Annotated in this window: 110 protein-coding genes and 1 other annotated feature (1 of these 111 running past the window's edge); of the genes, 78 read left to right on the top strand and 32 right to left on the bottom strand. The window is 38.5% G+C overall.

Annotated features, from left to right (window positions below):
• The 5 genes in view from addB to ACRPLY_RS23500 are tightly spaced (at most 53 nt apart) and all read left to right on the top strand, a layout consistent with a single transcriptional unit that may run on beyond the window.
• A protein-coding gene (gene addB / locus ACRPLY_RS23520; RefSeq protein WP_432232130.1) for a helicase-exonuclease AddAB subunit AddB crosses the window boundary here: on the top strand, positions 1-2,307 show its 3' portion. Its footprint begins 1,194 nt before the window's first position; 2,307 of the gene's 3,501 nt are visible here — the last part of the coding sequence; its start codon lies beyond the left edge, outside the window; the stop codon is at positions 2,305-2,307.
• Complete coding sequence (gene addA / locus ACRPLY_RS23515) at positions 2,300-6,037, top strand: helicase-exonuclease AddAB subunit AddA (RefSeq protein WP_432232129.1); 3,738 nt, start codon at positions 2,300-2,302, stop codon at positions 6,035-6,037. The genes addB and addA overlap by 8 nt, the downstream gene beginning before the upstream one ends.
• Before the next feature lie 53 nt (positions 6,038-6,090).
• Positions 6,091-7,275 (top strand): exonuclease SbcCD subunit D, encoded by a 1,185-nt coding sequence (locus ACRPLY_RS23510; protein WP_028412416.1) that lies wholly within the window; start codon positions 6,091-6,093, stop codon positions 7,273-7,275.
• A complete protein-coding gene (locus ACRPLY_RS23505) occupies positions 7,272-10,664 on the top strand; it encodes an SbcC/MukB-like Walker B domain-containing protein (protein ID WP_028412415.1) in 3,393 nt (1,130 codons plus the stop codon). Before ACRPLY_RS23510 ends, ACRPLY_RS23505 begins: the two co-directional genes overlap by 4 nt.
• Before the next feature lie 14 nt (positions 10,665-10,678).
• Positions 10,679-10,984: an HNH endonuclease gene (locus tag ACRPLY_RS23500; protein ID WP_028412414.1), complete on the top strand. Its 306-nt coding sequence runs from the start codon at positions 10,679-10,681 to the stop codon at positions 10,982-10,984.
• 46 nt (positions 10,985-11,030) lie between these two features.
• Here ACRPLY_RS23500 and ACRPLY_RS23495 read toward each other — a convergent pair whose 3' ends face one another.
• From ACRPLY_RS23495 to ACRPLY_RS23470, 6 genes are all read right to left on the bottom strand, one after another.
• Positions 11,031-11,249 (bottom strand): spore germination protein, encoded by a 219-nt coding sequence (locus ACRPLY_RS23495; protein ID WP_013055353.1) that lies wholly within the window; start codon positions 11,247-11,249, stop codon positions 11,031-11,033.
• A 60-nt stretch (positions 11,250-11,309) separates the two neighbouring features.
• The gene (locus tag ACRPLY_RS23490; RefSeq protein WP_028412413.1) at positions 11,310-11,741 is read right to left on the bottom strand and encodes a spore germination protein GerPE; all 432 of its coding nucleotides are present in this window, start codon (positions 11,739-11,741) and stop codon (positions 11,310-11,312) included.
• A 12-nt stretch (positions 11,742-11,753) separates the two neighbouring features.
• Positions 11,754-11,930, bottom strand: coding sequence for a hypothetical protein (locus ACRPLY_RS23485; protein ID WP_013055355.1), 177 nt, complete (start codon positions 11,928-11,930; stop codon positions 11,754-11,756).
• Positions 11,927-12,628, bottom strand: coding sequence for a spore germination protein GerPC (gene gerPC / locus ACRPLY_RS23480; protein ID WP_098999232.1), 702 nt, complete (start codon positions 12,626-12,628; stop codon positions 11,927-11,929). Before gerPC ends, ACRPLY_RS23485 begins: the two co-directional genes overlap by 4 nt.
• Before the next feature lie 89 nt (positions 12,629-12,717).
• Positions 12,718-12,993, bottom strand: a complete 276-nt coding sequence (locus tag ACRPLY_RS23475; RefSeq protein WP_029324687.1) for a spore germination protein GerPB — start codon at positions 12,991-12,993, stop codon at positions 12,718-12,720.
• 30 nt (positions 12,994-13,023) lie between these two features.
• The gene (locus tag ACRPLY_RS23470) at positions 13,024-13,245 is read right to left on the bottom strand and encodes a spore germination protein (protein ID WP_013055358.1); all 222 of its coding nucleotides are present in this window, start codon (positions 13,243-13,245) and stop codon (positions 13,024-13,026) included.
• 198 nt (positions 13,246-13,443) lie between these two features.
• Here ACRPLY_RS23470 and ACRPLY_RS23465 point away from each other — a divergent pair, with 198 nt between their 5' ends.
• The 3 genes from ACRPLY_RS23465 to ACRPLY_RS23455 all read left to right on the top strand — a co-directional run bounded on the left by ACRPLY_RS23465 (position 13,444) and on the right by ACRPLY_RS23455 (position 15,312).
• Positions 13,444-14,616 carry a DUF418 domain-containing protein gene (locus tag ACRPLY_RS23465; RefSeq protein WP_154973616.1) on the top strand — a complete coding sequence of 391 codons (1,173 nt, stop codon included), beginning with the start codon at positions 13,444-13,446 and terminating at the stop codon, positions 14,614-14,616.
• A gap of 78 nt (positions 14,617-14,694) precedes the next feature.
• Entirely contained in the window at positions 14,695-15,042 is a 348-nt protein-coding gene (locus tag ACRPLY_RS23460) for a DUF1516 family protein (RefSeq protein WP_013055360.1), read from the top strand.
• Between the two features lie 135 nt (positions 15,043-15,177).
• Positions 15,178-15,312, top strand: a complete 135-nt coding sequence (locus ACRPLY_RS23455) for a hypothetical protein (RefSeq protein WP_255293414.1) — start codon at positions 15,178-15,180, stop codon at positions 15,310-15,312.
• A gap of 85 nt (positions 15,313-15,397) precedes the next feature.
• Here ACRPLY_RS23455 and ACRPLY_RS23450 read toward each other — a convergent pair whose 3' ends face one another.
• The gene (locus ACRPLY_RS23450) at positions 15,398-15,958 is read right to left on the bottom strand and encodes a DUF2777 domain-containing protein (RefSeq protein ID WP_247807347.1); all 561 of its coding nucleotides are present in this window, start codon (positions 15,956-15,958) and stop codon (positions 15,398-15,400) included.
• A gap of 171 nt (positions 15,959-16,129) precedes the next feature.
• Between ACRPLY_RS23450 and asnB the strand changes: the two genes are divergently transcribed.
• The 12 genes from asnB to ACRPLY_RS23390 all read left to right on the top strand — a co-directional run bounded on the left by asnB (position 16,130) and on the right by ACRPLY_RS23390 (position 33,254).
• A complete protein-coding gene (asnB, locus tag ACRPLY_RS23445; protein WP_028412408.1) occupies positions 16,130-17,977 on the top strand; it encodes an asparagine synthase (glutamine-hydrolyzing) in 1,848 nt (615 codons plus the stop codon).
• Positions 17,978-18,291: 314 nt separating this feature from the next.
• The gene (locus ACRPLY_RS23440; protein ID WP_034267744.1) at positions 18,292-19,824 is read left to right on the top strand and encodes a phytoene desaturase family protein; all 1,533 of its coding nucleotides are present in this window, start codon (positions 18,292-18,294) and stop codon (positions 19,822-19,824) included.
• The gene (locus ACRPLY_RS23435) at positions 19,821-21,278 is read left to right on the top strand and encodes a phytoene desaturase family protein (protein WP_028412406.1); all 1,458 of its coding nucleotides are present in this window, start codon (positions 19,821-19,823) and stop codon (positions 21,276-21,278) included. Before ACRPLY_RS23440 ends, ACRPLY_RS23435 begins: the two co-directional genes overlap by 4 nt.
• 59 nt (positions 21,279-21,337) lie before the next feature.
• Positions 21,338-22,186: a phytoene/squalene synthase family protein gene (locus tag ACRPLY_RS23430; RefSeq protein WP_034267741.1), complete on the top strand. Its 849-nt coding sequence runs from the start codon at positions 21,338-21,340 to the stop codon at positions 22,184-22,186.
• A gap of 185 nt (positions 22,187-22,371) precedes the next feature.
• Positions 22,372-22,713 (top strand): P-II family nitrogen regulator, encoded by a 342-nt coding sequence (locus ACRPLY_RS23425; protein WP_098113552.1) that lies wholly within the window; start codon positions 22,372-22,374, stop codon positions 22,711-22,713.
• A 37-nt stretch (positions 22,714-22,750) separates the two neighbouring features.
• Positions 22,751-24,151 carry an ammonium transporter gene (locus ACRPLY_RS23420; protein WP_034327384.1) on the top strand — a complete coding sequence of 467 codons (1,401 nt, stop codon included), beginning with the start codon at positions 22,751-22,753 and terminating at the stop codon, positions 24,149-24,151.
• A 149-nt stretch (positions 24,152-24,300) separates the two neighbouring features.
• The gene (locus ACRPLY_RS23415; RefSeq protein WP_154973611.1) at positions 24,301-25,815 is read left to right on the top strand and encodes an alpha-amylase family glycosyl hydrolase; all 1,515 of its coding nucleotides are present in this window, start codon (positions 24,301-24,303) and stop codon (positions 25,813-25,815) included.
• Between the two features lie 57 nt (positions 25,816-25,872).
• A complete protein-coding gene (locus ACRPLY_RS23410) occupies positions 25,873-26,907 on the top strand; it encodes a LacI family DNA-binding transcriptional regulator (protein WP_028412401.1) in 1,035 nt (344 codons plus the stop codon).
• Positions 26,908-27,252: 345 nt separating this feature from the next.
• Positions 27,253-28,800 (top strand): L-glutamate gamma-semialdehyde dehydrogenase, encoded by a 1,548-nt coding sequence (gene pruA / locus ACRPLY_RS23405; protein ID WP_432232128.1) that lies wholly within the window; start codon positions 27,253-27,255, stop codon positions 28,798-28,800.
• Positions 28,801-28,823: 23 nt separating this feature from the next.
• Complete coding sequence (locus tag ACRPLY_RS23400) at positions 28,824-30,029, top strand: ornithine--oxo-acid transaminase (protein ID WP_013055371.1); 1,206 nt, start codon at positions 28,824-28,826, stop codon at positions 30,027-30,029.
• 103 nt (positions 30,030-30,132) lie between these two features.
• On the top strand, positions 30,133-31,812 hold the full coding sequence (locus ACRPLY_RS23395) for a M20/M25/M40 family metallo-hydrolase (protein WP_432232127.1): 1,680 nt from the start codon (positions 30,133-30,135) through the stop codon (positions 31,810-31,812).
• 23 nt (positions 31,813-31,835) lie between these two features.
• Entirely contained in the window at positions 31,836-33,254 is a 1,419-nt protein-coding gene (locus ACRPLY_RS23390; RefSeq protein WP_098113546.1) for an amino acid permease, read from the top strand.
• Positions 33,255-33,281: 27 nt separating this feature from the next.
• Here ACRPLY_RS23390 and ACRPLY_RS23385 read toward each other — a convergent pair whose 3' ends face one another.
• From ACRPLY_RS23385 to ACRPLY_RS23375, 3 genes are all read right to left on the bottom strand, one after another.
• Positions 33,282-34,694 (bottom strand): sigma-54 interaction domain-containing protein, encoded by a 1,413-nt coding sequence (locus ACRPLY_RS23385; RefSeq protein ID WP_432232126.1) that lies wholly within the window; start codon positions 34,692-34,694, stop codon positions 33,282-33,284.
• 104 nt (positions 34,695-34,798) lie between these two features.
• Positions 34,799-35,662 (bottom strand): SDR family oxidoreductase, encoded by an 864-nt coding sequence (locus tag ACRPLY_RS23380; protein ID WP_367077539.1) that lies wholly within the window; start codon positions 35,660-35,662, stop codon positions 34,799-34,801.
• 138 nt (positions 35,663-35,800) lie between these two features.
• Positions 35,801-36,292, bottom strand: a complete 492-nt coding sequence (locus ACRPLY_RS23375; RefSeq protein WP_014461618.1) for a YajQ family cyclic di-GMP-binding protein — start codon at positions 36,290-36,292, stop codon at positions 35,801-35,803.
• A 255-nt stretch (positions 36,293-36,547) separates the two neighbouring features.
• On the opposite strand from ACRPLY_RS23375, the gene ACRPLY_RS23370 reads away from it, so the two are divergent.
• Entirely contained in the window at positions 36,548-37,411 is an 864-nt protein-coding gene (locus ACRPLY_RS23370; protein ID WP_432232125.1) for a CvfB family protein, read from the top strand.
• 34 nt (positions 37,412-37,445) lie between these two features.
• Here ACRPLY_RS23370 and ACRPLY_RS23365 read toward each other — a convergent pair whose 3' ends face one another.
• A complete protein-coding gene (locus ACRPLY_RS23365; protein WP_013055378.1) occupies positions 37,446-37,577 on the bottom strand; it encodes a DUF3941 domain-containing protein in 132 nt (43 codons plus the stop codon).
• A 52-nt stretch (positions 37,578-37,629) separates the two neighbouring features.
• Complete coding sequence (locus ACRPLY_RS23360) at positions 37,630-38,490, bottom strand: DegV family protein (RefSeq protein WP_154973607.1); 861 nt, start codon at positions 38,488-38,490, stop codon at positions 37,630-37,632.
• A 255-nt stretch (positions 38,491-38,745) separates the two neighbouring features.
• Here ACRPLY_RS23360 and ACRPLY_RS23355 point away from each other — a divergent pair, with 255 nt between their 5' ends.
• Positions 38,746-39,585 carry a YitT family protein gene (locus tag ACRPLY_RS23355; protein ID WP_025749916.1) on the top strand — a complete coding sequence of 280 codons (840 nt, stop codon included), beginning with the start codon at positions 38,746-38,748 and terminating at the stop codon, positions 39,583-39,585.
• 37 nt (positions 39,586-39,622) lie between these two features.
• On the opposite strand, the gene ACRPLY_RS23350 is transcribed toward ACRPLY_RS23355, so the two are convergent.
• The 3 genes from ACRPLY_RS23350 to ACRPLY_RS23340 all read right to left on the bottom strand — a co-directional run bounded on the left by ACRPLY_RS23350 (position 39,623) and on the right by ACRPLY_RS23340 (position 41,471).
• A complete protein-coding gene (locus ACRPLY_RS23350; RefSeq protein ID WP_367077537.1) occupies positions 39,623-40,384 on the bottom strand; it encodes a DUF3813 family protein in 762 nt (253 codons plus the stop codon).
• Positions 40,385-40,387: 3 nt separating this feature from the next.
• Entirely contained in the window at positions 40,388-40,537 is a 150-nt protein-coding gene (locus ACRPLY_RS23345; RefSeq protein WP_162200718.1) for a hypothetical protein, read from the bottom strand.
• A gap of 121 nt (positions 40,538-40,658) precedes the next feature.
• Complete coding sequence (locus ACRPLY_RS23340; RefSeq protein WP_028412391.1) at positions 40,659-41,471, bottom strand: Cof-type HAD-IIB family hydrolase; 813 nt, start codon at positions 41,469-41,471, stop codon at positions 40,659-40,661.
• Positions 41,472-41,706: 235 nt separating this feature from the next.
• Between ACRPLY_RS23340 and ACRPLY_RS23335 the strand changes: the two genes are divergently transcribed.
• Complete coding sequence (locus ACRPLY_RS23335; RefSeq protein WP_013055384.1) at positions 41,707-42,015, top strand: metal-sulfur cluster assembly factor; 309 nt, start codon at positions 41,707-41,709, stop codon at positions 42,013-42,015.
• A 31-nt stretch (positions 42,016-42,046) separates the two neighbouring features.
• Here the strand turns inward: ACRPLY_RS23335 and ACRPLY_RS23330 are convergent, their stop codons facing one another.
• Positions 42,047-42,745, bottom strand: a complete 699-nt coding sequence (locus ACRPLY_RS23330) for a Crp/Fnr family transcriptional regulator (protein ID WP_033578032.1) — start codon at positions 42,743-42,745, stop codon at positions 42,047-42,049.
• A 352-nt stretch (positions 42,746-43,097) separates the two neighbouring features.
• Between ACRPLY_RS23330 and argC the strand changes: the two genes are divergently transcribed.
• The 11 genes from argC to ACRPLY_RS23275 all read left to right on the top strand — a co-directional run bounded on the left by argC (position 43,098) and on the right by ACRPLY_RS23275 (position 56,792).
• Positions 43,098-44,141 carry an N-acetyl-gamma-glutamyl-phosphate reductase gene (gene argC / locus ACRPLY_RS23325; RefSeq protein WP_033578033.1) on the top strand — a complete coding sequence of 348 codons (1,044 nt, stop codon included), beginning with the start codon at positions 43,098-43,100 and terminating at the stop codon, positions 44,139-44,141.
• Between the two features lie 45 nt (positions 44,142-44,186).
• Entirely contained in the window at positions 44,187-45,422 is a 1,236-nt protein-coding gene (gene argJ, locus ACRPLY_RS23320) for a bifunctional ornithine acetyltransferase/N-acetylglutamate synthase (RefSeq protein ID WP_033578034.1), read from the top strand.
• Between the two features lie 12 nt (positions 45,423-45,434).
• Positions 45,435-46,259, top strand: a complete 825-nt coding sequence (argB, locus tag ACRPLY_RS23315; protein ID WP_033578035.1) for an acetylglutamate kinase — start codon at positions 45,435-45,437, stop codon at positions 46,257-46,259.
• Entirely contained in the window at positions 46,225-47,379 is a 1,155-nt protein-coding gene (locus ACRPLY_RS23310; RefSeq protein ID WP_028412386.1) for an acetylornithine transaminase, read from the top strand. Before argB ends, ACRPLY_RS23310 begins: the two co-directional genes overlap by 35 nt.
• Positions 47,380-47,449: 70 nt before the next feature.
• Positions 47,450-48,523 (top strand): carbamoyl phosphate synthase small subunit, encoded by a 1,074-nt coding sequence (locus tag ACRPLY_RS23305; RefSeq protein WP_028412385.1) that lies wholly within the window; start codon positions 47,450-47,452, stop codon positions 48,521-48,523.
• The gene (locus tag ACRPLY_RS23300) at positions 48,516-51,626 is read left to right on the top strand and encodes a carbamoyl phosphate synthase large subunit (RefSeq protein WP_367077535.1); all 3,111 of its coding nucleotides are present in this window, start codon (positions 48,516-48,518) and stop codon (positions 51,624-51,626) included. The genes ACRPLY_RS23305 and ACRPLY_RS23300 overlap by 8 nt, the downstream gene beginning before the upstream one ends.
• Entirely contained in the window at positions 51,623-52,573 is a 951-nt protein-coding gene (gene argF / locus ACRPLY_RS23295; RefSeq protein ID WP_028412383.1) for an ornithine carbamoyltransferase, read from the top strand. Before ACRPLY_RS23300 ends, argF begins: the two co-directional genes overlap by 4 nt.
• Before the next feature lie 102 nt (positions 52,574-52,675).
• The gene (locus tag ACRPLY_RS23290) at positions 52,676-53,320 is read left to right on the top strand and encodes an SDR family oxidoreductase (RefSeq protein WP_028412382.1); all 645 of its coding nucleotides are present in this window, start codon (positions 52,676-52,678) and stop codon (positions 53,318-53,320) included.
• Positions 53,321-53,453: 133 nt separating this feature from the next.
• A complete protein-coding gene (locus tag ACRPLY_RS23285; RefSeq protein ID WP_013055394.1) occupies positions 53,454-53,633 on the top strand; it encodes a YjzC family protein in 180 nt (59 codons plus the stop codon).
• Between the two features lie 115 nt (positions 53,634-53,748).
• Positions 53,749-56,352, top strand: coding sequence for an ATP-dependent chaperone ClpB (gene clpB / locus ACRPLY_RS23280; protein ID WP_098113542.1), 2,604 nt, complete (start codon positions 53,749-53,751; stop codon positions 56,350-56,352).
• Between the two features lie 188 nt (positions 56,353-56,540).
• A complete protein-coding gene (locus ACRPLY_RS23275) occupies positions 56,541-56,792 on the top strand; it encodes a hypothetical protein (protein WP_014461601.1) in 252 nt (83 codons plus the stop codon).
• A 28-nt stretch (positions 56,793-56,820) separates the two neighbouring features.
• Here the strand turns inward: ACRPLY_RS23275 and ACRPLY_RS23270 are convergent, their stop codons facing one another.
• On the bottom strand, positions 56,821-57,714 hold the full coding sequence (locus ACRPLY_RS23270; RefSeq protein WP_013081740.1) for a helix-turn-helix domain-containing protein: 894 nt from the start codon (positions 57,712-57,714) through the stop codon (positions 56,821-56,823).
• Between the two features lie 338 nt (positions 57,715-58,052).
• On the opposite strand from ACRPLY_RS23270, the gene ACRPLY_RS23265 reads away from it, so the two are divergent.
• Both ACRPLY_RS23265 and galT read left to right on the top strand, forming a co-directional pair.
• Positions 58,053-59,231, top strand: coding sequence for a galactokinase (locus ACRPLY_RS23265; protein WP_098113541.1), 1,179 nt, complete (start codon positions 58,053-58,055; stop codon positions 59,229-59,231).
• 30 nt (positions 59,232-59,261) lie between these two features.
• Complete coding sequence (gene galT, locus ACRPLY_RS23260; RefSeq protein WP_033578040.1) at positions 59,262-60,785, top strand: UDP-glucose--hexose-1-phosphate uridylyltransferase; 1,524 nt, start codon at positions 59,262-59,264, stop codon at positions 60,783-60,785.
• A gap of 42 nt (positions 60,786-60,827) precedes the next feature.
• Here the strand turns inward: galT and ACRPLY_RS23255 are convergent, their stop codons facing one another.
• Together ACRPLY_RS23255 and ACRPLY_RS23250 are read right to left on the bottom strand one after the other, a co-directional pair.
• Positions 60,828-61,712, bottom strand: a complete 885-nt coding sequence (locus ACRPLY_RS23255; protein WP_033578041.1) for an NAD(P)-dependent oxidoreductase — start codon at positions 61,710-61,712, stop codon at positions 60,828-60,830.
• Positions 61,713-61,915: 203 nt separating this feature from the next.
• Positions 61,916-62,104 carry a YjzD family protein gene (locus ACRPLY_RS23250; RefSeq protein WP_028412377.1) on the bottom strand — a complete coding sequence of 63 codons (189 nt, stop codon included), beginning with the start codon at positions 62,102-62,104 and terminating at the stop codon, positions 61,916-61,918.
• 209 nt (positions 62,105-62,313) lie between these two features.
• On the opposite strand from ACRPLY_RS23250, the gene ACRPLY_RS23245 reads away from it, so the two are divergent.
• The 3 genes from ACRPLY_RS23245 to ACRPLY_RS23235 all read left to right on the top strand — a co-directional run bounded on the left by ACRPLY_RS23245 (position 62,314) and on the right by ACRPLY_RS23235 (position 64,391).
• Complete coding sequence (locus ACRPLY_RS23245; RefSeq protein WP_013055401.1) at positions 62,314-63,054, top strand: hypothetical protein; 741 nt, start codon at positions 62,314-62,316, stop codon at positions 63,052-63,054.
• Between the two features lie 181 nt (positions 63,055-63,235).
• Positions 63,236-64,120 carry an NAD-dependent epimerase/dehydratase family protein gene (locus ACRPLY_RS23240; protein WP_325077672.1) on the top strand — a complete coding sequence of 295 codons (885 nt, stop codon included), beginning with the start codon at positions 63,236-63,238 and terminating at the stop codon, positions 64,118-64,120.
• 76 nt (positions 64,121-64,196) lie between these two features.
• Complete coding sequence (locus ACRPLY_RS23235) at positions 64,197-64,391, top strand: ComZ family protein (protein WP_013081746.1); 195 nt, start codon at positions 64,197-64,199, stop codon at positions 64,389-64,391.
• A gap of 28 nt (positions 64,392-64,419) precedes the next feature.
• Here ACRPLY_RS23235 and ACRPLY_RS23230 read toward each other — a convergent pair whose 3' ends face one another.
• Entirely contained in the window at positions 64,420-64,620 is a 201-nt protein-coding gene (locus ACRPLY_RS23230; protein ID WP_028412375.1) for a hypothetical protein, read from the bottom strand.
• A gap of 256 nt (positions 64,621-64,876) precedes the next feature.
• On the opposite strand from ACRPLY_RS23230, the gene ACRPLY_RS23225 reads away from it, so the two are divergent.
• The 10 genes from ACRPLY_RS23225 to ACRPLY_RS23180 all read left to right on the top strand — a co-directional run bounded on the left by ACRPLY_RS23225 (position 64,877) and on the right by ACRPLY_RS23180 (position 74,960).
• Positions 64,877-65,815 carry a beta-ketoacyl-ACP synthase III gene (locus tag ACRPLY_RS23225; protein WP_013081747.1) on the top strand — a complete coding sequence of 313 codons (939 nt, stop codon included), beginning with the start codon at positions 64,877-64,879 and terminating at the stop codon, positions 65,813-65,815.
• Positions 65,816-65,854: 39 nt separating this feature from the next.
• The gene (gene fabF / locus ACRPLY_RS23220; protein WP_028412374.1) at positions 65,855-67,096 is read left to right on the top strand and encodes a beta-ketoacyl-ACP synthase II; all 1,242 of its coding nucleotides are present in this window, start codon (positions 65,855-65,857) and stop codon (positions 67,094-67,096) included.
• A 106-nt stretch (positions 67,097-67,202) separates the two neighbouring features.
• Positions 67,203-67,976, top strand: coding sequence for a DUF2268 domain-containing protein (locus ACRPLY_RS23215; protein WP_016763040.1), 774 nt, complete (start codon positions 67,203-67,205; stop codon positions 67,974-67,976).
• Positions 67,977-68,202: 226 nt separating this feature from the next.
• Positions 68,203-69,225, top strand: a complete 1,023-nt coding sequence (locus ACRPLY_RS23210) for an ABC transporter ATP-binding protein (RefSeq protein ID WP_028412372.1) — start codon at positions 68,203-68,205, stop codon at positions 69,223-69,225.
• On the top strand, positions 69,225-70,208 hold the full coding sequence (locus ACRPLY_RS23205) for an ABC transporter ATP-binding protein (protein ID WP_028412371.1): 984 nt from the start codon (positions 69,225-69,227) through the stop codon (positions 70,206-70,208). The genes ACRPLY_RS23210 and ACRPLY_RS23205 overlap by 1 nt, the downstream gene beginning before the upstream one ends.
• A 43-nt stretch (positions 70,209-70,251) precedes the next feature.
• Complete coding sequence (gene opp4A, locus ACRPLY_RS23200) at positions 70,252-71,991, top strand: oligopeptide ABC transporter substrate-binding protein (protein ID WP_048021973.1); 1,740 nt, start codon at positions 70,252-70,254, stop codon at positions 71,989-71,991.
• Between the two features lie 28 nt (positions 71,992-72,019).
• Positions 72,020-72,985: an oligopeptide ABC transporter permease gene (opp4B, locus tag ACRPLY_RS23195; RefSeq protein WP_013055410.1), complete on the top strand. Its 966-nt coding sequence runs from the start codon at positions 72,020-72,022 to the stop codon at positions 72,983-72,985.
• Between the two features lie 11 nt (positions 72,986-72,996).
• Complete coding sequence (opp4C, locus tag ACRPLY_RS23190) at positions 72,997-73,911, top strand: oligopeptide ABC transporter permease (RefSeq protein ID WP_013081753.1); 915 nt, start codon at positions 72,997-72,999, stop codon at positions 73,909-73,911.
• Between the two features lie 112 nt (positions 73,912-74,023).
• The gene (locus ACRPLY_RS23185; protein ID WP_155916267.1) at positions 74,024-74,182 is read left to right on the top strand and encodes a hypothetical protein; all 159 of its coding nucleotides are present in this window, start codon (positions 74,024-74,026) and stop codon (positions 74,180-74,182) included.
• Between the two features lie 28 nt (positions 74,183-74,210).
• A complete protein-coding gene (locus ACRPLY_RS23180) occupies positions 74,211-74,960 on the top strand; it encodes a YjbA family protein (RefSeq protein ID WP_028412368.1) in 750 nt (249 codons plus the stop codon).
• 28 nt (positions 74,961-74,988) lie between these two features.
• Here ACRPLY_RS23180 and trpS read toward each other — a convergent pair whose 3' ends face one another.
• Positions 74,989-75,978 (bottom strand): tryptophan--tRNA ligase, encoded by a 990-nt coding sequence (gene trpS, locus ACRPLY_RS23175; RefSeq protein WP_028412367.1) that lies wholly within the window; start codon positions 75,976-75,978, stop codon positions 74,989-74,991.
• Between the two features lie 76 nt (positions 75,979-76,054).
• Positions 76,055-76,259: a binding site (T-box leader), on the bottom strand.
• Positions 76,260-76,925: 666 nt separating this feature from the next.
• Between trpS and ACRPLY_RS23170 the strand changes: the two genes are divergently transcribed.
• The 5 genes from ACRPLY_RS23170 (at position 76,926) to ACRPLY_RS23150 (ending at position 82,538) form a co-directional block, all read left to right on the top strand.
• On the top strand, positions 76,926-78,572 hold the full coding sequence (locus ACRPLY_RS23170) for a peptide ABC transporter substrate-binding protein (protein ID WP_247807340.1): 1,647 nt from the start codon (positions 76,926-76,928) through the stop codon (positions 78,570-78,572).
• Between the two features lie 97 nt (positions 78,573-78,669).
• Positions 78,670-79,605, top strand: coding sequence for an ABC transporter permease (locus ACRPLY_RS23165; protein WP_028412365.1), 936 nt, complete (start codon positions 78,670-78,672; stop codon positions 79,603-79,605).
• A 2-nt stretch (positions 79,606-79,607) separates the two neighbouring features.
• On the top strand, positions 79,608-80,534 hold the full coding sequence (locus ACRPLY_RS23160; RefSeq protein WP_014461585.1) for an ABC transporter permease: 927 nt from the start codon (positions 79,608-79,610) through the stop codon (positions 80,532-80,534).
• Between the two features lie 14 nt (positions 80,535-80,548).
• On the top strand, positions 80,549-81,619 hold the full coding sequence (locus ACRPLY_RS23155; protein ID WP_028407470.1) for an ABC transporter ATP-binding protein: 1,071 nt from the start codon (positions 80,549-80,551) through the stop codon (positions 81,617-81,619).
• A 1-nt stretch (position 81,620) separates the two neighbouring features.
• The gene (locus ACRPLY_RS23150) at positions 81,621-82,538 is read left to right on the top strand and encodes an ABC transporter ATP-binding protein (protein WP_165635465.1); all 918 of its coding nucleotides are present in this window, start codon (positions 81,621-81,623) and stop codon (positions 82,536-82,538) included.
• 280 nt (positions 82,539-82,818) lie between these two features.
• On the opposite strand, the gene ACRPLY_RS23145 is transcribed toward ACRPLY_RS23150, so the two are convergent.
• Entirely contained in the window at positions 82,819-83,394 is a 576-nt protein-coding gene (locus tag ACRPLY_RS23145; protein ID WP_028412363.1) for a GNAT family N-acetyltransferase, read from the bottom strand.
• 435 nt (positions 83,395-83,829) lie between these two features.
• Here ACRPLY_RS23145 and ACRPLY_RS23140 point away from each other — a divergent pair, with 435 nt between their 5' ends.
• From ACRPLY_RS23140 to madM, 6 genes are all read left to right on the top strand, one after another.
• Positions 83,830-85,194, top strand: coding sequence for an amino acid permease (locus ACRPLY_RS23140; protein WP_028412362.1), 1,365 nt, complete (start codon positions 83,830-83,832; stop codon positions 85,192-85,194).
• 487 nt (positions 85,195-85,681) lie between these two features.
• Positions 85,682-87,085, top strand: a complete 1,404-nt coding sequence (locus ACRPLY_RS23135) for an amino acid permease (RefSeq protein ID WP_165635467.1) — start codon at positions 85,682-85,684, stop codon at positions 87,083-87,085.
• Between the two features lie 418 nt (positions 87,086-87,503).
• Entirely contained in the window at positions 87,504-87,902 is a 399-nt protein-coding gene (gene spxA / locus ACRPLY_RS23130; protein WP_013055422.1) for a transcriptional regulator SpxA, read from the top strand.
• Between the two features lie 201 nt (positions 87,903-88,103).
• Positions 88,104-89,000, top strand: coding sequence for a LysR family transcriptional regulator (locus ACRPLY_RS23125; protein ID WP_033578047.1), 897 nt, complete (start codon positions 88,104-88,106; stop codon positions 88,998-89,000).
• Positions 89,001-89,195: 195 nt separating this feature from the next.
• A complete protein-coding gene (gene madL, locus ACRPLY_RS23120) occupies positions 89,196-89,609 on the top strand; it encodes a malonate transporter subunit MadL (RefSeq protein WP_033578048.1) in 414 nt (137 codons plus the stop codon).
• The gene (madM, locus tag ACRPLY_RS23115; protein WP_049162932.1) at positions 89,606-90,367 is read left to right on the top strand and encodes a malonate transporter subunit MadM; all 762 of its coding nucleotides are present in this window, start codon (positions 89,606-89,608) and stop codon (positions 90,365-90,367) included. The genes madL and madM overlap by 4 nt, the downstream gene beginning before the upstream one ends.
• Before the next feature lie 96 nt (positions 90,368-90,463).
• Here madM and ACRPLY_RS23110 read toward each other — a convergent pair whose 3' ends face one another.
• Positions 90,464-91,129, bottom strand: coding sequence for a TerC family protein (locus tag ACRPLY_RS23110; protein WP_165635468.1), 666 nt, complete (start codon positions 91,127-91,129; stop codon positions 90,464-90,466).
• 360 nt (positions 91,130-91,489) lie between these two features.
• Here ACRPLY_RS23110 and mecA point away from each other — a divergent pair, with 360 nt between their 5' ends.
• From mecA to pepF, 4 genes are all read left to right on the top strand, one after another.
• Entirely contained in the window at positions 91,490-92,170 is a 681-nt protein-coding gene (gene mecA, locus ACRPLY_RS23105; RefSeq protein WP_013055427.1) for an adaptor protein MecA, read from the top strand.
• A gap of 214 nt (positions 92,171-92,384) precedes the next feature.
• Positions 92,385-93,902, top strand: coding sequence for a cardiolipin synthase (gene cls, locus ACRPLY_RS23100; RefSeq protein WP_025749882.1), 1,518 nt, complete (start codon positions 92,385-92,387; stop codon positions 93,900-93,902).
• Between the two features lie 119 nt (positions 93,903-94,021).
• Positions 94,022-95,203: a competence protein CoiA gene (locus tag ACRPLY_RS23095; protein ID WP_047751649.1), complete on the top strand. Its 1,182-nt coding sequence runs from the start codon at positions 94,022-94,024 to the stop codon at positions 95,201-95,203.
• A gap of 163 nt (positions 95,204-95,366) precedes the next feature.
• Positions 95,367-97,184 (top strand): oligoendopeptidase F, encoded by a 1,818-nt coding sequence (gene pepF, locus ACRPLY_RS23090; RefSeq protein ID WP_325077678.1) that lies wholly within the window; start codon positions 95,367-95,369, stop codon positions 97,182-97,184.
• Between the two features lie 505 nt (positions 97,185-97,689).
• On the opposite strand, the gene ACRPLY_RS23085 is transcribed toward pepF, so the two are convergent.
• From ACRPLY_RS23085 to ACRPLY_RS23070, 4 genes are all read right to left on the bottom strand, one after another.
• Positions 97,690-98,541, bottom strand: a complete 852-nt coding sequence (locus tag ACRPLY_RS23085) for a ClpXP adapter SpxH family protein (RefSeq protein ID WP_028412354.1) — start codon at positions 98,539-98,541, stop codon at positions 97,690-97,692.
• A 26-nt stretch (positions 98,542-98,567) separates the two neighbouring features.
• Positions 98,568-98,978 carry a globin-like protein gene (locus tag ACRPLY_RS23080; RefSeq protein WP_013055433.1) on the bottom strand — a complete coding sequence of 137 codons (411 nt, stop codon included), beginning with the start codon at positions 98,976-98,978 and terminating at the stop codon, positions 98,568-98,570.
• 286 nt (positions 98,979-99,264) lie between these two features.
• Positions 99,265-99,954, bottom strand: a complete 690-nt coding sequence (locus ACRPLY_RS23075) for a lytic transglycosylase domain-containing protein (RefSeq protein ID WP_098113535.1) — start codon at positions 99,952-99,954, stop codon at positions 99,265-99,267.
• A gap of 4 nt (positions 99,955-99,958) precedes the next feature.
• Positions 99,959-100,549, bottom strand: coding sequence for a CYTH domain-containing protein (locus tag ACRPLY_RS23070; RefSeq protein WP_098625762.1), 591 nt, complete (start codon positions 100,547-100,549; stop codon positions 99,959-99,961).
• A 216-nt stretch (positions 100,550-100,765) separates the two neighbouring features.
• Between ACRPLY_RS23070 and ACRPLY_RS23065 the strand changes: the two genes are divergently transcribed.
• From ACRPLY_RS23065 to ACRPLY_RS23050, 4 genes are all read left to right on the top strand, one after another.
• Entirely contained in the window at positions 100,766-101,152 is a 387-nt protein-coding gene (locus ACRPLY_RS23065; protein ID WP_014461567.1) for a hypothetical protein, read from the top strand.
• Positions 101,153-101,179: 27 nt separating this feature from the next.
• Complete coding sequence (locus ACRPLY_RS23060; protein ID WP_014461566.1) at positions 101,180-101,815, top strand: GTP pyrophosphokinase; 636 nt, start codon at positions 101,180-101,182, stop codon at positions 101,813-101,815.
• Positions 101,816-101,876: 61 nt separating this feature from the next.
• Positions 101,877-102,674, top strand: coding sequence for an NAD kinase (locus ACRPLY_RS23055; RefSeq protein WP_025749877.1), 798 nt, complete (start codon positions 101,877-101,879; stop codon positions 102,672-102,674).
• 14 nt (positions 102,675-102,688) lie between these two features.
• Positions 102,689-103,582 (top strand): RluA family pseudouridine synthase, encoded by an 894-nt coding sequence (locus tag ACRPLY_RS23050; RefSeq protein WP_028412351.1) that lies wholly within the window; start codon positions 102,689-102,691, stop codon positions 103,580-103,582.
• 33 nt (positions 103,583-103,615) lie between these two features.
• Here the strand turns inward: ACRPLY_RS23050 and prpE are convergent, their stop codons facing one another.
• Entirely contained in the window at positions 103,616-104,356 is a 741-nt protein-coding gene (gene prpE / locus ACRPLY_RS23045) for a bis(5'-nucleosyl)-tetraphosphatase PrpE (protein ID WP_033578054.1), read from the bottom strand.
• Positions 104,357-104,533: 177 nt separating this feature from the next.
• On the opposite strand from prpE, the gene mgtE reads away from it, so the two are divergent.
• The 5 genes from mgtE (at position 104,534) to ACRPLY_RS23020 (ending at position 109,373) form a co-directional block, all read left to right on the top strand.
• Entirely contained in the window at positions 104,534-105,910 is a 1,377-nt protein-coding gene (mgtE, locus tag ACRPLY_RS23040; protein ID WP_014461563.1) for a magnesium transporter, read from the top strand.
• A gap of 158 nt (positions 105,911-106,068) precedes the next feature.
• Complete coding sequence (locus ACRPLY_RS23035) at positions 106,069-107,928, top strand: monovalent cation:proton antiporter family protein (RefSeq protein WP_033578055.1); 1,860 nt, start codon at positions 106,069-106,071, stop codon at positions 107,926-107,928.
• 170 nt (positions 107,929-108,098) lie between these two features.
• The gene (locus ACRPLY_RS23030; protein WP_255219837.1) at positions 108,099-108,233 is read left to right on the top strand and encodes a hypothetical protein; all 135 of its coding nucleotides are present in this window, start codon (positions 108,099-108,101) and stop codon (positions 108,231-108,233) included.
• A gap of 214 nt (positions 108,234-108,447) precedes the next feature.
• Positions 108,448-108,960, top strand: coding sequence for a CotO family spore coat protein (locus ACRPLY_RS23025; RefSeq protein ID WP_034267633.1), 513 nt, complete (start codon positions 108,448-108,450; stop codon positions 108,958-108,960).
• Positions 108,961-109,037: 77 nt separating this feature from the next.
• A complete protein-coding gene (locus ACRPLY_RS23020) occupies positions 109,038-109,373 on the top strand; it encodes a DUF1360 domain-containing protein (RefSeq protein WP_034267630.1) in 336 nt (111 codons plus the stop codon).
• A gap of 47 nt (positions 109,374-109,420) precedes the next feature.
• Here ACRPLY_RS23020 and ACRPLY_RS23015 read toward each other — a convergent pair whose 3' ends face one another.
• Together ACRPLY_RS23015 and ACRPLY_RS23010 are read right to left on the bottom strand one after the other, a co-directional pair.
• Complete coding sequence (locus ACRPLY_RS23015) at positions 109,421-110,254, bottom strand: hypothetical protein (protein ID WP_034267627.1); 834 nt, start codon at positions 110,252-110,254, stop codon at positions 109,421-109,423.
• Positions 110,255-110,393: 139 nt separating this feature from the next.
• On the bottom strand, positions 110,394-111,131 hold the full coding sequence (locus tag ACRPLY_RS23010) for a hypothetical protein (protein WP_028412344.1): 738 nt from the start codon (positions 111,129-111,131) through the stop codon (positions 110,394-110,396).
• 261 nt (positions 111,132-111,392) lie between these two features.
• Here ACRPLY_RS23010 and ACRPLY_RS23005 point away from each other — a divergent pair, with 261 nt between their 5' ends.
• The 5 genes from ACRPLY_RS23005 to ACRPLY_RS22985 all read left to right on the top strand — a co-directional run bounded on the left by ACRPLY_RS23005 (position 111,393) and on the right by ACRPLY_RS22985 (position 112,865).
• Entirely contained in the window at positions 111,393-111,779 is a 387-nt protein-coding gene (locus ACRPLY_RS23005) for a hypothetical protein (RefSeq protein ID WP_028412343.1), read from the top strand.
• Positions 111,780-111,846: 67 nt separating this feature from the next.
• The gene (locus tag ACRPLY_RS23000; protein ID WP_167387307.1) at positions 111,847-112,023 is read left to right on the top strand and encodes a hypothetical protein; all 177 of its coding nucleotides are present in this window, start codon (positions 111,847-111,849) and stop codon (positions 112,021-112,023) included.
• 61 nt (positions 112,024-112,084) lie between these two features.
• Positions 112,085-112,264: a hypothetical protein gene (locus ACRPLY_RS22995; RefSeq protein ID WP_014461555.1), complete on the top strand. Its 180-nt coding sequence runs from the start codon at positions 112,085-112,087 to the stop codon at positions 112,262-112,264.
• A gap of 87 nt (positions 112,265-112,351) precedes the next feature.
• Positions 112,352-112,474: a YjcZ family sporulation protein gene (locus ACRPLY_RS22990; protein WP_013055448.1), complete on the top strand. Its 123-nt coding sequence runs from the start codon at positions 112,352-112,354 to the stop codon at positions 112,472-112,474.
• 133 nt (positions 112,475-112,607) lie between these two features.
• A complete protein-coding gene (locus tag ACRPLY_RS22985; RefSeq protein WP_013055449.1) occupies positions 112,608-112,865 on the top strand; it encodes a stage VI sporulation protein F in 258 nt (85 codons plus the stop codon).
• A 47-nt stretch (positions 112,866-112,912) separates the two neighbouring features.
• Here the strand turns inward: ACRPLY_RS22985 and ACRPLY_RS22980 are convergent, their stop codons facing one another.
• Together ACRPLY_RS22980 and ACRPLY_RS22975 are read right to left on the bottom strand one after the other, a co-directional pair.
• Complete coding sequence (locus tag ACRPLY_RS22980) at positions 112,913-113,701, bottom strand: M48 family metallopeptidase (protein WP_028412342.1); 789 nt, start codon at positions 113,699-113,701, stop codon at positions 112,913-112,915.
• A gap of 342 nt (positions 113,702-114,043) precedes the next feature.
• On the bottom strand, positions 114,044-115,270 hold the full coding sequence (locus tag ACRPLY_RS22975) for an ATP-dependent helicase (RefSeq protein WP_432232131.1): 1,227 nt from the start codon (positions 115,268-115,270) through the stop codon (positions 114,044-114,046).
• Positions 115,271-115,343 lie beyond the last annotated feature (73 nt).

Here is a 115,343-nt window from a genome sequence, read left to right as displayed (position 1 = left end):
GAAACCATCTTTCGGGCAGTGAAAACAGACCTTTTATTTCCTTTGTCATCTGATGTGCACCAGCTTCGCGAAGAGATGGATGAATTAGAAAATTACGTACTTGCTTACGGTATTCAAGGATCTAAGTGGACGAGTAAGGAGCCATTTACCTACAGAAAATATCGTTCGCTTGAAGACATGAACCTTGGGAAAACGGACGAAGAGCTTGCTTTTGAGCAAAAAATAAATGAATTAAAAAATATGATTGTTCCTCCTATTTATTCGCTTCAGAAAAAATTAAAACAAGCGAAAATAGGAAAAGAAAAAGCAGAAGCACTCTATCGTTTTTTAACGAACTTAGATATTCCACAAAAGATAGAAGCGCTGCGCAATAGATGTGAAGAAGAAGGTAAGCTTCAAGAAGCAAGAGAGCACGAGCAGGTATGGAAAGCAATTCTTCACTTATTTGATCAGTTTGTTGAAATGATGGGAGAAGAGAAAGTATCGATTTCTTTGTTCGCGGATCTATTTGAGATAGGGCTTGACAGCATGCAGTTTGCACTTGTTCCGCCTGCACTGGATCAAGTGGTTGTGGCAAGTTTTGAGCGTTCGCGTTTATCCGATATCAAAGCAAGCTTTGTGCTAGGCGTAAATGACGGTGTGATTCCAGCTAAACCAAAAAGCGGTGGTCTGTTATCTGAGAAAGAGAGAGAGCAGCTGCTTGAATCAGGCTTATTACTTGCGCCAACTGGAAGGCAAAAGCTGTTTGACGAACAATTTCTCATTTATTTAGCACTTTCCAGCTCTTCTGAAAAACTTTATGTTTCGTATCCTCTTGCCAATGAGGAAGGGAAGACTCTGCTGCCTTCACTCGTTATTAATCGATTAAAAGAGCTATTTCCGCTCCTGCAGGAAAAGCTGTTAATGACGGAGCCTACGGATTTAGAAGAAGAAAAGCAAGTTGATTATATAACAAATCCCTTAACGAGCATCGCGCATTTAGCCAGCCAGCTGCAAGGGTGGAAACGCCATTATCCGATGAGTTCCGCTTGGTGGGATGTATATAATTTTTATGTAGAAAATTCAGATTGGAACTCATATAGCGAGAAAGTACTAAGCAGTTTATTTTATAAAAACGAAGCAAAAAGGTTAACAAAGAAAACGAGTCAGCGTCTGTATGGAAAGCATATTCAAGCAAGCGTATCGAGAATGGAGAAATTTGAAGCCTGTCCGTACGCTCATTTTGCTTCTCACGGGCTTAAGCTTAAAGAACGAAAAGTTTTCAAATTAGCAGCTCCTGACATAGGCGAGTTATTTCACGCGGCGCTGAAGATGATTTCAGACGAGCTACGGGGCGGTCAAAAAGAATGGAAGAACTTAACGAGAAAAGACTGTCAGCAGCTTTCTACGGCTGCGGTGCACGAACTTGCTCCGCGCTTACAAAATGAAATTTTATTGAGCTCTAATCGCCACCACTATTTAACACATAAGCTGCAGCAAATTATTGAACGTGCGTCGCTTGTGTTAAGTGAGCACGCTAAGGTGAGCGGGTTTGTTCCTGTTGGATTGGAATTAGGGTTTGGTCCTAGCGCGGAGCTGCCTTCTATGCAGTTTACACTGCCAAATGGCCATACGATGGAACTTGTTGGCCGAATTGACAGAGTGGATAAAGCGGAAAGCTCCAAAGGACTTTTACTGCGTATTGTCGACTATAAATCAAGCGATAAAGCATTAAACTTAGTGGAAGTGTACTATGGTTTATCTCTTCAAATTTTAGCTTATTTAGACATAGTCGTGACGTATGCTGAACAGCTTCTTCATGATAATAGAGGAGCATTGCCTGCTGGCGTTCTTTATTTCCACGTTCATAATCCAATGATCAACAGTACTAAAGCATTACAACCCGATCAAATTGAAGCCGAAATCTTCAAGAAGTTTAAAATGAAAGGACTGCTTTTAGGGGACGAGGAAGCAGTCCGATTAATGGACGAAACGTTAGAATCAGGGCACTCACAGGTTATATCGGCGGGTATTAAAAAGACAGGGGGCTTTTATTCCAATTCTTCGGTTGCGAGCGAAGAAGATTTTACACATCTCCGTCAGTATGTGCGAGGTAAGTTTGTAGAGGCAGGTACTGAGATTACAAATGGAAAAATTGATATTTCGCCTTATAAGCTAAAAGATAAAACACCATGTGCGTTTTGTGAATACCGCTCAATCTGTCAGTTCGATGAATCAATGGAAAACAACGAATATCGTCAGCTTAGTACAGAGAGTCAAAATGTTATTTTAGATAAAATTCGAGAGGAGGCCAAACGAGATGAGTGAAGATATACACGTAAAACCGGCCGACTCCCAGTGGACGGATGATCAGTGGAACGCCATTGTTTCATCCGGTCAAGATATATTAGTAGCCGCGGCGGCTGGCTCAGGAAAAACAGCGGTTTTAGTCGAACGTATTATTAAAAAGATTACGATGGGCGAGGAACCAATTGATATTGATAGATTACTAGTTGCTACGTTTACAAATGCTTCTGCAGCCGAAATGAGAAATCGAATTGGAGAAGCATTGGAAAAAGAGTTAAAAAAGAATCCATCTTCTTTACACTTGCGCAGACAGCTTAATTTATTAAACCGTGCGTCGATTTCTACGCTCCATTCTTTTTGTTTAGAAGTCATTCGAACGTATTATTATTTGATCGATGTAGACCCTGGTTTTCGGATTGCAGATGATACGGAAGCGGATCTTCTGCGTGAAGAAGTATTAGAAGAATTGTTTGAAGAGCAGTACAGTATTGAACAGAACGAGCGATTCTTTGATTTAATTGATCGTTATACAAGCGACAGAAATGACTTAGATATTCAGCTTATGGTAAGAAAGCTATATGACTTTGCACGATCTAATCCCGACCCAAACGGCTGGCTTAAGATGATTGTGAGTCAATATGATGTCACAGAGGACTCTTCTATTGATTCACTTCCGTTTCTGTCTTTTCTTTTACAAGAAGTAACAACGCAGCTCGTGGGCATTGAGTCGATTTTAAAACAGGGCTTAGAGCTAACAAAGCTGCCGGGAGGGCCTGCTCCTCGCGCCGTTAATGCAGAGGAAGACCTGGCTCAAATTCATCGGCTGCTCAGCGCTTCTAAGCATTCTTTTGCTGATTTGCATGAGGAAATGCAGAATTTGAATTTTACTCGTTTAAAGCCATGTAAAGGAGATGCGTACGACTCGCAGCTTTTAGATGATTTTGGAGAGCTTCGCAAAAAAGCGAAAACAAGCCTTGAAAAGCTTCATGCTGATTTGTTTTCTAGGCCTTTGCACGGCTACATGGCTGATTTTGAAAAAATGAAGCCCGTTATTGAAACGCTAATCTTTTTAGTTCAGCGCTTCGGTGAACGATATGAACACATCAAAAAAGAGAAAGGGTTAGTGGACTTTTCTGATTTAGAGCATTATTGCCTGCAAATCTTGAGTGTAAAAGAAGACGGGGTGCTTAAGCCTTCGTCCATTGCTCAAAAATATCGCACTCAGTTTGAAGAGGTGCTTGTTGACGAATATCAAGATACAAATATGGTTCAAGAAACACTGATTAAATTAGTGACGAGAGATAGTGAAGAACAAGGGAATTTATTTATGGTTGGAGATGTAAAACAATCCATTTACCGCTTTCGTTTAGCGGAGCCATTTTTGTTTTTGACGAAGTACAAGCGATTTACGCAAGATGGACGACAATTTGGAAAACGTATTGACTTAAATAAAAACTTCCGAAGTCGTTCTCAAGTGCTTGACGCCACAAACTTTATTTTTAACCAGCTGATGGATGAAGAAGTAGGAGAAATTGCATATGACGATGATGCTTCTTTAAAATTAGGAGCATCGTATCCAAAAGTGGAAGGAATGGAAACGGAGCTTCTGCTGATTGCAAAAGAAAATGCAGAAGAAGGAGCGGAAGAAGAATCGGATTCTTCTCTCGTCGCGTTTTCAGAAGCAGAGCTTGAAACGGCTCAGTTAGAGGCAAGAGCAATGGCGCGCAAAATCAAAGAACTCGTTCAAAACCGTTTTCAAATATATGATCGCAAGCTCGATATCATGAGAAACGTAACGTATCGTGACTTTGTTATTTTGCTTCGTTCCATGCCTTGGGCTGCGCAGATTATGGATGAATTTAAACAAGAAGGCGTGCCGATTTATGCCGATTTATCAACAGGCTATTTTGATGCTACTGAAGTGATGATTATGATGTCTTTATTAAAAGTAGTAGATAACCCGCATCAAGACATTCCGTTAGCTTCTGTTCTTCGCTCACCGGTAGTAGGGCTTTCAGATGAAGAGTTGGCTACACTGAGAGCAGAGCAAAAGAAAGGAACGTATTATGATGCGTTAAAAACGTACTTAGCGGTTTCAGATGATGAAGAACTTCGCGATAAAGTGAAATATTTCTATGAGCAGTTAAAAGCATGGAGAACACAAGCTAGACAAAGCTCTTTGTCAGAACTAGTATGGCAAATTTACCGCGACACGGGTTTCTTTGAATTTGTTGGCGGACTTCCTGGCGGGAAACAGCGTCAAGCCAATTTACGTGCTCTTTACGATCGCGCTCGCCAGTATGAGGCGACTTCATTTAGAGGTCTGTTCCGCTTTTTACGCTTTATTGAACGGATGCAGGATCGAGGGAACGATTTAGGAGCTGCTCGAGCGCTGGGAGAACAAGAAGATGTGGTGCGTTTGATGACGATCCACAGCAGTAAAGGTCTTGAATTTCCTGTTGTTTTCGTAGCTGGTCTTGCTCGTCAGTTTAACTTAATGGACTTGAATAAAGCTTATTTACTCGATAAAGAACTAGGTTTTGGATCTAAATATATTGATCCGAAACTGCGTATTACGTACCCGACTCTTCTTCAGCAGACCATGAAGAAAAAAATGAAAAAAGAAAGCATGGCAGAGGAAATGCGGGTATTATACGTAGCTTTGACGCGTGCGAAAGAAAAACTTATTTTAGTTGGAACAGTAAAAGACGCATCAGAAAAGCTCAGACAATGGAGCTCCGTTATGGGACACGAAGATTGGACGCTTCCAGCTCACGTGAGAAGAGATGCAAAATGTTATTTAGACTGGATTGGACCTTCTTTAATTCGTCACAAAAATGTTAGTCATATGGTTGAAGGAGAGGTCCAGCCGGCCGAGATGATTTATCAGCATGCTTCAAGCTGGAAGCTTTCAACGTTATTAGCAGGTGATTTAGCCGAACAGCCTCTTGAAGAGCAGCAGCATCATGAAGAGCTTTTGAACGCTCTTCAAAAGCATGAGCCAGTTACAGAATCCAGCGATTATAAAGAGGAAGTGTATAGACGCTTAAATTGGTCTTATGATTATCGTGTAGCTTCCGTTCATCGTTCAAAGCAATCTGTTTCTGAACTAAAAAGGCAGCAGCAGCTGACGGATGCAGGTGCAAGCAGTGATCTTGTTTGGGGAGCTAAAGCACCTCTTGAAAACCGTCCGCTGTTTCTTCAAGAGAAATCTCTCACAGGAGCTGAAAGAGGAACAGCTACACATGCCGTTATGCAGCAGCTTCCATTAAATAAAGCTTATACCCTCGAAATGGTTCAAGACTTTATTCAATCAATGGTTACCAAAGAATTGTTGACGCAACAGCAAGCGGATGCCGTTGATGCAAATGATGTAGCAGACTTTTTAGACAGTGACATTGCACAAGATATTCGAACGGCTCGCACGGTTTATAGAGAGATGCCTTTTAGTTTAGGTGTCTCCGCTAAAGAAATCTATGATCATTGGGAGCAGGAAGACGAAACGATTTTAGTACAAGGTATTATTGATTGTTTATATGAAACGGAAGAAGGCCTCGTTTTACTTGATTTTAAAACAGATAATATTTCGGATCGTTTTCAAGGGGATTTTGAACGAGCAAAACCATTTCTAATTGAAAGATACCGCATTCAGTTAGAGCTTTACGCAAAGGCCATTGAGCGGATTGTGAAACAACCTGTTCAGCATCGCTATCTTTACTTTTTAGATGGTGGACATGCTGTTGAAATATAAGAAAAGAAGAAGGCGATGGTCTTCTTCTTTTTCACCAATAAGGAGAGAGTAACATGCGTTTATTACATACAGCGGATTGGCATTTGGGGCGAACGTTAGAAGGTCGAAGTCGTCTAGCTGAGCAAGCACAGTTTTTAGATGAACTGGCAGACATTGTGGAAGAAGAAAAGATAGATGCTATTCTCATGGCGGGAGATGCCTTTGATACGGTGAACCCTCCAGCAGCGGCAGAGCAGCTCTTTTACGAAAGTATGTCTAGATTGAGCAACAATGGAAAACGTCCAATTATTGTTATTGCAGGTAATCATGATAACCCAGATCGGCTGTCGGCGGCTTCTCCATTAGCCGTTCATCAAAATATTACACTTCTTGGTTTGCCTACTACCGATGTAGAAAGCATTCACATTCCTACATCAGATGAAATATTAAAGGTTGCGGCTCTTCCTTACCCATCTGAATCAAGGTTAAAGGAACTGTTAGCAGAAGAAAATGATGAGCTGGCTCTTCGAAATTCATACGATGCCAGAGTAAAAGGTATTTTCGATAAAATGAGTGAGCAGTTCACAGCAGATACCGTTAATATTGCCATGAGTCATATTTACGTAGCTGGCGGAAGTTCAACGGACTCAGAACGTCCAATTGAAGTAGGAGGAGCTTATACGGTGGCGGCGACTAGTTTACCTGCTAATGCTCAATATGTAGCTCTAGGACATTTGCATCGCCCGCAAATGATCAATCGCGCCCACACTCTGGCAAGGTATTCCGGTTCACCTCTTGCTTACAGCTTTTCGGAGTCAGGATACGCAAAGTCGGTTACCATTTTAGATGCTCAGCCAGGAAAAGAGGTTGAGATGACTGAAATTCCATTATCTAGCGGAAAGCCCTTGACGCGTTGGAAAGCGAAAAACGGATTGGCAGAAGTATATACGTGGCTTGATGAACAGAAAGATGCGCAGGCATGGGTTGATTTAGAAGTTCACGTAGAAGATGCACTTTCACTAGAAGAAATCCATCGACTTCGCAAGCTTCATCCAGGCTTTATTCATATTCGTCCGGTATTCAAAGCAGAAGAACTAGCAAATGAAACACGTTCACAGCGCGAAGTGCCAATCGAAGAACTGTTTACAAAGTTCTACAGCAGGCAAACCGGCGGAGGGGCACCTGATGATGAGTTAGTCAAACTGTTTTTAACCTTGATTAACGATGAAGAAGTATCGGGAAAGGAGGATGAAAAATGAAACCTATTAACTTGACCGTTTCGGGGCTTCACAGTTTTAGAGAAAAACAAACTGTCGACTTTGAAGCGCTGTGTTCAGGCGGTGTGTTTGGAATATTTGGTCCTACTGGAAGCGGGAAATCCTCCATTTTGGATGCCATTACACTAGCTTTATACGGAAAAGTAGAGCGTGCAGCCAATAATACACAAGGAATTTTAAATCACGGGGAAAATGAACTGAAAGTATCGTTTACGTTCGAGCTGGAAAACGCTAGTCATAAAAAACGCTATACTGTTGAACGAAGCTTTAAACGGACAGATGAGCTGCGTGTGAAATCAGCTTCCAGTCGATTGATTGAAATTGAAGATGAAACGTACGTATTAGCGGATAAAACAAATGATGTAAACCAGCAGGTACAGGAACTTCTTGGTTTAACAATTGATGATTTTACAAGAGCTGTTGTATTACCACAAGGAAAATTTGCAGAGTTTTTATCGTTAAAAGGGACGGAGCGCCGTCAAATGCTTCAGCGTCTTTTTAATCTCGAGCAGTACGGAGATCAGCTTAGTAAGAAAATACGCTATCAAGTTCAGCAGCTAAAAACAGACCTAGATAAAATCACGGCAGAACAAACGGGATTAGGTGAAGCTTCAACAGAGAAAGTAACAGAAGCCGAGCAGCTTGTAAGTGATAGCATTGTACTTTTGGAAAAACGAGAAAAAGAAGCGGCTGATTTGCAGGAACGATACGATCAGCAGGCGTCTCTTTGGAAAGCGCAGCAGGAAAAAACACTGTTAGAAGAAAAACTAGTGCATGCTTCTAAGCAGGAAGAGGAGATTAAACAAAAGCAAGATTTGCTGACGAAAGCGCAGCAGGCAGAGCGTCTTTTTCCTTATTTAGAAACATTTGAACAAGCTGAAAAACAGCAGAAGCTTTATAAAGATAAAGTAGAAAAATTAAAAGTGCAAATTGTTCAGCAAAGTGAGGAATATAAGCGATCCAATAGCTTATATGAGCAGGCTCGCTTACAAAAAAATGAACAGCAGCCCAAATTGGTTGTTCAAAAAGAACAGCTCCAACAAGCTTCTGATCTTCAAAAACAAATTAAAGATGGGCAGCAAGAAGTAAAAGAAGCGGAAGTTTCTCTTCAGCAAAAGCAGCAGGCACTTCAAACGAAAAATGATGAATTAATAGAAGCGGATAAGCGGTATCAGCAAGGTCTGAATCTTCAAAAAGAGTTAAAAGAAGCATTAACAAAAGTGGAGATTCAACCTGATTATCGGCAGGCTGTTCAGCAAGCATTCTACCGTTATCAAGTATGGAATAATGATAAAAAAAATCTAGATGAAGGCCAAAAAACGTATAAAGAAAAAGCGGAACAGCTTCAGCATTTGCATACACAAAAACAAACACACCAAGAGAGATATCAGCAAACAATAGAACGAAGCAAAGAGTTATTTTCAGATATTCAAGGCTTGTATCACACTGTATGTGAGCGGGAAAAAGAGTTTCAGCAGCTTTTTAAACAGGCGGATCATTTAATGAGTGATCTAAAAAGACGCAAGGAAAAAGAATGGTCACATCGTCTGGCTCATCAATTAGCTGAGCAGCTGACTAAAGGAGAGCCTTGCCCAGTTTGTGGCTCTGAGCATCATCCTAACCCCGTGTTAAACCAAAAAGAAGAAAATAGTACAGTAGAATCAGCGGATCAGTTCGAAGATCAAGTCAATCAGTTGCGTGAACAGCGATTTAGCTATTCGTCGCTTAAAATGCAGCTTGAACAGCTAGCTAAACCTCTTGTTGAAAAAATACCTGATTTAGCTGGGTTTATGAATGAAGCTGGCCAAGTCCCTGCTTTAGGAGAAATGAGTACAGATGCCTTTGGTCGGTATGCTAAGAAAATAGAAGTTGAAATTAAATCTCTTGAGCAGGATTATTTGCAGATAAGTGAAAAACAGCAGGCAATTCTCGGGCAGGTACAGAAGGTCCAGCAAAGTCTTGAAAAGATTGAATTAGAGCTTGCTCATTATCAAAAAGAACAAGCTGAATTGGAAAGAAAAGTAACTCAGCAAAAACAAGCGTTACAAGCAGGAAAAGAAGCTTTTCAACAAGATTATCCTTCCTTTGTATTTGAAGAGATGGAAAAAATTAATGAACAGCTAAACGAGCGAGAAAAAGAAGAGCAGACAATAAAGGCTCGAATTGAAAAAAGCAGCGTATTTTTTGAAAATCAGCAAAAGAAAATCGAACGTCTAAAAGAAGAAAAATATGCGGGCGAAAAAGAATTTACAGAATTAAAAGCAATGCTGTCTCATAAACAATCTCTTGTTCACTCGCAAATTGAACGCTTGCGTACGCTTACAGATCAAGAAGATATTGAACAAGCGCTGCAAAAAACAGTTCACTTACTTGCGGAGTTAGAGACGAATGAACAGCAGGCGTATCAACATTGGCAGACTGTTCAAAAAGCGTATCAAACGCTGCAAATGGATGAAAAAGCAGCGAGCGAATCTCTAGAAACAGCTCATATCCAGTATAAAAAAGCAGCTGGAAAATGGGAAGAAGCGATAGGGAGTTCTTTATTCAGCGAAGAAAAAGAAGTTCAGCAAGCTTTGTTATCACATGATGAGATGAAATTGTTGGATGAAACTGTTCAGGCTTATTGGGACAACATAAAACAGATGAAGTCATCAATTGAACAGTTAAATATCCAGCTGAATCAGCAGTCCATAGAAGAGCAGCAATTTGAAGAAACTCAGCAGCTGCTTCATGATATAAAAGCCGCTGTAAAAGAAGCCGTTCAGCTCAAGGGAGCAGCTGAGCAAACGTTAAAAAGCGTCAAAGAACGGCATGAGCGATTTTTAGTGCTTGAACAGGACCGTGAAGAAAAACAAGCGTTATTTGAACAGTATCAAAAGCTTCAAACAGTATTTAAAGGAAATGCTTTCGTCGAATATATTGCTGAAGAACAGCTGATGTCCGTTAGCCGAGATGCTTCAGAGCGTCTGGGTATATTAACACGTCAGCGCTATGCGATTGAAGTTGATTCACAAGGCGGCTTTATCATGAGAGATGATGCAAATGGAGGCGTAAAACGTCCGGTTTCAACTTTATCGGGAGGGGAAACATTTTTAACTTCCCTCGCTCTGGCCCTTTCATTATCTGCACAAATACAGCTAAGAGGAGAATATCCACTGCAGTTTTTCTTTTTAGATGAAGGATTTGGAACGCTTGATGGAGAGCTTCTTGATACCGTGGTTACGGCGCTTGAAAAACTTCAGTCCAATAATTTATCAATTGGAGTCATCAGTCACGTACAAGAACTTCGAGCTCGGCTGCCAAAACGTTTGATTGTTGAGCCGTCCGAGCCTTCTGGCAAAGGAACTAGTGTAAGAGTAGAAACTTTATAGGGAAGGAAATCTATATGAAGAAAAAAGACAGGCGAATAGGAACATGCGAATTATGCGGAAGGCAGGATGTCTTGACGACCGTACATCATTTAACGCCAAAGGAAATGGGCGGAGTGTTTGAACCGACGGCAAACTTATGTATTCCGTGTCATAAACAAATTCATGCGTTATACACAAATGATGAATTAGCCATTCGTCTTAATACGATTTCTTTATTACAAGCTGATTCTAAAATTAGCTCTTTTATTAAATGGATTCGTAAACAGCCTTCTTCTAAATTACCTAAAACCAAAAAATCAAACAGCCGAAAATCTAAGTGAATGAAAAACCCCTTATCTGCTTTAGTAGCAAAGATAAGGGGTTTTTTTAAGCATTTGCCGCTATATTTTGATCGAATAAATCTGGATCTAACGTATTTGTTCCTGAAATGCCGTTATTTGTATTAACAAAGTTACCTGTATTTAAAGAGCCTGAGCCTGAGGCTGTTTTAGCAGCGCTTTTTGGAGAAACATAAAACGTATCTCCAAACGTTACGACACCGCCCCCGACGCTCGTGATACTAACGGGTCCGATTATTGCTGGCATGAGGTTCACACCCTTTTTTTCGTGATATTAGTTTAGTATATGAGCAGTTTCTTAAAAGGTTCACTCACTGCCGCTAGCTTCTGAAGCAGCTTTCTTTGAAGCTCCTGTTTCAGCTTCCTTTGAAGGTTCATCGTTGATCAGTTCACGAATATGCTTAATGCGGGCTTCTGCATACACATTGCAGGTCGAGCCAACATGAATAACTGACGAGAATGAGCACCCTTTTATATCAATTCTGTTAACGCGGATTAAAGGTATTTCATTCCACGTTTGAACGGGAATAGGTTCGTAGTCACCATGGGGAATAGGCTCACTAAAGATAGCATAATCATCAAAATTTCCTTCTCTGCCGTAGAAAAACGGATACTGTCTCCGATCAGCTAACGCTTTATTAAGTAGGTGAATTTCTGTTGAATCTCCAATTTGGCAAAAAGAGCTCGCTGACAAGGAATTAATTTCTATATAATTAACAGAAGATGTGCGTGAAAGCATACATAAGCTCCTTTATGATAACGATAGTGGAACATAAGGACCGATAATCAAAGATTCCGCTGGTGTATCAAATGTTGAAGAGAGAGAGATGTAATTTGCATCACCAATTAAAAAAAGAGAAGAAGAAGATACGCCTGTAATACTAACGTCTCCAACAAGCAATTCACGGTTTACAACGTTAAAGTTCATGAAGGGGGTCCACCTTTCTTTAAGGATTCAGGTAAATACGTTAAAAATGCGTCAATTCCTTTTTTCATATCTTCATAAAGTTTACCGATAATTTGCGGTTTAATTTGTTCAAAATTCCGTTCCATTTCTTCCGGCTGAACTTGCTGTATATAAAAAGTAATCCGCTGCTGCAGCTGCTTTTTAATATCTTCTAAAATAAACTCGTAGTACGATTCATCAATCATCATCGAGCGCTCATCAAGCACATGTTGAACCATAGAAAATCCATATTGATTGAGCTCATTTAAAATCGTTTCATGAATATCAGAGACCCACTGCTTTTCTAGCTGGCGATTCAATGGTTTTAAGCTGGGATTTTGCGGTCCAGGACCTCCGGGTTGTCCCGGCTGCTCACCTTGAGGCTGAGCTCCTTGCGGAAATGTTACTTCTGGTTTCTCATTAATAATGATATCTTCTAAATTATCGGGTGTAAGAGGGTTCAATCCAATATTTAATGTTCCATCTAAAGAATCAATTTTTAACTGTTCAAATTTATATTCAATTTTATCAATTTTAATAGGTGGCTGTTCACCTAACTCTTTTATTTTTTGCTGAAGTTCTTGTACGTTTTTTTCAAGCTGAGCAATGCGTTCTTCTTGCTGCTGAATATACGAAGACATTTGCTGAACATACTGATGAACCTGCTGAATATAGTTCATGTTATCCACCTTCAATCACCTCGATTCCCTTATCTCCCGATAAAGAAAATAGTTATATATATACATATGGCGATGAAGGTTGTAACATGTCAGTCGTTGTCTCGAGCTGGGGGAGTTAACGACTGTGAAAAAGGAGCGGGTGCAGTGCCAGCACCGGTTCCGGGAGTAAAGGTAGAGGGAGAAACAGATCCAAGAATGCCTTTTTTTGTTTCAGTAGGTGCAGCGCCTGTAAACCCTCCTGTATTAAAGAGATTTGAGTTCGGTTTAATAACACCTACGCTTCCAATTTGAAGTACCGAAGAGTTACTTACGGCACTGATTTTCATACTTTGAATACAGATACTTTGATTTACATAAAAGTTCATAAGCATCCTCCTGTATGAGCTTCATTTCTATTAGAGATTTCCAGCGACATTTTGATCATTTACGTCATTGTCCGACGTATTCGTTGAGCTCTGCTGATTCACAACATATAATCCGTCGCCTGTATTAAACGAACCTGCGCCAGCAAATGTTTTAGCAGTAGAAATAGGGGCTATTGTATAAACATCTCCAATATGAAAGACGCTGGCTGAACCAACACTGTTAAGATTAACAACACCAACAATGGCAGGCATAGGCAAACACCCTTTTAATTTAGTCTAGTAACAGCATATGAAGCCTAGACAAAAAGGTGATTAATGCTTTTTCCTTATCTATATGCAGAGGAGAAGTAAAACATTAAAAAGAGGAATGGAAATAGTAAACATTGAAGAAAAACTTTTATGTTCGATATAATGTGAAAGCAATAATGAAAGCATGTAAGGTGTGAAAGAATGAAACGTTTCAAAATGAACGCGACTGATAAAGAACAGCGTATTGAAGCAGCGGATGTATTAAAAGGAATCGCGCTTATTGGTATTTTGCTGATGAACATGCCCGATTTTTATTCGCCTGCTGCCTATTACGACAATAATTTGATGAATGGTTCAAGAATGAGTTATGTTGCTAATGGATTAGTTGATATAGTAGTAGGGCAGACAGGGTACGCGCTGCTTGCTATTTTGTTTGGATTTGGTTTTATGAAAATGTTCCAGCGTACATACGAAAGGCAAGTAAGCTTTACTCCTTTTTATGTACGAAGAATGACAGCTTTGCTTCTCGTGGGAGCTATTCATGCTGTATTTATTTGGCACGGTGATATGATTGTGATATACAGCTTCTTTGCTTTGATTATGCTGTTTTTCCAAGAAGCAAAGAAAGAAGTGTTATTAGCATGGGGAACCGGAATATTTAGTATTTACGCTGTGATTATGATTGTTATTTTAACGGTAGCGGCTTTTGCTAATGAAGGAGAGACAGCAGCGGGAATTCACCAGCCTATTATTGACCAAGCGCTTCAAGTATATGGACACGGAAGTTTTGCGTCAATATTTCATCAGCGCTTGCTGGATTGGTACTACGCGTATAATTTAAATACGGTTCCTTTTCTGTTTTTATCGCTATTTCCACTGTTTTTATTAGGCGGCTTTATAGCAAAAAGCGAATGGTTTAAAGAAATAGAAGAATATATAGTTGAGACAAAGTGGATTTGTCTTATTTCATTCATCGTATATGGAGCATCATCTGTATTGCCTTATGCTTTAGATCACAATGTAGCTACATCTTATATTCACGATACAATTGGAGGAACGGCAGGAGCAATTTTTGTTGTAACGTTGGTCACATTGGCTATGCGAAGTGTATCTATTCGAAAAATCATGCAGCCATTTGCCTTTTTGGGGAGAATGATTTTAACTAACTATATTGTCCAGTCCATTGTATGTACATTCCTTTTTTACTCATATGGGTTAGGATACTACGGACATATTTCAATTGTAGAAGGATTGGCTATTGCGGGGATTATCATTTTTATTCAACTGCTGGGAAGCTGGATATGGATGAGCCTATTTTCAGATGGACCGCTTGAAAAACTCATTCGGTATGCTACATATGGACGCAGCCGCTAAAAATCCTTTTCCTTCCTTATATTATTGGTGAAGGAAAGGTTTTCATGATATGATATTTTCAGAAAGGACGTGAGATGAATGGCTCCACTACATATTCATGTAACGCTTTGGACATTATTGATTATCTCGTTTGTGGTTTCGTTGATTTTACATCGAGCAGGTAAAGCTAAAGGTCAAAAAATCCTACATATGGTGGCGAGACTTCTATACTTATTAGTATTAGTATCAGGTCTGCATATGTTAGCAGCTTGGTACCATTTTCAAGGCGCAGCGCTCATTAAAGGAATTGCCGGAGTGTTAGTGCTTGTGGGAATGGAAATGGTCCTTGTTCGTACTGAAAAAAGAAAACGTACAGGCGTTGCTTGGGCAGTTCTTGTAATTGCGCTTATCTTAGTATTCTATTACGGATATGTCGTGCTAGGATAAGAAAAGAGGATAGGGCAAGAGTATTTTAGTTCAAAGAAAAACCGAAGTATTAATCAGAATTCTGATTAATACTTCGGTTTTTTTTTTCGTTGTCATGGTGAAAGTAAATTTAATGCGTGTAGGTGCTTCTAGCTGTTGATTGGAGGGCAAGGCGAAGACTCCTGCGGGAAAAGTGGCACAGGTGAGACCCCGCAGGAGCGTAAGCGACGAGGAGGCTCATCGGCCGCCCGCGGAAAGCGAAGCCTTGCACGGAAACCAATAGCGGTTTAAAAGCAATCAATACGAACTCATATATCCAATTTTTTCTTTTTAGATTAGGTTGATGAAGTTATGTCTCAAACTCTTTTCTTTTGCTTTAATCTAAAAAAAGATTCATTGAACGTTCTCCATCGTTAACGGTATATTCAAATCGGTCTAGGTATTGCGTGCCTCGTTCGAATAAATGCTGAACGGCACAAATATTTTCTTCATTGTCATAAATGATAAAATTAGCACCTTTTGTATCACCGTCTGTCGGTAAAAAACATAATGTGTTGTGACAGTAAATACAATCATAAAGAGAGAATTTTAATGAATTTAAGTGCTGAGTGAATGATAAAAAGGTCTCTTTCGGTAGTGATTGAAGAAGCTGTTCGTATGCATAAGGTAGCTTTTTAGTCAGTCTTAGCTTATCCCCATTTCGCAATAAATACGTTCCATCGTGAAGCTTTATTTGACGGTCATCAACCATAATGGCTTTTTCCCAGCGTGTATCAATAAGAAGTTCTAATGTCTCATCCATTACTTCATGAAGCATGGAAGCTTCGTCACTTTCATCTTCAAAGAAAATCCACTGTGAATCAACACATTCAACCGTACCAATCACGAAGGAACGCGGCTGATTGTTCATAGCTTGTTGTTTAGAATAATGATTCATAATCAAACCTCCGTGTGAAATTTATCCATATTTTTTTATTGCCTAAAAAAGCTCTCTTTATAACTGAAAAGTAAAAATAAAATATAAGGACAATTCAACTGTAACTACTGCGTGCATACAATGGCATTATTTCATTCATAAACAAGAGCGTGAAAGAAAGGATGATAAACGATGTGTGGTATAACGGGTTGGGTCGATTTAAAGCGATCGCTTTTAAATGAAACAGCAACAATAACAAAAATGGCTGACACTTTATCGAAAAGAGGTCCTGATGACACCAACGTATGGACACAGCAGCATGTTGCTTTTGGGCACAAACGCTTAGTTGTAGTAGATCCTCAAGGCGGAAGACAGCCGATGACGCGAGAAAAAAATGAACAGCTCTACACGCTTTGCTATAATGGAGAGCTTTACAACACGGAAGATATTCGGAAAGAATTACTAAAAAGAGGTTATCAATTTCAGGGACATTCAGATACGGAAGTACTTCTAACATCTTATATAGAATGGAAAGAATCATGCGTAGATCATTTTAACGGTATCTTTGCTTTTTCGATCTGGGATGAAGCCAATGAAAAGTTATTTATAGCACGCGACAGAATGGGAGTGAAGCCCTTATTCTATCGATCTTATGAAGGTGGAATTCAATTTGCATCAGAATTAAAGGCGATATTAGCTCATCCTGAGGTAAAAGCAGAAGTAGGATTAGATGGATTAGCAGAAGTGTTTGGCTTAGGACCTTCTCGTTCTCCCGGCCACGGCGTATTTAAAAACATAAATGAATTACGCCCGGCTCACGCGCTCACGCTTACGCGTAACGGATTGAAGATTTGGCGATACTGGAACGTAAAAAGTGAGCAGCATACAGATAATTTAGCTGAAACAACAGAAAAAGTTAAATTTTTAGTGCAAGACGCGATTGTAAGACAGCTAGTGTCGGATGTCCCGGTTTGTACATTTTTATCAGGTGGAGTGGACTCAAGCGCCATTACAGCAATTGCTGCAAATGCGTTCAAAGAAAGCGGCAAGGGCTCCCTTCATACGTATTCTATCGACTATGAAGACAATGATAAATTTTTTAAAGCAAATGAGTTTCAGCCAAATTCTGATGGAACTTATATCAAGCTCATGTCCGATACGTTTCAAACAAATCATCATCGCTGCATTATTTCAACGGAGGACCTTGTGCAGCATTTAACAGAGGCTGTAGAGGTGAGAGATCTTCCTGGAATGGCTGATGTAGATTCATCGTTGCTTTGGTTTTGCCGTGAAATCAAACAAGATTTTGTCGTGAGCTTATCAGGAGAATGTGCAGATGAAATTTTTGGAGGATATCCGTGGTTTCACCGAAAACACGATTTGTCTTCGGATACTTTCCCGTGGATGCGCTCATTAGATGCTCGAATTGATTTGCTGCAAAGTTCATGGAGAAAGAAATTACAGTTAGAAGATTATGTACGTGCAAGATATGAAGAAACGTTAAAGGAAGTGCCTGAATTAGAAGGTGAATCGTTAGAAGATGCGCAGCGGAGAAAGCTGTTTTATTTAAATCAGGTTTGGTTTATGACAACTTTATTAGATCGTAAAGATCGTATGAGCATGGGAGCGAGCTTAGAAGTACGCGTACCTTTTGCAGATCATCGCCTTGTGGAATATGCATGGAATATTCCATGGGAGATGAAAATGACGGGCAATAAAGAGAAGGGGATTTTACGCAAAGCGCTTGAAGGAATTTTGCCTCATGACGTTCTTTATCGCAAGAAAAGCCCTTACCCTAAAACGCATAACCCAGCTTATACAAAAGCTGTAACTGTATGGCTTCAATCTCTTTTACAAGATAAACAGTCACCTCTTTATGAATTTTTTGATAAGCAGCAGTTAAAGCATATTATTGATACAGGCGGAGAAGGATTTAAAGCGCCGTGGTTTGGTCAATTAATGACAGGGCCTCAGCTGCTAGCTCATCTAGCTCAAATTCACGTCTGGTTTACTCACAATAATATTCAAATTGTTGAATGACAGGACCCTCTCAGTACAGAGGGTTTTTTTATGAAATCAGTCATCCATTTCTCTTTTTTATACGTTTAAGTAGAGAAGAAGACCGCAGTCTATTTTTGTATAACTTTACATAGATATAAAATAAAAGCTTGAAAGCACCGAATAAAGGGAAAGTGTACTGAAACCCTGGAAAAATGGTACAAACGTCATATTTTCATGGTTTAGTTATTGGTAATTTTATGATTCGAATAAAGACAAGCAGTTTATCGTTGTGTTTAATAACAAAGCTTTGTATAATGTTTGTATAACTATTGTATAAGATTAGGAGTGTATGTATGCAAAAAAACGTAATCGTGATTGGAGCAGGTCCAGGAGGACTAGCGGCAGCAATGCTGTTAGCAAGTCATGGCTATAAAGTAGATGTATATGAAAAGCAAGGATACGTGGGCGGGCGAAATTCAGCGATTAAAATGTCAGGTTATACGTTTGATATGGGTCCTACATTTTTGAGCATGCCACAGATTTTTGAAGAATTATTTCAAGCTGCTAATCGCAATGCGCATGACTATATGGACTTAAAACGTCTAAATCTCATGTATGAGCTTATCTTTGATGATGCACAGATTCAGATGACGGATAACCATAAAAAGATGAAAGAAGAAATCGAACGTTTATACCCAGGAAACGGGGAAGGCTATGAGCGCTTTATGAAAGACACCGAAGCAAAGATGGCGGCTTTGCTGCCTTTATTGCAAGGGCAGATGGATCGTTTTCATCACTATTTAAAGCCTGAAGCAATTCGAGCACTGCCGCATTTATCCTTAGGTAAAACGCTCTATGATGTACTTGGCAAGTATTTCACTGATGAGAAATTGAAATTAGCTTTTACTTTTCAATCGAAGTACTTGGGAATGTCCCCTTGGGAATGTCCAGGAGCCTTTTCTATTTTATCGTTTATGGAACATGCCTACGGTATCTTCCATCCGATAGGAGGAGTAAATCAGCTATCTCAAGCAATGGCAAAAGTAGTGGAAGAACATCAAGGGCACATCCACTTAAACCAAGGTGTTCAAAAACTATGGATTGAAAATAAGAGAGTAAAAGGAATTATTCTAGAAAATGGAGAGCGAATAGGGGCAGACGACGTCATTATCAATGGAGATTTTGCTCATGCCATGACGAATTTAATAGATGAAGGTACGCTTAAAAAATATGCAGTTAAAAAACTTGAAAAGAAAAAATACTCTTGTTCCACTTTTATGATTTATCTAGGCATAGACAAACAGTACAAAGATCTGCCTCATCACACGATTGTGTTCGCTGAAGATTATAAAAAAAATGTAGAAGAGATCACAAAAACGTTAGCTCTTTCAGAAGACCCTTCCATCTACATTCAAAACCCAAGTGTAACAGACCCAACTTTAGCACCAGAAGGAAAGTCTGCTCTTTATATTTTAGCGCCGGTTCCAAATAATTTCAGCGGTGTAAACTGGGATGAAAAACAAAAAGCTTTTCGAGATGCAGTATTAAAAATTGTAGAAAAGAAAACGGGTTTCAAAGATTTAGAGAGTCATATTGAAGTTGAAAAAATCATTTCACCAAAGCAGTGGGAAGAAGACGTGCTGGTCTATAAAGGAGCGACATTTAACCTTGGACATCAGCTCACTCAAATGATGGTACTGCGTCCGCATAATAAATTTGAAGAATTAGAAAATTGCTGGCTAGTTGGAGGAGGAACTCATCCAGGGAGCGGTCTACCAACTATTCTGGAATCATCCCGCATTACGACAAAGCTCATCTTAAAAAGAGACGGACAATTACTGAATGAGCCGTTTAAAACCATGAAGGAAATGGAGAGTGCATTATGAGAACAGCAATTGTTGGAGGCGGAATAGGCGGTTTAATTACCGCTTTGTTATTAAGCAAACGAGGTTTTTCTGTTGATATTTTCGAAAAAGAAAACAAGCTGGGCGGCCGGCTGGCGTTTGTAGAAAAAGACGGTTATAAAATTGATGAAGGTCCCACGATTGTCTTGCTGCCTTTAATGCTTGAACGTATTTTAGATGAAGCGGGCATTTCTGCTTCTCAATATGAACTAATACGCTGTGATCCACTTTATGATATTCATTTTCCAGACGGTACGACCTATACAAAAAAAGCGACTGAAAAAGATCAGTTAGAGGAGATTAGCCGTTTGTTTCCAGGCGAAGAGCAAAACTACCGGCGTTTTATGACTGAATTAAAAAAGCGATTTGAACTAGGAAGTAATGCATTTTTGGAAAAAACATTTGTAAATAAACGAGATTTTTGGACATGGCAAAACATTAAGGCATTAAAAAAAATGAATGCAAATAAATCAATGAGAAAATTTGTTTCAACGTATTTCCATGATGAACGTCTAGTAGATGCCTACTCGCTGCAATCTCTCTATATTGGAGGGAATCCTTATTCGGCACCAGCTATTTATTCCCTTGTTCCTTACAGTGAGCATGCTCATGGCATCTATTACGTAAAAGGGGGATACGCAAGTCTTGTGCCACTTCTTGAAAAGGCGCTGATAGAGCAAGGTGTAAGCATTCATTTGAATAAGGTGGTTCAAGAGCTTTCTATATCAGGAGACAAGACAGAAGGGGTTATTGTTGACGAAAAACTTCACCCATTTGATCAAGTGATTTTAAATGGCGACTTTCCTAATATGGCGAAAATTGCTCAAAAAAAAGAAAAGAAGTATGTGCCTTCGTCCAGCTGTCTGCTGCTTTATCTTGGTTTGAAGAGAAAATATGATCATCACAATGTGCATCAATACTTTATGGGCAATGATTTGGCTAAACATATGGAAGCAGTGTTTAAGCATAAAACGATTCCTGAAGATCCCGCTATTTATACATTTAATCCCTCTGTTATTGATCCATCCCTAGCTCCCGAAGGAAAAAGTGTGCTATATGCACTTGTACCGGTTCCATCAGGTGGCCACATTGATTGGAGCAATCAGCAAGATTTTGTTGATGGAATCATTCGAACTTTGGAAGAAAAAGGGTTTGGGGAGCTGCGTAAAGAAATAGAATGGGTAAAAGTACGCACGCCAAATGATGCTCAAGCATTTGGACTTTACGAAGGCGGAAGCTTTGGTATTGCTCCTGAGCTGTTTCAGTCAGGCGTATTCAGACCTCAGTACCAGCCGTACGAATATAAAAATGTTTTTGCGGTGGGAGCATCTATACATCCAGGCGGAGGCGTGCCAATTGTTATGCAAGGAGCAAAAATGTTGGCTGATCATCTTATTGAACAATCGTCTATTCAAACGGTTGCAAAGCTCTCTTAAGATCTTGTGAAGCCATAAGGAAATGATGGTTTATCCTTTAATAGAGAAAGGGGTCCTATATGATGAACATTTCGTTAGACAAAGCGTACACTCAGTGTGAAGAAATTATTAAAGAAAACTCAAAAACGTTTTACAAAGCTTTTTCCATGCTGCCGTCAAAACAAAGAAAGGCAGTATGGGCGGTATATGCATTTTGCCGTCAAGTCGATGATATTGTAGATGAAGGAAGTAATCCTGAAATAGAGCTGCAGCAATTCGAAGGAGAATTTGCTCGGTTTAAAAATGGAGAACTATTAAACGAAAGCGCCATGTGGGTAGCTCTGCGCAATGTATTTGAACAATATGAAATGAATGTTCAAGCATTTGACGATATGATTACCGGTCAGCGAATGGATTTAGTAAAAAAAGAATACGATACGCTTGATGAAGTGAAAACATACTCCTATCATGTAGCGAGTACGGTAGGGTTAATGCTTTTACCGATTTTAGCTCCAACTACTCATAAAGAATTAGAAGAAGAAGCAGTTGCGTTAGGCATTGCGATGCAGCTGACCAACATTTTAAGAGACGTGGGGGAAGACTTAGAGCGAGGGCGCATTTATTTACCGAAAGACCTTATGAATTCTTACGGATATACGCGCACGCTATTAGAGAACCGGTGGGTCACTTCTGAATTTATAGAAATGTGGGAGCACCTGGCCAAAGAAGCAGAAATGTATTATATAAAAGGGCTTCAGTCGATTCATAAATATCCCGTGGCTTCTCGTTTACCTCTTACAGGAGCGGCGCATTTATACCGAGCAATTCTTGATAAAATTCGAAAAGAACATTATGAAGTATTTACAGAAAAGCATTTTGTCACAAGTCAAGTGAAAAAGCAAATTATGACATCTATTTCTACGGGGTAACGCAAAGGAGCTACTTTTCCTTTGCGTTACTTTTTTTTGAAAAGATATGAAAGCGTTAACTATTATGTAAATAAGAAAAAAGTCTCATTTTTATCACATATTAACTTGAATATTCAGAAAATTACCTATATGATAATATACATAACATTAAATGTTAATAAAACTAACATGAAAGAGGGGTTACAATGAAAAAAGTGGAAGCTATCATTCGTCCAGAAAAATTTCAAGCACTGCGCGTAAAATTAGAGGAAGTAGGAATAAACGGATTAACAGTCTCAGAAGTGGCAGGCTGCGGTCAGCAAAAAGGAGAGCAGGGACTGTTCAGGGGACAAAGTTTTGAAATCAAACTAGTACCTAAAGTCAAGGTAGAAATGATTTTAGAAGCAGAACAAGTTCATGAAGTCATTAAGATCATTCAATCAATTTGTTCTACGAACCAAATAGGCGACGGAAAGGTTTTTGTCTATCCGGTAGAGGATGCTGTACGAATTAGAACAGGAGAAGCAGGTGTAGAGGCTATTTTATAAAAAGAGAGTGTTATTTTAATAGAGGGGGAGTTAAGCGTTGAAAAAGAAAATTAGTGCGGTTTTGTTTATTAGTTTGTTGGCGGCAACACGCGTTAATGCAGCTGATCCAACTGTCGAATCAGTCAGTGCATCAATTGACATGATGTGGGTAATGTTTGGGGCAGTGCTTGTGTTTTTAATGCACGCAGGGTTTGCGATGGTTGAAACAGGCTTCACTCGTTCGAAAAATTCGCTTAATATCTTAATGAAAAATATGCTAACGGTAGCTGTATCTTCCGTATTGTATTTTGTGATTGGTTTTGCCCTTATGTTTGGAAATTCAAAAGGAGGATTTATCGGTTCAAGCGGTTTCTTTTTAAATGGAGAAAGCGATCAAATGAGCTTTTTCGTCTTCCAAATTGTTTTCGCAGCAACGTGCGCTACGATTATTTCAGGAGCGGTAGCGGAACGTATGAAACTATCCAGCTATATGATGCTCACGATTGCTATGGTAGCTGTGATTTATCCAGTTGTAGGTCACTGGGTATGGGGAGGAGGGTGGTTGTCCAAACTAGGCTTCGTAGATTTTGCAGGATCGACAGTTGTTCATTTGACCGGGGCTCTTGGTGCGGCTGTAGCAGTTACTTTTCTAGGAGCACGTCTTGGAAAGTATGGAAGCGATGGAAAAGTCAATGCTATTCAAGGGCATAACATTCCGCTTGGCGCATTAGGTGTATTTATCCTCTGGTTTGGCTGGTTTGGATTTAATGGAGGAAGTACATTAGCAGCCGATCCTGCTCTTGTCCCGGGAATCATTGCAACAACATTAATGTCTGGGTCATGCGGAGTCCTGTCTTCTGCTTTATACACAAAGTTTCGCTACAAACGTATTGATGCTAGCTTAACATTAAACGGTGCCTTAGCTGGACTTGTAGGGATTACAGCTGGAACAGCAAACGTATCGATCCCGGGCGCGATCGTCATTGGGCTGATTGCAGGAATTATTCTAGTAGAAGCTGTGCATTTTATCGATAGCAAAATGAAGTTAGACGATCCAGTTGGCGCTATTACTGTTCATGGAATTTGCGGTATTTGGGGGACGTTAGCAGTGGGGCTGTTTGATACAGCTAACGGTTTATTTTATGGTGGCGGCGTACAGCTATTAGGTATTCAAGCTCTTGGAATTATAGCTGTGATGGGCTGGACAATTGGAACGGTTGGGTTATTCTTATTTGTTCTCACGCGTTTTTCTTCCATTCGAGTATCAAGCGAAGAAGAAATTGCTGGTTTAGATTTTGCTGAACACGGTTCATCCGCATACGAATTTCGTGAAAGTTTTGTAGCGACAGGAGACGGCAATCTTCATCCTGAATTTGGTGTTGGATTGATTGATCGATTAAATAAAGTGGGTAAAGTATCGGATAAACCTCATATATCGAACGTAAATGAGACGATATAGCAGTATATAGATAGAAAAAAGTGATTAAAAGTAAAAACTTTTAATCACTTTTTTTGTTTTTATCAACTTATTTAACAATAATGTAAGCGTTAACGTTATAATGGAAACAAAAGTGAGTTTGAAACAGTTCGTCTATAGGAGGGGAATAGATGAAATGGAAAAGGACAAGTATGCTACTTATACTATTATTGCTTTTTGGAAGCAGCGCCTCAGCGCAAGATCATAAAGATATACGTGATGAGGTGATATACTCATTGATGATTAACCGTTTTTATAACGGAAGTGAACAGAATGATCGAAATGTTAACTATGAACGCTCAGATGCCTATTATGGAGGCGATTTACAGGGAGTAGCACAAAAGTTAGACTATATTCAAGAGATGGGATTTACCGCTGTTTTATTGACTCCTTTTATGGAAAATGATGAGACAGGCTATCATGGATATGCGGTGACCGACCATTATAAAATAGACGATCATTTTGGAACGTTAAAAGACTTACAAAATCTTGTGAAGAAAGCACATGAGCGCAATATAAAAATTATGGTCGAATTTCCTTTGACAATCAGTAACAATCATACCTGGATAGCAGATAAAGGAAAACGAACATGGATAAGTAATGAATCCGGTACGGATAACGAAGTAATTAAAGCATTGCCTCACCTTAACTTAAAAGAAAGCGCCGTGCAGAAATACCTTATTAAAAATGCTGCCTGGTGGAGCAAACAAGCAGATATTGACGGATATTACGTTAAAGATATCGATCAAGCTCCTTCTGCATTTATTTCATCTTTTTCTCAGACGTTAAAAAGCATGGATCCTTCCTTTCTATTAATAGGAGAAATAAACGGGCATTCATTAAAAAAAAGTGAGCAGGCTGATTCATTAGGAATGGATTTGCTTGTAGATAGAACGCTAGCCGAAGCCACTGCTGCTACGTTTAGCGGTACTAATCGTCCGCAGAAAATGTTGTATGACAAGTGGGAAAAAGGAAGTAATTTGCCTTTAGCCAATTTTTTAGATGATGTTCATAGCACACGTTTTACAGCAAAAGCATTAAAGAGTGAAAACCATCCTGGAGCCCGAACAAAGCAAGGGCTTTCCTACCTTTATACTGCGCCGAGTGTACCGATCGTTTTTTATGGAACAGAAATTGCGCTGAATGGGGGAAAGGGAGCAGAAAATTATGGCATGATGAATTTTTTAGCTAATCCCGATATTATAGATCATTTAAAAAAACTGGCTGAACTTAGAGCAAAATCGCCTTCTCTTCGAAAAGGAAGCTTTACCATTGTGTCTGAGCAAAAAGGTGTGGCCGTATACAAGAGAAGGTATAAGGACGAAACGACGTTTGTTGTGATTAATAATACAAAGGAAACGTCGGCCATTAATGTACCGCTTAAAAAAGTTGGAAAAGAAAATGAATTAAGAGGGTTAATAACGGAAGGAATTATACGACCAGTTGACGATGTATACAACATTTCATTGGAGCCTGAGACGACAAATGTATATAAAGTAGTGAAAAATTCAGGGGTTAATATTGGATATATCGCAGCGGTTGCCGCTGTTTATACGGGATTCGGCATCTTTTTGTACAAAGCATCGTCAAAAAGAAGAAAAGAAAAGAAAATTTCTCAATCTCATAAAAAGGACAGCGCGTCGTAGTTGTCAAACTATATTGGATAAGTAGTAATGAAGAAAACATAATTAAGAGGTGGAATTATGGGTGTAACAATAAAAGATGTGGCAAATTTAGCAAATGTAGCCCCTTCGACGGTATCTCGCGTCATTGCAGACAGCTCAAGAATTAGTGAAAAAACAAAACAGCGCGTGCGATCGGCTATGAAAGAACTTGGTTATCACCCAAATATTATTGCGCGAAGTCTAGCAAATCAAACGACAGAGGCAGTCGGCCTAGTGATGCCGAGCTCAGCAGACAAGGTGTTTCAAAATCCATTCTTCCCAGAAGTGCTAAGAGGAATCAGCACCGGAGCTCACGAAAACAAAAGAGCGATTTATATGTCCACTGGAGAAACGGAAGAAGAGATTTTTGCAGAAGTTGTTCAAATGGTACAGGGAAGACGAGTGGATGGATTAATTTTGCTGTACTCCAAAGTTGATGATCAAGTACTTTCTTATTTGCAAGAACAGAGCGTTCCGTTTGTAGTTATTGGAAAGCCGTTTAAGCATAGTGAAAGCATCACGTTTGTTGATAACGACAATTTTAAAGCTGGAAAAGAAGCGACGGAATATTTAATTGAATCTGGTCATGAGCGTATTGCTTTTATTGGTGGAAGTCTTGAATTAGTCGTTACCATTGACCGTTTAACAGGCTATGATAAAGCGATTCAAAAAGCAAACATTCCTTACCGGGATGAGTATGTGATTCATGAAGAATTTCTACAGAAGGGAGGAAAAGAAGCTGTTTGCGAACTTTTATCTCTAAAAGAACGTCCAACGGCTCTAGTAGTAGCAGATGACCTAATGGCATTAGGCGTTTTAAATACATTGGATGAAATGGGAATTTCGGTTCCTGAAGACATCTCTATTGTCAGTTTTAATAATGTCTTAATCGCTGAAATGGCTAGACCAGCTCTTACATCAATTGATATTAATATTTTTGAACTTGGTTATCAGGCTGTAAGCTGCTTGATTAAGCAGATTGAAACGCCATATGCTGTTGCAGAACAAGTGCGCGTTCCTCACAAAATGATTAAAAGACAGTCCTGCAAAACCATTCAAATGACGAAAAGATAACGTAATACACAAATAGAAAGAGGCTGAGACAAAAGTAGTGTAGTTGAAGGAAGATCCGAACGAGTTTGATTCTTGATGGAGAATCAAACTCGTTCGGATTTTTTCGTTTTTAGATTGAATTGATTTAGGTATGTCTCAACATCCTCTTTACGCAAAAAAAATTGGCATTTTAAGCGCCAAAAAAATATACATATGCCAATTATTTTTTCTTTTATCAAAAAGAAAGAATGATATTAGTAGTGAAAGCCTTGATGATAAAGAGGCTGTAAAGTTTTATTAAAAGTTGGCACGCTATTTGCATAACTATAAAGTAAACAAAGATTTGCATACTAGGAGGCATATATCATGGTAGTTTCTTATTCTCATGAACCATTTACAAATTTTAAGGACGAAAACAATAAACAGGTATTTCAAGAAGCATTAACATATGTGAATACACAGCTTGGCAAGACGTATCCACTTGTAATCAACGGTGAAAAAGTGGAGAGAGAAGAGAAAATTACGTCTGTTAACCCAGCAAACATAAAAGAAGTAATTGGATATGTATCTACAGTAAATAAAGATCTAGCAGAGCAAGCAATACAGTCAGCTCTAAAAGCTTTTGAAACGTGGAAAAAGTGGAAAGTAGAACACCGAGCAGATATTCTTTTCCGCGCAGCGGCCATCATTCGTCGAAGAAAGCATGAATTTTCTAGTTATCTTGTAAAAGAAGCAGGAAAGCCTTGGAACGAAGCAGATGCTGATACAGCAGAAGCAATTGATTTTTTAGAGTACTATGCACGTCAAGTCCTGACATTAAAAGACGGTTCCCCAGTACAGAGCCGAGACGGTGAGTATAATCAGTACAATTATATTCCGCTTGGCGTAGGTATTATTATTTCACCATTTAACTTCCCGTTAGCTATTATGGCTGGAACCGCAGTAGCAGCTATTGTAACCGGAAATACGATTTTATTAAAACCAGCTGATGCCACTCCTGTAGTAGCAGCGAAATTTGTAGAAGTAATGGAAGAAGCAGGATTACCAAAAGGCGTATTAAACTTTATTCCTGGTGCTACACCTGAAATTGGTGACTACTTAGTGGAACATCCAAAAACACGCTTTGTTTCATTTACCGGCTCGCGTGCAGTGGGTTGCCGCATTTACGAAAGAGCAGCAAAAGTACAGCCGGGGCAAAAATGGCTAAAACGTGTTATAGCTGAAATGGGCGGAAAAGACACGGTGGTTGTAGACAAAGATGCTGATCTTGATTTAGCAGCTTCTTCAATCGTATATTCTGCATTTGGTTTTGCAGGGCAAAAGTGCTCCGCAGGTTCTCGTGCTGTTGTGCATCAAGATGTATATGATGAAGTGCTTGAAAAAGCAGTTGCGCTAACAAAAACATTAACTGTTGGCAACCCGGAAGAAGTTTCGACTTATATGGGACCTGTTATTCACGAGGCTTCGTACAATAAAGTATTATCGTATATTGAAATTGGAAAAGAAGAAGGGCGTCTCGTTGCGGGAGGAGAAGCAGACAATTCAACTGGATACTTTATTCAGCCAACTATTTTTGCGGATGTAGATGAAAAAGCTCGTCTCATGCAAGAAGAAATTTTTGGTCCGGTAGTAGCATTCTCTAAAGCGCGAGATTTTGATCATATGATGGAGATTGCAAACAATACAGAATATGCATTAACAGGCGCTTTATTATCAAATAACCGCGAGCATATTGAACGCGCCCGTGAAGAGTTCCATGTTGGAAACCTGTATTTTAACAGAGGATGTACAGGAGCGATTGTAGGATACCAGCCTTTTGGCGGATTTAATATGTCAGGAACGGATTCAAAAGCAGGGGGACCGGATTATCTAGTTCTTCACATGCAAGCAAAAACAACATCTGAAACATTTTAATTGGAAAATAAGGAGGAATAAATATGACAACTGAAACACAAAAAACGGTGAAAATTATTGAGCAAACAGAAAAGTTTGGGGCACATAACTATCATCCGCTGCCGATTGTAATTGAAAAAGCAGAAGGCGTATGGGTACACGATCCAGAAAATAATAAATATATGGATATGCTAAGCGCGTATTCCGCTGTTAACCAAGGACATCGTCATCCGAAAATTATTGAAGCATTAAAACGTCAAGCTGATAAAGTAACGTTAACGTCACGAGCGTTTCATAATGATCAGCTTGGTCCATGGTATGAAAAGATTTGTAAATTAACAAATAAAAATATGGCTCTTCCAATGAATACGGGAGCAGAAGCGGTTGAAACAGCCATTAAAGCTGCACGCCGCTGGGCTTACGATGTGAAAGGTGTTGCTGAAAATCAAGCACAAATCATCGCATGTGTGGGCAACTTCCACGGTCGTACAATGACAGCTGTTTCATTATCATCCGAAGCAGAATATCAACGTGGTTTTGGACCGATGCTTCCAGGGCTTCAAACGATTCCTTACGGTGATTTAGAAGCGTTAAAAGCCGCTATTACACCAAATACGGCCGCATTTTTAATTGAGCCAATTCAAGGCGAAGCAGGTATCGTTTTACCTCCAGAAGGCTTCTTAAAAGCTGCAGCTGACTTATGTAAAGAACATAATGTGTTATTTATTGCGGACGAAATCCAAGTCGGCTTAGCGCGTACAGGCAAAATGTTTGCTTGTGATTGGGAAGGCGTAGAACCAGATATGCTGATTTTAGGTAAAGCGCTTGGAGGAGGAGTTTTCCCTATCTCTTGCGTAGTTGCTAACGAAGACATTTTAAGTGTTTTTAACCCTGGTTCTCATGGTTCAACGTTTGGCGGAAACCCGCTTGCTTGTGCCGTATCATTAGCTGCTTTGGAAGTAATTGAAGATGAAGAACTTCCAGCGCGTTCATTAGAATTAGGTTCTTATTTCAAGCAGAAGCTCCAAAGCTTAAGCAATCCAGTTATTAAAGAAGTGCGCGGCCGAGGCCTGTTCATCGGGGTAGAATTACACGAAGAGGCTCGTCCTTATTGTGAAAAATTAAAAGACCAAGGTTTGCTTTGTAAAGAAACGCATAGTACGGTTATTCGTTTTGCTCCGCCCCTAACGATTTCAAAAGAAGAGTTGGACTGGGCAATTGAACGAATTGAAAAAGTATTTGCTGAGTAATCGGTTTAAAATAAATAAAAATAGTACGATATGTATATATCGTACTATTTTTGTTCATATGCAGCTAAATAACGTTTTTATTTGATAGGCAGGAGGAATAGAAGTGTATACCCAACTCTCACAGCTAAGCATAGAAGAGCAAGTTGAATGTTTAACAAAAGCGTTAGTGAAAATCAAAAGTATCAATGGGACAAGCGGCGAAGTAAAGATTGCTGATTTCATTAAAAACACGCTTCAAAGTTTTCCTTATTTCAAAGAAAATCCCCTTCACGTTTGGGAACAGAAAATTAATGGCGATACGCTAGGTAGAAAAAATGTATTTGCTTTTATTCAAGGCAGCAAAAAAAATGCTCAAACAATGATTTATCACGCTCACTTAGATACGGTTGGCATTGAAGATTTTGGTCCATTAAAAGACATAGCGTTAGATCCAGAAGAACTTCAGCACTATTTCTCTATGCATAACATTAATGAAGATGTACAGCGAGATGCTCGTTCAGGTGAATGGATGTTTGGAAGAGGAGCCGTTGATATGCAAAGTGGAATTGCTGTACATTTAGCCAATGTGCTGCATTTTACTAAGCATCCAAATCAATTAGAAGGAAACGTCCTTTTTATGGTCAACCCAGATGAGGAAAGTCAGCATGCTGGAATTATTTCTGCTGTTTCTGAACTGAACCGTTTGAAAAAAGAGAAAAATCTTTCATATGTAGCAGCGATTAATACCGACTTTATTACACCTCTTTACGATGGAGATTCCACGCGCTATATTTATACAGGAGCTGCTGGGAAACTGCTTCCATGTTTTTATATTTACGGAAGGGAGGTACACGTAGGAGATACGCTTGCTGGTATAGATCCTAATTTGATTGCATCTGAGATTACGGGAAGCATCCATAACAATATTAATCTAGCTGAAAATATTGAAGGAGAGCTGGTACTGCCACCTTCCTGTCTGTATCAACGAGATAATAAAGAGGCTTATAATGTGCAAACCGCCGTAAGCAGTCATTTGTATTTTAACTATTTCATCTATGAACGAACGGCAAAAGAAGTGATGAGTCAATTAATTGGATTATCAATCGAAGCATGTGAAAAAGTAGAGAAAAAACTTTCTGATTATTACGAACTTTTTGCGCGAAGAACGAATTTACCAAAGCGAAACTTGTTTTGGAAAGTGGATGTTATGAGTTTGGAAGATTATCTGGAAGAATTGGATCAAAAAGGGATAAACGCTCAGGCTTGTATTGAACGAGCTTTCGAACAGTATGCGCATTTAGAACTTAGAACAAGGTGCTTTAAAGTAATTGAAGAACTTCAAAAGTTAGATCCGCATCAAAGTCCGCGCGTAATTGTCTTTTTTGCACCGCCTTACTTGCCTCATAATCACTTGAAGAAAGACGAAAGTAGAGATCAGCAGCTTCTTTATCCTTTACAAGCGGCTGTGGAGAAGGTTGGAAAACAGACGGGAGAGACGTTTCAGTTTAAAAAATTTTTTCCCTACCTAGCGGATGGCAGCTTTTTATCTCTTCATGAGACAGATGAGGAAATCGATGCTTTTACACGTAACTTTCCGGGGTGGGGGATTGCAGGGGCGATTCCTTTCCGTGAAATTCGAGAGTTAAATATTCCGTCCATCAATATAGGAGTATATGGGAAAGACGGACATAAGTGGACAGAGCGAGTGTATAAGCCTTATTCGTTCGGCGTCCTTCCTAAGCTGATTCAAGAAACAACTGTTCAGATGCTAAAAAGTAGGCATGCTTGTACAAACCACATATAAGAAAATGAAGAACGGAGGTACCGATGAATAGACATACAGAACAAAACCAATTACAGAGAACAATGAAAAGCAGACATTTATTTATGATTGCGTTAGGAGGCGTGATTGGAACAGGCCTATTTTTAGGTTCGGGTTTTACTATTAGCCAGGCAGGGCCGGGAGGAGCCATTCTTGCTTATATAATAGGCGGCTTCCTCATGTACTTAGTTATGCTTTGTTTAGGAGAGCTAGCGGTAGCAATGCCGGTTTCAGGTTCCTTTCAAGAATACGCTACAAGGTTTTTAGGACCTTCTACAGGCTTTATGATTGGATGGCTGTACTGGTTCAGCTGGGCAAATACGACAGGGCTTGAATTTACGTCAGCAGGAATTTTAATGCAGAGGTGGTTTCCTGATGTACCTATATGGTCATGGTGCTTGATTTTTGGCGTCATTACGTTTTTAATTAACGCTCTTTCTGCTCGAAGCTATGCTGAAACTGAGTTTTGGTTTTCGAGTATTAAAGTTACGGCTATTATTCTATTTATTTTAATTGGAGGAGCTGCTGTTTTTGGTTTTATTGATTTTAAAGGAGGAGAACCCGCACCGTTTCTTTCACATTTTACCCAAGGCGCAGGTCTTTTTCCAAATGGAATACTGGCAGTTTTATTGACTTTAGTAACGGTTAACTTTTCGTTTCAAGGAACGGAGCTTGTCGGCATTGCAGCAGGAGAAAGTGAAAGTCCTGAGAAAACGTTGCCGAGATCTATTCGAAACGTCATTTGGAGAACGCTGTTTTTCTTTGTGTTAGCTATGTTTGTTTTAGTCTCTATTCTGCCATACAAAACAGCGGGAGTTATTGAAAGTCCGTTTGTTGCCGTATTAGATCAAATTGGAATTCCCTATGCAGCGGATATCATGAACTTTGTCATTTTAACAGCTGTGTTATCCGTGGCGAACTCTGGGGTCTACGCTGCTTCCCGTATGCTTTGGTCATTGTCAAACAGCAATATGGGGCCAAAACCTTTAAAGAAATTATCTTCAAAAGGTGTTCCAATTAACGCGTTAATTGTGACGATGATTATTTCGGGATGCTCGTTGATTACAAGCGTCGTGGCTGCTGAAACCGTATATCTTTGGTTTATTTCGATTTCAGGAATGGTGACCATTATTGTTTGGATGTCCATTTGTGCCTCTCAATTTATGTTCCGCCGTCGTTTTTTAGCGGAAGGGGGAGATGTAAAGGAATTGAAATTTAAAACGCCCCTTTATCCGTTCGTTCCTATTCTAGGTTTTTGTTTGTATGGACTTGTATTAATCAGCTTAATTTTTATTCCGGATCAACGAATTGGTCTTTACTGCGGGGTCCCTTTAATTATTGTACTCTACGTGTATTATCACGTAGGAATCAAGAAAAATATTAATCAAAAACAATCGGATTCACCGGTTTATAAAGCAAAATAAAAAAGAAGTGCACCGTGCACTTCTTTTTTATTTAGAGCGGATGTCTAATCGTTTCATACGATACTGCAAGCTTTGTCTAGTCAGCCCTAGTATCTTAGCACTTTTTGAGATGTTGTGGTTGTGTTGTTCAAGCGTTTGTTTAATACATTCTGCTTCAAACGCTAACAGCTGTTCCTTTAAAGGAAGAGAAGGGTGAAAAGCGCTTGGATAAGAGGGTGCTTCACCGCTTGTTTTATCTTCAAAATGTTCATGCTGCTTTAGCTGGAACTTTGTTCTGTATTGAAAAGGAAGGTGAGAATAGTGAATAACATCTTCATCCATCACCAAGTTCATTGCACCTTCAATAATGTGTTCTAATTCCCGTACGTTTCCTGGCCAGTCATAAGAGAGAAAAGAAGACATGACTTGGTGATCTACGGTTTTTACATTCATCTGAAACAAATCATTGTATTTTTTGATGAAAAACTTTGTTAATTCAATAATATCTTCTTTTCGTTCACGAAGAGGAGGAATAAAAAGCGTCACGACGCCAAGTCGATAATATAAGTCTTTACGTAATCGATTTTCTGCAATCGCATCGATTGGGTCTTCATTCATGTTCGCGATGACTCGAACGTTCACCGTTTTGTCTACTGTATCCCCAATTCTTCGTACGGTTTTTTCTTGCAGTACTCGAAGAAGCTTAGCCTGCAGATTTGGATTCAACGAGTTGATTTCATCTAGCAGTAATGTGCCTCCTTGCGCTTGTTCGAAAAGACCAGGATTATCCATTGCACCTGTAAAAGCTCCGCGTTTCGTACCGAACAAAAGGCTTTCAATTAAATTATCCGGTAGCGCAGCGCAGTTTTGTGAAATAAAAGGAGCGGAAGAGCGGCTGCTGCCATTATGTATGCTTTGGGCAAACAGTTCTTTCCCCGTGCCTGTTTCTCCAATAATTAAGACATAAGAAGGAGTTCTAGTGGCGCGCTTAGCGTCTTCAATAACATCGTGAACGGCTTGACTGCTTCCGATGATGCTATCAAACGTAAAGCGTGTGTTTCCTTTTTGCCTAATGTTTTGCCGGATTAGACGCTCTAGTTTCGTCACGTCTTGAGCAATTTCAACCGCTCCTTGAATGACACCGTTTTTTAAAATAGGGAAGGTATTATTAATCGTCGTGATTTCTTGTCCTTGATTGTTGAAATACGTTTGTTTGACGTTAACCGTTTCTTTTCCTTTTTGCAGCGCCTGTACAAGCGTGCTTTGCTGATTTTCTTTGAACATAAACACATCTAACAAGTTTTTATGTAAAACGTCTTGTTCATCCATCAGCTCCATCTTTGTCATCTTTTCATTGTAAATAATGGTTTTTCCTGTTTCATCGACCGCATGGATACCGGCATCGACTTTATTTAAAATGGTTTCATATATATGTTTAAGAGTGCTTAATGTATCGGTCATTCAAATACTCTCCTTTAGCGGTGTTCATATCTCTATTTAAACAAAAATAGCTGAATTCTGATAGTGTTTCCATAGAAAAATAAATGAATGACCGAAGAGAAATGTTATCCGTTTACAATGGATCCTCCATTAATGTGAAGGACTTGCCCGGACATATAAGAAGAATCAGAGCTTGCCAAATATACATAGGCCGCTCCGAGCTCAGAAGGCTGTCCTGCTCGTTTCATAGGTGTGTTAGACCCAAATGTTGCAACTTGCTGTTCGTCGAACGTAGACGGAATAAGAGGTGTCCAGATGGGTCCTGGAGCTACGCCGTTTACACGAATGCCTTTTGTTGCGAGCGAAGCTGACAAAGAACGTGTGAAAGCCACGATAGCACCCTTGGTTGAAGAGTAGTCAATCAGCTGGTCATGCCCATGATAGGCTGTCACAGACGTTGTATTAATAATAGCGCTTCCTTGTTTTAAATGAGGCAATGCAGCTTTGGTCAAATGGAAAATTGAAAAAATATTCGTTTGAAACGTACGGGTAAGCTGTTCAGTCGTGATATCCGTAATACTTTTTTGAGGGTGCTGTTCAGCTGCATTATTGACTAAGATGTCTATTTTTCCGAAAGTCTGAATGGCCTTTGAGATGACTTCTTGACAAAAATGTTCATCTCCTATGTCACCAGCAAGCAACAAACAAGAAGCCCCCATTCGTTCAACTTGTTTTTTAGTTTCATTTGCATCATCATGTTCATTCAGATAGGTTACGGCAACATTTGCGCCTTCTTTCGCGTAATGATAAGCGACAGAACGTCCAATTCCGCTGTCTCCTCCGGTGATAACGGCTACTTTATTCTGTAATTTTCCGCTTGCCTTATAGTCTGGAGCGATAGAGGTAGGGACTGGATGCATATCTTTCTCAATACCTGGCTGAGTTTGCTGATGCTGAGGAGGGAAGTTTTGTTTTTGATTTTGATTCATTAGTATACACTCCTTAATTAATATGAGTATGTAAGCGTATACTAGTATTTGTTAAGAGAGTGTATCTATGCATAGGGATAAGCCTAAACGGATAAAAAAGGCTTTAAAAGAAAAAATGAATGCCGGGGGCATCCATTTTTAGCGGTAATTAATAAATTGTACGTCAATAGGTAAATCAGCGCTGCGAATAGCTGAAATAATTTGCTGCAGGTCATCACGATTTTTACCGCTTACGCGAAGCTGATCATCTTGAATTTGGCTTTTTACTTTTAAACCGGTATTTTTAATAATTGTATTTAGCTTTTTAGCGTTGTCTTTGTCGATACCTTGAATTAACTTAGCGCGCTGTCTAACCGTTCCTCCAGAAGCATTTTCAATTTTACCGTAGGAGATATTGCGTGTAGGTACGCCGCGTTTGATGAGCTTAGAAATCAGTACGTCTTTTAACTGTTCAAGCTTAAATTCATCATCAGAAATAAGAACAAGCTCTTCGTTTTCGAGCGAGATTTCGCTTTTACTGCCTTTAAAATCATAGCGGGTTTTAATTTCCTTTGTTGCCATGGTAATGCCGTTTGTTACCTCTGATAAATCAACTTGTGACACGACGTCAAATGAACTATCTTTAGCCATAATAACCTCCATATGTAAAGAGTTTGTTCTTTTATTATAAATAAAACACAAACTGTATACAACTGATATTGAATAGAGAGCCGGTAATTGATACAATACAAGTTATGCTTTTTGTTGTAAGCTATAGAAGCAGCTTTTTTAAACAATGCATGCATTTTAGTTGATTTGAAATTTGAAATGCTGTTTGATGCAAAGTGAGAAGGTATGTGGTGAAGGAACAATCACTACTAATTTATATAAAGGATGGATAGAACGATGAATGTAGAAGCTGGGATGAAAGCGTATTTAACAGTAAACCGGGAAACGCCGATTGGTTATATGTTAGCAGAAGGTGAAGGAGAAATTTTGCTACATAAAAATGAAACAACAAGAGAACTTGCTGAAGGGGAAGAAGTAGAAGTTTTTTTATACCTTGATCAGCACGACCGCTTAACGGCAACGATGCACTTACCTCTTGTTGAAGAAGGTGTCTATGAGTGGGTTGAAGTCGTAGATGTTAATCCGGGTTTAGGCGTGTTTGTAAATATCGGCATGAACAAAGATATGTTAATTGGTTCAACAGACTTACCTGCGTTAGAAGAGCTGTGGCCAGAAGTTGGAAACAAAGTTTATTGTACGATGAAGATTTCAAAGCGCGGTAAAATGTACGGGAAAATTGCTACAGACGATGTGATGAAAGCAATGGCATTAGATGCTCCACCTGAACTTTTTAATCGTGAAGTGAGCGGATATATCTACCGTGTCCTGCGCGTAGGTTCATTTATTATGACAGATGAAGGATATGTTGGATTTATTCACGAAAGCGAAAGACGTAAAGAACCGAAGCTTGGTACGCATGTAACTGGCCGCGTCATTAATGTAAAAGAAGACGGAACGCTAAACGTATCGCTTCTTCCGCGCAAACAAGAAAGCATGGATGAAGATGCACAAGTACTATACGATTACATGGAAAGCCGCGGTGGCGTTATGCCATTTTGGGATAAAAGCTATCCAGAAGATATTCGTGAGCGCTTTAATATGAGTAAAGCTGCGTTCAAACGTGCGCTTGGTAAACTGATGAAAGAAGGAAAAGTTTATCAAGAAGAAGGATGGACATATTTTAAAAAAGAAGAAAACTAAAAGGAGAAGCCGCTGAAAACTCAGCGGCTTCTTTTTATAAGTGATCAGTTTTTTTAGAAAATGAATGTTTTCCAAGCTCACGGTTATGCTTAGCTTGCAGATTCTTTTCGTGAAGCTTTGCGTTATTATCTTTTGCTTTTTTATCGTTATCGCTCGTTTTTGGCATTGTGATACACCCCTTTTTGATCGTACCTTTAGAATGCCCTGACCTCTTTAAATTATTCGATGGTTTCGTTCAAAAAGAAGACTGCAATTGTCCCTGGGCCAGAATGAGAACCTATGGCTGCACCAATAATATTAATAATAAAATGTTTGGTGCCAAAACGTTCTTGAATCATCTCTTTCAGCTGAAGAGCTGTTTCTAAATCATCTCCATGGCTAATTCCAATGGTTTGAGAAGAGAGATTTTTTCCTCGCTCTTCCATCACGTCAAGCATGCGTTTAAATACTTTTTTACGGCCGCGGATTTTTTCGATTGGAATCAATTTTCCATCTTCCACATGAAGCAGCGGCTTAATATTAAGCAGACCTCCTACAAAAGCAGAAGCTTTGCTCACGCGGCCTCCTTGAGCAAGAAAATCCAAGTCATCAACCGTAAAAATATGCTCCATATGCAGAGCGTATTGCTTTATTTTTTCTGTCATTTCTACTAGCGAGAGGTTTTGGTGTAATAATTGTGCTGCATAATAAGTAACTACTCCCTGGCCAAGAGATGCACATTTCGTATCGATTATTTCTAATTGGAAATCGGGATACTTTTCTAGGAGTTCTTCTCGAATCATCATTGCTGTTTGATATGTACCGGATAATTCTGAAGAAAAAGCTAAATAAATACACGAATCACCTGATTTAGCTATGTTGTCAAAGACTTCATACATAGTAGTTGGAGCCGCTTGAGATGTTTTTGGCATTTTGCCTTTACGGATGGCTTCGTAGACAGAAGCTGGTTCAATCGTTTGTAGATCTAAAAATTCTTGATTATCCAAGCTTACGCGAAGCGGTAAAAAGCCAACGTTATTTTCTTGAAAAAAGGATAAAGGCAAATCGCTTGCACTATCGGTTAAAAGTTTAATTGACATAAATGTCACCTTCCTAATTGCATTTATAAAATATGAAATGAGTTTGATGTATAAACATTGAAAAGCGTTATATACGACATAGTATTAGTGTATAAGCACTTTGAGGAAAATACAATTTTTGAATAAGTTTTTTTAATTCTGCCAAATCGTACATACTATATGTACTAACTATTTTAAAGATGCTGACTTTATTCATTTTATAAATGGGTATAAGGAAGTAAGAAGTGTTAAAAAGCGGAGGTCGGTCATTTGAATATGTGGCTTGAAACAAAAAAAGCGATAGTCGTCTTAGTAGGAGCATTATTGAATGCGCTTGCGCTCAACTTGTTTTTGATACCTGCTAATGTATATTCGAGCGGCTTTACGGGAGTAGCACAGCTTGTTTCGAGTATCGTGACAGATTACACTCCTTTTACTATTTCCACTGGAGTGCTGCTGTTGTTGTTAAATATTCCTGTAACTATTTTAGGGTGGAAAAAAGTGGGGAAGTCATTTACTGTTTACAGTTTTATCAGCGTTGCTGCAACAACTTTGTTTCTTGGAATTATTCCTATTCAAGCACTTTCTAAAGACATCATCCTTAACGCAGTTTTTGGAGGGGTTATTTTAGCGGTAGGGGTAGGAATTACATTGAAATTTGGAGCTTCAACTGGTGGGCTCGATATTATTGCCCTGATTTTGTCTCGAGTAAAAGACCGACCAATTGGCACTTATATGTTCATATTAAATGCAATTATTATCGTGCTAGCAGGTCTTTTATATGGTGCTGAGAAGTCACTCTATACGCTTGTGACGCTTTATACGACCACTCGCGTCATTGATGTTATTCATACGCGTCATGTCAAACTTACAGCAATGATCGTAACAAAAAAAGGAGTGGAGCTAAGAAAGGCGATTCATGCCAAACTCGTGCGAGGGATTACGGCGGTACCGGCTAAAGGAGGCTTCACAAACGAAGATAAAGAAATGCTAATGATTGTTTTAACTAGGTATGAATTATTTGACTTGGAACGAGTAATTAAAGAGGTGGATCCTAAGGCATTTACTAATATCGTTCAAACAACGGGAATCTTTGGTTTGTTTCGCAAAGATTAAAAAGAGTCCAGGTATTCATTACCTGGACTCTTTTTTATTAATGTGTGCCTTTTAAGTCATTAGAAAGTTCTTGAAGCTGAGCTTGTTCTTCAGGAGAAGCATTTTGCTGTGCATGAGACAGCATATCAGCTGCAATGTTTTCATCAGAAGCTGCAGACGTATGAGCCTGAGACGTTTGATGATTTTGACCAGCAGCTCCCAATGTATTCTGAAGCTGTTGAAGCTGAGCTTGTTCTTCAGGAGAAGCGCTTTGCTGTGCATGAGACAGCATATCAGCTGCTACGTTTTCACTAGACGTGTGAGCTTCACCGTGAGCGTGAGACTGACCGCCCTCTAAAGTGCTTTGAAGCTGTTTAAGCTGGCTTTTTTCTTCAGGAGAAGCATTTTGCTGTGCATGAGATAATATATCAGCTGCCACGCTTTCACTGGACGTGTGAGCTTCACCGTGAGCGTGAGACTGACCGCCTTCTAAAGTGCTTTGAAGCTGTTCAAGCTGTGCCTTCTCTTCGGAAGAAGCATTCTGAACGATATGAGACAGCGTATCGGACGTAATGTCTGCACTTTTCTCGCGCCCATGTGATTCTCCATCTGTATCATACGCTTGATGCAATGAGTTTTGGAATTGCTTCAGCTGCTCTTGCTCCTCAGGAGAAGCGTTAGAAGCAATACTATTTAATACGCCTTCTGAAATATCAAGTTCACCGTTGCCGTGCTTTTGACGATGAAGCTGATCTTCTGAATGGCCGGATACTGCGTTTCGAATCGCATCTTTTACTTGACCAAAAAGTGAATTTTTCATAAGTTACTGTCCTCCATGAGGAGTTTGGCGCTGGTGAGCTTGAAATGCTTCTGCCTCCGCCATAGTCATATGATAAGGAATTCGTTCATCATGTTTTTGAACTGCGTCTGCACCTTGTTTCACAAAACGTTTTGATCGATTGCCTCTGCCCATCATAAATTCCTCCTCGTAATATAAATAAAACCGACACCTTAAGAAGTGTCGGTTATAGTGTGTGCTAAATAAAAAAAATGATAGCGATAAAAATTTACCTTGCTTTTCAAAAAAAGCTAAGTTATAAATTTAACGTTTTTTCCAAATAATAAGCAATACCATCATTTTCATTCGATTTTGTTACTTCACGCGCTAGCTGCTTTAATTCGCTAATACCATTTTCCATGGCGATACCGTGTCCTGCAAATTTAATCATTTCAAAATCATTGTCTTCATCTCCAAATGCAATAATTCGTTCGCGAGGAATTTGATAATGATTAGCTACGCGCTCAAGACCTACAGCTTTATTAAGTCCTTTTTTTACAATTTCAACGACATGCCAAGGTGCTCCCCAGCGTCTATGTTCTAGTACTTCTGCATGAACATCTGAAAGGTGAGAGCGTATATCTTGTACATGTTCTTCATCTGCGTGAATTAAAATAGACGTTGGATCGTGCTGCAGCGTATGACGCAAATCACCCGTTTGTAATTTAGGATCCCCTAGGCTGAGTACATCCATTAATTTTCGATCTTCAAAATGAAGATACACATCATCTTGTACTTCTGCCATGATATTGTTGATGCGATAGTCTTGCATAGCTGTCACAATGTCATGAACAGTTCGGCGATTTAAAGGTTCGTGATGCGTGCCAAAATCAGGCTGAAGGGGATGATGGACAAGCGCTCCGTTAAAGTTTACGATAGGCGTGGATAAATCTAATTCGCTGTAATACATAGCACTGGAACGATAAGGTCTTCCAGTTGCAATCATTACAATATGTCCGTCTTGTTTGGCTTTTTCTAACACCCGTTTTGTTTTAGGTGAAATGGTTTTTTCATTCGTTAACAATGTTCCATCCAGATCTAAGGCGATTAAGTGTTGATCGTTTCTCATATAGGGCTCCTTTTAAATTGAAGTAGTTATACGATTATATTGAATTCTACTAGTATTCATGCTTGTATTCCCATATTTTACACAACTTTTCCTTATGAGCAAAGCAGAACGATTGACATGCAAAAGTTGTCTTGTTACGGTGTAAGACATAGTTATTGATTGCTTACGATAAATTGTTTAAGGGTATATTTAATACGTGAAGATAATTACGGAAGTAAAAGAAAGGAGAATGAATATGGATAAACAGTTAGAAGATAAAATCATGGAATCACTAGAAGAAGTAATTGATCCAGAGCTTGGCGTTGATATCGTAAATTTAGGCTTAGTTTACGGGGTGGAAATGGAAGAAAACAACACGGTTATCGTGACGATGACGTTAACTTCTATTGGGTGCCCGCTAGCGGGTGTGATTGGCGAACAAGTGAAAAAACAATTAATTTCGCTTGAAGAAGTAGAAAATGTAGAAGTGAATATCACATTTAACCCGCCATGGGATAAAGATCGCATGACGCGCTACGCTAAAATTGCATTAGGTGTTCAATAAGAAAAAAAGCCATCAACGATGGCTTTTTTTCTTATTCAATTCTGCACAATTCCACAGGGCAGTCTTCACAGTCTATTTCTTTCTTTAAAAAAGAGAGCTTATGAATGATAATTTTTCCATCTGTCATTGAGATTACTTCATTTTTTCGCAACTCAGCGAGCATACGATTGACCACTTCTCGGGATGTCCCGCATAGATTAGCGATCTCTTGATTTGTCAACGTTACGTTTAATAAAATACCATTTGGCTTCATTACCCCAAAACTATTGGACATGCGAATCAGAGTAGAATAGAGAGCTCCTTTTTTTCCATTTAGAATTAAGTCTCTAAACTTTGTCTGCATTCGCTTAATTTGAAGTCCCATCCACTTCATGTACTCCATGGAAAGAGCAGGGTATTGTGCTAGTTCGTTTTCTAACACCCGTTTTTGAATGCTGATCGCTGTACAAGGTTCAATGGCTTTTGCTTGAAGCATATGGGGAGTAGATCCGCAAAACAGCATAACTTCCCCGATTAAGTCTCCTGAACTTGCCAGCTGAAGCGTCAGTTCGCGTCCTTCCGGCGTCACTTTACTTACTTGTACAGCTCCAGAAGTAATAAAAAATAAATGAGTTGAAGGTGAACCTTCTTGAAAGAGAAAGTCACCTTTTTTAAACGAAATTTTATGATCAAAGTCCATAAAAAATTGCTGCAGCTCATTTGAAAAAGAATCCGTTGTGATGTTCATCATGTTATCACCTTTTACTCAAAATTTTTGCGACTGTTACTTATTAATCTATTAAGTTAGAACAGTCTGTATATCCTGTACGTCCACTAGCCGTATGAAGAAATGTCATACGGATGATTTTTATCGATACTCTTATTATACACAAAAACAACCAGTGTTTTCCAAAACTATCTGTGAACAATTTCTAAACAAAAATAGAAAGATAGTTATAAAAATAAAAACTTATGAATAAATAAAAATGTTTAAAAATATAGAATAAAGTGTTGGTTTTTTTAAATATTCATTTGATTTTATTTTTATACGGTATTATAATGATAAATAATTCAAATAGATACGTGGAAAAAGGAGTTTTAAAATGAAAGAATACAAGGTAGGAATTGTTGGAGCAACAGGGTATGGAGGAGTAGAACTGATTCGTTTGTTAGCGAATCACCCGCATTTTCATGTTTATGCAGTTTATTCATCCTCTCAGGATGGGATGGAACTAGCAGAAGTTTATCCTCACCTTTCTAATACTGTATATACACTGCAAGATATAAACCCTAAGAACATGGCCAAAGAATTAGACTTAGTGTTTACAGCAACTCCGTCCGGTGTTTCTAGCAAACTTGTACCTCAATTAATAGAAGAAGGAATAAAAGTGGTAGATCTATCTGGAGATTTTAGATTAAAAACAGAAGCTCTTTATGAAAAGTGGTACAAAAAGCCTGCTGCAGCCGAAGCGTTTTTACAACAGTCCGTGTATGGGTTAGCGGAATGGTTTGCAGAAGAAGTTGAAAGCAGTACGTTCGTTGCGAACCCGGGTTGTTATCCAACAGCTACACTGCTTGGGCTAGCTCCTCTCGTTAGTAAACAAATGGTGAAATCAAACTCTATTATCATTGATGCAAAGTCCGGAATTTCAGGAGCAGGACGTGGTCTTTCGCAAATGGCTCATTATGCTGAAATCAATGAAAATATGAAAATATACAAAGTTAATCAGCATCAGCATATCCCAGAAATTGAATCTATTTTAGAAAAGTGGGATGAGGAAATTGGCCATGTTACGTTCAGTACGCACTTAGTTCCAATGACGCGAGGGATTATGAGTACGATATACGCTGAACTTTCTGAAGAGAGCTCAGTACAAGAGCTTCATCAGCTATATGTAGATACATATCAAAACTCCCCATTCGTTCGCGTTCGAAAAGCTGGTGAATTTCCGTCTACTAAAGAAGTAAGTGCATCAAATTATTGCGATATTGGTATTGCATTTGACGAACGAACAAAGCGTGTCACGATTGTTTCTGTCATTGATAACTTAGTTAAAGGGGCAGCCGGTCAGGCCATTCAAAATGCCAATATCATGATGGGATTTGAACAGCAAACGGGTATTGGACTACTGCCTGTCTTCCCATAAAAGCACAGCATCACTAATCACGATAAAAGCAGGAGGGAACGTATAGTGATTACGGTTAAACAAACGAAAGAAAAGATAAAGAAAATAGAGAACGGTACAATTGTAACGCCGCTAGGTTTTTCAGCAGATGGCGTTCACGCTGGTTTACGTTATGCTAAAAAAGATTTAGGAGTTATTGTAAGTGATGTGCCAGCTAATTGCGCAGCTGTTTACACGCTTAATGCTTTCCAAGCAGCGCCTTTAGCTGTTACAAAAGAAAGTGTAGCAGTAGAGCAGAAGCTGCAAGCGATCGTTGTGAACAGCGCATGTGCAAATGCATGTACTGGAGAACAAGGATTAAAAGATGCATACCAAATGCGAAATACATGTGCAGAAAAGCTTAATATTCTACCTCATCATGTAGCGGTAGCTTCTACAGGGGTAATTGGAGAGCTTCTAGATATGGAAAAAATCGTCAAGGGCATTGGGTTATTAAGTCCTTCGTCGAACAAAGAAAAAGCAGAAGAATTTCAAACGGCTATTTTAACAACAGATACCGTAATGAAGTCAGCTTGCTATCAAACAGCCATTGACGGCAAAACGGTTACGATTGGCGGCACAGCGAAAGGATCAGGTATGATTCACCCGAATATGGCTACGATGCTTAGCTTTATCACAACGGATGCTAAGGTTGAAGCTTCAGTACTACAAGATGCGCTGGGTTCTATTACAAATAAAAGCTTTAATCAAATTACAGTAGATGGTGATACGTCTACGAATGATATGGTTGTTGTTTTAGCAAATGGAAAAGCTGATCACCAGTCGCTTACACCAGATCATCCTGAATGGACGTCATTTTATGAAGCACTGCGCTTGACGTGTGAAGATTTAGCCAAACAAATTGCACGCGACGGTGAAGGAGCAACAAAACTAATTGAAGTAAACGTATCTGGTGCTCATACAAACGAAGAGGCAAATGTGATTGCTAAACAAATTGTAGGCTCGAACTTAGTGAAAACGGCCATGTATGGAGCCGATGCCAATTGGGGACGAATTATTTGTTCAGTTGGCTACAGCGGCGTAGCGCTTAATCCAGAAGCAGTGAACGTTTCGTTAGGTGATATCCAAATGCTAAAAAACAGCCAGCCTGTTTCATTTAGTGAAGAAGAAGCAAAAGCTTATTTAGAAAATGATACGGTTGAAGTCTATGTTGACTTGCAGCAGGGAAATGGAATTGGCAAGGCGTGGGGCTGCGATTTGACTTACGATTATGTGAAAATCAACGCCAGTTATCGAACGTAAGGAGAGAGTGAAATGAGCAGTGAAAAAATCGTCGTTGTAAAATGCGGAGGCAGCATTATCAATCAGTTAACAAGCGCTTTTTTTGAAAGTATTCAGCAGTTAAAAGCGAGTGGATATCAGATCATTGTTGTGCACGGAGGCGGGCCTGATATTCAAGATACGCTTACCAAGCTTCACATTGAAACGGAATTTGTAGATGGGCTTCGAAAAACGTCCAAAGAAGCATTAGAAGTTGTGACGATGGTATTAGCAGGCAAAGTTAATAAGCATCTTGTAAAAGAACTACAAAAAGCGAACTTAAAAGCAGTAGGACTATCAGGAATTGATGGATCTTTGCTTAAAGCAGAGGCTATCGATGTTGAACGTCTAGGTTACGTTGGAGAAGTAAAAGGCGTAAACGATACATTATTAAAACAACTAACTGACAGTCAGTACATTCCGGTTATTTCTTCCATTGGAGCCGATGAAGAAGGTAATAGCTATAATATTAATGCTGACGTGGCAGCCGGAGCCGTTGCACAAGCAGTAAATGCTGAAAAGCTGATGTTTGTGACGGATGTAAAAGGTGTATTAAAGGATGGAGCATTGCTTCCTGAACTTACAAAGTCAGAGATTGATGCACTTATTGAAGAAAAAGTAATTTACGGCGGAATGATTCCAAAAGTGACATCAGCGGTAAATGCGTTATCTCCTTTACTTGAAGAAGTTCATATTATTAGCGGAACTGATGGATTTTTAGATAAGGAAGGAAAGCTGATTGGTACAGCAATTAAATATAGTGGAAAAGGTGGAGAAGATAGCGATGAGTTCATTGTTTCCAACATATCAACGGTTTGATATCCATGTGGAAGAGGCGCAAGGAACAAAATTAATAGATAACAAAGGAAATGAGTATTTAGATTTTATTTCAGGTATCGCTGTCTGTAACGTAGGCCATCGTCATCCTGATGTTCAAAAAGCGATCGAAGAGCAGTTAAATAAAGTGTGGCACGTGTCAAATTTATTTCATCAATCGATTCAAGAAGATGTAGCAGGTAAGCTTGTGGAACATTCAAACGGTGATGCAGTATTCTTCTGTAACAGCGGTGCAGAAGCCAACGAAGCGGCGATTAAATTAGCGCGCAAGTACACGCAAAAACATAAAATCATTACCTTTACAAAATCATTTCATGGACGTACATTTGCTACCATGACAGCTACAGGGCAGGCAAAAATTCATGATGGCTTCGGTCCTCTTGTTAATGAGTTTGTTTACGTGCCATACAATGATGAAGAAGCATTAAAACAGGAAATGGACGACAGCGTAGCAGCAATTATGGTTGAAGTCATTCAAGGAGAAGGCGGAGTTGTTCCAGGAACCGAAGCATTTTTATTAACTATTCAAGAGCTGTGTAAAAAGCACGAAGCACTGTTTATAGTCGATGAAGTGCAAACTGGAATCGGCAGAACAGGAAAACCATTTGCCTATCAGCATTTTAATGTGTCACCAGATATTATTACAGCAGCTAAAGGGTTAGGAAGCGGAATGCCGGTTGGTGCGATGATTGGAAAAGGCTATCTCAAAGAAGCGTTTGGACCTGGTACTCACGGAACAACCTTTGGAGGAAATCCAATTGCATTAGCTTCAGCTAAAGCAACTTTAAACATTATTTTTAACGAAGCATTTTTAGCAGAGGTTGCAGAAAAAAGCCTTTATTTTACCAACGCTTTGAAAAATAGCGTAGCAGATTATTCATTTGTAAAAGATGTTCGCGGAAAAGGTTTTATGATTGGAATTGAATGCGGAGAACATCAGTCGGCATTGCTTGCAGCAATGCGTGAAAAAGGATTGCTAGCACTGGGAGCAGGACCGCATGTAGTACGATTGCTGCCGCCTTTAACTGTAACAAAAGAAGAGTTAGACCAAGCGATTCATATCATTGAAGAAGCATTTAGCCAAACAAAAATTACTTCATAATACAAATTTTTTTGAATATGTTTGTATAAAAATTCTGTTTTATAAATAATTATTCGAAGAGGGATGCACAATGAACGGATATTTACACTTAGCAAACGGCGATTCGTTCGCCGGACACATTGAACATACAGCAACGCACCAGGCAGAAGGAGAAATTGTTTTCTTTACTGGAATGACTGGTTATCAAGAAGTTGTGACTGATCCATCTTACAAAGATCAAATTATCGTCTTTACGTACCCTTTGATTGGGAACTATGGTATCAATGAGAAAGATTATGAAAGCAAAAAGCCTCACGTAGCAGGCGTTGTCGTATACGAATGTTCAGATGAAGGGTTCCATTACGAAGCGATGTACAGCTTCAAACAATATTTAAAGAAATGGAACATTCCGCTTATTACACATGTGGATACGAGAGCGGTCGTAAAACGAATTCGAAAAGAAGGTACGATGCAATCTGCCTTTTCGGCATCTGCTGAGCCGCCAGCATTTACTGCTGAATGCGATGGATATGTAGTAAAAGAAGTGTCAACAAAAGAGCCTGTTACTTACGGAAACGGTGAAAAACACGTTGTATTAATGGACTTTGGCTATAAAAAATCAATTTTACAAGAGCTGCTAAATCGAGAGTGCAAAGTAACGGTTGTTCCTTATTCTACAAGCTCTTCAAAAGTAAAAGAGCTGCAGCCGGATGGCATTGTCTTATCAAACGGACCTGGAGATCCAACTCAAGTAAGCAGTCAGCTGGATGAATTAAAAGAAATTATTTCAGCGTATCCAACTTTGGGAATTTGCTTTGGACATCAGTTAATTGGGCTTGCTTTTGGGGCAGAAACCAAAAAGCTGGCGTTCGGTCACCGAGGAGCTAATCAGCCTGTAATTGATTTAACGACTAACAAAGTGTGTATGACGTCTCAAAACCATAGCTATGTCGTAGATGAACAGACGATTACGTCTACGCCATTAAGCGTTCGATTTAAAAATGTGAATGACGGATCGGTTGAAGGTTTAATGCATAAAGACCTTCCTGTTATTTCGGTTCAATATCATCCAGAAGCACATCCTGGACCAAGTGACAGCACGTATATCTTTGATGAATTTATGACGAAAGTACAGCAAGTAGGGAGCGGAAAAGTATATGCCTAAAGACCAAACATTAAAAAAGATTTTAGTAATCGGATCCGGACCAATCGTAATTGGGCAAGCAGCAGAATTTGATTATTCAGGAACTCAGGCATGCTTGTCATTAAAAGAAGAAGGTTATGAAGTTATCTTAATCAATAATAATCCAGCTACGATTATGACGGACACTCACGTAGCAGATCGAATCTATTTTGAACCATTAACAGTAGACTGCGTAGAGAAAATTATTGCAAAAGAAAAGCCGGATGGTTTGTTAGCTACATTAGGCGGACAGACGGGTTTAAACTTAGCCCTTGAGCTTCATGAACAAAATATTTTGCCAAAATACGATGTGAAACTTTTAGGAACACCGATTGAATCAATCAAAAAAGGTGAAAGCCGTGAAGAGTTCCGTGCACTAATGAATGAACTAAATGAACCGGTGCCGGAAAGTGAAGTTGTCACAAAAGTAGAAGAAGCATTAGCTTTTGCCGAGAAAATTGGTTTTCCTGTTATTGTACGTCCTGCTTATACGTTAGGCGGAACGGGCGGAGGAATTGCTCATTCTATGGAAGAACTTGAAAAACTTTCAGCGTCAGGTTTACGTGAAAGTGCTATTACTCAATGCTTAATTGAAAAAAGCATCGCTGGATTTAAAGAGGTTGAGTACGAGGTTATGCGTGACGTGAACAATACGTGCATTACAATTTGTAACATGGAAAATATTGATCCCGTGGGTGTTCATACTGGAGATTCGGTAGTCGTTGCTCCTTCTCAAACGTTAACCGACGTGGAATATCAAATGCTTCGTTCAGCTTCAGTTAAAATTATTTCATCGCTTGGCATTATTGGAGGTTGCAACATTCAGTTTGCGCTTGATCCAAAAAGCAAGCAGTACTATTTAATTGAAGTAAATCCGCGTGTGAGCCGTTCGTCTGCTCTTGCATCAAAAGCAACGGGCTATCCGATTGCTAAAATTGCTGCAAAACTATCAGTAGGCTACACGCTTCATGAGTTATTAAATCCTGTAACAGGAGACACATATGCAAGCTTCGAACCAGCTCTTGACTATGTAGTAGTGAAATTTCCAAGATGGCCGTTTGACAAGTTTTTCTACGCGGAGAGAACGCTTGGCACGCAAATGAAAGCAACTGGAGAAGTAATGGCTATTGACCGTAACTTTACACGTAGCTTCCAAAAGGCACTGTCTTCTTTAGAAATTGATTTACAAGGATTGGAAGTAGAAGAACTGCAAGAACTTTCAACGGATGAATTAAAAAGCAAGCTTGGCGAACAAAGCGATGAGCGTATTTTTGTTATCCTTGAGCTTTTACGTCGCGGTACAACGCCTGAGTATATCCATGAAGTAACGCAAATTGATTATTTCTATTTAACACACTTTACGCAGCTGATTAAAATGGAAGCCTCTTTGAAGGAAGTACGTTTTGATTCCATTACAGCTGAACACTTCAAGCAAGTGAAGGAGCATGGTTTTACAGATGCGTATCTAGCAAGCGTATGGAACGTGCCAGAGCTTGACGTAAGAGCGAAACGTAAAGCACTACATATTACGCCAAGCTACAAAATGGTAGATACATGTGCAGCGGAGTTCGAATCCTCTACGGCTTATTTCTACTCTAGTTATTATGGCGAGAGTGAGATTGAACCATCAACGAATAAAAAAGTTGCGATTATCGGTTCTGGACCGATTCGTATCGGCCAAGGAGTAGAATTCGACTACAGCTCTGTACACGGTGTGTTAGCTCTTGAAAAAGAAGGATACGAAACAATTTTAATTAACAACAATCCAGAAACGGTAAGTACGGATTTTGAAGTAGCAGACCGCTTATATTTTGAACCTGTAACAGTAGAAGATGTGCTAAACGTTCTTGATGCTGAAAATGTGACGGATGTAATTGTTCAATACGGAGGTCAAACGGCTATTTCGCTTGTTAAAGGGCTAGAAGAAGCTGGCGTCAATTTACTAGGGATTACAAATGATGTTATTGATGCACTTGAAGATCGCGACCTGTTTTATAAGCTCTTAGACGACTGTGATATTCCGCATATCCCAGGTGAAATGGCGAAAGATGAGCAAGAACTTGTACAAAAAGCAAAAGCTATGGGATTCCCATTACTTATTCGTCCTTCTTACGTCATTGGCGGAAAAGGAATGCTGACAATTCAAAATGAAACGGAGCTGCAGGCTTGTTTACCAGCTATTAAAGCGTCTCATTTCCCAATGCTTATTGATGCTTACTTCCCTGGAAAAGAAGCAGAAATTGATGTTGTAGCAGACGGAAAAGATGTGTTGATTCCGACAATCGTTGAACATATTGAAAAAGCCGGCGTTCATTCAGGAGACAGCTATGCGCTTTTACCAGCAAAAACAGTAGAAGCAGCACATAAAGAAAAAATGGTGAGCTACGCTCAAAAAATTGTAAACAAACTTCAATATAAAGGGATTATGAATATCCAATATGTTATTTACAACGATGAAGTCTACATGCTGGAAGTTAATCCGCGTGCCAGCCGTACAGTGCCTGTAGTAAGCAAAGTGTGCAACACGCCGCTTGTTTCGCTATCAACTCAAATATTGCTTGGGAAATCATTGTCGGAAATTAGCGAGAAGCTAGGTTTATTGCCGGATCCGGCTTATACAACTATTAAGTTTCCAGTGTTTTCGACAAGTAAATTATCAGGAGTTGATCCGCTTGTTGGACCAGAAATGAAGTCAACTGGTGAAGGAATTGCGATTTCTTCAACGATTGAAGAAGCAGCAAAAAAAGTATTCCATCAGTATGTGTTAAGTAAAAAAGGTGCTGCAGAAGTGTATATTAACGGAGAAGCACAGGGCCTTGAAGAACTTGCGCAAAGCGCGGGATTAACTCTTGTTAAAGATAAAGAAGTTAGTGAATGGGTAAAAACGAAAGAAGCTTTATTATATGTAAGTTTACAGCCTGAAGATAAAGAAAGCCGTATGTCAGCATTAAAACACGGTTTAGTGGTTATGACGGAGGCAGAAACGGCTTCGCTATTTTTCCAATCGTTCCAAGTCGATGAATATCACGTTTCATCACTGCAAGAATGGTTTCAAAAAACTAAAAAGGAAGTGACAGTATCATGAGTACAGTATCGGTAAATACGAATTTAAAGGGAAAAGATTTGCTTACGCTTAAAGATTTATCATCAGACGATATTATGTCACTTTTAGAAAGCGCCATTGAGCTGAAAGAAAAGCATAAAAATGGTGAAATCGTCACATCGTTAAAAGGAAAAACGCTGGGGCTCATTTTTGAAAAATCTTCAACAAGAACAAGAGTCTCATTTGAAGCGGGAATGATGCAGCTTGGAGGAAACGCCCTCTTTTTAAGCAGCCAGGATTTACAAATTGGACGCGGAGAAACGATTGCTGATACAGCACGCGTACTATCTGAATTCATCGATGCTATCATGATTCGTACGTTTGAACATAGCAAGATCGAAGAGCTTGCAGATTACGCATCCATTCCCGTTATTAATGGTTTGACAGATGATTATCATCCTTGTCAGGCTCTAGCTGATTTATTAACGATTTACGAGCACAAGAAATCATTTGATGGGCTAAAAGTAGCTTATGTTGGAGACGGAAATAATGTAGCGCATTCCTTAATGATTGCATGTGCAAAAATGGGAATAGATATTTCAATTGGATGCCCTGACGGATATGAGCCAAAAGACTTTGTAACAGCTTATGTTAATGAAGTAGCTGCTAAAACGGGTGCGAAGGTTACGATTACAAAAGATCCTGTAGAGGCTGTAAAAAATGCCGATGCTATTTATGCAGACGTGTGGACAAGTATGGGACAGGAAGAAGAAGCACAGCAGCGCTTGAAAATATTTGCTCCTTATCAAGTAAATGAAGAGCTAGCTGCCCATGCGAAGTCAGACTATTTATTTCTCCACTGCTTGCCTGCGCATCGTGAAGAAGAAGTGACAGCAAGCATTATTGACGGACCAAATTCGGTTGTTTTCCAGCAGGCTGGAAATCGTATGCATGTACAAAAGGCCTTGCTTCAAGCAATTTTAGGCTAAGAAAAAAACCTTTCTGAGAATATCAGAAAGGTTTTTTTGTTTAAAGGGAATTAATTGTGGGAACACCAGTTGTATACTAAACAGAACGAAAGGTGATTTATGATGAAAGTATTAGTTGTTGGAGCAAACGGAACAACGGGAAAACAAGTGGTAGAAAAAGTCGCAAACAGCAAGCAGCATGAAGCTTATGCGATGATTCGCGACGAAAAACAAGCAGACGCTTTAAAAAAGCTGGGCGCTAACGTTGTACTTGGTGACTTGGAGCAAGATGTTTCAGATGCTTTAAGAGGTATGGATGCTGTCATATTTGCAGCAGGTTCTGGAGGACATACGGGAGACGAAAAAACAATCGCTGTGGATCAAAACGGTGCTAAAAATATCATTGATGAAGCAAAAAATCAAGGTGTGAAGCGCTTTGTTATGTTAAGTTCAATGGGAACAGATGCACCTGAACAAGGACCAGAAGGCTTACAACTTTACCTGCGTGCTAAAGCGATAGCGGATGAATACTTAAAGCAGTCTAATCTGCAATATACAATTGTACGACCAGGAACTTTATCGAATGATTCAGCTACTGGAAAAATTGATATCAATAATGATATTGAAGATAAATCTCAGACGATTCCTCGAGCAGATGTAGCAACCGTGCTTGTAGAATGCCTAAACGAAGAAGCTACGATAGGAAAAACGTTTGAAATGTTAGCCGGAGAAACTGAAATTGAACAAGCTATTAAATTTACTCATTGATACAAAAGGGCAGATCTAAAGGTCTGCTCTTTTCTGTTCTGTTCCTAATATGAAAACATCTCCATTATGAAACGGAAATCTTAAGGGAATAGTATAGGAGAACATTTCATTTCAGGAATGAGGAGGCAGGACAATGGGACAAAATCGTCATTTCACACCGGGTCAAAAAGCTCCTAATAACGGAGTGTATATTGAAATTGGTGAAACAGGAAGCAACGTAAATAATCCTCAAAAGGTTAAATTAAAAGCAGGAGAGCGTTTTCCAGAGACGGCAAACGATGACCGCCACTGGACATACATGCGCAAGCCTTAAATAGTAAAAAAATAAAGAAGCCATTCTAAATTGAATGGCTTTACTTGTTTTCCCATTGCTGGGTATAATGAAATAAAGGTCAATAAAGGTCAAATGTATCGAAGGAGGATGTTCAATGGACATAAATAAAATGACCCAAAAATTGCAAGAAGGCGTGATGGAAGCGCAGTCCGAAGCTATTAAACGAAATCAGCAGGAAGTGGATATTGCTCATTTGCTTTATACGCTTATTCATCAGCAAGATGGTATTGCTCCTCGCATATTAGATCATTTACATATAGATCATCAATCTTTTCAGCAGCAGGTAAATCAACTGCTTGCGAAAAAACCTGCTGTTACAGGAAGTGGAGCTGAAGCAGGGAAAGTTTATATTACAAATAAACTCCAGCAGCTGTTTGTCAAAGCTCAAGAAGAAGCATCTCGTCTGCAAGATGATTATGTTTCAGTTGAGCACATCTTTTTAGCCTTAGCACAGGAACCGTCTTCTAGTGAATATGGCAAGTTATTTTCAAGTCACGGTATAACAAAAAAAGCTTTGCAAGATGTGCTTACTAGCCTTCGAGGAAATCAGCGAATTACAAGTCAAAATCCGGAAGTTACATATGAAGCGTTAGCTAAATATGGAAGAGACTTAGTGGCAGAAGTACGAGCAGGGAACATTGATCCAGTCATTGGACGAGACGGAGAAATTCGCCGCGTTATCCGCATTTTATCGCGAAAAACAAAAAACAATCCAGTTTTGATTGGAGAACCTGGCGTTGGTAAAACAGCGATTGTTGAAGGTCTAGCACAGCGTATTGTTCGTAGAGATGTGCCTGAGGGATTAAAAGATAAAACCATCTTCTCATTAGATATGGGAGCTTTAGTAGCAGGAGCGAAGTTCAGAGGCGAATTTGAAGAGCGTTTAAAAGCTGTTCTTCAAGAAGTTAAGAAAAGCAACGGTCAAATTCTTTTATTTATTGACGAACTTCATACAATCGTTGGAGCAGGTCGTACGGACGGAGCGATGGATGCAGGGAATATTTTAAAACCAATGCTTGCTAGAGGAGAACTTCACTGTATAGGAGCTACAACTCTTGATGAGTATCGTCAGTATATTGAAAAAGATCCAGCTCTTGAAAGACGCTTTCAACAGGTGCTGGTTGAAGAACCTTCAGTAGAAGATACAATCTCTATCTTACGTGGTTTAAAAGAACGATTTGAAATTCATCACGGTGTAAATATTCATGACCGGGCGATTGTTTCAGCAGCGGTTATGTCGGATCGTTATATCTCAGATCGCTTTTTACCTGATAAAGCAATTGATTTAATTGATGAAGCATGCGCAACTATTCGAACAGAAATTGATTCGATGCCATCAGAATTAGATGAAGTAACGCGACGTGTCATGCAGCTTGAAATTGAAGAAGCGGCATTAAGTAAAGAAACAGATCAAGCAAGCATCACAAGGTTAGAGGCAATTCGAAAAGAAGTCTCTGATTTAAAAGAACGTGCAGATACAATGAAGCTGCAGTGGGAAAAAGAAAAGCAGTCGATTCAAACGGTGCAAGATGTCCGGGAGCAGCTTGAAAAAGCGAAGCGAGACCTAGAAGAAGCTGAAGGGAAATATGATTTAAATAAAGCAGCCGAACTTCGCCACGGACGCATTCCAGCTCTTGAAAAAGAACTAAAACAGCTGGAAGAAACAGCTGCTGAAAAAGCACAAGAAAACCGTTTGTTAAGAGAAGAAGTAACGGAAGAAGAAATTGCTGAAATTGTAGGAAGATGGACGGGAATTCCGGTGTCGAAACTAGTTGAAGGAGAAAGAGAAAAGCTGTTGAAGCTTGAGTCAATTTTACAGCAGCGTGTGATTGGACAGGACGAAGCCGTATCCTTAGTTACAGATGCTGTGATTCGCGCAAGGGCAGGCATTAAAGACCCGAACCGCCCAATTGGATCATTTATTTTCCTAGGACCTACCGGAGTAGGAAAAACGGAGCTAGCCAAAACGTTGGCACATTCGTTATTTGACAGTGAAGAACAAATGGTTCGTATTGATATGTCTGAATACATGGAAAAGCATGCGGTCTCTAGGCTTATAGGAGCGCCTCCTGGCTATGTAGGGTATGAAGAAGGCGGACAGCTAACGGAAGCGGTGAGACGCAAGCCTTATTCAGTCGTTTTGTTAGATGAAATTGAAAAAGCTCATCCTGAAGTATTTAACGTGCTCCTTCAAATACTAGATGATGGAAGAGCAACAGATTCAAAAGGAAAAGTCATTGATTTTAAAAATACGGTCATTATTATGACGTCAAATATTGGTTCTCAATTTCTATTAGATGGTTTAACAAGTGAAGGCGAGATTACTGAAAAAGCCAGAGAGCAAGTGATGGCTCAATTAAGACAGCATTTTCGCCCAGAATTTTTAAATCGAGTAGACGACACGATTTTATTCAAACCGCTAACTGTTCATGAAGTAAAGGGAATTATTGATAAGCTATTGCTTCAGCTTGAAAAGCGTTTATCCGATCGTCATATTTCGTTAATGTTAACAGAAGAAGCAAAAAATCATATTGCGGCCTCCGGGTTTGATCCGGTATACGGAGCGCGCCCTTTAAAAAGGTTTATTCAAAAATATATTGAAACAAAAATTGCCAGAGAATTAATTGCAGGGCAAATTGAAGATTATAGTCAAGTGACAGTTGATGTAAAAGATGATGAGTTTGTTGTCAGCGTATAAGTTTTCTCAAAAGGCCATTCATGATAATTTGAATGGTCTTTTTTTGCTATTAAGAGCAGCATCCCTTTTAAAATAAATAAAAAAAATACGTGAGAGCTAAGCGTAAAAACTTATTCAGTTTTAGGTTGTAGAATATATCTAATTCATTTATGATAATACAAAATGGGCAAAGGAGCATGAATGAGCACATGAAGGACCGTATAGAGCTTATATATGACGAAGCATACGATTTTATAGATCAGGCATTAACTAAAATAAGAGCGCTGGATAAAAATGATCTTCAAGCTGAAAATGAAGAAGTGCAGGAAAAGGCAGAACGGACAGAGTTTGCACTTCAAGCTGCACGAGATATTTTAGAAAATATGATTATCCCGGGTAAAAAATTGACTTTTATTTACGAAAAAGGTTCTGTGGTAGTAGAAATTCCCGATAAAAAATAAAAACGACTTCCTTTTATGGAAGTCGTTTTTATTTTGGTAATGCAAAGTGTTCATCAATGGATGCATCACTTTTTCGATACTGCCCGGGTGTCATATTGGTTGTTTTACGAAATACTTTTGTTAAATAATTGGCATTTGCATAGCCAACGTTTTCAGCAATTTCTTCGATTGAATACTTGGTTTGATGCAATAGCTCGGCCGCTTTTTGAATGCGAAGCTTCGTTAAATATTGAATCGGCGTAATCCCTGTTGTTTGTTTGAATAACCGGCTAAAATGATAGCGAGATAAATGAGCTGCATCTGCCATTTCATCCGGACCGATTTCTTCATGATAATGATTGCGGGCAAATAAAATAGAGCTAATGATACTTTCAGGCCAATCCTCTGTAAAACTGTCCATGCTTTTAATATATTGATACAGCTCCATTACAAAGCGGTAAGATAAGCTTGAGGCATGAAATGGATCTGCTATATGTTTTTCACTTGCCCTCTTATATATCTGAGCAAGCAGCTGAACAGGTGCTGATTCAGGGTGAAATCGAATTACAGGGGAGTGGGTTGACTGAATATAATCCCAGCATTTTTGTACTTCATCTCCGTATAATGTAAGAAAAATAAACTCCCAGTTTTCACTTTCCTTTGGTAAGTAATAGCGATAATTTCCAGGTATATTGACGATGAATGCTTTTCCAGCATCCACTTTATATTCTTGTCCATCTATTTCAATCATCCCGTACCCAGAAACCGTGTATTGAAAAATATATTTTCCTACATCTTTTCGCTGATTTCCGCTCCAGTTATAAAGGGGCGAGAAAACTTCATCCCATCCAACCGACCAGAGCTGCGCAACTTCGTTTGTGCGGGATTCTAAAAACCTGTATGCGTACGTTGAATATTCTTGAGCTTGGAAATGTGAGAGCAAATTTTCACCTTCTTTTTGAAATAAAGTAGTACTTAATTCTTACTTTAACGTAATCGCTTTCATTTTTCTATAATTTTTTGAAAATATCATGATTATTTTTAGTGAATGTCTCTAAATCTATTATTTTCTTATAATTTGCAAGTCAAGGCTCCCATGAAGATAACACCTTTTTGGCGCAAGAGCAGTTCATCATCAATTTAAAAGAATCATTTTTAAAGTGATAAGCAAAAAAGTACCGATTATCGATAGGAATTTTACCATTGAGGCAAGGAAAATTGGACTTTACAATGTACATATGAATCCGTTTCCAAAAAACTACTTAAAATAGGTGATAATAAATGCTGGAAAAATTAATCGAAGAGTTCAAACAAATATTTCATTCGTCAGAAGCTATTCGCTGCTTTTTTGCACCAGGGCGTGTCAATTTAATTGGAGAACATACTGATTATAATGGAGGGCATGTTTTTCCTTGTTCATTGAGTATAGGAACGTATGCGGTAGTACAAAAACGTCATGATCGAAAAATACGTATGTACTCTAAAAACTTCTCTGAAGCAGGCGTTATTGAATCCTCTTTAGAGCAATTAACGTACAAAACCGAGGATGATTGGGCTAATTATCCAAAAGGAGTAATGGACACCTTTAAAAAGCACGGATATGATCTTCCTTTTGGTTTTGATATCTTGTTTTTCGGCAACATTCCTAACGGAGCAGGGCTTTCATCGTCGGCATCAATTGAGTTAGTCACATGCGTACTTTTAAATAAAATTCTTGAATTGAATATTGATATGATGGACCTTGTAAAAATGGCGCAGCAAGCTGAAAATGAATTTATCGGCGTAAGCTGCGGGATTATGGATCAGTTTGCAATTGGAATGGGAAAAGAAAATCAAGCCGTATTGTTAAACTGCCAGACTCTTGAATACCAGTATAGCCCGCTGCAGTTAACAGATGCTGTGCTCGTTATTTCTAACACAAATAAGCGAAGAGGGCTGGCAGATTCAAAATATAATGAGCGCCGTATGGAGTGTGAAAGAGCACTATCAGATTTGCAAACTTCACTTTCCATTGATTCGCTTGGTGATTTAACGAAAGAACAATTTGAAAAGCACAAATCTTTAATACAAAAAGAAGTAGATTGTAAGCGCGCTAAACATGCGGTATATGAAAATGAACGCACAAAAGAAGCGGTTGCTAAATTGCAAAACGGCGATTTAAAAGGATTTGGTCAATTGATGAATGAGTCGCACTGTTCGCTGCGAGATGACTATGAAGTAAGTGGAAAAGAATTAGATGCTCTTGTAGAAGCAGCCTGGTTGCAAGAAGGTGTGATTGGATCACGCATGACGGGTGCAGGCTTTGGCGGCTGTACAATCAGTATCGTAAAAAAAGCACAGGTTGATAGATTTATTGAAGAAGTAAAAGACGCTTATTATAAGCAAACGAGTTTAGAAGCTGAATTTTATGTGGTTACGGTTGGAGAAGGAGCGCGTGAACTCACATTAGAAGCAGTATAAGAGAAAACAGATAGAGAAAGGAACGAGTGTATGTCAGTCAACATTCATGAAGAAATCACCCGACTTATTCAATATGGTTTACAAAAGAATCTAGTAACAAAATGGGATATAGATGTGGTGAGAAATAAACTGCTGGAAGTGTTAGAACTCGACGAATGTATTACGGTAGAAGTTAAAGAAGAACGTTTGGAACATCCAGCTGCTATTTTAGATAACATGCTTGATTGGGCTGCCGAAAACAATCGAATCGCCGATAATTCTATCACATATAGAGATTTATTCGATACCAAAATAATGGGATGCTTTGCAAGCATGCCTTCAGAGGTTAATCGAACCTTTTACGATCACTATCAGCAAAACCCTCAAAAAGCCACAAGCTATTATTATAAGCTGTCAAAAGACATTCACTATATTCGCAGAGATCGAATTGCTAAAAACGAAAGATGGGTAACAAACACTGACTTTGGAGAACTTGAAATTACTATCAACTTATCTAAGCCGGAAAAAGATCCAAAAGCAATTGCAGCAAGCAAATCACTGAAAGAAAGCAACTACCCGCTATGCCTGCTCTGTAAAGAAAATGCTGGCTATGCAGGCCGCATTAACCACCCAGCTCGCCAAAATCACCGGATTATCCCTGTGGAATTGCAGGAAGAGCTGTGGTACATGCAGTTTTCACCTTACGTTTATTATAATGAACATGCCATTGTTTTTGCGAGTGAGCATACACCTATGCATATTTCAAAGCAAACGTTTAAGCGGCTGCTTGCCTTCGTTGAACAATTCCCACATTATTTTTTAGGGTCAAATGCAGATTTACCCATCGTAGGAGGATCTATTTTAACGCATGATCACTTTCAAGGAGGCTATCATGAGTTTCCTATGGCTAAAGCAAGAATAAATAAATTGTTCTCTCTTGAAGCGCATCCAAACGTGAAAGCTGGAATTGTTCATTGGCCAATGTCGGTCGTTCGTCTTCAAAGTTCGCACCTTGCACCATTAGTGGAAGCAGCGGATTTCATTTTGAAGAAATGGAAATCATATAGTGATCAAAGTGCTGGTATTTTAGCTTTTACAGATCAAACTCCTCACAATACGGTCACGCCTATTGCTAGGAAAAGAGGGGATTTGTACGAATTAGATTTAGTACTGCGAAACAATCGAACAAACAGCAAGCATCCAGATGGCATTTATCATCCGCATGCAGAAGTTCATCATATCAAAAAAGAGAACATAGGTTTAATTGAAGTAATGGGGCTTGCGGTTTTACCCGGTCGTTTGAAAGACGAAATGAGTCTAGTGGCCAAAGGGTTAGTTCAGAATAACCTGAGTGAAGTAGCCAGCAGGCATGATCAAGTGAAAAAACACGTGAAGTGGGCTGAACACATCAAGAAAAAATATCCGCATATTGAAGTGGAAAATGTCCAAAGCATTCTTCAACAAGAGCTCGGTTTGATCTTTGCGACTATTTTAGAGCATGCAGGTGTGTTTAAACAAACTGCTGAAGGGCAGCTCGCATTCAGTCGTTTTATGAATTCGTTAAATGAAGCGTAAATCATTAATAAAAACAGGCAGCTCGTAATGAGCTGCCTGTCTTTATACAGTTAGGGCATGCTGTTTTAAAAGGGTATACAGAGCCTGTGTTCCTTTATTATCCTGGCCTTGTTTTTCGAGCTGTTCATAAAGCGATTTTGCTAATTTTAGCCCGGGTGTATACAGCTCCATTTCTTCAGCTGATTCAATGGCAATCTTCATATCTTTAATGAAGTGTTTAATATAAAAGCCTGGTTCGAAGTCTCCTTTAATCATGCGAGGAGCTAAATTGCTTAACGACCAGCTTCCCGCTGCGCCTGTTTCAATACTTTTTAGAACGGTATTCGGATCTAATCCGGCTTTTTCAGCATAAAGTATCGCTTCGCAGACACCCATCATATTAGAGGCAATAGCAATTTGATTGCACATTTTTGTATGTTGACCAGCACCGGCGCTTCCTTGAAGAACGATATTTGTCCCCATTTTTTCAAGAATAGGCGTAACGGCAGAGAATGCTTCAGAATCGCCTCCTACCATAATCGCTAAGGTTGCTTTCTGAGCCCCAATATCTCCTCCTGAAACAGGAGCGTCAAGCGCATGAATGTGCTTCTCTTTTGCTGCTTGATAAATCTCACGAGCAAGTATAGGGCTTGATGTCGTCATATCAATTGTATAGCAGCCTTTCTTTGCATTATGTATAATGCCGTCTTTTCCCAAATAAATCTCTTTTACATCGTGAGGATAGCCTACCATGGTGATAATAACATCAGATTGTTCGGCCACTTCTTGAACGGTTTCTTTCCATTTGGCCCCTTTTTCAAGTAGTGCTTGAGCACGAGTTTTTGTTCGTGTATAAACAAGGACTTCATATCCTGCGTCAATTAAATGCCCGGCCATGCTTTGACCCATAACGCCTGTTCCGATAAAACCAATTTTTTCTTTAGTCACAGCAGTATTCACTCCTAAAGTTAATAGTTTGATTATTCTAAAATTATATAGTTAAAGTTTGGGATAATCAATGATTCCGACTATATATAGATAGAGAAAAGCACTCTCAGTCCTATGTCTTGAATACGAGGTAAGGAAAGAAAGTACTGAGAAGAACCTATGCCAAAAAATAAAAAAAGCGCTGGCTTTACAGCCAACACTTTTTAGTGTTGATTATTTGCTGGTTTATTCGGTACACCCAGTTCTCCAATCAAAATTACAACTAGCGTGAAAACTACTCCAAGGATGGAAGCGGTTGCGAAACTGTAAGTACCGCCCGTCATTGCAGAGATTACGTACACTGCCATATTCATTAGTAAAAAGCCCCAAACAAAAGCCATTACGACACGCATTCTATTCACCTCGTTTACAGTACAGTTTGATTTCATTTTAGCATATAGCAGTCAAATAAGAAATTGAATTTTTTATGAATAAATAAGGGGCGTGCTCCCATGCAGAAACAAAAGAGCAATAAGTCAGAAATAGGCATTATTCTAGTGCGCTTTTTTATGGTTCTATCATACACTGTATGGAACAACTAGTAAGTTACGGAGGAAGAGCTATGATACATCGACGCTTTTTTAGCTTAGATACGCAATGGAATGTCGTACATGTCCCTGAACGACCGAATGGTTTCGGTGTGTTAGTACTGGGTGATAAAGATCATTTTGTTGAAAGTTCAACTAGCTTATGGATTCAGCACGGCGGAAGGTCACAGCTGTTGCAATGTTTACAAGATGAAGGATACACAGTATTTTATTCCAATTTATATGGCCGGCATTGGGGGTCTCCTGAAGCATATCACCTTGCAAAACAACTTTATCATTTAGTAATGAAACAAGAAATTTTAAATAAACGAATTCATATTTTAGCTGAAGGAATGGGGGCTCTGTTAGCGCTGCAGCTAATGGAAAATGACGGGAATACGTTCATTCGATCAGCTGGTTTACTAAATCCGTGTATTGATCTTCATACGCATGCAGAACATGAAAAAAACAATAAATTCTTTTATAAACAATTCACGAAGGACTTGACTCAAGCTTATAAAGTGGAGCGGAAGCAAGTATCAAAGCTAATTAAGGAGTACCCTTCCGTTACGGAATTAAAATCAACGCTGCCCGTGAAGATATGGACCGCGCCTAATGCCTCTACTCATTATCCAATTGCACACAGTAAAAAATATGAACTACATCGTGAAGAACTTCACTCTCCGATTATGCTTTCACTTTATTTGCCTGAAAAAAACTATTTATTTGAACGGTCCCTTCTCCAATTTTATAAACAGCATGAAAAAGTGTTATAAGCAAAGCTTCTATGATTATACATATCATAGGGGCTTTTTGTATAAGAGATAAAAGGAAAAAGAGAGTTCATGATGTTTTTAGGGATGAACTACTTTGAAATAAGGAATGAGTACTCTCTATAACTATAGGGCTTTAAGCTTTTGTTTAATAAATGATGAATGAAGAATTGGAGGAAGCGATATGGGAAATGTAGTAGTAATAGGGGCAAACCGCTTTATTGGTTTTCATTTATGTATGACTTTTTTAGACGAAGGTACAGAAGTAAAAGGATATACACATTCTGCTCATAAAGAAGAAGATGATTTGCAGGAAGAGATGAAATTTTTCTTAGGGCGAAACGCTAATTATGTATCGACTGAAGTAGGCGATTCATTAGATATGATTACATCAGAAACGGATATTGTCTACTTCACGTATTTCGATGGAGGAGATTTTTATCATCCTGATTTTTTAAGACAAGAAATGCAAAAAGCGCAGCAAGTACTCATTCAAGCACTTAATAAATGCCGTCAATTCAACATTCGATTTGTGTTTGTTTCTACCATGCGCGTATTTGGAGACCAGCAGCGAAAGATTGAAGAAACAACGATTCCAGAACCGGACAGTAGTGAAGGAAGGCTATACGTTCATTTTGAGCGAATGATAGAAAAATATAAAGATGATGGATGGCCCATTATGATTGTCAGAACGCCCACTCTTTACGGACCTTGGCAGCCTTTGTCAATGTGCTATTCTAAAAATATTGCCGGGTACGAGGAACCTTTTACCATTATGGAAGGCACGGATTTTATTATTTATATTGAAGACGCCGTCAGTGCACTCAGACGCTGTAAAACTGGTGCATATTCATATGAAGTGGTTCATTTAGTTGAAGAAAAATTACAGCCTTGGAGCGCTGGAGCAAACATTACTCATATGGAGGTGAAGGAAGAAGCGGCTCAAGAAAAATATGAAATCAGCAGGAAAGCGAAAGAACTGCTGCATTTTTCTTCCAAAGTAACGGCTAAAGAAGGCATTTACCTGCAAAAAAAACATATGAGAACATTCTTTTTACCTCTTCATTAAAGGAGAAAGTTGTACTTATAGAATAGATTCGCTAATATAAGGAGGAATAAATGTTTTTAATAAAGGAGATTTCACTATGGAAGAGCAAAATATGCAATTCATGCAAATTGCAATGAAGTACTTGCCAGAAGCAAAGCAGATTTTAGATGAAACAGGCGTTGAGTTATCAATGGAACACGTACAGCCGGTATTGACATTACTGACAAAAGTAATGAACGACGCCTATGAGCTTGGCAAGCAAGATGCATTAGCTGAAAATGAAAACAACTAAAGAAAACAGCTCGGTAGAATCCGAGCTGTTATTTTTGTTTGTAAAATAAATCGACTAAAGGGGCAAACTGTTTAAGAAGAGGAGCTAGTTCTTCAACGGCGAGTACAATTTCATCGATTTGTTTGAATAATCTTTCCCACTCCTCTCGCTCTCTTTCTTCTCTTGATTTTCTGCGCCCAGCTCCAAACATAAAATCAGAAAAAGCTTCATTTCTTTGTCTTCTTGCCATGATACTCATTCCTTTCACTATTTTAATGGTGGGTAAGTTCTTACCTAATGTCCCATACTAGAGTAAGAGGGACCCGTATGATTACTATATGTAGCATGATAGATACCTGAGTAGGACGAACACCCATATAGACAAAAAATAAAAAATGAAGTAAAATTAGTACCAACTCATAATAATTGATTATATAATCGGTAAATGAAATGACAGATATAGGTTTTATAGGAATATAAGCCTTTTATTTAAAGGAGAGGTTGATATGAACGCTGGTGTTCTAGGAATTGGACGTTATGTACCAGAGAAAGTTGTAACAAATTTAGATCTTGAAAAAGTAATGGATACATCAGATGAGTGGATTCGTACGCGCACAGGTATTCAAGAGCGCCGAATTGCAGCCGATAACGAGGACACATCTGATTTAGCTTATAAAGCAGCAGTTGAAGCTTTACATAAAGCTAACGTCGAGGCAGAAGATATTGACATGATCATTGTTGCTACGGTAACGCCAGATCAACCGTTTCCTACAGTATCATGTATGCTGCAAGAAAAATTGGGAGCAAAAAAAGCAGCTTCTTACGATGTGAGTGCAGCATGTGCAGGATTTATGTACGGCATGATTACAGCTAAGCAATTTATTGAAACTAATGCTTACAAGCATATATTAGTGGTCGGTGTAGAAAAGCTTTCTAAGATTACAGATTGGGACGACCGTAACACGGCTGTTTTATTCGGAGACGGAGCAGGTGCAGTTGTAATGGGACCTGTGTCAGAAGGACGAGGTATTTTATCCTTTGAACTAGGATCCGACGGTACAGGAGGCAAGCACTTGTATCAAAACGAGCTTGATCATATTGTCATGAACGGACGTGAAGTATTTAAGTTTGCTGTTCGACAAATGGGGGAATCTGCTGTTAATGTAATTGAAAAAGCAGGTTTAACAAAAGAGGATGTTGATTTTCTTGTACCTCATCAAGCGAATATTCGTATTATGGAAGCTGCAAGACAGCGATTAGACTTGCCTGAAGAAAAAATGTCTAAAACAATCCAATACTACGGCAATACATCAGCAGCATCGATTCCAATTTCAATTGTTCATGAGCTTGAAGCAGGGAAAATTCAAGACGATGATTTAATTGTAATGGTTGGCTTCGGAGGCGGCTTAACATGGGGAGCTATTGCCATTAGATGGGGAAAATAACACTACATTTTTAAAGCAACTGAAGGAGATGAATGTACGATGAATAAAAAACGTGTAGTTGTAACAGGACTTGGTGGGCTTACACCAATTGGAAATGACGTAGAAACAGCTTGGAAAAACGCAGTAGCAGGCGTGTCTGGCGTTGGTCCTTTAACAAGACTAGATGCAGATGAATTTCCTGCTAAAGTAGCGGCTGAAGTAAAAGATTTTAACGTGGAAGATTTTATTGACCGCAAAGAGGCTCGTAAGATGGATCGCTTTACTCAATATGCGATGGTAGCTGCATTGGCGGCTGTTAAAGATGCGAATTTGACTATTACGGAAGAGATTGCTCCAAACGTCGGGGTTTGGATTGGATCTGGAATTGGCGGTATGGAAACGTTTGAAAATCAATATTCAACGTTATTAGAAAAGGGTGCCCGCCGTGTAAGTCCATTCTTTATTCCGATGATGATTCCTGATATGGCAACAGGACAAGTTTCTATTGCTTTAGGGGCGAAAGGCGTGAACTCTTGTACGGTAACGGCGTGTGCAACAGGTACAAACTCTATTGGTGATGCATTTAAAGTCATTCAACGCGGAGATGCAGACGTGATGGTGACGGGCGGTACGGAAGCACCAATCACGCGTTTATCTATTGCTGGTTTCTGTGCGAATAAAGCACTTTCTACAAATCCAGATCCTGCAACAGCATCTCGTCCGTTTGATAAAGACCGCGACGGCTTCGTTATGGGAGAAGGTGCGGGTGTTATTGTGCTTGAAGAGCTTGAACATGCATTAGCACGCGGCGCACGTATTTATGCTGAAATTGTGGGCTATGGTTCAACAGGAGATGCTCATCATATCACAGCGCCAGCTCCAGGAGGAGAAGGCGGCGTTCGTGCAATGCGTCATGCGATTGAAGATGCAGGTCTACAGCCAAGTGATATTGATTACATCAATGCTCACGGTACAAGTACAGGGTACAACGATAAATTTGAAACGATGGCTATTAAAGAAGTATTTGGTGACCACGCTCAAAAAGTAGCAATTAGTTCAACAAAGTCAATGACTGGCCACTTGCTAGGAGCTGCTGGTGGAGTAGAAGCTATTTTTAGTGTGAAAGCAATTCAAGACGGTATTCTTCCTCCAACAATTAACTATCAAACACCCGATGAAGAGTGCGATTTAGACTACATTCCAAACAAAGCGCGTAAGCAAGAAGTAAAAGCGGTGCTAAGCAACTCACTTGGATTTGGCGGTCACAATGCAACAATCATCTTTAAAAAGTACGAAGCATAATGAAAAATTCTAGGCTGACGCCTAGAATTTTTTTTATTTTTAATAACCAAAAGAGTAGCTGTGAACATATCATGAAACAAAAGGATGAAGAAAGAGAGGGGAAAACATGCCGATTGTTTCAACTTCTACTTGGACGGAGCCGAAAGAAATAAGCCGTTATCTTGCGCGCTATTTTAAGAAATTAAAAGAAAAAGAATATATGGAATTACTTTTTAACTATGGAATGTGTCCGCCTTCTTTAATGTTTATAAAAGAATTAGAAGAAATGAAGAAAAGGCAGGTTTGGAAGAAAGTAAAAGCACATTATGAAAAGCTTAAAAAAGCATGGAATGGGCCGGATGTAGCGGTGCTAGTGCTTCCAAGCAATCCTCGAAATCGAAAAATGCAGCGTGAATTTAACGGAAGAGCAGGTGTCGCTTTTACCGATAAATTATTTGTGTTTATGACAAGTCATACATCCGATGAAGAAATGTTAGCGGTGCTTACCCATGAATATCATCACGTTTGCAGGCTAAAAGCCATTAACAAATCTGATGAAACGATTACTTTGTTAGACGCTATGATGATGGAAGGGTTAGCTGAAAGAGCAGTGGAGGAATATTGTGGTAAAAAATATTTAGCCCCTTGGACAAATTATTATACCATTGAAGAAGCTAAAAAAATGTGGGAAAAGCATGTTAAACCTTATTACAATCTGCGCGCTGACGAAAAAAAATATGATCAACTGTTATTCGGCCAAAATTGGTATCCAGAAATGATGGGCTACAATATCGGTTATCATCTTGTTACTTCATGTATGAAGCCTCACACTTTAACTACTACCCAGCTGCTTCCTCTTAGTACCAATACTATCTTAAAAAAATCTGCGTTCCAACTGTAAAAAAATAAGTTCTATATACCTAAAACAAAAAATAGTAAAATTTATCCTGTTTTCAACAAAAAATTAGGAGGTTTATGCGTTAAAGTGCTGAAGAGATATTCAAAAATCATTATTTTAAAAATAAAAAATATAATTAATTTTCAAAATATATTGATTTTGTAATGAAATTGTAATAATATCTTATTCAAATATAACAATTTTTAGAAAAATGAGGTGTGCACTATAAATGGATAAAAAGCCCGTCGAATCAACACCTTTACTAGAAGTGAAAAATTTACAAACTGCTTTTTCCATTAATGATTCCTGGCATAATGCTGTGGACGACGTGTCGTTTCAAGTCGGACGAAAGCGAATTGTAGGAGTTGTAGGAGAATCTGGCTGTGGAAAAAGCGTATTGTCTTTATCCGTTATTGGGCTATTACCTAAAGTAAATAGTCAAATTAGAAGCGGAAGCGTTGTATTTAACGGAAAGAATCTTACGCACTTATCAGAAGATGAGATGAATGATGTTCGGGGAAAAGACATCTCAATGATTTTCCAAGAACCGATGACATCTCTCAATCCTGTTTTAACCATTGGGTATCAGCTGCAGGAAGTATTGTTTAACCATATGAATATATCGAAAGCGGAAGCGCGTGAAAAAAGCATTGCGCTTTTAAAAAGCGTTGGTATTTCGAGATCCGAAAAGCTCATCGATGAATATCCGCATCAGCTATCGGGAGGAATGAGACAGCGCGTCATGATTGCCATGGCGGTAGCTTGTCAGCCTAAACTTTTAATTGCGGATGAGCCGACAACCGCCCTGGATGTTACGGTTCAAGCTCAAATTTTAGAATTGTTAAAAGAAATTCAAGAAAGCAATGATATGTCTATTATTATGATTACTCATGATTTAGGAGTCGTTGCTGAGATGTGTGATGAAGTGATTGTCATGTATGGCGGGAAAATTGTTGAGCATACAGATGTTGATACGTTATTTTATGCCCCAAAACATCCGTACACGAAAGCGCTTCTTCACTCAATTCCACGCATGGAAGATGATGTAGAAGTATTAAATACGATCAAAGGAATTGTGCCTTCTCTTGTAAACATGCCGAGGACAGGCTGTCGTTTCGTTAACCGATGTCCTCATGCAATGGAAGACTGCAGTTCCGTTACGCCTGTTCTTCGCGAGGATTCACAGGGGCATGACGTCGCATGTCTGCTGTATGAAAACAGCTATCCGTCAAAAGGAGTGAAGACAAGCTAATGACTAAAGCAGTGAAAGATGTATTGCTAGAAGTTCAGCATTTAAAAACCTACTATCCTATTCACGGGGGATTTTTTCGAAAGAAAATTGGTGATGTAAAAGCAGTTGACGGTATTTCCTTTGCGATTCGAAAAGGAGAAACGCTCGGTCTGGTAGGAGAATCTGGCTGTGGAAAATCCACGGCAGGAAGGACGATTCTAAGACTGTTGGAACCAACTAGCGGAAAAATTATTTTCGATGGTAAAGATATCACAGAAGCAAGAGGAACTTCTCTCCGTAAAATTAGACAAGATTTCCAAATGGTTTTTCAAGATCCCTATGCTTCCCTCAATCCAATGCAAATGGTTGGAGATGTTATTTCTGAACCAATTCGGAATTTTACAGGAAAATCAACCAATCAATTAAAATCAGAAGTTATGAATCTACTTACAAAAGTAGGGTTACCGGAAGATGCATACTATAAATATCCTCACGAATTTTCCGGTGGGCAGCGTCAGCGTATTGGAATTGCACGTGCACTTGCACTTCGTCCAAAACTTATTATTGCTGATGAACCGGTGTCGGCACTTGACGTTTCTGTCCAATCACAAGTTTTAAACCTTCTTAAAGAACTTCAACAAGAATTCGACCTAACCTTTTTATTTATTGCCCATGATTTGAGTGTTGTTAAACATATGAGTGACCGTATCGGTGTTATGTACCTAGGCGGTTTAGTAGAAATTGCTGATAAGAAAAGCCTATACGCAGAGCCGTTGCACCCTTATACGCAAGCGCTTGTATCGGCTATACCTGAACCAGATCCACGAAAGAAAAAACAGCGCATTATTTTACAGGGAGATGTGCCAAGTCCAATTGATCCGCCAAAAGGCTGTGCGTTTCATCCTCGCTGTATACATGCCATGGCAGAGTGCAGCCAAACGAAACCTGCCTTAAAGGAGGTGAGACCTGGCCATCAAGTAGCTTGCCATTTATATAACTCGTAAAAGCTACATACGAACAGATTATTAGTTAAATAGGGGGAACGTCATGATGAAAAAGAAATCGTTTTTATCACTTGTTTCCATTTTGCTTGTGCTATCGCTTTTTCTAGCGGCATGCAGCGGTGGAAGCAGTTCTTCATCTTCTAGTAATAAAGAAGGCGGAGAAGCAAAAACTGAAGGTGCAAAAACAGACAAGCCAAAAGATGGCGGAACGATTACGTATGGGATTGACGGAGCGCCGGAAGGGCTTTTTGAGTACGCATTGTATGGTAGTGCATATGATAGCCAAATCTTAGAATTTATCAATGAAGGTCTTTTTACTTATGATAAGAAATTAAAAATTAAATCTGACTTAGCTACTTGGGACGTGAGTGGTGATAAACTAACTTACACGTTTAAATTAAAAAAGGGGATTAAGTGGCATAACGGAGATCCATTAACTGCAGATGATTTTAAATATACGTATGAAACGATTGCTGATAAAGACTATACAGGTCCACGCTATGTAAACGTTGAGCATATTAAAGGCGCTCAAGAATATCATGACGGCAAAGCGGATTCTATTTCCGGAGTTGAAGTGGTAGATCCGCAAACATTTAAAGTAACGTTTAAAGAAGTTCGTGTAAATAACTTAGACAATCTATGGCCGTATCCAATGCCGAAAAAGTACTATGAAGGAATTGCTGTAAAAGATCTTGCAGAGTCCAAACAAGTTCGTAAAGAGCCTATTGGTGTTGGACCATTTAAAGTGAAAAAAGTGGTAGCAAGTGAATATGTTCAGATGGAACGCAATGATGACTATTGGAAAGGTAAGCCTCATCTTGATGGCGTTGTTGTAAAAGTACTGGATCCATCTGTTTCCGCCGGAGCATTGAAAAAAGGCGATGTCGACATTATGGATGTTCGCCCAGCTGATTTAGGGCAAGTTGAAAAAGCAGAAAACTTAGACTTTTTGGAAGGGAAATCAACTAGTTATTCGTATATTGGTCTACGATTTGGACATCGTGATAAAAACGCTGGTAAAAACGTAGATGATTATGATAAGTTCAAAGATCTAAAACTTCGTCAAGCATTGCTTTACGCAATAGATAGAAAAGCAATGGTAAAAGCATTTATGAACGACAAAGCGGTTGTTTCTAACACAGTTATTCCCTCTGTATTCTGGATTGCTGCTGACCAAAAAGATTTAACAAAGTACAAGTATAGTCCAGAAAAAGCTAAAAAATTGTTAGCTGAAGCTGGTTATAAAGATAAGAATAATGACGGTTTTGTAGAAGATCCAAACGGAAAACCATTTACGATCTCATTTGGTCACTATGCTGGTCCAGCCAACTTCGAGGGTCGTGCGAAGGCTATTATGCAAGCATGGAATGATATTGGTATTAAAACAAAATTAGCAACGGGTTCACTTGTTGAATTTAACTTGTACAATGAAATGAAAGATAACGACGATAAGGCGTTAGAAGCGTTCTTCGGTTCTTGGGACACTGGTTCAGATCCAGATCCTACAGGATTATGGAGCTCTAATGCTGAATGGAACTATGGCCGTTGGGTAAATAAGGAATCTGATGAAATGCTTAAAGACGGTTTGAGTGAAAAATCATTTGATGATAAATACCGTAAAGATGTATATGTAAAATGGCAAAAATTCTTTAACGAGCAGCTGCCAGCACTTCCTTTATGGGAAAATATCAATATTTATGCTGTGAATAAGCGTGTGAAAAACGTAACTCTAGATCCATCAACGGTAGTTGTAGATCCGGAGAAATGGTCTGTAACGGAATAAGTATTTTACATGTAAAGGAGAGTCAACGATGCTGCAATACTCACTAAGACGTATTTTAGGGATGATTCCAATGTTGATTCTGATCTCCTTTGTTGTGTTTTCCCTGGCGAAAATGATGCCAGGGGACCCTTTTGGGGGAGAAATCAACCCCAGTAATACAGATCCAAAATACATTGAGGAAATGCGTGATAAGCTAGGATATAACGATCCTATCTACGTTCAATATTGGAACTGGGTAAAGGGAGTGGCACAAGGAGATTTAGGAAAGTCAACAACTCATAAGTTACCGACATTAGATATTATTTTAGAGCGTATGCCTAATACGATCTTTTTAGCTTTGACTTCGCTTTTGATTACGTATGTGTTTGCATTTATTTTAGGTATGTATGCAGGAAGAAAACCGTATACCTTAGCAGATAACTTTATTGCAGGATATAATTACTTTGCATTAGCGGTTCCATCGTTTATCGCAGGGATCGTAGGCATTTATTTATTTTCCTTTCAGTTAGGCTGGTTTCCGTTTAGCGGTTCTGTTGAAGTAGGATTAAAAGAGGGATCATGGGAATTTATTCAAAGTAGAATTCATCACGTTATATTACCTGCACTGATTCTTGGCTTGATGTCGACCGCGCAGTATACCCAATTTTTGCGCAATGATATTATTGAAAACAGTCGCAAAGATTTTGTGCGCACAGCTAGAGCAAAAGGAACAAAAGAATCTAAAATTTATAATGTTCATATCTTACGCAACTCAATGATTCCGCTTATTACGTTTTTAGGGTTTGATCTTGTAACAATCATTAGCGGTTCTATCATTACAGAGACAATCTTTACGTATCCAGGAATCGGAAAGTTGTTTGTTGACTCTGTAGCAACTCGTGACTACTCAGTTATGATGTCGCTTACAATGCTGTTTTCAATTTTAACATTGGTTGGGAATCTGGTTGCTGATTTGTTATACGGCGTAGCAGATCCGCGTATTCGTTTGGATTAGGAGGAGAAAGTATGGAAATTGTAACGAAAAAAGATGTACAGCCAGAAGTGAATATGAAAGCTCCTAAAAACCTTTCTCCATGGGCGATTGCGCGAAAGAAGTTTGTTAAAAATAAACTAGCTATGATAAGTTTAGCTTTCATGATTGTGATTACGCTTCTTGCTATTTTTGCACCGCTGCTTACAAAAGCAGATATTACACGTATCGACTATATGGCGATGAATGCAGCGCCTTCCAGTGAGCATTGGTTTGGAACGGATACAAATGGTCGAGACGTATTTGCACGTACATTGTATGGAGGAAGAACTTCGTTACTGATTGGAGTTGCTTGTACAACACTCGTTATTTTAATCGGAACTCTTATTGGTTCGATTGCGGGTTATTACGGAGGCAAAGTGGACCAATTCTTAATGCGTTTTACAGACTTTGTCTTAAACTTTCCGCTCATTGTTTTTGTTGTAGTGTTAAATACAATTCTAATTGGAAAAATCTCAGGCGTTTGGACGCTCATCCTAGTTGTTAGTTTCCTAAGCTGGGGAAGTACGGCCCGGCTGGTGCGAAGCAAAGTCTTGGCTGAAAAAGAAAATGAATATGTGCTTTCAGCTGTTTCCATTGGGTGCAGCCCGTTTAAAATCATCTTCAAACATTTGCTGCCAAATGTGTTTTCAACGATTGTGGTTCAAGCCAGTTTGCAGATGGCCATCCTTATCGTGTTTGAGTCAGCGATTAGCTTTATCGGTTTTGGCGTGCCGGCTGATACGCCGAGCTGGGGGAATATGCTGACAGAAGCAAGGGAATCAGATGTGCTGCAGAATAAGCCTTGGATGTGGGTTCCGCCAGGTTTAGCTATTACATTTACGATCCTGGCTATCAACTTCATTGGTGAAGGATTAAAAGATGCTTTAAATCCAAAATCTCTTCGTTAAAAATCTATCACAAAAGTGTGATAGATTTTTTTAGGTTTGTCAGACCTCCTGACAAACCTATTACTATAGAAGAAACTCGGATTTTTTCTGCTTATAGGGGTGGATATAGTTCATGAAGCCTGTAGCAATCATTAGCACTGGCGTTATGTCTGAGCTTCGAAATAAGTGCATTTGCATAATAGCCAAAAACGAAGGTATTTTACAATTAATTTTTAGAAAAATAACATCATTTGGAATAAAAATTCCTTTCTCTGCCTATACTGATGGATAACAAACAGATAGTAAGTGAGGGGTAAATTATGCTATATCTTCATGATGTATGGGTTAATTGGTTTGAAGGCGAAGAAAACGGTTATAATGTGTGTCATTTCCATGAGTGGAGAAAAGACGATTGTGTAGAACTGCTCGATCAAGCACCGTTATTAAAAGTAAATCCGCTTTTATTTCATTACATTGAAAATGATCTTTCCGAGCTACCTCAACAACTACTACAAGATGTCTATCAGAAAGCATACATTCGGAAAAATCATGAGCGCACGCAGGTTGAATATTGTTTTATTGTTACAGATGGAACGAATATTTTAGCAATTGATACGATGGGCTATCATATCCCAATTCGAAAAAGCCGCTTAATTCCAAGACAAGAACAGTTAGTTTATGAGATGATTGCGGATCAAGAAGAGCTAGAATATAAGTTCAGTGAAGACGAGCTAACTAAAAAAGAGCATCATATTCTTTCGCCGTCTCCTGAAACGATGAGAGGGCTAACACGTAAAGAACGTCAGCTAAAACAGCTGTTATTTATGGCACTTGATCAGCTACATACAACAAAAAATACAGCTCAAATCCGCTACTGGTACACAGAGTGGAATCCAACGAAATACGAAGACATTCAAGAGATGCCGTTTCAAGACGTATGGAATCAGCTATACGATGAAACGAAGTCAGGGTGGTCACCGAAACATAAATTATTATGCGAGCGCTTAGTAAAAGGACAACCTTTCTTTGAAAAACTTTGGGAAATTGAACAAGAGCCAAAAGTGAATTAAAAAAACGACTGCATAGCAGTCGTTTTTTTTAACGTTTACGGCCAATTCCCATTGCGTTTCGCATTTTGCGAAGCATTTTATTAGCCGTTGCATTTGCTTTATCGGCACCTTGATCTAAAATATCATCTAACTCGCTAGAATCAACTAATTCATAATATCTTTCTTGAATTGGAGCAAGTGCTTCAGCTACTACTTTAGCTGTGTCAGCTTTAAAGTCACCATAACCTTTGCCTTCGTACATTGCTTCAATGTCTTCGATTGATTTATTTGCTAGGATTGAATAAATGCTTAATAAGTTTGAAATACCTGGCTTATTTTCTTTATCGTAGCGAACAATACCTTCTGAATCCGTTACGGCACTTTTGATTTTCTTTTCAATCGTTTTAGCGTCATCCAAGAGCGTAATAAAAGCTTTTTGGTTTGGATCGGACTTGCTCATTTTTTTCGTAGGATCTTGAAGAGACATGACGCGTGCGCCCACTTTTGGAATACGTACTTCAGGAATAGTGAAGATATCATTGTATTTTTTGTTAAAGCGCTCAGCTAAGTCACGCGTTAATTCTAAATGCTGCTTTTGATCTTCACCAACTGGCACCAAATCGGTGTTGTATAAAAGAATATCAGCTGCCATTAGTGGAGGATAAGTTAATAATCCTGCTGATACTGCTTCTTTTCCAGCGGACTTATCTTTAAACTGAGTCATACGCTCAAGTTCACCGATATACGCTACGCACTGTAACATCCATCCTGCTTCCGTGTGGGCGGGCACTTCTGATTGAATAAATAAAGTTGATTTTGCTGGATCAATTCCTACTGCTACATACAGAGCAGCAAGGCTGCGAATGTTTTTACGAAGTGCTAAACGGTCTTGAGGCGCTGTAATTGCATGCTGATCTACAATACAAAAATGACAGTTATAGTCATGTTGAAGTTCAACAAATTGCTTCATCGCTCCAATGTAGTTGCCTAAAGTGATTGTACCGCTTGGTTGAATACCTGAAAAAATTGTTTTCATCAAATCTTCCTTTCATCTGCACATATATGATGCTAGTTTACGTATACAACATAAAAAGGCCCATCCGCTCCTAGCATAAGCTAGGGGCGAATGGACCGCGTTGCCACCCTAATTAGCACACATTATTGTGAACTATCTTTATTCATGTAACGTTGAGATCAACGTTCAAGCTTTGCACTTGAAAGCTCCAAAGTCCATTCTGCAGGTTTCAATGTTTGTTCTCACCAGCCACAAACTCTCTAAAAATGAAAATTCTGCATACTACTCTTTTTCACAGCTTTAATTATATAGTTATTCATTATTATAACGCGAAAAAGCAGGAATTTAAACATCTTATCGCTAAAAAGGTTTATAAGACAATTTACTGGAATTTTTCTTCGGCAAAAAAAGACAAGAACCTTTTAATTAAAGCATTTCTTGATGAAAATTTGGTGGAGGATTTGGTAAAAATCTTTTATTTAGTATTTCTAATAACTTTGTAATACTATTGTAATACCTATACTACAAAAAAGATTTTAGACGTCAGACAAGTAGGCACAATCCTTATAAGATAAGGTTTTTTCCCTTATGACAAAAAAATACCATTAAATAATAGTATTGCAATAAATTTTTAAAATATTTATAATAGGCGTAACAAACATATTTTTTACAAAGGTATTACAATTTCTTAATTTTTCAGAAAACACAAAATAGACAATGTTTTGTTTCAATTAGCGGATTTTGTAATGAATGAGTCTTCTACATATTAAGCGCATACATTGGATTTACAGCATGTAAACAATTGATGACAGTTTCATAGGGTAGAAGAATAATTTTGCAGCGAGGTCTTTAACGCTCTACTACGCGAAAAAATAACTGATTATTTTGTATTGAAAGATGATTAAGAAATTAGTGCATATCAAAAAAATATGGTTGCCACACAAACAAAATTTAATAGGGGGTAACACGCAATGAAGAAAAGGTTGTCGATTCTTTTCAGTTTGCTGCTTGTCATGAGCTTGTTTTTAGCTGCATGTGGATTTAACAAAGAATCTGGTGGCAGTGAAAATGCTAGCAGTGATGGCGGCGACAAGAAAAAAGAGCAAGAGCTTCGCGTAAATATTAAAACTGAGCCTTTTTCACTAAACCCAGGCTTAGCTAATGATTCAACGTCATCAAACGTATTATTACAAACATTTGAAGGTTTAACTCGTATCGGTAAAGATGGAAAGCCTGAAAATGCAATGGCGAAAGATGTGAAGATCAGCGATGATCAAACTAAATATACGTTTACGATTCGCGACGATGCAAAATGGTCAAACGGTGACCCTGTAACAGCAAAAGATTTCGAATATGCATGGAAATGGGCGTTAGATCCTAAAAACGAATCTCAATATGCATATCAATTATACTATGTTAAAAATGCACAGGCTGCTAATGAAGGAAAAGGTTCATTAGATGACGTTGCGGTTAAAGCAACAGATGATAAAACGCTTGAGGTAACATTAGAAAACCCAACGCCATATTTCTTAGAATTAACAGCTTTCTATACGTACTTCCCAGTGAATACGAAAATTGCTGAATCAAATGAAAAATGGTACACAAATGCAGGCGAAAATTATACGTCAAACGGTCCTTTCAAGCTTAAAGCTTGGAAACATAACGACAAAATCGAGCTAGTTCCTAATGAAAACTATTGGGATAAAGATGCTGTAAAACTTAAAAAAGTTGAAATGTACATGATCAATGATAACAACACTGAACTTTCAATGTTCAAAAACGGTGAATTAGACTGGGCGGGTATGCCTACCGGTCAATTACCAGCTGATGCACTTCCTGAATTAAAGAAAGACGGTTCATTAAACATTCAAGAAATTGCAGGTACTTACTGGTACAAGTTTAATACAGAACAAAAACCTTTAGACAATGTGAACATTCGTAAAGCATTAGCTTATGCAATTGATCGTAAAGGTATTACAGAACAAATTACAAAAGACGGTTCAGTTCCAGCGATGGCGGCTGTACCACCAACAATGTTTGAAGATAACAAAAAAGGCTACTTCAAAGACAATGATGTGAAAAAAGCAAAAGAATATTTAGAAAAAGGCTTGAAAGAAATGGGCCTTAAAGATGCTTCAGAACTACCAGCAATTAAGGTGTCATACAACACGGATGAAAAACATGCAAAAATTGCACAAGCTGTTCAAGATATGTGGAAGAAAAACCTTGGTATTAAAGTACAGTTAGACAACTCTGAGTGGGCTGTTTACATTGAAAAGTTACACCAAGGAGATTATCAAGTTGGGCGTATGGGCTGGTTAGGAGACTTTAACGATCCAATCAACTTCCTAGAGTTATTCCGTGACAAAAAAGGCGGAAACAATGATACAAACTGGGAAAATCCAGAATATAAAAAGTTATTAATTGACTCTCAAAAAGAAACAGATCCTAAAAAACGTCAGGCAATGTTGAAAAAAGCAGAAGGTATCTTCATGGATGAAATGCCAGTGGCACCAATCTACTTCTACACAAATGCTTGGGTACAAGACAAGCAGCTGAAAGATGTTGTGATGTCTGGTCTTGGAGACATTCAGATTAAGTGGGCTCATTTTGAGTAAGTAACATCAATTATGACAAAGGGTATATGGGGCCTGGTGCTCCATATACTTTTCTTTCTTGTGCGCGAATTTTGTAAAAATATGGAGGTGTGTCAGGGTGTTCAAATATATAGGAAAACGACTTATTTATATGTTTCTATCATTATGGCTGATCGTAACAGCGACCTTTTTCTTAATGCGTGCTGTTCCAGGAGGTCCATTCACATCAGAAAAGCAGCTTCCCCCTGAAATTCAAAAAAATCTAAATCAGTATTACGGTTTAGATCAGCCTTGGTACCATCAGTACTTTGATTACTTAACATCAATTTTAAAGTGGGATTTTGGTCCATCTTTCAAATATAAAGGGCAAACGGTAAATGATTTGATTAACGGCGGATTCCCTGTTTCATTCATGCTAGGGATGGAAGCTATTTTAATAGCAATTGCTATTGGCGTAGTACTAGGTGTTATTGCTGCTTTAAAACATAATAAATGGCAAGATTACACGGCGATGGTTATTGCAGTTCTAGGAATCTCAGTTCCAAGTTTTATCATGGCAGCGGTATTACAATACGTTCTGGCTATGAAACTACAAATTTTTCCGGTTGCACGCTGGGAATCTTGGGCACACACGGTGTTACCAGCTCTCGCGCTTGCTTCAACCCCTATGGCGTTTATCGCACGATTAACTCGGTCGAGTATGCTTGAAGTATTAAGCAATGATTATATTCGTACAGCGAAAGCAAAAGGTTTAAGCAGAGGCGTTATTACAGTTAAGCACGCCATGCGAAATGCGATGCTTCCAGTCGTATCCTATATGGGACCTTTAGTAGCAGGGATTTTAACGGGTAGCTTTGTTATTGAAAAAATATTTGGTATCCCTGGATTAGGTTCACACTTTGTACTCAGTATCTCAAACCGAGACTATACAACGATTATGGGCGTAACGGTGTTCTACAGTATTTTACTACTTGTATGTATCCTGCTTGTAGATATTGCATACGGCTTTATTGATCCTCGAATTAAACTTACAGGTGCTAAGAAAGGAGAGTAACTATGCAGCAACTTCCGAAAATTCCTAAAGAAATGTTTGAAACAGCAGGGATTGACCATGCTCAAGCAGAAAAGATTGAAAAACCGAGTCTTTCGTTCTGGCAAGATGTTTTTATTCGTTTTCGCAAAAATAAGCTTGCTATGTTTGGTGTAGTACTAATGGTTCTCCTTGTTTTTATGGCGATATTTGGTCCATTGATGGTGAAATACGATTATGCAACCAATGATTTATTGAATGCCAATCAGGCACCATCTTCTGAGCACTGGTTCGGCACAGATGAATTAGGGCGCGATGTGTTTGCTCGTACGTGGGAAGGCGCTCGTATTTCATTATTTATCGGGTTAGCAGCAGCTTTAATTGATTTATTCATCGGCGTAGTTTGGGGAAGCATCTCTGGATACCGCGGCGGCCGTACGGATGAAACAATGATGCGTGTTGCGGATATCTTATATGGTGTTCCTTACCTTTTACTGGTTATTATTTTAATGGTTATGCTTGGCCAAGGGTTAGGCACGATGATATTGGCGATGACCATTACCGGCTGGATTAACATGGCCCGTATTGTACGTGGACAAGTATTGCAGTTGAAAAACCAAGAGTACGTAATGGCTTCACAAACATTAGGAGCAACAACAAAGCGTATTTTATTTAAACATCTTATTCCGAATGCAACAGGTCCAATTTTAGTAACAATGACACTAACGATTCCTTCAGCAATCTTTACAGAAGCATTTTTAAGCTACTTGGGACTAGGCGTTCCGGCACCGCTTGCAAGCTGGGGAACAATGGCTTCAGAAGGCTTACCTGCTTTGGAATACTATCCTTGGCGCTTATTTTTCCCAGGTTTGTTTATCTGTTTAACAATCTTAGCGTTCAACGTAATTGGTGATGGATTACGAGATGCGTTAGATCCAAAACTACGTAAGTAAGGAAGTGAACTCATATGTCACGTTTATTAGAAGTAAAAAATTTAGCTGTATCATTTAAAACATATGGCGGAGAAGTTCAAGCTGTTCGCGGCGTTAACTTCCACTTAAATAAAGGTGAAACGCTAGCAATTGTTGGTGAGTCAGGATCTGGTAAAAGTGTAACTTCACAAACAATCATGCGCCTTATCCCGATGCCTCCTGGCCGAATTAAAAGCGGTGAAATGCTGTTTGACGGCATTGATTTAGCAAAGAAAACGGATAAAGAAATGGAAGCTATTCGCGGTAAGGATATCGGTATGATTTTCCAAGATCCGATGACTTCTTTAAATCCAACAATGAAGGTTGGAGCTCAAATTGGTGAAGTCGTAATCAAGCATTCCAAAGTATCTAAAGCGGAAGCGAAAAAACGTGCAGTCGAGTTATTAACGCTTGTAGGCATTCCTTTTCCAGAACAGCGTGTGAATCAATATCCGCATGAATTCAGCGGAGGGATGAGACAGCGTGTTGTCATTGCGATGGCTCTTGCTTCTAATCCGAAATTACTGATTGCTGATGAACCAACAACGGCGCTTGATGTAACAATTCAAGCTCAAATTTTAGAGTTGATGAAAGACATTCAGAAAAAAACGGATACATCTATTATCTTTATCACCCATGATCTTGGTGTAGTAGCAAATGTAGCAGATCGAGTAGCCGTTATGTACGCTGGTCAAATTGTTGAAACGGGCACAGTGGATGAAGTGTTTTACGACCCAAAACATCCGTATACGTGGGGACTCCTAGCTTCTATGCCAAGCTTAGATAACGAGGCGGAAGAAGAGCTGGCTGCTATTCCTGGAACGCCGCCAGATTTAACGAATCCTCCAAAGGGAGATGCATTTGCAGCGCGAAATCCGTACGCAATGAAAATTGATTTTGAACAAGAACCTCCAATGTTCAAAATATCGGATACGCACTATGCAAAAACATGGCTCTTACATCCCGATGCACCAAAAGTAGAGCCGCCTGCTTCAGTTCAGCGCCGCATGCGTAAAGTTGATAATGTATACAGTACACCTGTACTCGTAGCGAAGGATGGTGAATAACATGACAGATAAATTATTAGAGATTAAAGGCCTAAAGCAACATTTTTTCACAAGTAAAGGAACAATTAAAGCGGTTGATGGTCTGACGTTTGACATCTTTCGCGGAGAGACGTTAGGTCTTGTAGGTGAATCTGGTTGCGGAAAGTCAACGACAGGCAGAACGATTATTCGTTTATATGACGCTACTAGCGGTGAGGTGCTATTTAATGGCGAAAATGTACATGGTCGCAAATCTCGCTCGGAGCTTAAAAAATTCAATCGTAAAATGCAAATGATTTTCCAAGATCCATATGCGTCACTTAACCCTCGTATGACCGTAGCAGATATCATAGCAGAAGGCATTGACATCCACGGTTTAGCTAAGACGAGAAAAGAGCGTATGGCAAAGGTTCACGAGCTTCTTGAAACAGTGGGGCTCAACAAAGAACATGCAAATCGCTATCCACATGAGTTTAGTGGCGGCCAGCGTCAGCGTATTGGTATCGCAAGAGCACTGGCAGTAGAACCTGATTTTATCATCGCAGATGAACCAATCTCAGCTTTGGATGTATCTATACAAGCTCAAGTTGTTAACTTAATGAAGAAGTTACAGCGTGAACGTGGACTAACCTATTTATTTATCGCCCATGATTTGTCAATGGTAAAATACATTAGTGACCGCATCGGCGTTATGTACAGAGGTAAGATTGTAGAGCTTGCACCAAGTGATGAACTTTATCGAAACCCTGTTCATCCATATACAAAAGCGTTGCTTTCAGCTATTCCGCTTCCCGATCCTGACAGTGAAAAAACGCGTCAGCGCAAAATTTATGATCCAAGTATCCATGATTATAGCGGTGAAGAACCGGAGCTTAGAGAAGTATCTCCAGGTCACTACGTGTCTTGTTCTCAAGCAGAGTTTGCCGCATATACAACCTAACAAAAACGATCTCACAACGAGGTCGTTTTTTATTTAGTTATCAAAGAACGCTAAACTTTAAATTGGAAAAAACATGTAAGAACAAGTGACATTAGCGCTTTACAGGTATTATACAATACAGGATTAGAAAATACTATTAAAAATTTTCAGAATTTTATATTTAAGACAAAATATCTATGTTAAAACCTTATAACTAAAGGAATATAAGTGATTAATAATGTTGTATGTTGAATAATAATTCAAAAATATAAAAGAAGGTAGACGTATGCTTACCTTCTTTTTATAAATCTGCTAAGATATCGCCGTCTTTACGATTTTTGTCAATTTTTAATACTTGATCTGCCGGCTGATAAGACGCACCATATATTTCTTTGTCTTTGTAAGTATGAATTAACTCGTACGTTTTTTTCATTTTATTTAAAATGCTTTCCTCTGTTTCAGAGGTAGGAGACCAGTATAGAATTTCCATCTGATTAACTTCATTTGTAGCTAATGAGCGGCGGTTATAGCCGATTGTTTGAGCATGCTTAAAGTCTGCACGTTTATAAAAATGCAGTCTTTTTGCTGAGTCTGAATCTTTATAGTCTATAGGCTCTACTTCTAGGATAATTGGTTTGTTATGTTGTTTTAACTCATCAATTAATTTACCGCCAAGCCCTTGACCTCTAGCGTCTTTTGAAACAAAGAGGTAATCAATAAAGATAAATTGGTCTGTTTCCACGTACATTAATACGTGATGAGGTCCTTCATTTTTATGATAAATATCGCTGCGTTCTTGTAAAAGCGTTTCGATATGCTTCTTTGATTTCATTTCTTCAATGGGAAAATATTGACTTAGTTTTTCATACCAATTCATAGCACCCTCCTACTGATCTTTTCATGATGATGTTCATAATAGTGTTTAAACAGTTATCTTATCTTTACCCTTTTTAGGGAAAAGTAAGCATCTATAATTGAAAATAAGGAAAAATAATAGACTTATTATTCTTAATAGTTAGAAAATTATAGCGGAATAAGAACATATAATGTAAAAAATGGTTTTTATTATATTTTGATTGTAAGTTTATTTGTGAAAATCACAAAAAACTATCGCATTTTTTGTGATTTTTGATAAAATGAACAAAGTGAAGTTTTTTTAATATTGTATTTTATAGATGTGATAGCGGTAAAAATGCAGGTGTGGAACTTGCAATATCAGATTTTTAGTACATACACTGCCTAGAATTATTTGTTTGGAAAATAAGTTAATTATCTGCTATTAAATGAAATGGACATGTTAGGAGAGAGAATTATGCAAGGGAACACGCAAGAAAAAGAATTAAGCCGTGGACTTGAGGAAAGACATATTAGCTTAATGTCTTTAGGCGCAGCTATCGGAGTTGGACTGTTTTTAGGTTCTGCATCCGCTATTCGGTTAGCAGGTCCTGGTATTCTTATCATGTATGGAATCAGTGGTCTTATTATGTTTTTTATTATGAGAGCGTTAGGTGAAATGGCAGTACAAAATCCAGTAGCCGGTTCTTTTAGTAAGTATGCTAACGATTATTTGGGACCACTCGCTGGTTATTTAACAGGCTGGAACTACTGGTTTATGTGGATTATTACATGTATGGCTGAAATTACAGCCGTTGGAGTATATATGGATTTTTGGTTCCCGGGTGTGCCTCAGTGGATATGGGCACTTGCAGCGCTTGTTATCATGACAGGCGTTAACTTTTTAGCTGTAAAAGCATATGGTGAACTAGAGTTTTGGTTTTCTCTTATTAAAGTAGTAACGATTATCCTTATGATTGTGCTTGGTCTAGGCATGATTATCTTTGGAATTGGAAATGGCGGCATTGCAACAGGAATCAGTAATTTATGGAATCACGGTGGCTTTTTCCCGAATGGTATGAAAGGTGTTCTTCTATCACTTCAAATGGTTATGTTTGCTTACCTCGGTATTGAAATGATTGGGGTAACAGCAGGAGAGGTGAAAAATCCGGAAAAGACATTAACAAAAGCAATTGATAATGTACTGTGGAGAATTTTGATTTTTTATATCGGAGCTTTGTTTGTTATTATGTCTATTTATCCTTGGCCAGAGATCGGAACACAAGGAAGCCCATTTGTTTTAACATTTGATAAAGCTGGAATTCCCGCTGCAGCAGGGATTATAAACTTTGTAGTGTTAACAGCGGCTTTATCTTCTTGTAACAGTGGGATTTTTAGTACAGGCCGTATGTTATTTAATTTAGCTCAGCACGGGGAAGCACCAAAACGCTATGCCAATTTAACAAAAGGCGGCGTGCCTGGTGCAGCAGTTATTGCTTCAGCTGTTGTACTGCTACTCGGAGTTGGCTTAAACTATGTTGTTCCTGATAAAGTGTTCACGTGGGTGACAAGTATCGCTACTATTGGAGCGATTTGGACATGGGGAATTATTTTACTTTCTCAAATTCGCTTCCGCAGAGGATTAAGCGATCAGCAGGTAAGTGATTTAAAATATAAGCTTCCGTTCTTCCCGTATACGTCGTATCTCGCTCTTGCTTTCTTAGCGGGGGTAGTAGTGGTGATGGGTTTCTCCTCTGATACAAGAATAGCCCTTATTGTAGGTCCGATATGGTTTATTTTGTTGGTTATTATTTACTATTCAAAAGGTTTTCATAAAAGATAAAAAATAAGGCTGAGACAAACCTATTTTTGTTGAAGGGAAATCCGAACGCGTTGAATTCTTGATTAAGAATCTAACGCGTTCGGATTTTTTTATTTGTAGGGTGAACGTAGGTTTACTGTATGTAGGGGCTTCTAGCTGTTGATTGGAGGACAAGGCGAAGACTTCTGCGGGAAAAGCGAGACAGGCTCACCGGCCGCCTGCGGAAAGCGAAGTCTTGCATGGAAATGAACAGCGGTGTCACAAGCGCAATCCACACGAGCTCATATATCCCGTCTGTTCATCTATAGATGAATGGAGTTATGTCTCAGCCGCATTTTTTTCCAAAAGAAAATGAAGGATTTATTATTTCACTTTTTGCTTTAGTGTGCTAATATATTATATTGTTAAACAAATGAAGAAATAAATAATTTCTATGTTTTAATAGATTAGCATCGAGCTTTCTATGTCAAAAGTTTAAGCTTTTAGAAGGCAAAAGGAGACACAGCAAATGAAAGACAAAAAATGGGGACTTTGGTTTTTAACAGCCTTTGTAGTTGGTAATATGGTAGGCGGCGGAGTATTTATGCTTCCTTCTAATTTAGCAAACGTATCAAGTCCAATTGGTTCAACACTTGCTTGGATTGCAACAGGTCTTGGCGTGTTCATGATTGCTCTTGTGTTCGGGAACTTAGTTATGAGAAAGCCTGAATTAAAAGGAGGGCCTCAAAGTTATGCAGCGAACCTTTTTTCATCGCCTAAAGCAGGTAAAGTAGCTGGGTATAGCATGGCTTGGGGTTATTGGGCAGCAAACTGGGCTGCAACAGCATCTGTCATCATATCGTTTGCGGGATATTTAACAACGTTCTTTCCAGTAATGGAGAGTAAGGATATTTTATTTTCAGTCGGAGATTTTCAATTAGAAGCTGGGAAATTTATTACGTTTTTAGTATGTTCTGTTGTATTATGGGGAATTCAAGCTATTTTGCAGCGAGATATCAATAGCGCCGGTAATATTAACTTTATCACAACGGCAGCTAAAATTATTGGATTCGGTTTATTTATTGTTGTGGCGCTATCGCTATTTAGCGCATCCAACCTCGTCAGTACAGAATTTGTTAATTCAAAGGGTATAAATGTAGGATTAGGAAGTCAGGTCAATGGAGCAGCCATTGCTACGCTGTGGGCATTTATCGGAATTGAATCAGCTGTACTGTTATCTAATCGTGCAAAATCACAAAGAGTAGTAAAGAAAGCAACGCTGCTTGGATTATTAATCTCAATGGTTATCTATGTGGGGATTACACTTCTAGCTATGGGGATTCTTTCGACAGCTCAGCTTCAGCAGTCTCAAAAGCCTTTGGTAGATACGTTAGAAATGGTTATTGGACATAGAGGTGCTTACGTAATGGCCATTTTAGCACTTATATCTTTATTAGGTTCTACTGTTGGATGGATTGTTGTTAGTGCAGAAGTTCCTTATCAAGCAGCAAAATCAGGGTTGTTTCCACAGTGGTTTGCTAAAACGAATCAGAACAATAGTCCAGCCCGCTCACTAACATTAACAAATGGCTTAACACAGTTGTTTTTGTTTGCGACTATTTCAGGCACAGTTTCGCAAGCCTATAATTTCGCTATCGTTGTAGCTACTCTTGCCTATTTAGTTCCTTATTTCGTGACGACAGTTTATCAATTAAAGCTTATTGTGACGGGTGAGACGTACGACACGATTAAAGGATCGCGAGTAAAAGACGGAATTATTGCTTCGTTAGCACTTATTTATTCGCTATGGGTGATTAAGACAGGGACAGCTGATTTAAAAACATTTTTCCTAGGTATTGGATTATTTGTAATCGGGCTTTTACTGTATCCTATCTTAATGAGACGAGGAAAAAGCACATCAGCTATTAAATAAATAAGAGATTATCTCAAAAGCTTTGCAGAAAAGTCATTTCTTCTGCAAGGCTTTTTTAGTGACTGAAAAGTTCGAGGAATTTGTGAAAGAAAAAAATAATAAAAAAATGAAACTAATCTACAGGTTTATTCGTAATAGTAGTGTGGTAAATAAATAATGAAGAAAATCGGTAATGAAAATAATGACAGTGAAGGAACGAACTAATGTACTAGTTCACTTTAAAAAGTATATCATTCCGATGAAGTTTATAGTATAATGCAAATAGATATTATTTTTTAAAAGTAATTATAAAGTAGTATCGATTTTCATTATCAGTCATTAAATATTTACACTCGTTGAAGTTTGTATAAAACAACATGATTTACAGTTCATGTTTTGAATGTTATGACCGATTATGATAGAAGGAGTGAAGGAGTAAATGGTTACATTATATACATCACCAAGTTGTACATCTTGTCGTAAAGCGAAAGCTTGGTTAGAGGAAAATGATATTGGATATACAGAGCGTAATATCTTTTCAGAGCCGTTATCAATCGATGAGATTAAAGAAATTTTACGTATGACAGAAGATGGAACAGATGAAATCATTTCAACACGTTCGAAAACTTTCCAAAAACTAGACGTTCAGGTAGACGCTATGCCTTTACAAGATTTGTATGAATTAATTCAGCAAAATCCTGGCTTATTGCGCCGTCCGATTATCATTGATGAAAAACGTCTACAAGTTGGTTATAATGAAGACGAGATCCGTCGTTTCTTACCACGTAAAGTGCGTACTTTCCAACTTCGCGAAGCTCAAAGACTTGTGAATGGTTAATTTTTATATTTGTCTGTTTAAGATTTAAATACGAAACCAACCAAGTAACGTTTGCTTGAAGTTGGTATATAAAAAATAAGCAGCAGGGAGCCAAATGGCCTCTGCTGCTTATTTTTTGTCGAAATAGCAGGGGAAATGAAGTATATATGTAATTAATAAAGAAAGAGAGTAATTAAACATATAAAAGTGGTGGTGAACGGATTGGAGCTTTTACAGCTAAAATATTTCCAAGTAGTTGCTAGACTAGAACATATCAGCAAAGCGGCTGAAGAGCTATACGTATCTCAGCCTGCGCTCAGCAAAACGATTTCACAGTTGGAAAAAGAGCTAGGCATTCGTTTGTTTGATCGAAACGGTAAATACATTAAATTAAATCGGTACGGTAAAGCGTTCTGTTCCAAAGTAGAACGTGCTTTAAAAACATTAGAAGACGCAAAGCATGAGCTAAAGGATATGTCGAACGATCCATGTGAAGAAATTCGTCTTGTTGTGTTAGCTAGTTCACATTTACTTCCAGAGCTATTAAGCAGGTTTCGTGAGCAATATCCTCAGGTGCGTTTTCGGCTAATGCAGCATTTGACTAATAGCTATTCACAGCCTGATTTTGATTTATGTATTTCAGCTTTTCCATTAACAACCCGTCAGATCGAACATACTCCTTTACTTCGTGAATCGATTTTGCTTGCAGTCCCTCTTGATCATCATTTAGCCAAGCAATCACGTGTAAAGTTAAATGAACTTAAAAATGAGAAATTCATTGTGCTAAAGAAAGGGAAAGAGCTAAGAAAAATAACGGATGCGATTTGTAAGGAACAGAATTTTGTACCTCAAATTACGTTTGAAAGCGATGATCCAGCAACAGTGAGAGGTTTGATTAGAGCAAAGCAAGGAATAGGTTTTATTCCTGAAGTGACGTGGGGAGGTTCTACAGGAAAGGATGTAAAACTGCTAAAAATTGAAGAAGAAACATTTGAACGTACAATCTTTTTAACTTGGAACAATGGAGGCTACGTGACGGATTTACAACAAATCTTCAGGCAGTTTGTGATTGATTATTTTAAACATTTACCCTCGGATATGCCTCATGAATACATATAAGAATCATGACTAAATGTCATGGTTTTTATTTCTTTTTCGAATAAATCTAAAATGAACAGTAGAGAAAAACTGCATTATGTCATTTTTGATATAAGTATATAACTAAAAATGCATAGGTTATTCAACTTTTTTCCTTTACACTATTTTTAAACCATAAAGTAAACGCTTTCAATGATAGGTTGGGGAGGAAGTAATATGATAATCTTCGGTGTAGCGCTGCTGTCTATTTGCATGTTAATAGGAGTAATTGTAGGGGACGCATTAGGAGGGCTGATGGGAGTAGAAGCCAACGTTGGGGGAGTAGGGGTATCCATGCTTCTTCTTGTACTAGCGGTGGATTATTTAAAGAAGAAAAATAAGCTCCAAGTAAAATCCGAAGAAGGCATTGCTTTTTGGGGAGGAATTTATATTCCTATCGTGGTAGCGATGTCTGCACAGCAAAATGTTGTAGCTGCTCTTGATGGAGGAGGCATGGCGATTCTTGCAGGGGTGGTAGTAGTCGTAGTAGGCTTTTTATCCATACCATTTATCAGCAGAATAGGAGAGAAAGCGAAGGTGAATGAACAAGAAATAGAGCTTTCTATTTTACCTAAGGAGCAGATAAAATGATGAATATGATTAAAGAAGGATTAGAAAATAACGGACTGATTACGGCATTTGCTATTATTGGGATTGTCATGTATATTGCTTATTTTTTATCAGATAAATTAACAAAAGGAAGAGTTCACGGATCTGCTATTGCTATTATGTTTGGGTTAATCCTTGCTTATATCGGTGGAATGAATACAGGAGGAGAAAAAGGGATTTCTGATATACAGTTATTTTCAGGAATTGGTTTAATGGGCGGGGGGATGCTGCGAGATTTTGCCATTATTGCTACTGCGTTCGGTGCCAATTTTAGCGAAGTCAAAAAAACGGGAATCAGCGGGATTACGGCTTTGTTTTTTGGGGTTTTCTATTCCTTTGTACTAGGTGTAATTATTGCTCTTTGTTTTGGGTATAGAGATCCCGTTGCTTTGACTACAATTGGAGGAGGAGCTGTGACCTATATTGTGGGACCGGTTTCTGGAACTGCGATTGGAGCCTCTTCTGATATTATCGCGTTAAGTATAGCTGTAGGATTAATTAAATCCATTTCAGTTATGATTTTGACACCGATATTTGCTAAGAAAATCAAATTAAACAACCCTCGTACAGCAATGATCTATGGAGGAGTTATGGGGACGACGAGCGGTGTAGCAGCTGGTTTAGCGGCGACAGATGTAAAACTTGTACCTTACGGAGCCATGACAGCTACATTTTATACAGGTCTTGGTTGCTTACTCGTACCATCTATTCTTTTTTTACTCACAGAGATTATTTTTTAAGTGTACAAAGTGTTTTATGAATAAAAGACTGCTGTGCTCATTAAACTAAAGAAAAGGCCATACTAAATAAAAATGTTTAGTATGGCCTTTTCTGTATCATTTAGTTGAACGAAAGCTATTAACAGCCATGCCGCTTATCAGCACAACAGCAATTGTTATAAACGGAATAAATGTTCCTAGAGATGTATGGTCTGCAAAGAATGAATGTAAGTTCTTTTCATGTCCAATCATATTTCCAGCAGTATAAGCTAAAATAGCTGCTCCGCCGTAAACAAGCAGGGGAAACCGTTCCATCAAATACAAAATGAGCTTGCTTCCCCAAACAATAATAGGGACGGATACGAGTAGTCCCGTGACAACCAAGATAATATTTCCATGAGCTGCGCCTGCCACAGCTATTACATTATCTAGTCCCATTACAATATCAGCAAATACAATCGTTCTCACAGCGGCGCCTAACGTCACACCTGCACGAATTGAAGATGCATCGTCACCTTCTGATGCAAGCAGCTTAAAGGCAATGATCACTAATAAAAAACCGCCGATGAGCTGCAAGTAAGGAATAGTTAGTAAATAAACAGCTAAAATAGTAAGTACAATGCGAACGATCACAGCTAAGCCAGTCCCTAAAAAAATAGCTTTATTTCGTTGATGTTCAGGTAAATTGCGGCTTGCTAAGGCAATAACAATAGCGTTGTCTCCACCTAATACAATATCGATACCGATAATAAGAAGAATGGAGGTTATTAATTCTAAATCCAATAGTCTTCCCTCCCAATATGTAAGGATAAGTAGCTCATATTGCTTTATCTGTGTTCATTTTTAACAAAAAGCGTTCATAGGGTAAAGAGATTATGTATATAACAAAGTAAGGTGTAAGGTGGCTATGAGTTGTCAGAGTATTTTTTATTTCCTTTCTTTCGCATTTTGTCATAAAATAGATATACAAGGTTCACTCAAATAGTGTATGCTTGTATATCCCAAGTTAGAATGCTTTACAAAGTGAGAAAGTACATGTAATATTGCTTTAACACGGGGGTAAAATAGTCCCTTCATCGTTTAGGGGTAATGTTCGAAATGGCCGGATTACCTTCACTGATTTTTCCGAAGGGAGAGATGATAATGGAAATCGAACGCATTAATGAAAACACAGTAAAATTCTTTGTCACTTACGTAGATATTGAAGAACGTGGATTTGATCGCAATGAAATTTGGTTTAGCCGTGAGCGCAGTGAAGAGCTATTCTGGGAGATGATGGACGAAATTCATCAAGAAGAAGAGTTTGTAGCAGAAGGTCCTCTTTGGATTCAAGTACATGCGCTTGAGAAGGGGCTAGAGGTTATCGTAACAAGAGCACAAGTTTCAAAAGACGGTCAAAAGTTCGAAGTACCTGTTGGTGAAAATGATAAAATCGATATCCCTGTAGATGGAAAAATTGAAGCGTTGCTTGATCACCAAGCGAATCAAAATAAAAAAGCTGATTTTGAAGAAGAAATTATAGAAGACGAAGGGCTACAGTTCGTCGCACGCTTTCAAGACTTAGAACATTTAATTTCCTTAAGTCACCATTTAGAGTTAGATGATATCATCAACAGCATGTACGTGTTTGAAGGGAAATATTATTTATACGTTGAGTTTACAGATGATGAAGACTTTGTAGCTGAAATTGATAACATTTTAAGTATCATTTTAGAATATGCAAATGAATCAAATGTAACAGTTCATCGTTTAATGGAATATGGAAAAGAATTAATCAGTGAAAATGCACTTGAACAAGTAAAACAGTATTTTCCTTTACGATAATAGCAGCCGATTTCATGTATATGAAATCGGTCTTTGTTTTGTCCTCTTTTTTGGAAAAGCTCTCCGCTCATGTCGAACAGTATAGGTAGAAAAAGCAGGCGGCTGGTTCCTACACGGGAAAGTGTAGTGTTAAAATACCAAGTTTGAGGATAATAACAGTATAGAAACCTGTTATGAATGATGAAAGATTGGTTTTAGGATAGGTGAAAACAAGTTGAAAAATAGATTACAGCTTTTAATTTTTGTTGTTGGTATTATTGCCTTGCTTTATTTTACAAAAGGGTATTGGGACGGTAAATTTATTGGCGTGCTAAGTATCTTAATTACGATTAGTGTTGTTTTCATCGGTCTTGTTATTTCATTAGAAAACCGTCATCCAACTCAAACGCTAACGTGGCTCGTAGTATTAGGCGGTTTTCCAGTAATAGGGTTCTTTTTTTATTTGTTATTTGGACGCAATACGCGAAAACGGCGTTTATTTGCTAAAAAAGCAAAGCTGGATGAACAGGTGCTTTTAAAGATGGAAAGAGATTCTGGTATATTAGAAAATCACTTTGAACAGTTGGGCACCAGTAGGAAGCAAATGCTGAAGCTAGCCGTGAGGCTTGGCAAGAGTCCCATTTCTTTTTCTTCAGATACGCGCGCATTGACGAATGGAAAAGAGACATTTCACGAAATTATGGAATCTTTAAAGCATGCAAGGCATCATATCCATTTAGAGTATTACATCGTACGACATGATCACTTAGGAGAACAAATTAAAGATATTTTAATTCAGAAAGTACAAGAAGGAGTTTATGTACGTTTCTTGTATGATGCCGTGGGCAGTTTTCAGCTTTCACCGCATTATATTCATGAGTTAAGAAACGCGGGCGTAGAAATGATTCCGTTTTTGCCGGTGAGACTTCCATTTCTCAATAATAAAATCAACTTCCGTAATCATCGTAAAATTGTAGTCATTGATGGAACAATTGGATTTGTAGGAGGTTTGAACATTGGTGATGAATATCTCGGAAAAAGTCGGCATTTTGGCTTTTGGAGAGATACTCATTTGATGGTGAAGGGTGAGGCAGTCCGTTCATTACAGCTTATTTTCTTGCAAGACTGGTATTATATGACAGGACAGACGATGCTTACTCAAACGTATCTATCGCCGGATTTAATTGACATTGATATGGAAAAGTGCGGCGGTGTTCAAATGATTGCCGGCGGACCAGACCGTGAGTGGGAAATTATTAAACACTTATTTTTTTCGATGATTACGTCTGCGAAAGAGTCCATTTGGATTGCTTCTCCTTACTTCATACCTGATGAAGATATTTTTACTTCTCTCAAAGTAGCTGCTTTAAGCGGTATAGATGTAAGGCTTCTTGTACCTCAGAAGCCCGATAAAAAAATTGTTTTTCATGCATCACGCTCTTATTTTCCTGAGCTGCTAGAAGCAGGTGTGAAAATTTACGAGTATAAAAAAGGATTTATGCACAGCAAGATTGTGATTGTTGATAGAGAAATTGCCTCTATTGGAACAGCTAACATGGATATGAGAAGCTTTCATCTGAATTTTGAAGTAAATGCTTTTTTATATCGCACAGCTAGTACCCAAAAGCTCGTATATGAATATATGCAAGATTTAGAAGAAACGAGTGAGCTTCACTTTAAAGACTTTGAAAAGCGGCCATTTATACAGCGGCTGTTTGAATCAACAGCTCGTTTGCTTTCACCGCTATTATAATCGCTGTAAACCACATTGCGTATGCTGCAATGTGGTTTTTTTCTGAAAGAAAAGGGTTTAGTAGAAAGATGTCGAATACAAGGGTATAGCTCGCTACTATAGGAAGGAGAAATGTACGATTGTTAGTTGCCCGAACAGAAGAAGGCCTCATTTCACTAGCTCAGCGCTTTTCGCTTGAACAGCTTAAGCTGTGGAAAAAAGAAAAGCAGTTCTACTGTCCCTCTTGTCAATCCCCTGTACAGTTAAAGGTAGGTACAAAAAAAATCCCTCATTTTGCTCACCTGAAAAAAACGTGCGTCGCTCAGCATGAAGGTGAAACAGATTATCATCTTGACGGAAAGCGAAAGCTGTTTCACTGGTTTAGTTCTCATCTTGAAGTCGAGTTAGAAAGTTACCTTCCTGACATTATGCAGCGTCCAGATCTTCTTATAGATACCCCTTCGCAAAAATATGCAATCGAATTTCAATGTGCGTCCTTATCTTCCTCAGTGCTAACCAAACGTTCTATTCATTATGAGAAAGGAAATTATATGCCTCTTTGGATTATGGGAGCAAAAAGAATGAAACGCTTATCCACTTATATGTATCAACTTTCTTTTCAAGAGTGGCAGTTTCTCACTCTTTCCGATTATACGCCCACACTTCTTTATTTTTCACCTTCTACTAATCAGCTGTTGAAACTTGAACATCTTATGCCTTTTTCATCTCAAATTTGTTATGCACAGCTTGTCGTGCTCTCTCCTCACGAGCATACCTTTCATGATCTTTTTTCTACACATACACAGCCTCAATTTTTCTCTTCATGGGTAAAGAAAAAGAAGGCATGGAGAACGCATTATATCCTCTATCCTAATCAGAAGCTTCAGCCTTTTTTACACGCTCTTTATGAAAACAATATTCCTCCTTCTCATATTCCAGCAGAAGCGGGCATGCCGCTGCCTTCTTTATACATGATTGAAACGTCTGCTACCATATGGCAAACGTGGCTGCTTCTTGATTTAATGCAGCAGAAGCAGGTAGGGGATTTAGTTACAGAAAAAGAGTTATGCAGGCTATGGCTCTACAGAATTCATCAGAGGCATATTGTGTTTCGGTCTTTGCCGATGGCCCCTGTTGTTGTGGAACAGCCCTTGTTTGAGTATATAGAGGTATTATGCCGGTTAGGGATACTAACGTCTATAACTTCTGGGTTATACAAAATAAGAAGACCTTATACGATTCCAAAGCAAACATCCGATGCTTTTTTAGAAGATGGACAGATGATGAAAAAGTGGTTAAATCAAGCAAAAGAAGTGACATAACCACTGAAAATCAGTACGCTTAAGAAAGAATCCTTTTTTCAAAAGCGTACTGACTTTTGATTAATTCTTTTAAAACAACATACAATAACCAAAGAAATAAAAAGGATTCGCCTTAGAAAAAGCGAACAGTTATAGACAGGTAGAAAAAGATGGAGGGATGACCATGAGTGAACAATCAAAAGTAAAAAAGTTACCAAGTAGAAGCGAGATAAAAGTAGAAGATACGTGGAAACTAGAAGATATTTTTGCTTCAGATGACGCATGGGAAAAAGAATTTGAAGAAGTAAAAGCTCTTATTCCAAAAATGGAAAAATTCAAAGGGAAACTTGGAGAGTCCGCTCAAACTTTATACGACGCTCTTCAAGAGCAAGACGAGCTCACAATGCGCGTTAGTAAACTTTATACATATGCTCATATGCGCTACGATCAAGATACCACTAATTCTTTTTATCAAGGGTTAAATGATCGCATCAAAACACTTTATACTCAAATTGCAAGTGCACTATCTTATGTAACACCAGAAATTTTGTCTATTGAAGAATCAAAAATTAAACAATACATGGCGGAACATAAAGAGCTAAAGTTATATGCTCATGCATTAGATGAAATTACTCGCGAGCGTCCGCACATTTTATCAGAAAGCGAAGAAGCGCTTCTCGCTCAGGCTTCTGAAGTATTAGGATCTTCAAGCAACACGTTTGGAATGTTAAACAACGCGGATTTAGAATTTCCTTCTATTAAAGACGAAAATGGAGAAGAAGTAGAAATTACGCACGGACGCTATATTCGTTTTTTAGAAAGCAGCGATCGCCGCGTACGAGAAGAAGCGTTTAAAGCGGTGTACGAAACGTACGGTAAATTTAAAAATACGTTTGCAAGTACATTAAGCGGCACGGTGAAGAAAGATAATTTTAGCGCCCGCGTTCGTCACTATAATTCAGCTCGTCACTCAGCTCTTAGCACAAATAATATCCCAGAAGAAGTATACGATAACTTAGTTAAAACAGTGAACGATAATTTGCATTTATTGCATCGATATATTGATTTACGTAAGAAAGTATTGGGAATTGAAGAGCTTCATATGTATGATCTCTATACGCCTTTAGTAAAAGACGTAAAAATGGAAGTAACGTATGAAGAAGCAAAAGATTATATTTTAAAAGGTCTGAAACCACTAGGTGAAGACTACCTTAATGTGTTAAAAGAAGGATTTGAAAATCGTTGGGTAGATGTTCATGAGAACAAAGGCAAGCGAAGCGGTGCTTATTCTTCAGGAACGTACGGCACCAATCCTTATATCTTAATGAACTGGCAGGATAATGTAAATAACTTGTTTACACTAGCCCATGAATTTGGCCATTCTGTACACAGTTATTACACAAGAAAAACGCAGCCATATCCTTACGGAGATTATTCAATCTTTGTGGCAGAAGTAGCTTCCACGTGTAATGAAGCGCTTCTAAACGATTATTTACTAAAAAAGATTGATGATGAAAAGCAGCGTTTGTACTTGCTTAACCATTATTTAGAAGGGTTCCGCGGTACGGTATTCCGTCAAACGATGTTTGCTGAATTTGAGCACGATGTGCACGTGCGTGCTCAAAACGGAGAGCCGCTTACACCTGAATTATTAACAAAATTATATTATGACTTAAATAAAAAATATTTTGGAGACAACTTAGTAATTGACGAAGAGATTGGGTTAGAATGGGCTCGTATTCCGCATTTCTACTACAATTACTACGTTTATCAATATGCTACAGGATTCAGTGCAGCAGCGGCATTAAGCAAGCAAATCCTTGAAGAAGGAGATGCAGCTGTTGAGCGCTATGTAGGTTTCTTAAAGTCAGGAAGCTCTGATTATCCAATTGAAGTGTTGAAAAAAGCAGGAGTGGACATGACAACATCTCAGCCTATCGAAGAAGCGCTAGCCGTATTTGAAGAGAAGTTAACGGAAATGGAACGTTTATTAAATCAATAAAATTAAAATGAAGCAGGAGCTGTATCCTGCTTCATTTTTTAAATCCCCGAAATTTGTTGTGATTGTTAAGCAATGTAAAAATAATAAGAATAGCTAAAAATAAGAGAGGGCCTGCGATAATGAGAGGAACAAGCTGCATAAGAGATAAAATATAGAATAAAAAAGAAAACAAAAGAATCACAACCCCTAGAGTAATTCCAGCAATTTTCATAGTTAACACCTCTATTAAAAGCATAATTGGTTGTACTATATGAGTGAATCTGGCTGTTTATGAAGTTTTTTTATAAAAAAGTGAATAAAATTGAAAAAAGGGGTTGCCAAAAGTCGACATAATTTGCTATAGTATTAATCGTGAAGTTTATCACAAAACAAACATATACCCCTTTGTTTGACCGTGAAAAATTTCTCCCATCCCCTTGTTGTCTTAAGACAAACGAAAAGACTTGGCGAAAGCCAAGTCTTTTTTGTGTAGTTGATGCTTAGGATAAGCATCAATATTTAATAATTAACAGCTCTTTTCAGTACTTCTCCAAAAGGTTCCATATTTGACAGGAACTCTTTCAACAACCTGCTGAAGCTGAAGTTTTTTCAATTCTTTTTCAGCCTCTTCTAATGATAAACCATACACAACTGCAACTTCTTTTGAAGCAACAAATTGAAAATAGCTTAAAAATGAACGAAGAGGCGGAAGACAAGCTGGATCTGGGTCAATTTCTAACATCTCTTTAATGATGTGTACATATGTTTCGTACGAATAGTATCCTGATATCTTAATGCCTTCTTCTTCAACTTTTTCGTTAAAGAACACAAGAGTTGGAATCTCATCGACATCCATTTCCGATGTGATTTTTAAATCACATTGAAAAGCCTTCGCAGCGTAATCTGAATGCAAATCTTTTACAAATTCATTAACATCTAGCCCCACATGTTTTGCACATTGTATTAAGACAGATTCTTCTGTAACATTTTGTTTTTCTAAAAATACTACTTCTTGAAGTCTTCTCAAAAAGCGAATGCCCTGTTTCTTTCCTTGCAGCCCGGCCGCTTTAATTGCAATTGATGCAGCGTAAGGAGTATCGATGGGGTTTTCAAGCCACAGGTTGCCGTCACATGACATGCCAGAGCGGCTTCCAGTTTTCTCCCACGATTTTGCAATATGTTCAAATCTCTGCTGTGCTCCAATATTTAATTGCTGCAAGTTTCCGCCAAGCACATGCTTGAGGGATAACAGCTGACCATATTCTATTTGTAACTTCTTTAGAATAGGCTCGAGTGCCCAGCACTCTGGACAAAGAGGGTCAACAAATACATAGATTTCAAGCGGTTTTTTATTTGAACCTTGACAAAGCTGATGCAAGGATGGGTATTGGCTGTTTAGATTACTCAATGTGAAAATCCTTTCTCATCTGTCTGTTCCGGTGAATTAATCATGTGTTGGGCAGTTAAAATAAGACGATGATAAAGTTCATCTCTCTCAGGGCCTTCTAAATTAATTTCGTCCATTGCTTCATGCATACACGTCAGCCAGGCTTTGGCTCTTGACGGTGTAATTTCAAAAGGAAGATGCCTAGCTCTCAGCATAGGGTGACCATGCTCTTCAGTGTATAGCGAAGGCCCTCCTAAATATTGTGTCAGAAATTGCTTTTGCTTTCGTGCTGTTTCTGTTAAATCATCAGGAAAAATTGGCGCGAGCTCAGGATGTTGTCCAACGCGTGTATAAAAAGCATCAACAAGTTTTGAAATCGTATGTTCACCGCCTAATAATTCGTAAGGGGAGTGGATTTTTTCTCTCATGTTGATAACTCCTTTGTTATAAGAAATATACGTCTTAACTCTTTGGTGTTTTTTACTTTCCTTAATTTTAGCAGTGTCATTTCGTTAACTCAAACTATCCGCTTACTTCTTCTACTGGAAAAGAGATAAAGTGGAATTTTACATAAGAAAAGTCTATGATGCTGTGGCGAATCACTTAGTATGAGAAACAAAGGAATCCTTTCACAAACGTTTCCTTCTATTTATATAGTGTAACCTCGACAAACTACAGTCATTCCATGGTCGAGTCGCGAATGATTGGACTCTTTTACACGAGATAAGAAGACATAATTTTATTTACATATTTTTGCGTTTCTTGAAAAGGAGGTACTCCGCCGTATTTATCGACATTACCTGGTCCAGCATTGTAGGCTGCCAACGCTAATTTCACGTTTCCGTCGTATTTATCTAACATTTGTCGAAGATATTTGGCTCCTCCAAATACATTTTGCTTGGAGTCATACGGATCTTCTACACCAAGAGCTTTAGCGGTTGCTGGCATTAGCTGCATAAGCCCAGCCGCTCCGACAGAACTTTTGGCAGAGGGATTAAAATTTGACTCTTGTTTAATAACAGAACGAATAAGTTTAGGATCCAGCTGGTAGCGTGCAGCTGCTTCATTAATTATCGTTTGTACATCCTGAGAACTGGCCTTTGCCGTTTCGTTTTTTTGTGCAGGTAAGGCAGCAGTTGAAGCGGCTGCCTTATCTGAAGAAGAAACAGATGGCTGGGATTGCGTTTGAACCGCTGTAGCTGGAAACATCTGCGCTGCCTGCAAGTAAAGGTTGGTACTCATTTGAGGCTCTTGATTGACGTAGTCTTGAAAAAGCTGAGCAAATACAGAGAGTAAAGTTGTACCAAGCATCACGTTAGCTGTTGGCAGCTGGTTGTTAACTGAAAATGGCTGAGTTCCAGGAAATTGAACGGAAGACATGTAATGGTTAATATTCATGCTCATGAATTTATTCTCCATCCATTAACGTATACTTTCGCTTGTAAAACCGTCGAATTTTGTTTTCCGTTGGTTTCTTTTTAATATCAAGCTCCGTAAGCAATTGCTCAAAATATTTTGCCCCTTCATTGGCATCGGTTACTTCGTATTCGAGTTCATAGTCCTCAGCACCTAGATAAAAGCTATGATCGAGTACAAGTAACCCGTTCTTATATGGAATTTCTGCTCGACTTGTACGCAAAGTGCCAAAATAAGTTAGCGAATGGCTATCGACTTGTAAATCAGTAATAAGCTGTTGAATCGTTGACGGAATCTTGGCGCTACCATCTAGCAATTCTTTAGCTTGTTCATTTGTTAATGCTTCATGTGTTTCTAAAAGGCCCTCTTGATGAGGCTGTTTTAGCGTGAGAACGGATTTATTTTTTTTGCTTCGAATTCGCAGGGCAGCTCCACAGTCTTTCAATGAGAAAGCAGGTGTATCAAAATAGTGGTTTTCTTGAGAAATAAACTGATTTTCAGTTAATTGAAAATGTGAGCGGAGACGATCAAACTCTTCTTTCGTTACTATATTTTTAAATTCAATTTCAATTTCTTGTTTCAATGAAATCATCCTTTTAATTTAGGTCTTTTGGTAAGGCACTTTCCATCTTAATTTATCACACTTTTTGAGACAGTAAAACTACATTTCCTAACAGGAATATCCATATGGGGAACTTGGAAAATGAAGAAATACGGATTGTTTAGGTTTTACCTTTATTAAACGTTCCTGGAATGTGTTAAAATAGTAACGAATTGTATAGTTGGAAGGAGTTTATTTATGCACAATCGAATTGACATCACTACCTGTGTGATGAAATCAAATGAATTACATTTAAAAGCAGACCCTATTGAGACGGAAATTGAACAATTGGAAGATACAAAACAAATGCTTGTTGACTCAGATAACATGTCATTTGTATATGTTGTAGATATTAATGATCAATTTATGTATGTTGGCCTTAGTGATAATATTTGGGCGAATTTAAAGCACGTCTTACATAAAGATATGAAAGTATTTTTAGAAATTAATAAGGAAGTAATTGAGCTATCAGCCGTTAAAGAAGAGCTGTCTTATCTCATCAGTAACATCGAAGGAAATGTGAATTATGGAGACGAGATGGTAGCAAGAGTAGAGGAAGTTTTTTTAGATAAAGAAAATAAGTAACAGAGAGAAAAAAGGGGGGTGTTATTAATGATCAGGCATTGGGATTTATTTTTAGCACCGTATAAACAAGCCGTTGAAGAACTTAAGGTGAAATTAAAAGGAATTCGTTCACAGTATGATATGAAGTCTACGCATTCACCTATTGAATTCGTGACGGGACGAGTAAAGCCTATCGCCAGTATTTTGGATAAAGCGACTCGAAAAGGAATTTCTCTCGATCGCTTAGAGGAAGAGATGCAGGACATTGCAGGACTCCGTATGATGTGTCAATTTACGGACGATATTAAAGCGGTCGTAGAGCTCCTTCGTCAGCGCACAGACTTTGAATTGATTGAAGAAAGAGATTATATTCTTCATAAAAAAGAAAGCGGCTATCGTTCATATCATGTGGTCGTATGTTATCCTGTTCAGACAATTAAAGGTGAAAAGAAAATTTTAGTGGAAATTCAAATTCGTACACTGGCTATGAATTTTTGGGCTACAATTGAGCATTCTTTAAATTATAAGTACAGCGGGAAATTTCCTGAGAATATCAAAAAGCGACTTCAGCGTGCTTCTGAAGCGGCTACTCAGCTCGATGAAGAAATGTCTCAAATACGAGGTGAGATTCAAGAAGCCCAGGCTATTTTCTCACGAAAAAAAGAATCGGCGGAAGAATCTTAGGTATGACTCAGCAACAGCTTTGTACACTGGATGGATAGGGGGAGAGAATTAGGTGGAGAAAATAAAATTTGCTATTACATCAAAAGGCAACCAAATATCAAATACGCTTATGCAAAAAATGAAAACGTATTTATTAGATTTTCATTTAGAATATGATGAAAACCAGCCTGATATTGTAGTGTCAGTAGGGGGGGATGGAACGCTTCTCTACGCGTTTCACCGCTATCGAAACCGACTTGACAAGACGGCTTTTATTGGGGTTCATACCGGTCATTTAGGCTTTTACGCAGATTGGACACCTGATGAGATTGAGAAGCTGGTGATTGCTATTGCAAAGACACCCTATCAGACTGTAGAGTATCCACTGCTCGAAGTGATTATCCGCTATACGAACGGTGGACGCGAAGCTCGATATTTAGCTCTGAATGAATGTACGGTGAAAAGTGTAGAAGGCTCTTTAGTAATGGATGTGGAAATTAAAGGGCAGCGATTTGAGACATTCCGAGGAGACGGCCTTTGCGTATCCACTCCCTCAGGAAGTACAGCTTATAACAAATCCCTTGGAGGCGCGATTTTACATCCTTCGCTTCAAGCTATTCAAATTGCTGAAATGGCTTCTATTAACAATCGAGTGTTCCGTACGATAGGTTCTCCATTGGTTCTTCCTGGACATCATACAGCGCTGTTAAAGCCTGTTAACGACGCAGACTTTCAAATTACCATTGATCATTTAACTCTTTTACATAAAGATGTAAAGTCGATTCAATTTCGGGTAGCAAGCGAAAAAATTCGATTTGCTCGCTTTCGCGCGTTTCCTTTCTGGCAGCGTGTCAGAGACTCTTTTGTATGTGATGATTAAAGGCAGGGAAGAGAATGAAACAAGTTTTTACGTTGAGTTGGACCGTAGATCATTCTTTCGAGGGTGTAGCGGTTCGTGAATTTTTAAAAGAACATGATATTTCCAAAGCTTCGCTGACGGACATTAAGTTCAGAGGAGGAGCGATTGAAGTAAATGGAAAGCATGCAACGGTTCGATATATTCTGCAAAAAGGTGACGAAATCAAGGTGGCGTTTCCACCAGAAAAAGCAAGTGAAAGTCTTCTTCCTAAAGCTATACCTTTGGATATTGTATACGAAGATGAGTATATATTAGTTTTGAATAAGCAGCCAAACATGCCAAGTATACCTTCTCGAGAACATCTAACGTGGTCACTAAGTAATGCTGTGCTCTATTATTATGAGAAAAATAACATTAACTCGACTGTTCATCTTGTGAACAGGTTAGACCGAGACACATCTGGGCTGCTTATTGTGGCTAAGCATAGGCACGTTCATTACTTATTCTCTAAAGCACAAAAAGAACATGAAATTAAACGCGTGTACCGAGCTTTTGTTCATGGTAAGCTTGTTGGCAAGGAAACGATAGAGGCACCGATTGGCCGAAAAGAGTCAAGTATCATCGAACGGGAAGTAAGAGAAGATGGGCAGTTTGCTATTACACACTATACGGCGCTTCGTCCGTATTCTTCTTTTACAGAAGTTGCTCTTTCGCTTGAGACGGGGAGAACTCACCAAATTCGTGTTCATATGGCTTATAAAGGATATCCACTGCTTGGAGATACCCTATATGGCGGAACGAATCATCTTATTTCTCGTCAAGCTCTCCACAGCTATGAGCTCACTTTTTTTCATCCTTTTTTACAAAAAACGTTGTCTTTTACAGCACCTTTGCCGCCAGATATGCAGAAACTTCAAATCGTAAGATAAAAGTCGCTTTTTAAATGAAAAGCGACTTTCTTTTTACACGAAGTGATTAAATTTTTCCTCTACATAAGGCATAGATGAAGGCACCGATATAATATTCCCTTCAGGATACTGAAACGCCGTTAAAGCCCCCCCAAAAACTGCGCCCGTATCAATATTAATGGTATTATGAATTTTTCTGGCTTTTACTACGGGTGTATGCCCATACACGATAAAAGGTTTTCCGTTATAATGTTGGGCCCAATCCCGTCGGACAGGCATACCGTTTAGATGTTTTTCACCCGTAATGTCTCCGTATAGCACAAAGGTTTTAACTTTTTTATCTGTTCTGCCGATGTATTCAGCTTTAAGGCCGGCGTGAGCAATAATTAATTGATTTTGATCAAGCTGCACATATAGAGGTGATTGCTCATAAAGCTCAATAAACTTTTTTTTAATGAATTTCTGTTCTCTTGAAGGCAAGGCTTCGTACTCAGCAACTGTCGTTTCTAACCCATGAGTAATTTCCACTTTGTTACCGCAAAAGAAGCGATATAGCTTATTACAGTGATTGCCTGGACAGTAGTAAGCTTGCTGATGCTTGATTACAAGTGACCATACGAGCTCAATCACTTTTAGTGAATGAGGTCCTCGGTCTGTTAAATCACCTACAAATCCAAGGCGCCGTCCGTCAGAGTGGATAGGAATCCCGTCTTGCCACTCATACCCAAGTTTTTCTGTTAACGCTTTTAATTCATCATAACATCCATGGATATCGCCTATTATATCTACTTTCATCTTTTATCCACATCCTTAAAAGGTTTTTCCTTTGACGATATAAAATTACCCTTATATGGAGCAAACTATGTGTAGAACTTATATATTATTGGGAAAAGAGTAAAGAGCTATGAGTTGAAAAAAAACAAAATTCATCATAAAGTTAAATGAGTTTTGTGCGACAGGGAGGTTGAAGACATGACAGATTCAATTGAAAAAGAAGAAAAAGCATGGTTCGCCGAACATTTATTATCACTTCTAGAAAAAAATGAAATCGATGCATTTCGTGAAGAATTTTTACATATGCATACGTATGACCAAGCTCAATTTTTTGAAGAATTAGATGAGCCTTCTAGGTTTGCGCTGTACGAGATGTTATCTCCGGAAGAAATGGCGGATATCTTTGAAAATGTAGAGATACGAGAAGAAGATTATCAAGAAATTCTCTCAGAAATGCATCCCAATTTTGCAGCAGACATGCTGTCGGAAATGTCGGCGGATGATGCCGTTGACGTATTAAATGAATTGGATAAAGAACAAGTGGCGAGCTATTTAACGATTATGGATGAAGAAGCAGCCGATGAAATTAAAGAGCTGCTTCATTACGAGGAATATACCGCTGGAAGTATTATGACGACTGAGTTTGTGGCCATTCGTGAAAATCAAACCGTACATTCAGCTATGCACATTCTACGCAGGGAAGCTCCAGAAGCGGAAACGATTTATTATGTATTTGTTATTGATGAACAAAAGCATCTAGCAGGTGTTATTTCTCTTCGTGATTTAATTATAGCAGATGAAGATACGATGATAAGCGAAGTTATGAATGAACGAGTTGTATCCGTGTCAGTAGCAGAAGACCAAGAAGAAGTTGCGCGCATTATGCGCGATTACAACTTTCTTGCGCTTCCAGTTGTTGATTTTCAGCAGCATCTTCTAGGGATTATTACGGTTGATGATGTGATGGATGTTCTTGATGAAGAGGCATCGGATGACTATTCTAAATTAGCCGGTATTAGTGATGTAGATGATACGATTGACCACAATCCCTTAGTAGCGGCCAAAAAGAGGCTGCCTTGGCTGATCATTTTGCTGTTTTTAGGAATGATGACAGCGAGTTTAATTGGACGTTTTGAAGATACGTTGAATCAAGTAGCTATTTTAGCTGTATTTATACCTTTAATTGGCGGTATGGCTGGTAATACTGGAACACAGGCACTAGCCGTTGCGGTCCGCGGACTGGCGACGGGAGAAATCGAAGAAGAAAGCAAATTTAAGCTGTTAATCCGAGAAGCAGCTACCGGAATGATTACGGGCGCATCATGTGGACTTTTAGTTGTATTAATTGTTTATATTTGGCAGGGAGATCTGATTTTAGGCGCTTTGGTAGGCGTCTCTGTATTTTCAACATTGATTGTGGCTACACTAGCAGGAGCGTTTATCCCGCTTCTCATGCACAGATTCAAAATTGACCCTGCAGTCGCATCAGGACCATTTATTACAACGATCAATGATCTTATCAGTATTTTAATTTACTTCGGTCTAGCCACAACATTTATGAGTTATTTAAAATAATGAAGGGACTTTGGAATTCGACATGAGTAATCATGTCGGATTTTCATTATCAGTTCATATAGTTGACAGAGAACCTTCAAGCTTTTATGATTAACCTTTAATTTTGAATACTAACGTCTTCGTTTTATAAATAGCGAAGGTAAAAGGAGGGGAATCTAATGGAACAGCACGCGTCCTTTACATCACTTGTTATCGTCATTAGTTTGGCCTTTTTAACGCCTATACTGTTGCATCGGTTTAAACTCAACATTATACCTGTAGTCGTAGCTGAAATTATTATGGGATTAATTATAGGGAAAAGTGGTTTTGACCTTGTGGAGCAGGATATGTGGCTTGAAACACTTTCCACTTTAGGCTTTATCTTTTTGATGTTTTTAAGTGGTTTGGAAATTGATTTTTCTGCTTTTGCTGGAGGAAATTCAAAAGACAAAAAGGCATCAGGAGCGAAGGTGCCAAATGCTTTTTCCATTTCTATACTAGTGTTTGCAGCTATCTTTGCGGTTTCACTATTTTTGTCCTATGTTTTTGTATGGACCGGTTTTATTGATAATGCCTTTTTGATGACGCTTATTATTTCTACCATTTCACTAGGAGTAGTAGTGCCGACTTTAAAAGATGCACAGATTATGAAAAAGCCAATTGGACAAACCATTTTATTGATTGCGGTTATTGCGGACTTAGTCACGATGATTTTACTAGCCGTATTTGCTTCCGTCTATGATAAATCAGGAAATAGCAATACATGGTTGATTTTAATTTTATTTGGAGTAGGAGTGATTTTATACTTCATAGGGAAGCAGTTTAAAAACCGATCGTTTCTTGAGACAATGTCTAAAGGTACAATTCAAATCGACACGCGCGCCGTATTTGCACTCATTATCATTCTAGTGGGCCTTTCGGAGTCAATTGGTGTTGAAAACATTTTAGGCGCTTTTTTAGCGGGATCACTCGTTTCTCTTCTTGCGCCTAATAAAAACTTAGTTCATAAATTAGATTCGTTTGGCTACGGTTTTTTAATTCCTATCTTTTTTGTGATGGTAGGAGTGAAGCTTGACGTTTGGTCATTGTTCAGTGATAAAAAAGTGCTGATTTTAATGCCTTTATTATTCATTGCATTATTAATATCCAAGCTAGTTCCAGCGTTAATCTTAAGAAAATGGTATGACATGAAAACCGTTTTGGCATCGGGTTTTCTTTTAACATCGACTTTATCACTCGTTATTGCGGCAGCAACGGTTGGTGAAAATATTGGTGTGATTGATTCACAAATGTCCGGTGCGCTGATTTTGGTGGCGATTATTACATGTATTATTACACCTATTATCTTTAGAAAGCTGTTTCCAAAGCCAGAAATCAGTGATAGAAAGCTGAAGGTTAATATGCTTGGTGCAAATCAATTTACACTCCCGGTTATTCGAGAAATGGATCTTGATTTATATGATGTGACGATTTATCATCCTACTCAGGACAAAATTGAAAACCGTACGTCGGATTCCATTTTTAATATCGTCGACATCGATGGATATAGTAAGGAAACGTTAAGAAATATGGGGATTTTAGATGCGGATGTATTAGTTGTAACAACAGGGGAAGAAGAAAGAAATAGCGACATTGCTCTATTTGCAAAAGAGTATGGTACAGAACGGGTTATTGCCCGCGTAGAAAGTCCTGTCTTAGATGAAAAGATGAAAGAAAATAACATTGAAGTTTTTTCTGTGCTGTTATCTACAACGGCATTGCTAAAAGCTTTAATCGAATCGCCAAATATTTTAAATATCTTAACGAATCAAGAAACAGCACTTTATCAAATTAATATGCGTAACCCTAAATACGAGGGGGTAGAGCTTCGTAAGTTCCCGTTTACAGGAGATGTGATTTTTGTTCGAATCTTCAGAGGTAAAGATTCTATTGTACCTCATGGCGATACAGAGCTTGAATTTGATGATCGCTTGATTGTAACGGGGTCTCGTTCGTATGTGAATGAATTGCGTATGCTTCTTGAGTATAAAATTAGATAAAGGTATTTAGATGGATTTAGTTTTCTACCTGATTGAATGAGAGGAAGAGACTGAGACAAAAGTATTTTAGCTCAAGTGAAAAACGAACCACTGATCAACATGTTTGATTAGTGGTTCGTTTTTTTTGTTGTTTTGAAAATAAGTTTCATCTGTTTAGCTCTTTCTAGCAGTTGATTGGAGGGCAAGACGAAGACTCCTGCGGGAAAAGCGGAACAGATGAGACCCCGCAGGAGCGCAAGCGACGAGGAGGCTCATTGGCCGCCCGCGGAAAGCGAAGTCTTGCACGGAAATCAACGGCGGTGTAACAAGCGGGCAGCTCATGTATCCTATTTATGCGTCTTTAGATTGAATTAATTTAGTTATATCTCAACTTCTTTTGTGGTATTTTCCTAAATTATATAAAAAAGTATAGTGCTGCTTTTATTTCTAAAAAGGCTACTGCAAAAAAATAAACAAGTTTTTCCGTGTGCAAGCATACATTTTTAAAAGAACGATAACAAGCAATTGGAGGTATGCTTCATGACTAACTCAAAATCTAAGTCAGAAGAAAATGAGCCGCTAATGTACATTGTCCAGCCAAACGCTACGCAAAACCAGCGTTCTATGCAATATTATTTTAGTTCAAAACAGCAAGACAATAAAGGAATAGAGAAAGAGCATGTGTTAAAAGAAGAGCCCAGCTTTTCTTCCATTCAAGAAGTCAAAGAGCCTGACGTAGAAAAAGTGGAAGAGATTAAGAATGAAAAAAAGGAAGAGCGTTCAATTGTTCCCGTGGATATACCGCAATCAGAGAATAAAAAACCAAATAAAATGTTTCAGTCTATGACAATTAAAGAAAAAGTTGAATTTCTATGCAGCTTCCCGCCTCATATGTCTCAGCCTATTTGCGAAATTATATGTCAAAACCAAAAATATATAGGAACAATTTTAGAATTAAAAGAAGGAAGTTTATACGTAAGCGTTCCTCCTAATAAAGAGAAAACAGTATTGACATTTCATGATATTCAGACCATATCTATCATTAAAATTTAAGTAATTCTAAAAGCTAACAGTGAAGAAGCACGTTAGCTTTTATTTTCATAAGTTTGTGAATGCACGGAGGAATGAAGATGACATGGATTTATCTAACATTATTTGTCTTTGCGACGTTTCGACTTACTCGTCTAATTGTTTTTGATAAAATTACAGCGTTTATTCGTAAACCGTTTCATAAAATCGTAGAAGATCAAGATGAACAAGGAAATACAGTAACTTACCTAGAGATAAAAGGGAAGGGACTGCAAAAGTGGATTGGAGAGCTGCTCAGCTGTTATTGGTGTACGGGCATATGGTGTGCAGTAGGGATTTATTTTAGTTATGTGGCGGTCCCACATATTGCTATTCCTATCATTACAATCTTAGCTATTGCAGGATGTGCAGGAATTATAGAATCGTTTATGAAATAAATGGACGAGTTAAAAGACATATTGAACATCAATATGTCTTTTAATAATTAAGGGAAATTTAGCACAACTTTATTTAAAAAAGGGATACCCTCTTGCCACTCTTCGCTATAAAAAAAGCCTTCTAGAATAAATGAAGTTGTATCAGAGGACAGCGGAATGACTACTTGAAAAGAGTCAAATAGTAATTTGTCTTTTGGCTTTAATACGGTTTGCTTAATAGGTTTGATCCAATATTCACCGTCATTTTGAATTTTTTCGTTCCATTTTGGGTGAGCATAGCGCCATTCTAAAGAAGAAGAGGGGATACTGGAAACTTCAATGTCTTTTTCATCAATGATCTTCCCGCTTAATATAGCTGAAGCAGTGGGCTTCATTTTTAAGCAAAGCACCGGAGAGCGTAAAGTACTGCTCGTTTGATTTTGAATAATTACGTTGCCGAATATCGTAAGCTCGCTTTCATCTTGTTCTGGCAACAGTAAAGAATGTTGAAAGAAACAGAGGATATCACTCTTTTCAAACCTTTCCACAGGTTTTTCCACAATTTTTTCGATTACTTTTTCCACAATCTTTTCTTCAATAACAGGCTGTTTTCTCGAGGCTTTTTCTCGAAATGCTTCTGCAATAATTTTTTGTTCAGAAAGCTCGTTTCTTAGTAAATCCAGCTCTTTTTCTAATCCTTCAATTTCTACTTCTTTTTCAGATGTAGAAAGCGTCTCAGCGTGTTTTTTCTTCCAAAACGATGTATTTTCTTTTTCTCGTTCTAAAGCTCGTTCATAGCTTTTTAATTGGTTTTGTACGTGCCGAATTTCCGATTTATAGTGAATGAGCTTTTGTTTTAATTGAGTTAAATCATCTTTAGGGGAAGGGGAGTTACGACTCATCTAGTAGTCTCCTTTCCTGCTGAGCTATAAATTAATCTGGTCGTTAGAGCTGCCCATAGCAGTTTTATTTATATGTATGCAGAAAGCGCGTAAAGGATGAAAAAAGAGGAGAAATATTCTCCTCTGGCTTTTTATCTTGTTAATCAAATTCGTGATGGTCGAAGCCTGACTCTACATCGTCTCCATCAAAATCATCGTGATGTGGTCTTCCAGGGAAAATAGCATCACATTGAGGTGGATATTCAATAGGTGAGCAGCTGCTTGTAGAAATGATTTCAGGGCGAGGGTAGCAGAAGCTTCCTTCTACTTCAACTTTAACATCTTTTTCAATTTGAACACTTAGGCATAACATAAGATCAAAGCTTAATTGCTGTAAGTGACAATCTGATAATCTGAGAGAACCGTCAGTTCCTTCAAAAGATTCAAGGTGGACAACAGGTTCTGTTCCTTCCGGGGCGCATAAATAGAATGTTTGATGTATTTTCCAAGGAATAACGCTAGATTCAACCTCATCGTGTTTGTGATGTCCATTCAATTCAATTAACTTAACTCGGTAAAAGCCGCTAATTGATAATTTTACTTCATGAAGAACAACAACTTCTCCATCTGGTAACACAATTTTTTTAGGTCTGCGACCACCGTGCGGCACAAGCTCAATCACGTTATCAAGTGCGTCTTCATCTGAAGGATCTACAGGGTGACCTTCACTATCTGTTAAAACAATCTCCACTTCTACGTCATGGCCTAAATCTTTAAGTGCTTCTTCTTCAAATAATGAAGTGTCGTTCGTAAAGATTTGTGGTAAAACAACTTGACGTCTAACCCAGTCGTACACTTTAGGTACGCGGATACATAATGATTCAAAAAGTTCTGCCATTTTTAAACCTCCTAATTGTAATTGTCCTTCCTTTACGCTTTTTGTTACTAGGTATCGGACTACTATAGTGTATGAATGACCTGCTTTTATGTTCCTTAGTAAAAGCGGAATTTATCGGAATAAATCCTAGTTGGAGCGAGCATAAAAAATGAAGGAAATAATAAACTCAATTACAGCATATTCATGTTAATAAAAAGTGTTATTCATCTTTAACTGATTTTTTAGAAGCTGTGGGTTATTTATAATGGAGGAGTGAAGGGCATGAGCGAGGAAAAAACAAAACAATATATTGCTTCATTGAAGTCGGAGTTGGCTTTTTATAAAGAAGAATATCAAAAATTCAAGCACCAAGAATTTGAATATGAAGATATGAAGGAAGAGTTATTGGAATTACAGCAAAAGCATGAAGAAGAAAAAAAGAAGCTAGAGGAAAAAATAGATTGGCTTAAAGCATGCGTCAATGAACAAAAATCAAAAACCGAACAGTCTATTGTACAGTACAATCATCAAGCTCAAGGGACAATTCAAGAACTGCAAAATCGGCTGCGTGAAGTGACAGAGCAAAAGGGAGGAGAAAGACCGAGAGTGAGGAAACAAAAAAACAGCACGGATTTATTTTTGTCCCTGCAGCGCAAAATGGACAAATAAGATAGAACGTCTTTCTTTAGTCCTGAATATAATGTTATAGATAGGATGCTGTGAAAAGGAGGGAAACATGATGTATTATCATTATAATTATAATCCTAATCAATACCCTCAGCCCCTGCCTTATCATCCACAACCAATGACAAAACAATCGGTGAAGAAAGGGCATGCCATTCCTAAGCCAGTCCAGTACCCTTCTCCAAAACAAGGTGGTTGCGGCTGCGGTTCAAAGTTACCAAAGCGATAAGCAATAGAAGCATTGTCACTCGGACAATGCTTTTTTACATGGAGTGGAGAGAGGTGTAGAGATGCCAGATTTTTTCGATGAATTTGAACGGTTTTTTGAACAGCATATGATGGGAGAACATCGAAAGAGAATGAAAGAAGTAGAAAAAGCAGAAAATCAGATGGAACAGCAAGAGAGGAAACTGCAGCAAAATGTAAAAAGACTTGATGAGCAAGATGCTGAAGATCCGTTTGGACAATGAAATTTAATGTACACAGTTGAAAAGCCCATACAAAATCATATTATTGAACATACAGTATAGAGAGTAAAACAGAGGGGGTGTAATATTATGGGCTGCGGATTTGGCTACGGTGGTTGTGGTTACGGTGGTGGCTACGGCGGTGGTTTTGCGTTAATCGTTGTATTATTCATTCTATTAATTATTGTTGGTTGTGTTTGTTTTTACAATTAATCCCTTCTATGAATAAGGCACCGAAAAGTGCGGGTGAAGTTTCACTCGCACTTTATTTTTTTATTAAATGTAAAGGGCACCATCTAGGCACATGGTGCATACGATGAAGTATAAATAAAGGAGGTCATGCAAAATGGATAATAATATGTTTAAAAATATAGAAAAGAAAACAGGCGTTAATATGAAGGATATTTTTGAACTTGCGAATTCTGTACAAAATGCTAATTTTAAAGATGAGCAAACGGTGCGTAATATTGTGAAGCGAGTAGCACAAATTGCGAATAAGCCAATTTCAAAACAAAAAGAAGAACAAATTGTTAAGGCGATTGCAAACAATAATCAATCCATTGATTTTGCGACCATCGCTAAAATGCTAAATGAGAAAAAATAATTTAATATTTTTATATAAAGCCCTGAGGTGTCAGGGCTTTTTTCCATTTAGGCAATTTCATTTGTTTGAAATGCGTTAGAATCAAGATCAAACAGTTCGGGATGCTGTGCTAAGTAATTAATTTCTTTAATACGATGAGCGATAGGAGGGTGAGTTGAAGTAGCTTGATTCAACCACATAAAAAAACCTTTTTCCTGTGAGTGCGTATGAACAAATTCTTCCTGATTTACTTTTTTATTTAGACAATGACCAACCGCAAGTATAGTGAGTGCTTGAGTGGCAGCTTTTGCATCACCAATCGCAACGGAAGCTATGCGATCACATGTATATTCACAGGCCCTAGAGTAAGCTTTTCCTAAAAAAGGAACCCAAAGAGCAGGTAGAATAAGTGAGTGGTAGAGTGTGTGCTTACGTTTGATATGAACTAATTCGTGGGCAATGATAAAAGAAAGTTCTTTTTCTTGATTATCTTCAATCATTTCAACAATGTCGGAGTATAAAACGACAAAGTGACGTCCAAAAAAACGTGTAGCAAACGCGTTTAATAAGCCGCCTGATTGAACAATATAAATATCGGGCAGCTCTAAATCCAGCTCTGAAGATAAATGTTTTGCCTGATGATAAGTATGCGGGAACTGCTTCTCTGTCAATCTAACTCCATTATTGCGAATTTGAGCAATAGAGAAACCGTGTAGCATAAATGTAATGAAAAAACCGATTGCAATGTAGAGAATGCCGACGAGTGAAATAATTAAAAACAAATAGGTTAATAAGCTGATAACCATACACAAAATGAAAAAAATCTTTTCATTTTCATGAATAAGCTTTGCGTTCAATAATGGAACCTCCTAAAATATAGTAATGCAGTACATAACGTAGTGTAACGCATCTACTTATGAATATCTACCTCTTAGTGGAATGTTTGGTTAATAATAGAGGTTGAAACGTAACGAAATCAATCCAATCTAAAGAGGAGAAAATTGGATACATGAGCTCCTACGGGGTCTCATCCCTTCCGCTTTTCCCCAAAGAGCCCTCCAATCAACAGCTAGAAGCAACTAAATATATTAACTCTACATGTACATGACAATAAAAAGTACGAACGGTTAATCAATAATTTTGATTAACCGTTCGTACTTCAATTTGACTAAAATACTTTTGTCCCAGCCTTTTTTGCTTTATACTTTTTTTATAAAAGACTTCAGAAATCTCGAAGGATAAGCGGTTTTACCTCTTCTAGTTTGCGGAACAGATAAGTAAAGTGAATTCTGTGCACGCGTCATGGCTACATATAAAAGGCGGCGTTCTTCTTGAAGCGGCACATCATCTCCGCCTCGATAAGCTTCGAGTGCATAATCATGAGGCAATCCTCCGTCTACGCTGCTCAGTACGTATACATGCTTATATTCAAGACCCTTTGCTCGGTGAATGGTGGTTAGCTGAATACTTTCATTAAATTGCTTGCTTAAAGCTTTCATCTCTGTGTTCATGGCAATCATATGATCCACATGCTCTAACAGTTCAGGTACGGTTTTGAATTTACGTGCTACAACTTTTAAATCCCGCACGTCATCCGAACCTTTTTCCATCATATTTCCTTCATTTCCGCGTTTTTTGACAAAATCATCGAATCCCATATCCTTAGAAATCGTCTCAAGTGCCAAAGAAGGAGACATTGATTTTAGCGACTTGAATAAAGGAATTACTTTCTTGAGCTTTTTTTGCTGAAACGGTTTTAAATCTTGAAGATATTCAAGCGCATCAATAAATGTACCATCATGAAGAATACTTGCTGCTTTTAAGTCATTGACTGCTGTTTTCTTTAAAAAGAGTGCGTTCACTAAATCTTGTAGCGAACTTGCGTCATTTGGATTCACGCTCAAGCGTAGAAATGAAAGTAAACTTCGAACCATTCTTCTTTTATAAAACGAATCCGCATCTTGTTCGATTGAAAATGGCAGGTTTGACTGCGATAAACGTTCAAAGATGGCGCGTGAAGAAGCGTGAGTTCGGTACAAGACCGCGAAGTCAGTTGGAGAAGCTCCTTGCTTAATCTTTTCTTTCATATCCGTTACAATCATTGTTGCTTCTTCTTCTTCGTCGTATGGAAAGAAGAAGGTAGGTCTTAACTCATTATCAAACTGGGCAGCCATTTCTTTTTGTCGGCGCGCTGTATTTCGTGCAATTACTTTATTAGCGGAAGAAACGATGGCGTGAGCTGAACGATAATTTTGGTTTAACGTAATAACAGTTGTATGAGCAAAATCTTTTTCAAAGTTTAAGATGAACGAAGGGTCGCTTCCGCGGAAAGCGTAAATTGATTGATCATCATCTCCTACGACACACAAGTTTTTAGAGTCTTCACTTAGCATTTTCATAATTTTATATTGAACTTTATTGAATATGGATAGGTAAGAATTTGATGTTATCTCTTTCTTTTCCCCCCATTCACACCGTGCAAGCGACTTTCACCGCACA

Source organism: Priestia sp. TGN 0903 (assembly GCF_050846855.1).
Classification (GTDB): domain Bacteria; phylum Bacillota; class Bacilli; order Bacillales; family Bacillaceae_H; genus Priestia; species Priestia zanthoxyli.
The sequence above is the reverse complement of the archived record's forward strand: the minus strand, read 5'-3'. Positions and strand labels throughout refer to the sequence as shown.

Bases quoted from the DNA above. Each gene is read 5' to 3' on its own strand.
- addA (WP_432232129.1), top strand. From the start codon at position 2,300: ATGAGTGAAGATATACACGTAAAACCGGCCGACTCCCAGTGGACGGAT.
- ACRPLY_RS23510 (WP_028412416.1), top strand. From the start codon at position 6,091: ATGCGTTTATTACATACAGCGGATTGGCATTTGGGGCGAACGTTAGAA.
- ACRPLY_RS23505 (WP_028412415.1), top strand. From the start codon at position 7,272: ATGAAACCTATTAACTTGACCGTTTCGGGGCTTCACAGTTTTAGAGAA.
- ACRPLY_RS23500 (WP_028412414.1), top strand. From the start codon at position 10,679: ATGAAGAAAAAAGACAGGCGAATAGGAACATGCGAATTATGCGGAAGG.
- ACRPLY_RS23495 (WP_013055353.1), bottom strand. From the start codon at position 11,249: ATGCCAGCAATAATCGGACCCGTTAGTATCACGAGCGTCGGGGGCGGT.
- ACRPLY_RS23490 (WP_028412413.1), bottom strand. From the start codon at position 11,741: ATGCTTTCACGCACATCTTCTGTTAATTATATAGAAATTAATTCCTTG.
- ACRPLY_RS23485 (WP_013055355.1), bottom strand. From the start codon at position 11,930: ATGAACTTTAACGTTGTAAACCGTGAATTGCTTGTTGGAGACGTTAGT.
- gerPC (WP_098999232.1), bottom strand. From the start codon at position 12,628: ATGAACTATATTCAGCAGGTTCATCAGTATGTTCAGCAAATGTCTTCG.
- ACRPLY_RS23475 (WP_029324687.1), bottom strand. From the start codon at position 12,993: ATGAACTTTTATGTAAATCAAAGTATCTGTATTCAAAGTATGAAAATC.
- ACRPLY_RS23470 (WP_013055358.1), bottom strand. From the start codon at position 13,245: ATGCCTGCCATTGTTGGTGTTGTTAATCTTAACAGTGTTGGTTCAGCC.
- ACRPLY_RS23465 (WP_154973616.1), top strand. From the start codon at position 13,444: ATGAAACGTTTCAAAATGAACGCGACTGATAAAGAACAGCGTATTGAA.
- ACRPLY_RS23460 (WP_013055360.1), top strand. From the start codon at position 14,695: ATGGCTCCACTACATATTCATGTAACGCTTTGGACATTATTGATTATC.
- ACRPLY_RS23450 (WP_247807347.1), bottom strand. From the start codon at position 15,958: ATGAATCATTATTCTAAACAACAAGCTATGAACAATCAGCCGCGTTCC.
- asnB (WP_028412408.1), top strand. From the start codon at position 16,130: ATGTGTGGTATAACGGGTTGGGTCGATTTAAAGCGATCGCTTTTAAAT.
- ACRPLY_RS23440 (WP_034267744.1), top strand. From the start codon at position 18,292: ATGCAAAAAAACGTAATCGTGATTGGAGCAGGTCCAGGAGGACTAGCG.
- ACRPLY_RS23435 (WP_028412406.1), top strand. From the start codon at position 19,821: ATGAGAACAGCAATTGTTGGAGGCGGAATAGGCGGTTTAATTACCGCT.
- ACRPLY_RS23430 (WP_034267741.1), top strand. From the start codon at position 21,338: ATGATGAACATTTCGTTAGACAAAGCGTACACTCAGTGTGAAGAAATT.
- ACRPLY_RS23425 (WP_098113552.1), top strand. From the start codon at position 22,372: ATGAAAAAAGTGGAAGCTATCATTCGTCCAGAAAAATTTCAAGCACTG.
- ACRPLY_RS23415 (WP_154973611.1), top strand. From the start codon at position 24,301: ATGAAATGGAAAAGGACAAGTATGCTACTTATACTATTATTGCTTTTT.
- ACRPLY_RS23410 (WP_028412401.1), top strand. From the start codon at position 25,873: ATGGGTGTAACAATAAAAGATGTGGCAAATTTAGCAAATGTAGCCCCT.
- pruA (WP_432232128.1), top strand. From the start codon at position 27,253: ATGGTAGTTTCTTATTCTCATGAACCATTTACAAATTTTAAGGACGAA.
- ACRPLY_RS23400 (WP_013055371.1), top strand. From the start codon at position 28,824: ATGACAACTGAAACACAAAAAACGGTGAAAATTATTGAGCAAACAGAA.
- ACRPLY_RS23390 (WP_098113546.1), top strand. From the start codon at position 31,836: ATGAATAGACATACAGAACAAAACCAATTACAGAGAACAATGAAAAGC.
- ACRPLY_RS23385 (WP_432232126.1), bottom strand. From the start codon at position 34,694: ATGACCGATACATTAAGCACTCTTAAACATATATATGAAACCATTTTA.
- ACRPLY_RS23380 (WP_367077539.1), bottom strand. From the start codon at position 35,662: ATGAATCAAAATCAAAAACAAAACTTCCCTCCTCAGCATCAGCAAACT.
- ACRPLY_RS23375 (WP_014461618.1), bottom strand. From the start codon at position 36,292: ATGGCTAAAGATAGTTCATTTGACGTCGTGTCACAAGTTGATTTATCA.
- ACRPLY_RS23370 (WP_432232125.1), top strand. From the start codon at position 36,548: ATGAATGTAGAAGCTGGGATGAAAGCGTATTTAACAGTAAACCGGGAA.
- ACRPLY_RS23365 (WP_013055378.1), bottom strand. From the start codon at position 37,577: ATGCCAAAAACGAGCGATAACGATAAAAAAGCAAAAGATAATAACGCA.
- ACRPLY_RS23360 (WP_154973607.1), bottom strand. From the start codon at position 38,490: ATGTCAATTAAACTTTTAACCGATAGTGCAAGCGATTTGCCTTTATCC.
- ACRPLY_RS23355 (WP_025749916.1), top strand. From the start codon at position 38,746: ATGTGGCTTGAAACAAAAAAAGCGATAGTCGTCTTAGTAGGAGCATTA.
- ACRPLY_RS23350 (WP_367077537.1), bottom strand. From the start codon at position 40,384: ATGAAAAATTCACTTTTTGGTCAAGTAAAAGATGCGATTCGAAACGCA.
- ACRPLY_RS23345 (WP_162200718.1), bottom strand. From the start codon at position 40,537: ATGGGCAGAGGCAATCGATCAAAACGTTTTGTGAAACAAGGTGCAGAC.
- ACRPLY_RS23340 (WP_028412391.1), bottom strand. From the start codon at position 41,471: ATGAGAAACGATCAACACTTAATCGCCTTAGATCTGGATGGAACATTG.
- ACRPLY_RS23335 (WP_013055384.1), top strand. From the start codon at position 41,707: ATGGATAAACAGTTAGAAGATAAAATCATGGAATCACTAGAAGAAGTA.
- ACRPLY_RS23330 (WP_033578032.1), bottom strand. From the start codon at position 42,745: ATGATGAACATCACAACGGATTCTTTTTCAAATGAGCTGCAGCAATTT.
- argC (WP_033578033.1), top strand. From the start codon at position 43,098: ATGAAAGAATACAAGGTAGGAATTGTTGGAGCAACAGGGTATGGAGGA.
- argB (WP_033578035.1), top strand. From the start codon at position 45,435: ATGAGCAGTGAAAAAATCGTCGTTGTAAAATGCGGAGGCAGCATTATC.
- ACRPLY_RS23310 (WP_028412386.1), top strand. From the start codon at position 46,225: ATGAGTTCATTGTTTCCAACATATCAACGGTTTGATATCCATGTGGAA.
- ACRPLY_RS23305 (WP_028412385.1), top strand. From the start codon at position 47,450: ATGAACGGATATTTACACTTAGCAAACGGCGATTCGTTCGCCGGACAC.
- ACRPLY_RS23300 (WP_367077535.1), top strand. From the start codon at position 48,516: ATGCCTAAAGACCAAACATTAAAAAAGATTTTAGTAATCGGATCCGGA.
- argF (WP_028412383.1), top strand. From the start codon at position 51,623: ATGAGTACAGTATCGGTAAATACGAATTTAAAGGGAAAAGATTTGCTT.
- ACRPLY_RS23290 (WP_028412382.1), top strand. From the start codon at position 52,676: ATGAAAGTATTAGTTGTTGGAGCAAACGGAACAACGGGAAAACAAGTG.
- ACRPLY_RS23285 (WP_013055394.1), top strand. From the start codon at position 53,454: ATGGGACAAAATCGTCATTTCACACCGGGTCAAAAAGCTCCTAATAAC.
- clpB (WP_098113542.1), top strand. From the start codon at position 53,749: ATGGACATAAATAAAATGACCCAAAAATTGCAAGAAGGCGTGATGGAA.
- ACRPLY_RS23275 (WP_014461601.1), top strand. From the start codon at position 56,541: ATGAAGGACCGTATAGAGCTTATATATGACGAAGCATACGATTTTATA.
- ACRPLY_RS23265 (WP_098113541.1), top strand. From the start codon at position 58,053: ATGCTGGAAAAATTAATCGAAGAGTTCAAACAAATATTTCATTCGTCA.
- galT (WP_033578040.1), top strand. From the start codon at position 59,262: ATGTCAGTCAACATTCATGAAGAAATCACCCGACTTATTCAATATGGT.
- ACRPLY_RS23250 (WP_028412377.1), bottom strand. From the start codon at position 62,104: ATGCGTGTCGTAATGGCTTTTGTTTGGGGCTTTTTACTAATGAATATG.
- ACRPLY_RS23245 (WP_013055401.1), top strand. From the start codon at position 62,314: ATGATACATCGACGCTTTTTTAGCTTAGATACGCAATGGAATGTCGTA.
- ACRPLY_RS23240 (WP_325077672.1), top strand. From the start codon at position 63,236: ATGGGAAATGTAGTAGTAATAGGGGCAAACCGCTTTATTGGTTTTCAT.
- ACRPLY_RS23235 (WP_013081746.1), top strand. From the start codon at position 64,197: ATGGAAGAGCAAAATATGCAATTCATGCAAATTGCAATGAAGTACTTG.
- ACRPLY_RS23230 (WP_028412375.1), bottom strand. From the start codon at position 64,620: ATGGCAAGAAGACAAAGAAATGAAGCTTTTTCTGATTTTATGTTTGGA.
- ACRPLY_RS23225 (WP_013081747.1), top strand. From the start codon at position 64,877: ATGAACGCTGGTGTTCTAGGAATTGGACGTTATGTACCAGAGAAAGTT.
- fabF (WP_028412374.1), top strand. From the start codon at position 65,855: ATGAATAAAAAACGTGTAGTTGTAACAGGACTTGGTGGGCTTACACCA.
- ACRPLY_RS23215 (WP_016763040.1), top strand. From the start codon at position 67,203: ATGCCGATTGTTTCAACTTCTACTTGGACGGAGCCGAAAGAAATAAGC.
- ACRPLY_RS23210 (WP_028412372.1), top strand. From the start codon at position 68,203: ATGGATAAAAAGCCCGTCGAATCAACACCTTTACTAGAAGTGAAAAAT.
- ACRPLY_RS23205 (WP_028412371.1), top strand. From the start codon at position 69,225: ATGACTAAAGCAGTGAAAGATGTATTGCTAGAAGTTCAGCATTTAAAA.
- opp4A (WP_048021973.1), top strand. From the start codon at position 70,252: ATGATGAAAAAGAAATCGTTTTTATCACTTGTTTCCATTTTGCTTGTG.
- opp4B (WP_013055410.1), top strand. From the start codon at position 72,020: ATGCTGCAATACTCACTAAGACGTATTTTAGGGATGATTCCAATGTTG.
- opp4C (WP_013081753.1), top strand. From the start codon at position 72,997: ATGGAAATTGTAACGAAAAAAGATGTACAGCCAGAAGTGAATATGAAA.
- ACRPLY_RS23185 (WP_155916267.1), top strand. From the start codon at position 74,024: ATGAAGCCTGTAGCAATCATTAGCACTGGCGTTATGTCTGAGCTTCGA.
- ACRPLY_RS23180 (WP_028412368.1), top strand. From the start codon at position 74,211: ATGCTATATCTTCATGATGTATGGGTTAATTGGTTTGAAGGCGAAGAA.
- ACRPLY_RS23170 (WP_247807340.1), top strand. From the start codon at position 76,926: ATGAAGAAAAGGTTGTCGATTCTTTTCAGTTTGCTGCTTGTCATGAGC.
- ACRPLY_RS23160 (WP_014461585.1), top strand. From the start codon at position 79,608: ATGCAGCAACTTCCGAAAATTCCTAAAGAAATGTTTGAAACAGCAGGG.
- ACRPLY_RS23155 (WP_028407470.1), top strand. From the start codon at position 80,549: ATGTCACGTTTATTAGAAGTAAAAAATTTAGCTGTATCATTTAAAACA.
- ACRPLY_RS23150 (WP_165635465.1), top strand. From the start codon at position 81,621: ATGACAGATAAATTATTAGAGATTAAAGGCCTAAAGCAACATTTTTTC.
- ACRPLY_RS23145 (WP_028412363.1), bottom strand. From the start codon at position 83,394: ATGAATTGGTATGAAAAACTAAGTCAATATTTTCCCATTGAAGAAATG.
- ACRPLY_RS23140 (WP_028412362.1), top strand. From the start codon at position 83,830: ATGCAAGGGAACACGCAAGAAAAAGAATTAAGCCGTGGACTTGAGGAA.
- ACRPLY_RS23135 (WP_165635467.1), top strand. From the start codon at position 85,682: ATGAAAGACAAAAAATGGGGACTTTGGTTTTTAACAGCCTTTGTAGTT.
- spxA (WP_013055422.1), top strand. From the start codon at position 87,504: ATGGTTACATTATATACATCACCAAGTTGTACATCTTGTCGTAAAGCG.
- madL (WP_033578048.1), top strand. From the start codon at position 89,196: ATGATAATCTTCGGTGTAGCGCTGCTGTCTATTTGCATGTTAATAGGA.
- madM (WP_049162932.1), top strand. From the start codon at position 89,606: ATGATGAATATGATTAAAGAAGGATTAGAAAATAACGGACTGATTACG.
- mecA (WP_013055427.1), top strand. From the start codon at position 91,490: ATGGAAATCGAACGCATTAATGAAAACACAGTAAAATTCTTTGTCACT.
- pepF (WP_325077678.1), top strand. From the start codon at position 95,367: ATGAGTGAACAATCAAAAGTAAAAAAGTTACCAAGTAGAAGCGAGATA.
- ACRPLY_RS23080 (WP_013055433.1), bottom strand. From the start codon at position 98,978: ATGAGAGAAAAAATCCACTCCCCTTACGAATTATTAGGCGGTGAACAT.
- ACRPLY_RS23075 (WP_098113535.1), bottom strand. From the start codon at position 99,954: ATGAGCATGAATATTAACCATTACATGTCTTCCGTTCAATTTCCTGGA.
- ACRPLY_RS23065 (WP_014461567.1), top strand. From the start codon at position 100,766: ATGCACAATCGAATTGACATCACTACCTGTGTGATGAAATCAAATGAA.
- ACRPLY_RS23060 (WP_014461566.1), top strand. From the start codon at position 101,180: ATGATCAGGCATTGGGATTTATTTTTAGCACCGTATAAACAAGCCGTT.
- ACRPLY_RS23050 (WP_028412351.1), top strand. From the start codon at position 102,689: ATGAAACAAGTTTTTACGTTGAGTTGGACCGTAGATCATTCTTTCGAG.
- prpE (WP_033578054.1), bottom strand. From the start codon at position 104,356: ATGAAAGTAGATATAATAGGCGATATCCATGGATGTTATGATGAATTA.
- mgtE (WP_014461563.1), top strand. From the start codon at position 104,534: ATGACAGATTCAATTGAAAAAGAAGAAAAAGCATGGTTCGCCGAACAT.
- ACRPLY_RS23035 (WP_033578055.1), top strand. From the start codon at position 106,069: ATGGAACAGCACGCGTCCTTTACATCACTTGTTATCGTCATTAGTTTG.
- ACRPLY_RS23025 (WP_034267633.1), top strand. From the start codon at position 108,448: ATGACTAACTCAAAATCTAAGTCAGAAGAAAATGAGCCGCTAATGTAC.
- ACRPLY_RS23020 (WP_034267630.1), top strand. From the start codon at position 109,038: ATGACATGGATTTATCTAACATTATTTGTCTTTGCGACGTTTCGACTT.
- ACRPLY_RS23015 (WP_034267627.1), bottom strand. From the start codon at position 110,254: ATGAGTCGTAACTCCCCTTCCCCTAAAGATGATTTAACTCAATTAAAA.
- ACRPLY_RS23010 (WP_028412344.1), bottom strand. From the start codon at position 111,131: ATGGCAGAACTTTTTGAATCATTATGTATCCGCGTACCTAAAGTGTAC.
- ACRPLY_RS23005 (WP_028412343.1), top strand. From the start codon at position 111,393: ATGAGCGAGGAAAAAACAAAACAATATATTGCTTCATTGAAGTCGGAG.
- ACRPLY_RS23000 (WP_167387307.1), top strand. From the start codon at position 111,847: ATGATGTATTATCATTATAATTATAATCCTAATCAATACCCTCAGCCC.
- ACRPLY_RS22995 (WP_014461555.1), top strand. From the start codon at position 112,085: ATGCCAGATTTTTTCGATGAATTTGAACGGTTTTTTGAACAGCATATG.
- ACRPLY_RS22990 (WP_013055448.1), top strand. From the start codon at position 112,352: ATGGGCTGCGGATTTGGCTACGGTGGTTGTGGTTACGGTGGTGGCTAC.
- ACRPLY_RS22985 (WP_013055449.1), top strand. From the start codon at position 112,608: ATGGATAATAATATGTTTAAAAATATAGAAAAGAAAACAGGCGTTAAT.